This is a genomic window from Pedobacter rhodius (assembly GCF_027213645.1).
Classification (GTDB): domain Bacteria; phylum Bacteroidota; class Bacteroidia; order Sphingobacteriales; family Sphingobacteriaceae; genus Pedobacter; species Pedobacter rhodius.
This window is the reverse complement of the sequence record NZ_JAPWGL010000002.1, coordinates 576716-692058: the sequence shown is the minus strand read 5'-3', so window position 1 is coordinate 692058 and position 115343 is coordinate 576716. Positions and strand designations below refer to the sequence as shown.

Genomic DNA, 115343 nt, shown 5'->3' with positions numbered 1-115343 from the left:
AAGTTATTAGGCACAAAAGACGATCGCAAAGAATTTGATCGTCAGTTTAAAAACGAAAAATCCAACTTTAAAATAGCCATTGTTGTAGATATGTGGCTCACAGGTTTCGATGTTCCGTTTTTAGATACTATGTATATTGACAAACCCATTCAAAGACACAATTTAATTCAAACCATTTCCAGGGTTAATCGGAAATTTGAAGGAAAAAATAAGGGTCTGGTTGTCGATTACATTGGAATCAAGAAACAACTAAATCTAGCCTTAGCGCAATACGATAAAGGGGATTCGCAAAATATTGAAGATATTGAACAATCAATTGTGGTTGTAAAAGATCAACTTGACCTTTTGAATAAGCTGTTTCATAAATTCGATTCTTCAAAATATTTTCATGGAACGCCGGTAGAACAACTTAAGTGTTTAAATGAGTCTGCCGAATTTGTGCAACTCACTCAAGAACTCGAAAAGCGTTTTATGTACATCGTAAAACGATTAAAGTCTGCTTATGATATTTGTTCGGGTAGTGGTGTTTTCAAAAACGAGGAACGGGATCTAATTCATTTTTACTTGGCTATCAGAGCTATTATTTACAAGTTAACAAAGGGGGTGGCACCAGATGCGGCCCAAATGAATAATAAAGTCCGCCAAATGCTTCAAGATGCAATAGAAAGCGAAGGCGTTGAAGAGATATTTAAACTTGGAGATGCTAATGAAACAGAAGTAGATATTTTCTCTGATGATTACATGGCAAAAATTGATAAAATTAAGCTGCCTAACACAAAGATTAAATTACTGCAAAAGCTATTAGCTAAGGCCATTGATAATGTTAAAAAAATAAATAAGATTACAGGGATAGATTTCTCCAAGCGCTTACAGTTTATTGTTGATAAATACAATGAGCGTAAAGAAGATACTTTGGTAAGTAATGTTTTAGAAGATTTTACAGACGAAATTATCGACTTGTATTACGCTCTTAAAAAGGAAAAAGATTCTTTCAAAGACCTGGGAATTGATTTCGAAGAAAAGGCATTTTACGATATATTAAAAGCCTTAGCCATTAAATACGATTTTGTCTATCCAGAGGATAAATTAATTCATTTAGCCCAAGAGGTAAAAGATGTGGTTGATGATAAAGCCAAATACACCGATTGGAGTAAAAGGGAGGATATTAAAGCAGAATTAAAAGTTGATTTAATTATCCTGCTCGCTGAAAATGATTATCCGCCTATTGATAGGGATGAGGTTTATAAAGAGATTTTTGAGCAAGCGGAGAATTTTAAGAAGTATAATAAGAGTAATTAAAGCGAATAAATAAATTTTTTGTTGAAAATAAGTTTAACATTGTCAAAACAGTCTGTTAACATATTCAGTTTTAACTATTAAATTTACAAAAAGATAATATGATACAAGAGGGAACAATATTTATTAGTCATTCAAGTAAAGATGAGCCGATTGTATCTGCTTTTATTGATAAGATTCTTACCGTTGGCTTAGGTATAAGTCGGGAAAAGATATTTTACACATCAGCAAAAGATACTGGTATAAAAAGTGGCTCAGATTTTAAGGCTGCTATCAAAGATAATATGAAGAATGCGGTAGCCGTTATACAGATTATCACCAGTAACTATAAAGAAAGCGAAATTTGTTTAAATGAAATGGGCGCTGCATGGGTTTTGTCCGATAATGTTATTCCATTCATTTTGGATGGGATAAGATTTGATAATGTTGGGTTTATTCACAATACAACACAGCTTCTGAAACTTAATAGCGCTGATGATTTATTTAAGTTTCAAGATGATCATGATGAGCTTTATGAAGGGCGTAGAATTAAGCAATCGAATTATCACAAACAAGTTAATGAGTTTATCGAACTGATAAATGGTAATGGTTTCAGATTTAAATATTAATTAAACTACGGGAATATTAAAAGTTTTAACTTGATCATGCATATTTCAAATGGACAATTATATAACCGAAGAATTTGTTATTTTCCAAAATGTTTTGCCAAATGAATCAATAAAATTGATACACCGAGTTTTTGATGAAAAAGCTAAAGTATTTTTAAATGGCTTGCGGCAACATAGTTCCGCACACGAGATTACTGGTAATGAGTTAATACTTAACTTTAAAGTAGTAAAGAATGATATTATTGTTGTTGATTATTGGTTTTAATTTTTAGAATACTTAACCTTCTTCACCGATTTCAAAAACACAAAACCCACCACACCCGATAAAACCGATGCGGTTAATATCGCAAACTTTGCTTCTAAAATATGAATTTCATCGCTAAAGGAAAGCAAAGCAATAAATATCGACATCGTAAAGCCGATGCCCGCCAGCATGCCTAAACCCAAAACATGTTTCCAGCCTGCGCCTGTTGGTAAATCAGCCCATTTCAGTTTCACGGCGAGCCAGCTGAAGAGTGTTACGCCAAGTGTTTTTCCGGCAAAGAGTCCAACGATGATGCCTAATCCTAAAGGCGTAACCAAGCCGGAAATCATTTCTTTTTTGAAAGTGATGTTCGTGTTGGCTAAGGCAAAAACCGGCATGATGAGGTAGTTTACAGGAACAGTTAGCGCATGTTCCAGTTTTTCCAGAGGAGATAAAACATCCGTTTCATTGGTTGGAATGGTGAAGGCTAAAAGTACACCCGCTAGGGTGGCATGAATGCCGGAATGGTGAATGAAATACCAAAGGAATAGACCTGGAATAAGGTAAAAAACCAAATTCTTAACGCCGAAATAATTCATTAAACTGAGCAGTATTAAAATTCCGCCGGCCATCGCCAGGTATTCAAAATGAATCTGGTTGGTGTAAAATATAGCGATGACGAGGATTGCCCCTAAATCATCTACTATGGCCAGCGCCGCCAGAAATATTTTTAAACTTGCCGGCACATTTTTGCCAAGCATTGCAATAATGGCTATTGCAAAGGCAATATCTGTAGCCATGGGGATGCCCCAGCCATCAGCAGTTTCAGTTCCTTTATTAAATAGAGCATAAATCAATGCCGGGACAAGCATTCCGCCCAGGGCTGCAATTACAGGCAATGCAGCGCTTTTAACGGAAGATAACTCGCCCTCCAGTAATTCGCGTTTAATTTCCAGACCAACGAGCAGAAAAAATACAGCCATTAAGGCATCGTTTATCCAGGCGAGTAAACTGTAGTTTACAGTTCCAAATCCAAGTTTAGTTGCTAAAAAGGCTTCGAAACTTTCTTTCGATGCGGTGTTTGCAATAAGCAGGGAAATGGCAACGAATATTAGAAGTAAAAATCCACCAACTTGTCCTGAACGAAAAAAGCGCTGAAATACTTCGAGGTTGATGATTTTTGGCATGGTTGTAAAAATAACAAAAACGAGGGGATAGCCACAGATTTGCGTACTATTTTTAATAAAGATTGTATTTTGTTTAAGAAAATGCCATGGGAACACAGATGGACACAGCAATCAAATGGTTTTCATTGGTTTCTAAGTTTTCCTGAACTTAAATCACGACAAAATTATTAGCTAAAAATCTGCGAATCTGTGGCTGTTAAAAATATCGTCATTCCCGTATGCCTATTGTGTGGACACAAATATTTAAATTATTTTTATCGCTCTATGCCGCGGGGCATGGTACTTTGGGGCGCCAAAGTACCCAAAGCGCTTTGTCAATCCAGCTAGGTGCCTTTCGCGCAAGCCCTCACACATCAAAAAACAGCGGCACTTAATTTAATCAGTTGTGGTTATAATTTTATTTGTCTGATTGAGCCCTTCGGGGTTTTGTTCGTTAGTGCTGATTGAATGATTTTGCTAAACCTGAACACAAAAACCACTGCGTTTTAGGTTTGATTCTACTATTTGTTCTATTCTGCAACTGTTTTTTGATTCTCCCGGCCCTTGGGATTGACGGCGTTCTTCGGAAAAACCTGTTGGTTATGTAAGTCAGTCAGCAAAATGCCTAAAAAAACCTTTCAAATAGGTACAAGCGGAAATCTTAATGCAGGTGTTTAATGCTTTAAGATTCCCAATCAGTTTGGGAATGACGAAACGCACAAAGACTGTAGATTCCAACGACTACGTCATTCTCGCGCATGCGGGAATCTTAATGCCGGTGTTTAATGCTTTAAGATTCCCTATCAGGTTAGGAATGACGAAACACCCAAAGACTGTAGTTTCCAACGACTACGTCATTCTCGCACAAGCGGGAATCTTAATGCCCGCGCTTAATACTTTAAGATTCCCAATCAGGTTGGGAATGACGAAACGCCTAAAGACGGTAGGTTCCAACGACTACGTCTTTCCTGCGCAGACGGGAATTTTAATGCCAGCGTTTAACGCTTTAAGATTCCCAATCAGGTTGGGAATGACGAAACGCCCAAAGAGTATAGGTGCAACGAATACGTTATTCTCGCGCATGCGGGAATCTTAATTCCGGCGCTTAATGCTTTAAGATTCCCAATCAGGTTGGGAATGATGAAACGCCCAAAGACGGTAAGTTCCAACGATTACGTCATTCTCGCGCATGCGGGAATCTTAATGCCGGTGTTTAATGCTTTAAGCTTCCCAATCAGGTTGGGAATGACGAAACGCCCAAAGACGGTAGTTTCCAACGACTACGTCATTCTCGCGCATGCGGGAATCTTAATGCCAGCGCTTAATGCTTTAAGCTTCCCAATCAGGTTGGGAATGACGAAACGCCCAAGACTGTAGGTTCCAATGACTACGTCATTCTCGCGCATGCGGGAATCTTAATGCCAGCGCTTAATGCTTAAAGATTCCCAATCAGGTTGGGAATGACGAAACGCCTAAAGACCGTAAGTTCCATCGATTACGTCATTCTCGCGCATGCGGGAATCTTAATGCCAGCGCTTAATGCTTTAAGATTCCCAATCAGGTTGGGAATGACGAAACGCCCATACCATCCGCTCCAGATGCGACATTTTCCGTGTTTCCGTGGCGAATTAAATCACAACAAATTGCAAATTAAAAATCTGCGAATATGTGGCTGAACAAAGCTTGACCAGGCCCGCTATGGCTTCTTACCAATATTCACCCTGATATTGACTTCAAAATCGCCATCCGTATACCCGCTAATTGCTGATGTGGCCGTATTGTAATAAGCCATAAAATACAAGGTCGATTTATAGTTCATGCCGAAACCAACAGTTGCATTTTGAGTATTGTGGTACATCGCCATTACATATAACCTATCATTTGCGAAGTTGGCATTTACACCGGCATCCCATAAATTTTTGTAATTTTTAATGCCTCTGAAAACGCCTTTGGGCTCCAGGCTGATTCCGCTTAATCCGCTCCCTAAATTGAATTTATAGCCTATAGCTGAATAAAAAGTCGGTTTATCCGCAAAGTTTAAATCGTCGCTCCTGAAAACAGAGCGCATGTTAGGGAGGGCACCTTCAAGGGTTAACCCTTTCGAGGTATAGGAAACACCAAAATCACCGTCAAAATAATACCCTCTGTCGTTAAAACGGGCAATAGATGGATCGTTGATGTCGCTGTTTCTGACACTGCTTAAATCCAGTTTATCCTGACTCGCACCAAAGGAGATGCCGAAACTTAGTTTCTGTTCATCATTGTTCAACGGTAAATGGTAAGCAAAGGTCCCAACCATTTTCGTTCGCTGAATGCCGCCTGATTTTTCATTATAAATGTTGGCGCCCCAGCCAACTTTGCCCACCTGCTGATCTAAGGTTACGCTTTGTGTAATCGGTGCACCGGGAATGTTCGACCATTGTTTACGGAAACTACCATTGATGTTAAACCCCTCGTTTATACCCGCCATAGATGGGTTAACCAGGTATCGGTTCTGAAAATACTGCGCATTTAATGGTAAAATTTGTGCTTTTACCGAATTAAAGAATAAGGTACCTGCTGCAAATAGAAACGTTACGCGACTTATTTGCTTTATATTTTTTGTAATTGCTTTCATGCCTGTAATTAGTCTCTGATGATGTTAATGAATCCTTTAAAAGTACCGATGCCGCTTCCTAAGTCGATGATGTAATAATAGGTCCCTTCACCAAGCGGACTTCCGTTAACCATCCCATCCCAATCGTTGGCATAAGATTTTTTGGTATATAAAATCCGGCCAGCCTTATCAAAAATTTTCAAGGTATTGTTCGGGTAATAATCAATGTTTTTGATAATGAATTTATCATTGTAGCCGTCGCCATTTGGTGTAACGACAGTGCTTGCTTCTAATTTATAATCATCAATTACGGTAATAACCACACTTTGTTCAGCGGTACAACCATTTGCATTGGTTACCACCACTTTATAGGTTCCGTTCTGTTTTGGCCTGATGGTTACGGCTGCGGTATTTTGCCCGGCAATAATTTCAGCACCCGTCCAGCTGTATTGTGCTCCGCCTGTTGCGGTCAAAATTAGTGCATCACCTTTCGAAATTGACAAACCTTTATTGCTGTTGATGGTAATTACCGGCAATGGATTTACCATAACCGTAGCAGTTCCGGTTTGCGCCTGGGTGGCATATGCATCTGTTACACTTACCAGGGCATATACAAATGTGCCTGCGGCATTGGTTGGCGCACTGACTGTTGCGGTAGTCGAATTTGTGGTAACCGTTCTGTTGTTGCCGCCATTTACCGTATACGTAAAGGTATACGGTGCCGTACCCGCTGAACCGGTAAAAGTGACCACGGGCGATGTGCTGAAATTACAAACAGCAGTTGTTCCGGAAATCGTTGCAACCGGTAAAGGACGAATTAATATGCTTGCAGTACCTGTTTGCGCCTGACCACAGTTTACATCTGCCACGCTAACTAGATTATACACAAAAGTGCCTGCTGCAGTTGTTGGCGCAGCTACCGTTGCCGTATTTCCGGTAGAAGTTATTGTTAAGTTTTGTCCGCCGTTGATGTTATAGGTAAAAGTATACGGAGCCGTTCCGTTAGCGCCCGTAAAAGTTACTGTTGGCGCGGTGCTGTTTTGCGGGGCAGCCGTTGAGCCCGAAATAGAAGCCGTTGCTAAAGTCCTAATGGTTACCGTTGCTGTTCCGGTTTGATTTTGAGCCGCATTAACATCTGCAACATTCAATAAATTATAATTGAATGTTCCTGCCACATTTGTTGCTGCGGTTAAAGTGGCACTCGTATTTGTACCTGTAGTGCTGATGGTTTGACTAGTGCCTCCATTAACATTATAAGTGAAAACGTAAGGGCCTGTACCATTGCCACCTGTAAAAGTTACCGTTGGTGATGTGCCATTTAAACACAATGCAGTTGTTCCCGAAATTGTTGCAACTGGAATCGGATTAACTCTTACTGTCGTAGAAATGTTTTGCGTTTGTGTGCTGTAAGCATCGCTAATACTGGTTACTGTGTAGGTGAATGTGCCAACAGTTGCAGTAGATGCATTTACCGTTGCTGTATTTGTTGTAGCTGTTAGAGTTTGATTTGTACCACCATTAATGTTATAGGTAAAGGTAAATGGGGCGGTTCCGGCTGATGCCGTGAAGGTAATTACAGGAGCAGCAGCATTTAAAGGGACGGATACGTTTGCACTTAAAGCAGCTGCAGGCTTTGCGTAAATTTTTAGATTGGCTGCTTTGTAGTTAATTGCATAGTTTGTACTTAAAGCCAAAGTCCCCTGTGTTATCGGGTAATCTCCTGCAGTTTCTCCGGGGTTTCTGGTTAATGCACCTGTAAAAGCATCTGCACCAATTAGTGCAGGAGCAGAAGTATAGGTAAACATTGGATCAACCGTACTTTCTACTTTGGTTTTAGCGTCAGCAGTAACCGTAATGGTTTTTGGTGCAATGGTTAATACCTGTTGTTTGGCAACTGCGGGATTATAAAAGGTATCTCCAACCTGATTTGCGGTTATGGTAACCGTTCCGGCTTTAACAATATGGATATCATTATTGCTGATGGTGGCGATATTAGTATCGCTACTCGTGTAGGTAATGTTTATGCCTGTGTTATCACTGGTTGCACCAGCTACCAAGTCCGGGTCACCGTATGTTGCTGTTCTGGTTGCTGCAAAGGTAATAGTCTGGTCTTTTTTAACGGTTGCATCATCACGTGAGTACCAGATTGGGGAGGTAATAATCCGACTTCCATCTGCTTCTACAATATCTGCATAATAATAACCTGTTGATAGATTGGCTAAAGCATTATCGATATACGTTAAACTTGATGATGTGCCTGTAGTTAATTCTACCGGATTTACACCGCTACCAGGCGTTCCGTATAGGATTTTAATGCTGGTAACAGGGCTTGTTGTAATCGAACTTACTTCAATTTGAGGCGCACCTGCGGTTTTAAATACGCTACCGACAGGTTGTTTATTAATGGTGAAAACAATTTTAGCTGCTGAATCTTGTGAAGCATAAAAGCGCATTTTCTTAATGGCATCCAGCAAATCATTTTCGGTGAGGGCAGGGGCGAGCACCACTAACCTTGCCCGTGTATGGCGACCGAAAGTTAAGTTATGGTTATCGTGGTCTATGCTTGCGCCCAGGTGATAACCTTTCGCCAGCATACGGTTGTAATAGCTTAGATAACTCATTGAACTTGCCGGATCTGAGTAAGTGATATTCGTTGAAAAGGCAGGGCCACTTTCTAAAGCAGTTCCCACAATTGCACTATCAGCACTTAAATCATAAGTTGCCGATATGTTATTGTAATCGGTTGTATTCGGATGCGCTAACGTTGCCACGGCATTCAAACCATGTCTGTTAATAATTCTAAACAATCCTGTAGAACCGGTATAAGTGCTTTTTGGAACATAAATTTGATTTTCGCCTGATTCCCATCCAATTAATGAATCGATACCATAAACGATAACGTGCCCGCCACCACTAATTACACCCCATTCCATACCATGCATGGCTACAAAATTAGAGGTAGTTGCTTTTTTTGCTGCATCAATTCCTGGTTGCCAGTTCGCTAAAGACATGCCGGCCTGGGTATGATTGTGTTCTGATATGCCCAGGAAATCAAGATTCATCGAGTTTTTAGCAAAAGCATAATCGTCCTCTGGTTTCTTGGTTAAATCATCTTTGTTTCCATCAGAATAACTGCTGTGACTATGTAGGTTTCCATAGTAAAAATTGAGTTTGTTTACATCTAATACCCCCGTTTTGAAATTTCCGGTAAGTGGCTGATTGGTTAAATAAATCGGACCGCCACTGCAACTGCTGTTAACTGAAAAAACGTAAAAATAATAATTTGTATTCTGGGTCAGTCCATTTCTGATAAAGGTGCCGCCCGAGCCTCTTTTTACAACAATACCACCACCTAACTGGTCGCCAACATTATAAAGCGTTTGGTTAGTCGGATTTGCCGTTAAACTATTACTAGTACTCATTACAACCAGGTATTCATCTACCCCTGTAACCGGTGTAAATGCGGCTTGTACAAAATTGTAGTTTGATGAAGTAATGTTAAATGCCGTAGGTTGTGCTGCAGGAACTGAACAAGGCAATAGTGTATTTGTAGTTTGCGAAGCAGTTAAAATATTGGTGTTTAAATATTTTGGTCCACCAGTACAGGAAAGGTTATTGAGCGGGATTATAAAATAAAAATAATTTGTAGAGCTATTTAAACCGTTATCAGTAAATGTATTGCTCACAATTTTATTGATAACCGTGCCGCCACCAAATGAAGAACCAACGGCGTAGGCTGTTCCATCAACAGGTAACGCATTTAGCGTCGAATTTAAGCTCCTGATGATTAAATATTCATTTGCATCAGTAGACTTTGTAAAGCCGGCTGAGATGCTATTGGTTGTTACATTGCTGAAGGTTAATGCTGTTGCCGGAACGGATGGCGCAGCACATACAGGTAAGTTTGGAGGAAAATGAACGCCCAATCTGTTTACATCATCATCATCAATTGCATTTTGAACAATAGCTAAGGTTGTTCGTGTCCAATCGCTATCAGTATAGGTAGGGCTGGGTGCTGTTACATTTAAGCTTCTTACATAGGATACATCTTTTGCATTTACGCCCTGACCAAATGCATCTATAATATTGTTATTTGCATCCAGTAAAGCGATACCATCATTACCATTAAAGTTAATTACGGTATTGCTGTTTTGTATTGCGCTGGCCGACGTTAAATACGGAACCTCGGTGCTGTTACCTGTATTGCCTAATAAAACAGAGCCAAGTGCAGGGATTGTAAAATTCAGGTTTACAATTTGAGCCGGTGTTCCTGTAATGTTAATGGTGCCTGCATCGCCTGAAATGTTATAGAGCGCGAGTTTTAATTGTGGTGAAGTGGTATTGATTGGTGAATTGGTTAAATTGGTTAGTTCGATCCATTTGTTGGTTGATGTACCTTCATAATACTGGCTGATGATAATCGATGCGCTTACTAATGGAGGGTTTGTGGTTGTTGCATTTACATTTGAAACCGTTGTTTGTAAGTTGCCTGCGGCATCCTGAGAAACCACATAGAAAGTATAAGTAGTTCCGGCTGTTAATGCACTTATGGTTGCCGAGGCATCTGTGTTTGCCGTGTTTGAAAACGACCCCGATTTTAAAGCTGCCGTGCCACTTGCATTTAAACCTGCCTTAACCTGGGCCGGGCTTGGGGCCGTTGCGCCTGATGCGAGTAAGACGTAATAACTTGTTCCGTTTTCGTTAATATTATTTACTAAATCTACAGATGTAAGGGTTGCATTACTTGTTTTTGGATAAGTTGCAGTTGTAACAGGCGGGGTGGTATCTCCAGAGACACCTGTTCCTGTTAAGGCAACATTTATTGAAGTTGCACCAGTACTCGAAATGCTGGCATTACCTGCTGAAGCACCAGTAGCTGTAGGACTATATCTTACATATACGGCAGGAGTAGCCGATATTTCTGAAACACTATAGCTAATTGATGTAGCAAAAGTTGTGTTGTCTTTAGATACCGTGAAAGGTAATATTGTTGATATGCTCGTATTAGCGGTTAAATTTGCGCCACTTAACGTAAAACTTTGAGCAGCCGAATTTGTAGCTGTGGTTTGGTTACCGAAGGCCAAGCTAGCTGGTGCAGCTGTTAATGTTGGAGTTGATGTTCCGCTGCCTGAAGTAAAAGATAAACTAAAGTTATCTATTGCTGTTGAAGGCCTAATATTGGCACCGGTTGTTGTAGCAAGCGTTACGATTCTAATCCAAATTGGTCCCGAATAGTTATCAAGCGCATTACCGAAATCTGCAGTTATAACATTATTGGTAAACGTTGAAGCACCTGTAGTAAAAGTTCCGGTTGTAGTTGCAGCTGTGGTAAATGTAGTTGGTGTAGCACCGAAACCATAATCTATCCGCCAAGTTGCTTGTCGTGTAGAAGTAGCATCCAATGATTGCAGATTTAAAGTTAATCTCAGGGAAGTTTTACCTGTGGTATTTGCTAGTTGAAACACAAATGCTCCACCGGGGTCTCCTACACTTCCGGTTTGCCTAATGCCAAGTGCTCTATCAGTTGCTGCATTCTGAGCGGTAGTTGTTGTTGTGGATGGACCTATCGCGGCAGATGCAAAATTTTTGAACCCGCCTGCTGTAGCATTCCAGGCTGCTGCTGTGTTTGTAAATGCAGCAACTGTACCTAAAGTGGTTGCTGTTGCACCTGTTCTTATTGAAAAACCTGCCGGAAGTGTTGTGCCAATGCCATCAAAATTTTCTGTATATGGAGAAGCTGTTAAACTCACTTGAGAAAACAGACGCGTGGAAATAAGAAATACCAGGGATAATAGTAAAAGTTTTTTCATAAAAATTTCATAGGGATATAAAATGATTTATAATCGTATTTCGGAAGACAGGCATTTAATAGAGGAGATGCCAAAGAAAATCCGGTTATGATTTAACCTGTATTGTAAGGTTTTATCGTTCAGTTTATTAAAGATGATTATTAAACGATTTGAATATTCAAAGCGAATCGGGCTCAGCATATGAGCGAGACCTATTACACATGAATAAATAGGAAATCAATTTGCATAGCAAACTATCCAGCTGTGAAACAGCGCTATTGAAGTAAATTTTGCGTCATATGGGGATGTTTAGGATGCGAAAATAGGGTTCAAATATTAATTTAATATTGAGGGGATGTTAAGTTAGCTGCGTTGATGAAAATGGTAGTTAGCTATTTATGATATAAATCTAGATATTTATAAAGTATTTTATCTCAGATGTTGATAAAATTATAAACTGGATATGTTTTCCGAAAAGTGGTTGTTGAGGTTCGTTAAGTCGTATTTGCGAGGCGGCTATTTCGAGGCGATCGAGACAATCTTTCATGTATTAGTTGTCTTTCTACAAAGAAGATTGCTTCTCGCGCTTACATATTCCAAGTCTTCAGTTCGCATCCTATAGCTATCGGATGACATTTTAGAAAAAAAACTGTCATTAAAGCTCATTGAGTCATTCTAACTATGAATTCTTTAAAAAACTGTTTACAAAAAGTCCTCAATATTTCCTTTTCCTTCCCGGATAATTTCAAATTCACCATTGGTACAATCCACAACCGTTGAAGCCTCGTTATCACCATAACCACCATCGATAACTAAATCAACCAAATCCTTGTATTTCTCATAAATTAATTCCGGGTCGGTTGAATATTCTACCAATTCGTCATCATCTTTTATGGAAGTAGAAAGAATGGGGTTGCCCAGTTCTTTAACAATACACCTTGCAATATTATTATCCGGCACACGGATACCAACTGTTTTTTTATTCGAGCTTAATAATTTAGGAACGTTATTATTTGCGTTAAATATAAATGTGAAGGGGCCGGGCAAAGCTTTTTTCAGAACCCTGAAGGTGGTATTATCAATCGGTTTAATGAAATCAGAAATGTGGCTTAAATCATGGCAAACAAAAGAAAAGTTCGCCTTTTCCGGTTTTATTCCACGTATGCGGCAAATTTTTTCAATCGCTTTCGGATTGGTAATGTCACAGCCCAAACCATAAATGGTATCCGTAGGGTAGATGATTAAACCACCTTTTTTTAGTACATCAACAACCTGTTCAATGGCTCTTTCATTTGGGTTTTCCGGGTAGATCTTAATAAGCATAGCGTAAAAATAACAATTAATGGTGTTGGTTGTTTAAAGAACGTATTAAATAATACAGATGCTAAAATATGTACAAATAGTTGTACAGTTTTTGTGTAATGTTTAATTTTGGGAAATATAAATTCACTTAGAAATGGAAATCACGAATTATACGTCATTCAGGCAAAGCTTAAAGTCTTATTTAGATAAGGTTTTTTCTAATCATACCCCTTTATTTGTAACCAGGGCCAAAGGAGAGGACGTGGTTGTGTTATCCAAAGCGGATTATGATAGCATGCAAGAAACTTTTTATTTATTAAAAAGTCCAAAAAATGCACTTAGACTGGAACAAGGATTAAAAGATTATGAAAAGGGTTTAGCCAGGGCGCAAGACTTAATTGATAATGACTAAATTATTTCTTGAAGTGGCCTGGGAAGATTACCTCTATTGGCTGGCAGTTGATAAATCGATTGTCAAGAAAATAAATCTTTTGATTAAAGAAATTGAATGTACGCCTTTTGAGGGAACTGGAAAACCTGAGCCGTTAAAACACATTTTTTCGGGCTGGTGGTCGCGAAGGATTAATTTGGAACATAGATTGATCTACAAAGTAGAAAATTCCGCAATCATTATGCTGCAATGCAGATACCACACGTAATTTTAACAAAACATGAGAAAAGCTTTCGTTGCGATAGCCGCATTTTTAGTTGCCCTAACCATTATGCTGGGCTTGTATCATCCGTTTCTATGGTGGACATTCCTTTTCACCGGGCCATTTGTACTACTGGGTATTTATGATTTATACCAACCCAAGCACAGTATCGTCAGGAACTACCCGGTTTTTGGCCGTTTGAGGTATTTTATGGAAGAATTGAGGCCAAAGGTTTATCAATATTTCGTAGAAAGTGATACCAATGGAACCCCTTATAACCGGTTAAACCGTTCCTTGATTTATCAACGGGCAAAAAAAGATAATGATACCATTCCATTCGGAACACAATTAAATGTTTATGAAAACGGCTACGAATGGTTAAGCCACAGCATTGCGGCGATTTCCCACCATGAATTAAATTCAGACCCGCGTGTATTGGTTGGCGGGCCTGATTGTAAAAAACCTTATTCGGCAAGCATCTATAATATATCAGCCATGAGTTTTGGCTCTTTAAGTCAGAATGCAATTTTAGCCTTAAACGGTGGTGCTAAAATGGGTAATTTTGCCCATAATACCGGCGAAGGCGGGATAAGTGATTACCACCGTCAACCGGGAGGCGATTTGATCTGGCAGATTGGTACAGGTTATTTCGGTTGCAGAAACGACGATGGTACTTTTAATTATGATGCCTATGCGGAGCGGGCAAAAACCGATCAGGTTAAAATGATCGAGATTAAGCTTTCTCAGGGCGCAAAACCGGGTCATGGAGGTATGTTACCCGCTAAAAAAGTGACTGCAGAAGTGGCCCGAATCCGTTTGGTGCCTGAAGGAAAAGATGTTTTGTCGCCGCCAGCACATTCGGCCTTTAATTCGCCGATAACCTTATTAGAATTTGTTAAAAAACTCCGGGATTTATCAGGAGGAAAACCAGTCGGGTTTAAACTATGCATCGGCCGGAAAAGTGAGTTTTTTGCCATTTGCAAGGCGATGATAGAAACCGGCATCTATCCTGATTTTATTACGGTTGATGGTGGTGAAGGCGGAACAGGCGCAGCGCCGCAGGAATTTTCGAATTCTGTTGGTATGCCTTTACGTGAGGGTGTTGCTTTTGTTTACGATGTTTTAAATGGTTTTGACCTGAAGAAACACATTAAAATTATTGCTTCAGGAAAGGTTTCAACCGGTTTTGACCTGGTAAAAAATATTGCTTTAGGTGCAGATATGTGTAATGCTGCCCGTGGAATGATGTTCGCTTTAGGCTGTATTCAGGCATTGGAATGTAACAGCAATACTTGTCCGACCGGGGTAGCCACACAAGACCAGAGTTTAATGAAAGGTTTGGTTGTTGAAGATAAAACCGTTCGGGTGAAAAATTTCCATAACCTTACCGTAGCGAGTGCAGTAGAACTGCTTGGTGCTGCGGGTTTACGGGAGCCTCATCAATTGAGTCGCGCTTACATCAACAGAAGGGTTAGCCCTAGTGTAATGCAATCTTATCTGGAAACTTTCCCGTATATTCCTGCAGGCAGCTTGCTGCAAACACCTTATCCGACCAGGTTTGAACTAGGTATGGCTTTAAGCAGCGCTCAAAGTTTTGCGCCGACTGATTACAAAGTTTCGGCAGTAGATTATTCGCATGCAAATCCATATAGCGATACGATGCATGATGAAGGAAGGTAGTTAAGCAGCATGCGAAGTTTGAATAAGCGAGGTGTCAGGAAACTTTATATGGCTTGTTGTGGAATTAGGCTAATCCCTCCGTTCGTATCTTTACGAATCGAAACATATGGAATGCTTCGTGAGGGCACGAACCATGGCGAGAGGTTGTAGAGTCATGATTAAAAGACCTCTCCATTCTAACGCCTCGGTTCGTGTCTCACGAATCGAAACGATGAAAATGAAAATGAAGGGATAGAAACAAAAAATCCGGTTGACACAGTCAACCGGATTTTTTATGCGATTGGCTTATCGCTTTGGTCTTTCAGCTTATTTTAACCTTTCAGCTTAAACTAAAACTCCGCATTTTTAGGAAAACGAGGAAATGCAATTACATCACGAATGTTCGTCATACCGGTAACGAACAATACCAGGCGTTCAAACCCTAAACCGAAACCGGCGTGCGGTGCCGAACCAAAACGACGGGTATCTAAATACCACCAAAGTTCATCCTGAGGAATATTCATGTCTTCCATACGTTTTGTTAAGCGGTCTAAACGTTCTTCACGCTGTGAACCACCAATCATTTCGCCGATACCCGGGAACAGAATATCCATCGCGGCGACCGTTTGCCGGCCTTCGGCATCCGGTTCGTTCTGGCGCATATAAAATGATTTAATATCAGCAGGGTAATCTGTTAGAATTACCGGTTTTTTAAAGTGTTTTTCTACCAGATAACGTTCATGCTCACTTTGCAAATCCGCGCCCCATTCATCAATCAGGTATTTAAACTGCTTCTTCTGGTTTGGTTTCGAAGATTTTAAAATCCTAATGGCTTCCGTATATGTTAAACGTTCAAATTCGTTAGCTAAACAGAAATCCAGTTTTTCTAACAAACTAAACTCGCTGCGCTCGTTCTGAGGTTTTTGTTTATCTTCTTCCGCTAAACGGGTATTTAAAAACTCCAGTTCATCTTTGCAGTTATCCAAAGCATATTTAATTACATACTTCATCATATCTTCCGCAAGCTGCATGTTGTCTTCTAAATCTGCAAAGGCAACTTCTGGCTCAATCATCCAGAATTCGGCGAGGTGACGGGTTGTATTTGAGTTTTCAGCACGGAAAGTCGGACCGAAAGTATAAATCTGTCCGAAAGCCATTGCGGCTAGCTCGCCTTCCAGCTGACCGGAAACCGTTAAGTTGGTGGCACGGGCAAAGAAATCCTGAGAGAAATCTACTTTACCATCTTCTGTACGGGGCGTATTGTCGAAATCTAAAGTTGTTACTTTAAACATCTCGCCGGCGCCTTCTGCATCACTTGCTGTAATTACAGGGGTGTGCATGTAAACGAAACCACGCTCGTTATAAAACTGGTGAATGGCAAAAGCTAAGGCATGACGAACTTTGAAAACCGCATTAAACGTATTGGTACGGAAACGCAAATGTGCAATTTCACGTAAGAATTCTAAACTGTGTTTTTTGGGTTGTAAAGGAAATTTCTCCGGGTCGCTATCGCCTAAGATTTCAACCGATGTCGCTTTTATTTCAACCGACTGCCCTTTGCCCAAAGATTCGATTAATTTACCGGTAGCAGCAATTGAGGCACCTGTGGTAATTCTTTTTAACAGCTCATCGGGTAAATTATTAAAATCGATAACCACCTGGATATTGCCCATGCAACTTCCGTCATTTAAAGCGATAAACTGATTATTACGGAAAGTTCTTACCCATCCCATAACCGTTACTTCTGTGTCAAATGCAGTCGATTTTAATAAATCTTTAATTTGCTGTCTCTTAATCATATTGTTATTTGTAAAAAGCGCAAATTTAGAAAAAAAACTTTAGCAGTTGGCAGTTTTGGGTATACAGTTTTTTAATAGTTCATTGGTTCATTGTTCATTGGTTGAACTTTTGTCTTTACGAAAGCATTAACAACCTAAATAGCAAGGTGGAAAGAAATTTGTCAACGCTTACGTATCCTTTATCTGGTTATTATTGTTTTAGAATCCTATTAATCCTAAAATCCTGGTTATTGTTGCTGTTGTTGCATCGCTTCCATATACTGCTGGTAGCTATTTTGCTTTCTTGCTGTTGTAACGGTTGCCGAAGGTTTTGAATAGTTCACTTCTTTAGGCTGGAAGTAATTTTCATTTTCAATGAAATCCTCGTCATTATAACCAACAGAGACGTTAACCTCCATAATATGTTCGAAACCACCTTTGTACACTCCTTTAACCGGTGAACAGTCGGTAAAATTTCTTCCAACCGCCAAACGTACATGGTTTTCATTTGCGATGCAGTTGTTTGTCGGATCTAAACCAAGCCATCCATATTCGGGCAGATAAGCTTCTGCCCAGGCGTGTGTTGCACCTTCGCCACGCATGCCATCTCTATTTGGGCAAATATACCCGCTAACATAACGGGCAGGAATGCCGGTTAAACGCAACATCGCGGTTAGTACATGTGCAAAATCCTGACAAACGCCTGCCTTCAAATTCATGATTTCTTCAATGGTCGTATCCACCGCTGTAATGCCTTTTATGTATTCGAAATTATGAAATACATGAGCGCAATATTTTATTGAAGTTTGGTATGGCGTGTCGTCATCTTGTTTAATAGATAAAGCGGTTTCCTTTAACTGGTTAATGCCTTCAAAAACTTCCTGGCGTAAATAATCAATGTAGGGCACTTCATATTTGATGGCTTCCAGACTATTCCATTGCTCGCTGCTAAACATATCATCCTGAGGCAAAGGTTTGGCAAAAGTTTCTACACTTACCTTCGAAAAGATTTTTAATTGATTATGCGGTTCATTCTGTGTGAAAGTGCCAACCTCATTGCCGTAATAATCTAAAAATATTTCTATTTCAGGACTTCCTGATATGTTTAAATCATGTTGAATTACTTTTTGAAAATCATCTTTTATCGGGAAAAGGATAATTTGATTTGCGCTATCCCGAACAGGCAATTCGTATTTGTAATTGGTAATGTGTTTGATTTTGAAAATAGGCATAAATACTTTTATTTATTCGGTTTGTATCCGGACTAACCGGGATGATGATAATTATGAATTTGCAAAATAATATTCATTTAAAGCATTTCCGATGCCGAAAAGTTCGGCCCTGATTTGCGTTAAATAGTCGTGTAATTGTTCTTCGCCCATTGTATTTACAGAACTATAGGTAATCATACTTCGTAAACGTCCTATTTTAAAAGACAGGTTGTTGTAATGTTCAATGTTGTTTTCACTTTTTAAGCGTCCGAAATACCGCTCAATGTTATGCATGGAATAAAGTGCCGAACGGGGGAAATCATTATTCAGCATTACCAGTTCAATAATATTTTTGGCGTCAAAGCCCTGGCGATAAGTTTTCAGGTATAACTCGTATCCGCCCAGCGATAAAAGCAAGTGTTTCCAGTAGGCAATATCTGTTAATAAATCAGGATTAGTACTGATAGAACTGAATTTGATGTCCAGAATATCTATGGATTGGATACTTCTTTCCAGGTGTTTTCCAATTTTCATAAAGCTCCTGCTTTCACCACGTTCCATCGTGCTGTCGGCTGTTCCGTGGTAGAGCATCACCTGTTTAATCAGGCTATCCAGCGCCGTTATCGGGTCATCTTTTTGAACATACCATAATAGTTTTTCATCTTTAACGGTGTGGTAATACTCGTTTAAACATTGCCATAAATCTTTCGGAATATGTTCCTGAACGCTTCTCGCATTTTCACGCGCCAGCGTAATAATATTTAAAATTGAGTTGGGGTTTTCCCGGTTCAGCAAAAGGTATTCAATTACGGCACGGCTATCGTGCTGAATATTTAACAGTTCATTTTCATCATCAGAAGAAAAAATCCTGATAACCGGTTTCCAGGTAAATTCTTGAATGGTATCCTGAGATGAGGCATAATTTATTTTTAACATGCGCAGCATACCATCGCTGCGCTCTACATACCTGCTTAACCAATATAAACTTGAAGCTACTCTACTTAACATATTCGTCTACTAAGAAGTTAAAACCCATGTATCTTTACTGCCGCCACCCTGCGAACTGTTTACCACCAGTGAGCCTTCTTTTAAAGCAACACGGGTTAGTCCGCCCGGAACAATTGAAATGCCATCCGGTCCGTTTAATGCGAAAGGCCTTAAGTCTATCCGTCGCGGTGAAAGATTCCCGTTAATAAAACATGGAGCAGAAGAAAGGCTGATGGTTGGCTGGGCAATAAAATTTCTCGGGTCTTTTAAAATTTCGAGTTTATATGCTTCTGTTTCTTTTTCGTCTGCAGCGTGCCCCATCAACATACCATAACCACCACTGCCATTGGTTTTTTTTATTACCATTTTATTAATGTTTTGAAAAACATAGTCGAGTTCATCGCGATTGCTTAACTGGTAAGTTGGTACATTTTTCAGTAGGGGTTCTTCATTCAGGTAATATCTAATCATTTCGGGCACATAGGTGTAAACCGCTTTATCATCGGCAACACCATTGCCAACCGCATTTACAATGGCTACATTTCCTTTCCGGTAGGCACCCATTAAGCCGGCCACGCCCAAAACACTATTCGGGTTAAATGCCAGCGGATCTAAATAATCATCATCTACCCGGCGATAAATCACATCAATTTGTTGCAAACCAGTAGTTGTTTTCATAAAAACCTTTTGGTTTTTTACAACTAAATCACGTCCTTCAACCAATTCTACGCCCATTAACCTGGCTAACGTGGTGTGTTCATAGTAAGCAGAATTGTACATACCCGGACTCAACATTACAATGGTGGGATTGGATACGGCTCTAGGCGAAAGCGCCAATAAGTTTCTATATAGAATTGCAGGATATTCTGTTACACTTCTTACACCACATTGCGGAATAAGATCAGGAAAAAGCCTTTTGGTAATTTCGCGGTTTTCCAGCATGTAGCTTACACCGGAAGGCGTACGTAAATTATCTTCCAGCACGTAGAATGTTCCGTCGTGGTCACGAATTAAATCGATGCCTGCGATATGGATATAAATGTCGTGCAATACATTTACATTGTGCATTTCCCGCAGAAAATGGGGGCAGGAATAGATTACATTAATCGGAACGATTTTATCCTTTAAAATGAATTGATTGCTGTAAACATCTTTAAGAAAAAGGTTCAGTGCTTTTAATCGTTGTTTAATTCCTTTTTCAATGAACGACCATTCGCTTGAGGTGATGATACGGGGGATAATATCAAAGGGAAAGATTTTTTCGATTCCTTCGCCACTATCATAAACTGTAAAGGTAATGCCCTGACTCATGAAGAGTTTTTTTGCCAGTTCTTCCTTCTTATTTAAATTTTCTAAAGACTCCCTGGAAAAATTATTGATGAAATTTGAATAGTGATCTCTGAAATGATCGCCGGAAAAGAACATTTCATCATATGTATTGGGGTGATTTAAGTAATTTTTTATAAAATTTTCTATCATTTGACTTAAATATTTGATTAAAGTATGATTTTGAAATCAAAAAATACATTTTTTTGAATAAAAATATAATTTTACACCTTTTTTTAAAGAATGATATTAAATTTTTTAGCTGATTTATAAGTAATTATAGTTTTTGTTAAAAAATATTTTACTTTTTTGCATTTTTTTCTTGCTAAAATGAATAATGTTCGTACATTTGTAATGCTCGTTAATTATTATTATATATTTGGTTTAAAAAAAGCGCTGGTAACGGCGCTTTTTTTATAAAGCTTTAAAAGAATATTCATAATCAACATAAACCAAACAACCTAAACTAACCAAAGGCTTCCTTTTTAAGGAAGCCTTTTTTCGTTAATGGTTTCGACAGGTTTATTATACTGCTTATTGCATATCTTATTTTGCGGGAATGAAAGGTTGCTTTGTCATGCTTCTTTAATAACATGTTGTAGAGTGCCAATAACAACTTCCAGAGAACGTTATTGAGAACGGAAGGTTTTGGGCTATTTGGGCGTGTGAAGCAATCTTTTTGGTAATAGAGCGCATTAACCAATAGCATGAAAGATTGCTTTGTCGTTCCTCCTCGCAATGACGACTTTTTGAGATCGTTATTGTGAAGAGGCTTCTTCAGCCGGGGAAGCAATCTTTCATACTGCGTTTTTTTCTGTCAAATAGATTGCTTGCCTGCGGAAGGCAGCGTCGTTACACCTAATTGCATCCGATAGCTATCGCAAATGACGACATTTAGGGAGAATCCCGGCGTTGACAAATTCCTTGCCATTTAAATTTGTCAATGCTAGTGTAAAATGGGCTAATTGATTTAAAAGCAAAAAAGCTACCTTAATTTACATCAAGATAGCTTTTTAAATATTTGTTTTGTTTGTTATTGTTCTGAATAAGAGATTTTGTTAACGTGTTTGTCAATTTCCCATCTTCCTGTTCCTTCTTCGCCAATGACTTCAAATAACTCTAAAGCACGACGCGCTTTATATTCTTCTTCACGTTGTTCTTTTAAGAACCAGTTTAGAAATTCCATTGTAACAAAATCCTGTTCTTTCTGACATTTAGAATAGATGTTTTTGAAACTCTGTGTAATGGCAATTTCTGCTTCCAGAGCATCTTCAAAAACTTCCCTGAAGCCTGCGAAGTCGGTTTTAATTCCGGTAACTTCCGGAGATACTGCGTTTCCACCCATATCTAAAACGTATTTAAACAATTTTAACTGGTGCATTCTTTCTTCTTCAGATTGTTTTGTAAAGTAATCTGCAGAAAAATCGTAACCATTCTGGTTACACCATGATGCCATTGATAAATATAGAGATGAAGAATGAGCTTCTTTTTTAATTTGCTGATTTAAGAGTGTTTCAATATCCTGCGATATTAAACATTTGATACGCATTAGATCTTTCATGTTGCTGTGCTTTAATAACAATACAAATGTAAAGCGAATTTGTTCAGCAGAACAATTTATTTGCAATATGAAATTAGTCTAAATTGCTGATAAGTAAGTATTTATAATCAGTTTAAATAAGAACGGGGATTGATGGGAAATGGATGATGGGAAACGGAAGATGGATTAGGTAAGATGGAAGATGGGTTAGGTAAGATGGAAGATGTGTTAGGTGGGATGGAAGATGGATTAGGTAAGATGGAAGATGGATCAGGTGAGATGAAAGATAGTGTGGGGTGTAGATGAGGTTAATGCAATCGCTGGTATTCCATTATCCATTTTACATTTTCCATTATACATTATACCTTTCCCCTAAACAACAAGCCTGTTCAAGCAATCATTAACCATATGGTTCAGCTTAAACATGGTGAAAGTACCTTGCAATAAATCTTTTAATGCTACAATTTCTAAAGCGCTCAAAAGATAAATATGCTCACATCCGTTAAAGGTTACCAATTCAAAATCAGCCCGGTGTGTATTCAATAATAAGGCTTCAATATCAATGTCTTCGATAACCTTTTTTAATTTCTGAAGGGAAATGCAATTATACCTGGCAAATTTTCCACCGAAATCAATGTAAAAGCAATTCAGTTTATCTGACTGATAAATAGAACCCTGAGCATTTGAGTATACGTTAATCAGTTCGTTAATATTTATACATGCTTTTTCCATCGGTACAAAAATTGGTATTATTTAGATTAAATACAAATAAAAAGTGAAATAAATTTAATCAACAATACTTACTTATAGCCGGTATAAAAATTTAGTTGTCGGCACCTATGCCCGCAACTTTTGATTTAAATGTTTTCAAGTCGGTAACTGCATCCTCCCATCGGGTAAAATATTTGTTATTGTAATAATATTTACTTTCCTTTTCTTTTGGGAAGTTTGGCAGGATTGGTGGTTTAGCATCGCCACTGGCATAATTAATCATCGTTGTTATGCCATCTTTTGAAGTTGTGGTTAAATCGAAACCCAGGTTATTATAAAACCACACTTCACCGCCGGGATGGTAAATATCCAGAATCTGGCCTTCCCAGTCTTTTGCGGTATTCATTGTGCCGACGGTATTATTATAAACTTTTGCATTGGCAAAGGTTGTTTTACCTGGCTGATACAACCAGCGCATTTCCTGAATTTCGAATCCGGAATATTTGCGGGTGTTAAAACAAATGTTGTTATATATTTCTATAGTTGCCGGTGTATTTCCCCTCGAAAAAGCCCATGCCCGAATACTATTCCCCTGGTAGTTCGTAAATTTATTATCATGGAACTTCCCGTTCCCCTGCATTTCGAAAATGCCATTATGGTTATTTTGATTTGCATTTAAACTGTCTGCCAGATTATGGTGAATGTCATAATCCCAGGCATTATGCGCTTCGAAAACTTTACCCGTAGCTGGTGAATTCCTGAATGTATTGTATGCGATTTCAATATTTTTAAATACGCCGCTATCTTCCGTTGCATTCAGATTTCCGCCCAGGAATATCGGGCCGCTATTTTCGAATGTACAGTTCATGAGTTTGAAGCCATTATTTAATGAGGATTCTTTTCCATCATAACCCCCGATATGTTCCGAGAAAATTGCGTAGTCGCCGCAGTTTATAAATTTAGTATTGAAAATTTGAAAGTTATTTAATTCAAAAGAAAACTTTAATGCCCTGTTTTTGGTGTTCTTAATTTCACCACCATAAATTTTCAGACCCGTACCAGCGCCAAAAATGAAGTTACAATTATCAAATGTAGACCCGGTTAAATCCAGTACTACATTCTCTAATGGTTCAAAACTGTAAAAAGTAACATTGCTATAATTGGAGGGATTAATTTTTATCAGGGTTGATTTACTTATGTTTGCTAATTTAAATTCGCCATCATTTTTTAAGGAAATATTCTCGTAAATCCCTGCCGGGGGTGAGAAGACCGGCTTTGTTTCCTTATGCACCAAAGCATATGCCTTTTCGTAAGCTGCCTTTCTTGCGGCCGCCGTATTGACGCCTTTTAATTTTATGACAACACCATCAACATAAGTTATGATATAATCTGGTTTTGATACTATTGATTTTATTGCCGGTGGCGTTTGTGCCATCAGGTTTACCGAAATGAATAATGCGATGACCAATAAAAATATTTTTCTCATTTAGATAAGATGACTAGGTATTATGGAGATCGTTCACCAATCGCTTATTACAGGAAGTATTAAATATCACTGAGGTTAAAAGTTTCTTTAACCCGGATGCCTTTTTCGGTTCTTTGTACGGTGCAGCATTCGTTAACCGGATCGTGTTCTAAATACAGAATATATTCCTTATCGACAGCTTCTTCCAAAAAGGCCTGTTTTTCTGTCAATGTTTTTAAAGGGAACATATCATAGGCCATAACATAGGGAAGGGGTAAATGCCCGACAGAAGGTAGCAAATCGGCCATGTAAACAATGATTTTGCCTTTATAGCTTATTTTGGGCAGCATCATGGCATCCGTGTGTCCATAGGCGAAACTGATGTTTATATCCTGTTGCCAGGCTATATTTTCTTTTTCTTCTACAAATTTTAGCTGCCCGCTTTCCTGAATTGGCAATATATTTTCTTTTAAGAAAGATGCTTTTTCTCTTGCATTAGGTTCTACAGCCCATTGCCAGTGTTTTTCATTGCTCCAATAAGTTGCATTTTGAAAAGCCGGCACCAATTTTTCATTATCTCTTACCACTGCACCGCCAACATGATCAAAATGCAGATGCGTCAGGAATACGTCCGTAATGTCGGCCATAGAAAAACCAAGTGCAGCCAAAGATTTTTTCAGACTGTCATCGCCATGCAGATTATAATGGCTGAAAAATTTCTCATCCTGCTTATTCCCGATTCCTGTATCAATTAACATGAGCTTATTTCCGTCTTCAATTAAAAGACAGCGCATTGCCCAGGTACACAGGTTGCTGGCATCGGCCGGATTTGTTTTTTGCCAGATTACTTTTGGTACAACGCCAAACATAGCGCCACCATCGAGTTTAAATAAGCCTGTATTTATGGTGTGAAGTTTCATTTTTTTTTATCTAGTATCAAGTATTAAGTATCAAGTATCAAGTAGCAAGTAGCAAGTATACAGATTGGCTAAAAATAAGAAAACCCTTCAGAACTATCTAAAGGGTTTTAATAAATTATGATAAGCCGTAATTTTTCTCCAGCTTTTAGCTTTGGTCTTTTAGCTTTAAACCTTATAGGTGTATCACTTCTCCGTACGCATCGGCAGCGGCTTCCATAATGGCTTCGCTCATGGTTGGGTGCGGGTGAACCGATTTTATCATTTCATGACCGGTTGTTTCCAGTTTACGGGCAACAACAATTTCGGCAATCATTTCGGTAACATTCGCGCCAATCATGTGGGCACCTAATAATTCGCCATATTTCGCATCAAAAATTAATTTAATGAAACCATCTTTGGCACCGGCAGCACTTGCCTTACCTGAAGCAGAAAATGGGAATTTGCCGATTTTTAATTCATAGCCGGCTGCTTTTGCAGCTTTTTCTGTATAACCTACAGATGCAATTTCCGGTGTGCAATACGTACATCCCGGGATATTGTTGTAATCTAAAGGTTCAACATGCTGACCAGCAATTTTTTCTACACAGATAATACCTTCTGCAGAAGCAACGTGTGCTAAAGCTTGTCCGCCAACGGCATCACCAATTGCGTAATAACCTTTTACGGAAGTATTGTAAAATTCGTCGGTAACAATTTTTCCTTTATCCGTTTTGATGCCGGTTTCTTCTAAACCAATGTTTTCGATGTTGGCAACAATACCTGCAGCTGAAAGCACGATATCTGCTTCGATGGTTTGCATACCCGATGCTGTTTTAACCGAAACCTTGCAGCCAGCACCGCTGGTATCAACTGATTCAACCGAAGCTGAAGTCATTACATCGATGCCGATTTTCTTTAAGCTACGTAATAATTGTTTCGAAATGTCTTCATCTTCTACCGGAACAACGTTTTCCATAAATTCTACAATAGTAACCTTGGTGCCCATTGTTGCATAAAAGTAAGCGAATTCAACCCCGATAGCACCAGAACCTACAACAACCATGCTTTTTGGTAATTCTGGTAAAACCATTGCCTGGCGGTAACCGATTATTTTTTTACCATCTTGTTTCAGGTTAGGTAATTCTCTTGAACGGGCACCTGTAGCGATAATAATATTCTTTGCAGTCAATTCTTTTTGGGAACCATCTGCACCCTTAACTTCTAATTTATTACCTGGTTTTACTTTACCGGTACCCATAACTACGTCAATTTTATTTTTTTTCATTAAAAATTGAACGCCTTTACTCATACCGTCGGCAACACCACGGCTACGTTTTACGACTGCAGCAAAATCTGCTGTTGCACCTGACGTTGTAATCCCGTAATCAGCTGCATGGTTAATGTATTCGAAAACCTGAGCGCTTTTTAAAAGTGCTTTGGTTGGTATACAGCCCCAGTTTAAACATATACCACCAAGTGATTCACGCTCAACAATAGCAACTTTTAGTCCTAATTGTGAGGCTCTGATTGCAGCTACATAACCACCCGGGCCGCTGCCTAAAACAATAACGTCGTAGTTCATATCTATATTAAAGAGATTTCTTTTAATTGTTATTTAATTTGTAACATTTGGTAAAGGTATCTCTGCCCGTTGCAGGTTAACCCTCATCAATTTTAAATATTCGTATCACTCCGGTAATGAATTTTTAATCCCTACCAACCGTCAAAACTAAAAAAAAAATGTTAATTGGTTTGGTGATTATTCAGATAGCTTGTCAAAAAACTAAAAATTGACATTCTTATCCTATTTCAAAGGCTTTAACTAAAGCATTTTATGGTTACGCCTGCATAATTAGCGCGAATACAGGTTTTATCCCGGCAGAATCGTTTTTAAAATCCGCCATTCAAAAGGCGATAGCGTTTAAAATTTTGTGAAATAAACTGTATTATATTGTATTCAGGATAAAATTTACCTGCCTTTTTTCGATAATTTTATTAATAAAGTTGATTTTGTGCCTTTTTTCAAAGTAAAGTCAGTGTTTTTTGTTAAAAATTTACTTTTTCAATTAAAGTATTGATAAGGTGAAAGTTATGCGGGTCGAAATGGGTGTTAATTGTTGAAAAGTTTTGCTCTGGTTAACAATAAATTAACATTGAATGTTAAAATGTGTTAAAAATTAATAAGTACATTTGCAGCATAAAATTTTTGCTGATTTACTATTCAAAAAAAAACAAATTAAAAAATCAACGTATGAAAAAATCTTTACTATTAAGATTATTACTTGTTATTGTGGCTTTTGTAGGAATTACCCTAAGTGTTCAGGCACAGGTAACCACATCATCAATGACAGGAACGATTAAGGATGACAAGGGTACCTTACCCGGTGCGAGCATTAAAGCGACACACACGCCTACAGGTACGGTGTACACTGTATCAACCAACAACGACGGACGTTTTACCATTGGTGGTATGCGTGTTGGTGGCCCTTACACCGTAGAAATTAGTTTTGTAGGTTATAAGCCGGCAAAATTAACTGAAGTTTACCTCAAATTAGGTGAACCTTATGTTTTAAATACAACATTAGTCGATAACAGTTCTACCTTATCGGAAGTAAAAATCGTTGGTCAGGGATCAAATGCGATTTTAAACTCTAATAAAAATGGTACCTCAACTGTAATCAATAAAGCACAAATTCAAAGTTTGCCTACAATTACCCGTAGTGTTAACGATTTAACCCGTTTAACACCACAGGCTAATGGCCAATCAATAGGTGGTGGTAACTACCGTTCAAATAACTTTACAGTGGATGGAGCTAACTTTAATAACCAGTTTGGTATTGGTCAGAACATTCCAGCGAATGGTTCTCCCATTTCTATAGATGCATTAGAGCAAATTTCCATTAACGTTACGCCTTATGATGCCCGTCAAACCGGTTTTACTGGTGGTTCGGTAACTGCTGTAACCCGTTCTGGTACGAATACTTTCTCTGGTAATGCTTTCTATACCATGCGTGGTGAAGATAATCAGGGAAAAAGAATTGGCGAAACATTTAGACTTGGTACACTTCAAAAATTAGATGAAAAAAACTATGGATTTAGTTTAGGTGGTCCGATTATCAAGGATAAATTGTTCTTCTTTGTTAACTATGAGAAAAAACACACTATTCAACCGGGAACTCAACGTATTGCTGCAAACGCTTCAACGCCATATAGTGCGGCAAATCCAAATGTTGTTCAAGCAACTGAGGGATTTTTAAACCAAGTTAGTTCATATTTATTGAATACTTATGGTTATGCAACTGGTCCTTATCAAGGTTATTCTAATGTAAGTGATAATGAAAAAATGTTTGCCCGCTTAGATTGGAATGTTAGTAAAAATCATCGTTTTAGCGTTCGCTATAATCAAGTAGAGAGTAAGACGCCTGCTTCCGCCAGTACATCAACTGGAGGTTCTCCGATTGGCTCGTTAACTGGTTATGCTTATGCAAATACTAGATCTGGTACAGCTAGAAATTCTGGTTTACCTTTTTTTAATTCGAATTATTACCAGGCAGCTAATTTATATTCTGGTGTAGCTGAGTTAAACTCTAACTTTGGTAGTAAAGTTACCAACGTTTTGAGAGCAACTTATTCCCACCAAAACGATCCTCGTACTACAGATGGTTCTCCCTTCCCTTTAGTTGATATATTAGATGGTGTTCCAACTAATAATACCAACTTAGGAAGTGTTTTAACAACCTTTGGCTACGAGCCATTTTCTTATGGTAATTTAAGGGATGTTACTTCTTACACTTACAGTGATGATTTAAGTTTAGCCTTAGGTAAGCATAATTTAACATTAGGTGTTCAAGCTGAATATAGTACTACTAAAAACGGTTTTCAACGTTTCGGAACTGGTTTTTATACGTTCAGAACATGGAATGACTTTATCACAAATCAAAGACCAGCACAATATACAGTAACTTATCCTTTAACTGCTGATGGTTCTCAGGCTTTCCCTAGCTTCAAATTTGCACAGTATTCTGCTTATCTGCAAGATGAATTTACGGTAACTGATAGGTTGAAGTTAACTGCAGGTTTACGGGTTGAGCAGGCTAGCTATCCTGATGTAACAGAAGTTAGAACCCATCCATTAGTTGCGGGTTTAAATTTTGGAGGACAAAGAGTTGATACCGGTCTTTTACCAGAAAATAAAGTTTCTTTCTCACCTCGTTTCGGTTTTAACTGGGATGTAATGGGCGACCGTTCTTTCCAGGTTAGAGGTGGTTCGGGTATCTTTACAGGTCGTATTCCTTTTGTATGGATTGTTTCTCAATCCGGAGATGCAGGTTTAATTCAATATACACAAAGTTATGTTGGTAATGCAGCTCCGTTATTTAATCCATCAATAGCCCCACAGTTAACAACTGCTGCTCCTCCAGCTGGAAGTTCAATCCCATCTTCAGGTATTAGTGTAATGGACCCTAACTTGAAATTTCCTCAAACCTGGAAATCAAGTTTAGCATTTGATGTAAAATTACCGGGAGGAATTGTTGGAACATTAGAAGGTATCTACGGACGTGACCTGAATGTAGCTTTTGCCAGAAATTTAAACTTAGTTAATCCAAGTATTCAGATTTCAGGATATGGTGATACAAGATTATTCTATCCGGTGAGTAATTCAGATAAATATTACAACCCTATTAATGCGGCTGGTTTACCGGTTGCTCAAGGAACTCCAAGTGGTGGTGCTAACGGAACCGTTACCGGCTTTAATGCGATTCAAATGGGCAACGTAAAAGGTGGTTACAACTGGATGGCTACTGCTCAGTTAACTAAGCAGTTCTCGAATGGAATTTCAGCAATGATTGCTTATACGCGTTCAGACCAACGTAACTATGGAGATCAAAGTGGCGATCAACTAGCTAACTTATGGTCATTACCACAAACTTCTGGTAATCCAAATATCCCGACTTTAAGCTATTCAAGTAACTTAAATCCAGATAGAGTAATCGCTAATATTTCTTATAAAAAGGCATACTTCGGTAACTTGTCAACTTCATTTTCATTATTTTATGAAGGAAGTCAGCAGGGAAGATTCTCATATACCTATAATGGTGATTTTAATCGTGATGGTGTATCAGGAAATGATTTAATTTATATACCTAATCCAGGTGAATTGACCGCTGCTTCTTTTGTAGCTATTCCAGCTGGTACAACAAACTATTTAAGAGCATATAGTGCTCAAGAGCAGGCAGATATATTCGAAGCTTATATTAGTCAAGATAAATATCTAAGCAAAAACAGAGGTCGGTTTGCTGAACGTAATGGTGGTACATCTCCATGGAGAAATCAATTCGATTTCCGATTAACTCAAGAAGTTTTTAAAGATTTTGGTAAAACTAAGAATTCATTTCAGTTCACAGTTGACATCTTTAACGTTGGGAACTTACTGAACCGTAAATGGGGTAATGTTAACTTCGTTAATAATGCTGCTATTCTTGTGCCTCAAAATGTTACCGGTGCTAATCCAATTAGTGCGACAACAAAACCAACATTCAGAGTTGCAAACGCATCAGGTGATATTGTAAGAGATACTTTTGGTACATCACAAACCATTTTGTCTACTTACTATATGCAGTTTGGTGTTCGTTATAACTTTAACTAATATTTAACTTCAAGTATAAATCAAAGTCCCGATGCAAATCGGGACTTTTTTTATGTTTAAGTTTTCTGAAACGTTTTTTGTTGCAAGGGTAGAAAGCATAATTGTAGTACCTGCAATGGTTGCAAATACTAATGAAGGAAAAGGTGGAGGAGTTTTAGAATCATTTTCCTAAACACAGCAACAGTTCAACAAAATAAACTAGATTTTCTTTATCAGGAAAAGAAAGCTGATGGTGAAGAAAGTACCTTTCATAATTTTTGGAAAGCGCATAAAAAAGCCATACAGATTTAGTCTGTATGGCTTTTTTATATTTTAAATTCTATTAGTTATAAATAAAAGTACCCTTTTCGCTTTCTATCGTCACTTGTTTCTTATCGCTCTTTTCTACACGACCGATAATCTGTGCATCGATGTTAAAGCTTTTCGAAATCTCTATAATACTTTCAGCAATTTCTTCAGGAACATAAAGTTCCATTCTATGCCCCATATTAAATACTTTATACATTTCCTTCCAGTCTGTGCCGGATTCTTCCTGTATCAGCTTAAATAAAGGCGGAACCGCGAATAAGTTATCTTTTATTACATGGATGTCATCATTAACGAAATGCAATACCTTTGTTTGTGCACCACCGCTGCAATGTACAATACCGTCAATTTGATTACGGTAACTTTCTAATATTTTTTTAATAACCGGTGCGTAGGTGCGGGTAGGCGATAAGACTAACTGGCCTACAGTAATCGTTCCGAAGCCATCGATATCAATTTTATCCGTCAGGTTTTTATTACCTGAGAAAACCAAATCAAAGGGAACTGCTGAATCATAACTTTCAGGGTAGCTGTTGGCTACAGTTTTATTAAAAACATCATGACGGGCCGAGGTTAATCCGTTAGAACCCATCCCGCCGTTATACGCCGTTTCATAAGTTGCTTGTCCGTAGGATGCCAGTCCAACGATAACATTGCCTGGTTTAATATTATCATTACTTATGATTTCTTCACGTTTCAAACGACAGGTAACGGTAGAATCCACGATGATGGTTCTTACTAAATCGCCTACATCGGCCGTTTCGCCACCGGTTGAATAGATGGAAATGCCCTGTTCACGTAAATCGTTTAAAATCTCTTCAGTGCCGTTGATAACGGCTGCAATAACTTCGCCCGGAATTAAGTTTTTATTACGTCCGATGGTGGAGGATAACAGTATATTATCCGTAGCACCAACACAAATCAAATCATCGAGGTTCATGATAATAGCATCCTGCGCAATTCCTTTCCAAACAGAAATGTCGTTCGTTTCTTTCCAGTAAACGTATGCTAATGATGATTTGGTACCGGCACCATCAGCGTGCATAATGTTGCAATAATCTTCATCACCACCTAAAATATCAGGAATGATTTTGCAAAATGCTTTAGGGAAAATTCCTTTGTCGATATTTTTGATGGCATTGTGCACATCTTCTTTTGAGGCAGAAACGCCACGTTGATTGTACCTGTTATCACTCATGTTGGCGCAAAGATAGTGAATAGAGGTAAAAGGTAGAAGGTAAAAAGGTAAAAGGTTTTTAGCAGGGCGCAAAAAAGGTTAAAACTTCGGTGCTGGAGGTGGGGTTGATGTATTTCTTAATCTTAAAATCCTTAAATCCTGAAAATCCTATGTTTTTTTACCACCTAAGAACACCTAAGATTATATGCAATTAACTGAGTGTAGGACTTAAAATTAACCATATAAGAAATGTAAGAGCATTTAAGTTACAAGACGTTTTATTTAAAATTCTATCTTTTTCTAAATTCTAATACCCTTAAATTTTGGGCGCCTGAATCTTAAAATCCTTAAACCCTGAAAATCATGATCCAAAAAAGGGCGTAAAGTTTTCACCTTACGCCCCATACTTTAAACCTCTTGGCTTAGCTTATTTCATGAATAATAATTCTCTGAATTTTGGTAAAGGCCAAACGCTATCGTCAACAATCTGCTCTAATTTATCTGCATGGTAGCGGATAACCTCGAAGTAAGTTTTAACTTTCTCATCGTAAGCAATTGCTTTTTCACGGGTGTCTTCGATTTTGTTCGTTACTTTACGTTCTTCCAACATGGCATCGATATTGGTTTTAACGATTTCTAAATGCTCATTTACCTTTTTAACGATATCGATAGAAACTTTACTGTCTACACCAATTTCTTTTAATCCTTTAACATTAGCAATCAACGAATTTTGATAAGCAATTGCAGCAGGAATAATTGAAGTGTTTGCAACTTCGCCCATTACACGAGCTTCGATTTGGAGTTTTTTGTAGAAGTTTTCCAACATGATTTCATGACGGGCATGAATTTCACGTTTGCTGTAAATACCGGTTGCGTTAAATAACTCAGCTGATTTTTCAGTTAAGTAAGCATCTAAAGCTTTTGGTGTGGTTTTGATGTTTGATAAACCGCGTGCTGCAGCTTCATCTTCCCACTCCTGGCTATAACCATTGCCTTCGAAACGAATAGATTTCGATTCTTTAATGTATTTTTTAATTACGGTTAGTAAAGCGATGTCTTTTTTATCACCTTTCTTGATTAATTTATCAACTTCCGTTTTAAATTTAACCAATTGCTCAGCCATAATTGCATTTAAGATGGTCATTGGTGCTGAAGAGTTCGCTGAAGAACCAACTGCTCTTAACTCAAATTTGTTACCTGTAAATGCGAAAGGAGAGGTACGGTTACGGTCAGTATTATCCAGTAAAATCTGAGGTATTTTAGGAATACCTAACCAAAGTGCATTATCTTCTTTAATTTTTTTGCTGATGCGTGAGTGCTCAATCTCATCTAATACATCGTTCAATTGAGAACCTAAGAAGATAGAGATAATTGCAGGTGGCGCTTCATTTGCACCTAAGCGGTGATCGTTGCTTACCGATGCAATACTTGCACGTAATAAATCTGCATGTTCGCTAACGGCTTTAATTGTGTTAACAAAGAAAGCAAGGAACATTAGATTATTTTTAGGTGTTTTACCTGGTGCCAATAAGTTTTTACCGGTATCCGTAATTAACGACCAGTTATTGTGTTTACCTGAACCATTGATGCCTGCGTATGGTTTTTCGTGTAATAAAACACGGAAATGGTGACGACGGGCAACTTTTTCCATCAAATCCATCAGTAATTGATTGTGGTCGATGGCTAAGTTGATTTCTTCATAAATAGGTGCACACTCGAATTGAGATGGCGCAACCTCGTTGTGACGGGTTTTTAAAGGGATACCTAATTTTAAAGCTTCGTTTTCGAAGTCTACCATGTACGTGAAAACACGCTCAGGAATAGAACCGAAATAATGATCTTCTAATTGCTGGCCTTTAGCAGACATGTGTCCGAATAAAGTACGGCCGGTTAACAATAAATCCGGACGGGCATTGAACAATGACTCATCAACTAGGAAATATTCCTGTTCGATACCTAAAGATGCATTTACTTTAGTAATGCTTTTATCGAAATATTGGCAAACATCTACAGCAGCTTTATCAAGCGCAGCTAATGCTTTTAACAAAGGTGCTTTATAATCCAAGGCTTCACCGGTATATGATACAAAAACTGTAGGGATACATAGTGTTTTACCTGCTTTACTTTCCATGATGAATGCAGGAGATGATGGATCCCATGCGGTGTAACCACGGGCTTCGAAAGTATTACGGATACCACCGTTCGGGAAACTGGATGCATCCGGTTCTTGCTGAACCAATGCACTGCCAGAAAATTTTTCGATGGCACCATCGCCGCTGGGTTCAAAAAATGAATCGTGCTTTTCTGCAGTTGTACCTGTTAAAGGCTGGAACCAGTGTGTATAATGCGTTGCACCTGCGCTCATTGCCCATGCCTTCATAGCTGTTGCAATTTGATTTGCGTCATCTGTGTTAATTAATTCACCCTGATTGATGGATGATATTAATTTCTCATACACGTCTTTAGATAAGAAATCTCTCATTTTTCTCTTATCAAATACATTAGAGCCAAAAAAGTCAGAAATTTTTGCTGATGGTGATTTAACTTCTGGTGAAATTCTGTTTTGAGCCTCTTTTAATGCGATGGTTCTTAAGCTTTTCATTAATTTGTTATGTTTTTTGTCAAAAATAGTATATTTTCTTAATTTTTATGAAACATTTTAGTTAAAATATTAAAAATTGTTGAAAATGAAATATAAAAATGTTTTTGAGCAGAAAAATTTCATTTTTCATAAATAATATAGATTTTTTAAAGTTTTATGGAATTGGTGCGTTTTTCACATCCTGATATAAAAACAAAAACTATGTTCAATTCATCAATTAATGTATACAAATTCGAGTGGCTCGAAATTGTATTCTCCGGCAGAAACAAAAGCTATGGGGCTTATGCGTTGAGATCGCAATCATCGTCAATTCTAACAAAAGCCTTATTTATGGCGAGTAGTGCTTTCGTACTGTTATTTATAAGTCCGATGGTTTATAGTAAGCTGTTTCCTGAACAAGTGGTCGCAACACCTGTTGCAAAGACAATCGATTTAACAGATGTTATTCACACCATGAAAAAACCAGAACCCGAAAAAAAGGCAGCCCCGGAAAAAGCCGAACCGGTAAAGGTTAAAACGGTTGCTTTACCATCAAATATCGTTGTAGTAGATAAAGTTGATTTACCTGAACCACCAACTATAAAAGAAACACAAGATGCTGTAATAAGTGATAAAACCCAGGACGGTGAAATTAAACCGAACCTGGTTATTAATACAAATACGGGAAACGGAGATGGAAATGCCGCGGTGAAAGATGGAAACGGCGCTAACAACGATAGCGAAATCTATATTGCCGCTGGAGTTGATGAATATCCTGAATTTGCCGGCGGTATGAAAGCCTGGGCAAAATATATGGAGCGTAATTTAAGATACCCATATAAAGCACAGGAAGAGGGGGTACAAGGAAAAGTCTTTGTAAGTTTTGTTGTAGAGAAAGATGGTTCCATAACTGATGTGCAGGTGTTGAAAGGCATCGGATTTGGCTGTGATGAAGAAGCGATGAAAGTAATTAAGAAATCGCCCTTGTGGAAACCCGGAAAAAATAAAGGCGTACCTGTACGGGTAAGGTATAATATGCCGATTAATTTCCAGATGATGTAAGGTGATGATGGATGGTGGAAGATGGATGATGGATGATGGGAGATGGAAGATGGGAAATGGATGATGGTAAGATGGATGATGGGAAATGTATGGTGTAACCTTTTTATTTGATAAGACCGTCATCTCGATCCGATTGCTATCGGATGACAGCACTGTAAAATACTTCGCTCGAAAGATAGTAAGATGGATATTGGAACTTTCCTGTTAACGCTCCTGGTTTTTAGGGAATGTAGGGTTAGGTGAATTAAGACGGTTTGGGCGATGCCCGGACCGTTTTTTTTGCTATAAAGATTTCTTGACTGCGTTGCACGCTGCTCGAATCCGATTGCTATCGGATGACGGCACTGTAAGATACTCCGCTAGAATTCGGTAGCTATCGGATGACGGTACTGTAAGATACTTCGCTCGAAATTTGTGAAAGGTGATAAATATAAAATGGATGATGCCTTTAATTCCATCATCCATTTTCCATCTTACATTACTTTTCCATTTTACTTCTTTTCTTCAACCCATTTTCTGGCATTAACAAAGGCTTCCATCCATGGCGAAACCTCATCTTTACGTCCTTTAGGGTAGTTTGCCCAATGCCATTGGAATAATGAACGCTCAATGTGCGGCATCATAACCAAATGCCGACCGGTTGTATCGCATAGCATCGCCGTATTGTAATCGGAACCATTCGGACTGGCCGGGTAATTTTCGTAGGCATATTTTGCAACAATGCTATATTTATCTTCTGCGTATGGAAGACTGAATCTGCCTTCACCGTGTGATACCCAAACGCCTAATGTGCTGCCTGCAAGCGTTGAAAGCATTACCGAATTATTCTCGGCTACAGTTAACGAAGTGAAAACACTCTCGTGTTTATGACTTTCATTGTGCAGCATCTTTGGTTTTTCTTCGTGGTCTTTGTTGATTAAGCCAAGCTCAACAAATAGCTGGCAACCGTTACAAACACCAACTGAAAGTGTATCCGGGCGGGCAAAGAATTTTTCCAGGGCAACTCTTGCTTTTTCATTGTACATAAATGCACCGGCCCAGCCTTTAGCAGAACCTAAAACATCAGAGTTGGAGAAGCCGCCAACTGCACCGATAAACTGAATGTCTTCCAGGGTTTCACGGCCCGAAATTAAATCCGTCATGTGTACATCTTTAACATCAAAACCGGCTAAGAACATCGCATTTGCCAGTTCACGTTCAGAATTACTTCCTTTTTCGCGGATTACGGCTGCTTTAGGTTTTGGTTTTGTGCTATCCAGTACAGGTTTTTTTCCATCAAACTGTGAAGGGAAAGTATATTTTAAGGCCTGGTTTTTATAGTTATCAAAACGCTCTTTCGCTTTAACAGGTCCGCTTTGTTTCTTATCCAGTAAGTAAGATGTTTTGAACCACACATCACGTAGATGATCAATGTCAAAACTAAAACGTTCTGCTGAATTTTTAATTTCTAAAGCTGATTTTGAAGTTACCTCACCAATTTTGAAATACTCAACATGGTTTGAAGATAATGTGGATTCGACACTCGAGTCTGCCTGGAAAACCAGGGCAATGTTTTCAGCGAAGAGTAACTTGATCAGGTCTGATTCTTGCAGGGCCGATAAATCTATAGCCGCACCTAAATCATTATCTGCAAAACACATTTCCAATAGCGTCGTAATTAAACCACCACTGCCGATATCATGTCCGGCCTGTATTTTATCTTCTTTTATTAATTTTTGAATGGTGTTAAAGGCATTTTTAAATTTAGCTGCATCTTTAACATCGGGCGTTTCCGTACCGATTTTATTTAAAATCTGCGCAAAAGATGAACCGCCTAATTTATAGCTATCGTTAGAAAGGTTGATGTAATAAATCGAACCGCCATCTTTTTGAAGTACGGGTTCTACAACCTTCGTAATGTCGTCGCAGTTACCGCCGGCAGAAATAATGACCGTTCCGGGTGCAATAACATCGCCGTCTTTATACTTCTGCTTCATCGACAGCGAATCTTTCCCTGTCGGGATGTTGATGCCTAAATCGATGGCAAAATCAGAACAGGCTTTAACGGCTTCGTATAACCTGGCATCTTCACCTTCGTTTTTACAGGCCCACATCCAGTTTGCAGAAAGGGAAACACTTTTTAAGCCATCTTTCAATGGTGCCCAAACAATGTTAGATAAAGACTCTGCAATGGCGATTCTGCTTCCGGCAGCGGGATCAATCAAAGCGGAAACCGGTGCATGTCCAACGGATGTCGCAACCCCTTCTTTTCCCAGAAAATCTAAAGCCATTACGCCGCAGTTATTTAAAGGCAATTGTAATGGGCCAGCCGTTTGTTGTTTGGCCACACGGCCGCCAACACAGCGATCTACCTTATTGGTTAGCCAGTCTTTCGATGCAACCGCTTCAAGTTGAAGCACCTGCTCTAAATAATCGTTCAGTTTTTCAGTTTGATAAGCTAAAGCCTCGTATTTTCTATCGAGCTTTTTATCTTCCATTACCACTTTTGGAGAACTGCCGAACATGTCTTTCAGTTCTAAATCCATCGGTTTAACGCCTGTTGTTGCCGATTCAAAAGTAAAACGGTTGTCGCCGGTAACTTTACCAACCGTGTACATGGGTGAACGCTCCCGGTCGGCGATTTTTTGTAACGTTTCAATGTGTTCGTTTCCGATAACCAATCCCATGCGTTCCTGAGATTCGTTCCCGATAATTTCTTTTGCGGAAAGGGTAGGGTCGCCTACCGGTAATTTATCCAGGTTGATTAAACCACCGGTTTCTTCAACTAATTCGGATAAACAATTTAAGTGTCCGCCTGCACCATGATCGTGGATGGACACAATTGTATTGTGATCGCTTTCTACCATGCCACGCACGGCGTTGGCTGCTCTTTTCTGCATTTCAGGGTTAGAACGTTGGATGGCGTTTAACTCAATTCCCGAACCATGTTCGCCGGTATCAGCTGATGAAACCGCCGCACCGCCCATTCCAATTCTATAGTTTTCACCGCCAAGCACAACGATGTTATCACCTTCCTGAGGTTTTTGTTTTCTGGCCTGACTCGCTTTTCCGTAACCTACGCCACCGGCAAGCATGATGACTTTGTCGAAACCAAGCTTACGGGATGTCATACTGAGCTTTTCGAAGTGCTGGTGTTCGAAGGTTAAAACGGAGCCCGTAATTAAAGGCTGACCGAATTTATTGCCAAAATCTGTAGCTCCATTCGATGCTTTAATCAAGATATCCATCGGTGTTTGATACAGCCATTTTCTTTCTTCAACACCTTTTTCCCATTCACGGCCTTCTTCTAAACGAGAAAGTGCTGTCATATAAACCGCCGTTCCGGCTAAAGGTAAAGACCCTTGTCCGCCGGCGAGCCTGTCTCTGATTTCGCCACCTGAACCTGTTGCCGCACCATTAAATGGCTCTACAGTCGTTGGAAAATTATGGGTTTCTGCTTTTAGCGATATAACAGATTCGAAATCGCTTGTGGCATAATAATCGGGTTCATCGGCGCGTTTCGGTGCAAATTGCTGCACAACCGGACCTTTAATAAAAGCAACATTATCTTTATAGGCCGAAATAATATCGTTCGGGTTTTCTTCTGAGGTTTTGCGGATTAACTTAAATAAGGAAGTGGGTTGTTCCACACCATCAATCACAAATTTACCGTTGAAAATTTTATGGCGGCAGTGTTCTGAATTTACCTGGGAGAAACCAAAAACCTCTGAATCTGTTAATGGCCTTTTTAAGCGTTCGGCTAGTGAATTTAAGTAATCAACCTCTTCATCGCTTAAAGAAAGACCTTCTTGTTTATTGTAAGCCGCGATATCCGAAATTTCTAAGATAGGCTCAGGCTTTATGTTAATGGTGTAAATTTCTTGTCCCAGCCCATCATATTTCTGAGAAAGCATGGGGTCGTAATCCGAAAAATCTGCGGCAACCTTTTTAAATTCTTCAATTCTGATGACCCCCTGAATGGCCATGTTTTGCGTAATCTCTACTGCATTGGTACTCCAGGGTGTAATCATTGCGGCCCGTGGCCCAACAAAAAAACCGTTCAGTAGCTTTTCATTTTGTAGTTTGGCCCCGCCGAATAACCATTCAAGTTTTGTAATATCAGTTGCTGACAGGGATTGGTCTGTTTGTAAAACAAAAACCGCATCGGATTGCCCTTCGACAGGCTCAGGATGACAAGAAAAGAAATGAATCATGCTTTTTTTTTTGAAGCTGCAAATTTAGGTTTTTTAATTTAATGGCTGAAGGATTGTTGGAGAGAATTCGTGAATAATTGTAAATAGTTTGGGATTTAGCCCTACACAGGTTTCGCAAGAAGTTCTAATCGTTAAGTTCGCTGCCTTCCTTGTTTCAAAGAGGGGTTGGGAGTGGTTAAAAAGAATAACTTATTCTCAAAGAGTCGTCATTCCCGCGCATGCGGGAATCTTAATGCTTTGGGTAATTCTCATCATGTCGTCCGCACCGTCTTGCCTCGGCTGGCCGCCGAATGGCTTTTACCTTTTTCTTGATAAAAAGGTAACCAAAACCGAGCATTTTTTGCGAGCTCATGAATGCGATTAAAAGCAATATATACGAATGAATAAATCAAGGCTTGGAACTGATGTCGGATAAATTCGTTAAAGCTTTTAAAGCGGCAGCACAAGCCCCCGATGAAAAATCGGGGAGGACGCGCTGCCTTGGGCAGTAGTAGGTTGAACGTGGGTACAAAAGCTTTAACGTCCTGAGCGTAGTCGAAGGGTTTCCTTCCATCATTTCCTATGCCGGATAGCAGGGCGTATAGGACTCGGTTTATCCAAAAATTATTCCCGAAAACTCGTGATTCTCGCGCAGGCAGGCAAGAATCTCCATGTTTGGGTAATTTTATGCAATTTTGCCATTCAGTAATTCAATGCTTAAAATATGTTTAACCGCATTCATCATATCGCCATTATTTGTTCTGACTATGAAAAATCGAAGGATTTTTATGTTAACAAATTAGGATTTAAAGTTTTAAATGAATTTTACCGGGCCGAAAGAAAATCGTACAAATTAGATTTGGCCATTAATGAATTATACCAGATAGAACTTTTTTCTTTTGAAAATCCGCCTGAACGACCTTCAAGACCTGAAGCACAGGGTTTACGTCATCTGGCTTTTGAAGTGGATGATATCCAGAAGGAAATTGAACGATTAAATGAACAGGCAATTGTTACCGAAAATATTAGAATTGATGAGTTTACCGGCAAGCGATTTACCTTTTTTTCAGATCCTGACGGATTGCCCCTGGAGCTTTATGAAAAATAGATTTAAAAACAAAGTAGCCAACAATTTAGTTTTTGGCTACCTAGATACCGATCGTGTACGCTTAGTTTTCACAACTCAAAGCCCGGTCTGAAACGCGGTTCATTCAAATTGCTAGTCAAACTTAATGTATGATTTACAATTTTAAAAACAAACGATTGTGTAAGTTATTAACAGTGGGTTTTAGCGTATTTGTGTTAGTTGTATTTTATTTATAAAAAACTTATAATCAATAATTTATGTGTTTAATTTTTTGTGGAAAACATTTGAATTAAGAAAAGCTATTTATTATCAATGACAGTTAACAGGGCGTTATTTAAATTCAAACAGTTTGACGTTAACCAGGCTGGTTGTGCCATGAAGATTAATACCGATGGTGTGCTTCTGGCTGCCAGTGTTTTTCACCATCAACCAAAATACATTCTGGATATTGGAACAGGAACCGGGGTTATTGCGCTTATGCTTGCGCAACGGTTTCCCCAGGCGATTATTGAAGCTGTAGAAATCGATGAACAGGCTGCTGAAACCGCGAAGATGAATTTTCAATTATCCGTTTTCAAGGATAGGTTGTCCGTTAATAATGTCGCAATAGAACAATATAATAGTCGGAAAGAATTTGATTTAATCGTTTCTAACCCGCCGTTTTTTGTTAATGATTTAAAGAACGAGGAAAAGCGGAAAGGAATTGCCAGGCATGCTGATGAAGATTTCTTTGAAATGCTGGTTCATAAATCAAAATCAATGTTATCCGAAAACGGAAAGTTGTGTTTAATTCTTCCGCTGAAACAAGCTGCGGAAGTTGAAAAAACAGGTGCCCGTATAGGTTTGTCTGTTTCCGAAAAAATCTATATTCATTCTGATGAGCGTAAGCCTGCGTTTAGGGTAATAATTTGTTTAGGTCAACAAAGAACCAACCTGGTTGAGCGTGATTTTTATATTTATGAATCACTTAAAGTACATACCCGGGCGTATCAGGATTTATTGAAAGATTTTTTTCTGAATTATTGATTTTAAGGCAGACGCCAGTTATATTAATCGTCTTTTCGATCCGATAGCTATCGGATGGAGCATAGCGAAATCTATTAAGACAGACGCATCCTAAAACATTTTGACGATAGCGATTGCTTTAAGATTCCCGCCTGCGCGGGAATGACGTAGTCGTTGGGACCTACAGTCTTTTGGGCGTTTCGTCATTCCCAACCTGATTGGGAATCTTAAAGCGTTAAGCGCCGGCATTAAGATTCCCGCCTGCGCGGGAATGACGTAGTCGTTGGGACCTACAGTCTTTTGGGCGTTTCGTCATTCCCAACCTGATTGGGAATCTTAAAGCGTTAAGCGCCGGCATTAAGATTCCCTACAGTCTTTGGGCGTTTCGTCATTCCCAACCTGATTGGGAATCTTAAAGCGTTAAGCGCCGGCATTAAGATTCCCGCCTGCGCGAGAATGACGTAGTCGTTGGGACCTACAGTCTTTTGGGCGTTTCGTCATTCCCAACCTGATTGGGAATCTTAAAGCGTTAAGCGCCGGCATTAAGACTCCCGCCTGCGCGGGAAAGACGTAGTCGTTGGAACCTACAGTCTTTTGGGCGTTTCGTCATTCCCAACCTGATTGGAGACAAATATTTTTTGTTTTCAATTATGAAAAGGTCTTCGACAGGCGCAGACTGACATAACTATTTATAATTTAATGACATTGTGTTTGCGGTAGGCAGGCGCGGAGACGACGCTGCGTTTAAAATTTTAACTAATCTTTTCAATTTATAAATAAATAAACTAACATTGAAAGATTACCTCATCATATGAAAAAAATAGGTTTAATTTCCGATACGCATGGTTATTTAGATGAAAGTGTTTTCAAACATTTCGAGGCCTGCGATGAAATCTGGCATGCCGGCGATTTCGGGCCCGATGTTGCCGCGCCATTAGCGGCCTTTAAACTACTGCGTGGCGTGTATGGAAATATTGATGATGCGACCATCAGAAGTGAATTTCCGGAGCACAACCGTTTTGACTGCGAAAATGTGGATGTCTGGATGACGCACATTGGCGGTTACCCCGGCCGGTATTCTGCTTTTGTTAAACCTGAAATTTACACTAAGCCGCCAAAATTATTCATTACCGGGCATTCGCATATTTTAAAGGTTATGTATGATGAAAAGATAAAATGTTTGCATATAAACCCCGGTGCTGCGGGAAAACATGGCTGGCATAAGGTGCGAACTTTAATTCGTTTTTGCATTACTGATGAAAATATTCATACCTTAGAGGTCATAGAATTATCGGGTAGATAATGTAAAAAATACACTAAGTATGGTTTGTGGCGTAAAAACACTAGGTCAGTTTATTATAGAAAAACAGGCAGATTTCCCGTATGCAAAAGGCGAGTTATCAAGGCTTTTAAGGGACATTGCCATTGCGGCAAAAATCGTAAACCGGGAGGTTAATAAGGCAGGTTTGGTCGATATTTTAGGAGATATCGGCACAACAAATATACAGGGCGAAGAACAAAAGAAGCTGGATGTTTATGCCAATGAGCAGTTTATAGCCGCTTTAACAAGTGGCGGCGAATGTTGTATTGTGGCCACGGAAGAGGAAGACGACATCATCCATATCGAATCGCCGGTATCACAAAACGCAAAATATATTGTGTGTATCGATCCTTTGGATGGTTCATCCAACACGGATGTAAATGTGGCCGTTGGTACCATTTTTTCCATTTACAGGCGAAAATCGACAGCAGGAAAGGCTAGTATTGAAGACGTTTTACAAAAAGGAACCGCACAGGTGGCCGCCGGTTATATTATTTATGGTTCCTCAACCATGCTCGTGTATACCACCGGGAAAGGGGTAAACGGATTTACGCTAGATCCATCGATAGGCGAATTTTGTTTGTCGCACCCGGAAATGAAAATGCCTGAAACCGGTTACCTGTATTCGATAAATGAAGGAAATTATGTGCATTTTCCTGAGGGGGTAAAAAAATACCTCAAATATTGCCAGGTGGAAGATGATGCCACCAGGCGTCCGTATACCTCCCGCTACATTGGTTCTATGGTGGGCGATATCCACCGGAACTTAATAAAAGGTGGCATTTACATTTATCCAACCACCTCCCGGTCGCCTAACGGAAAATTAAGGTTATTGTACGAATGTAATCCTATGGCTTTAATTATTGAGCAGGCAGGGGGAAAGGCTTCAACGGGTTTCGATCGTATACTGGATATCGATCCAACGGAATTGCATCAGCGTGTACCGATTTTTATTGGTTCGAAAAACATGGTGGAAAAAGCAGAAGAAATGATGCGCATCTACACGAAGAAATCAACAGCTCCTGAAGAAAAATTAGAAACTAAATTAGCCGGTATGGGTATTGTGGGCGGGCTCGATTAGGTTAACACCATAAGTGTTCTGATTTTCTCAACGCCTTAATGGTTTTTATGCTTTCGAACATTTATGGGTGAACACCACCCGGTTTAGTTTTATTATACTTCAAACCGTCCGAGGTATTGGCTGTCTGACTGTGCACTCCGGTCGGCAGCGACAAAACCGATGTAAACGTCGAGCTTTACGCCCTGCATGTTGTCTTTCAATTTTACCTTTAAAATGCCTTCCTTTCTAAAAGCGCCGTTAAAAACTTTTGTTAGCGCATTAAAGTTTTCCGCATCGTAAATCAATACCATCAACTGGTCTGCCTCATTTTTGCTGTTGATGTCCGTCGTATCCCAGGTTATGATGATTTCATGTTCCTCACTGAAAGCGACTGCAGGGTTTGGGGCTTGTGCTAAAGGCCCGCCGCTGATTTTTAACGCCGCGGCATCAATATAAAAATTGTTGTCACCGCCTTTCAATGCTTCTTTGCGGGTATAGGCAATTGCGGCACGAAAGCCACCGGTTTTCGTGTAGTAGTCTTTGAAACCTGTTTTTAACAATTCCAGAAATGGTTGCAGGTAAGCCTGTACGAGTTTAAATTTCGCCTGGTTGATAAGTTCCTTTTCGGTGAAATTTTTACGTGCCTTAGGTAAAGACCTGATGTAAAAGTTGTCGCCTACCTGGTAGCCAACCACCGCACCAACTTTTCCGGAAAATCCATTGAGTATGCCATTTTTCAGCGTTGCCATAACGTATTCGTTTTACCTGAAATTAAATAATAAAATTTATTCCTGCAAGTTGTGTGCTAAAAAATCATTTAAAATAGGTTCTCAACATTGGTTTAACCCGTAATTAAGTTGGTTTGAAACGGTTGAGTACCGTGTTAGGACCGAGTTAAGACCGAGTTTAGCGTATTTAGATTAGGTTTATTATAAAGCGGTTAAGTTTATAAAAAATTAATCCGTAAGTGGAATGATTAAGCTGTTTTATGGGCTGTAGTTTAACTTAAAGCCGGTTGCGTTCGGCTTCGAAAAAAGTATCAATGGCCAGTTCGGCCTTGTTTTGTGATGCGGCAACCGCCAGGCGATCGCAACGCTCATTTTCGGGATGATCGTTGTGGCCTTTAATCCAGATGAATTTGACCTGGTGTAATTTATACAGTTCGAGGAACCTCAACCAGAGATCTTTATTTTTCTTGTCTTTAAAATTTTTGGTTACCCAGCCAAAAACCCATTTTTTCTCTACGGCATCCACCACATATTTAGAATCGGAGTAAACGGTAACCTGCTGGTTCAGGCTTTTTAAGGCCTCCAGGCCCTTGATTACGGCCAGTAATTCCATGCGGTTGTTGGTGGTCATCCGAAAGCCGCCGCTCAGTTCTTTATAATGCTGGCCGGCCCTCAAAATGGTTCCGTAACCACCCGGACCGGGGTTGCCGCTTGCCGCGCCGTCTGTATAAATCTCTATCATAAACGCGGTAAAGTTATGTTTTTAGGTTTAAAATAGGTGTTGTAGCGGCTTTTTTTAAAATTATTTAAAATTCAAATAATTGAATTATAGCGCATTAAAATGAGATTGCATTTCTTTAGAAAAAAATATTTGCAGGAAATATTAAAAGTCGTACTTTTGTGACACTAAAAACACGGTGGTTGTAGCTCAGTTGGTTAGAGTATTGGTTTGTGGTGCCGAGGGTCGTGGGTTCGAGCCCCATCAGCCACCCTTAAAGAGATGGTCATTTTTGATCATCTCTTTTTTTATTTTCTTTAATTATATATGGGTCAATGTTTTAAATGGTTAAGTTATAGCTTGTAGAGCGGTTCGAGATTTTCTGTTTTTATTTAGCCTTTAGCAAGTTTATTGAATAAAACATGCTGATAATTTAGATGGAGCCTTAAAAATTGTTCAATTTACTATTGGGGTTACGGAATACTTGTTTTATTGCTATCTATAATACTATAGGTCTTCGCTAAAAGGTACAAAAAGTTTAATATCTTCTTTGCTTGATCCTCATCTGTCGATATACCATTACTTCTTAAGGTATTTATTACTCGAGTAAGTGAGACTTTTTTACTTGAAAACACTCTCGGATTTCTATATTGTGATTCGTTCATGTTGTGAGTTTTTTATTTATCTTTTGTTAATTTACGTTGCTGTTTTATAGTAAGAATTGGCAATAACGCAGTATCAATATCCAAAGGATCAAAATCCTTATTGATAGGATTTATGACGGTTGGTCGGAAAAAACTTATGAGGTGTCTTTTACCGATAACATCTTGATATTTATAGGAGAAAAAGATGTCAGAGTTTATATAATTTTGTCCCAGTGTAGAATTAAATTCGTTGTTTCTAATTCTTTCATCGGTTTCTTAAAGCTTATCGTTTAAAGCTTCTTGCTTCTCTCTATGTCCTCTTTTTAGACTTATAAAATCGTCATGTTCAATTTTATCCTCAATAAATCGTTTCCTAACCTTGAACAGGAAACTTGTTTCCTGTTCAAGGTCATTAAGTATAGATGCACGACCTTTCAAAAGTTCTTTTCGTAACGTCAATATATTCTCATCTTCCAGTACAAGCCTCAAGAGTTTATTTCCTAATGGAGTAAGTCGTATATCTTTTAATTGTTTTTCGTAACTCATTTCTAGTACATTTGATCTAAATCTTCCCTTACATTTGGACGTGAAACAATGATAGTAGCTATATTTTGCATGCCGCCCTTAAGATGTACTTGCAGATAATTTGCGGCTACAAAAAGGACAGGTTAAAAAACCTCTCAAAGGATATATTAATTTAATGTCCTTAAAATTACCGCGCAACCTACGTCTACTAGCGATTAGCTCTTGAACTTTGTAAAAAAGCTCTTTAGAAATTAGCGGTTCATGAATTCCCTCTATCAATTGCTTTTCTTCATCCTTTGTAGCAGACAAGGTTACAAATCCACAATAAATCGGATTATGCATAAGCTGCCAAAAATTATTTCTTTTGCAATCGAAACCATTCAAACAAGCTATTTTATTTAGTTTGCTAATAGAATAGTAACCAGTTACCATCTGCTCAAAAGACCATTTTATATGATTTGCTTCCGGTTGTTTTGGAACAATTATTTTTTTTCCATCTGGCGATGTTACATTCTGATAACCAATAGGTGCTTTTGATGGCCATCTACCTAACTTTCTTGCTCTGCGCAATCCATCGGATGTATTCTTTCCTCGTCTACTGTTTTCCGCTTCTGGAATAGACAAATAAACGGCAGGCATAACTATACTTTCTGGTATATTGAAGTCAATAGGTTGGTCAATTGCCATTGCTTCGATATTAAGATTTTTTAGAAATCCCATCATCTGGTATGCATACTGGATATTTCTGCTAAAGCGATCCCATTTGATGAATAAAATTTGTTTTTGGGGTCGGCTTTTATCCTTTTTGATAATTCTAACTAACTTTTTCCATTCAGGACGGTTAAAGTCTTTCGCAGAATAATCCTCACGGAATATTCCGCTAATCTCAATGTTGTTGATTTTACAATGTTGCAGAAGTCGTTCTTCCTGCTCGATAAGTGAGTAACCTTGACGCATTTGTTCATCGGTACTTACCTTAACATAAATGTATGCTGATTTCATAATAAAATAGTTTTATCTATCTAAAATAGCCTTTAAGAAAAATATTAAAGGCCATTAGTGCATTCAGTCAAACTTGTTCCCTTGCTGAAAATTTTCCTTGACATGCAGATTAGGAGGCGATATTGGTAATAATGGTAATTTGGAACATGCTTTTAACGGTATTTTAGCAGATTTTAAGAGATTGAGCTTGGAAAGTCGATGTCAAGCGAGGTTTCGAGACAAGCTTATGTGCTCATATTTCTGAGGTGATTTTGATGAAAGTTGATGTCTCTCATAATTTGGCTTTATTAAAGTTTGACAATTGTTTTTGGCTTTTTTTTTCGTCATTTTTACATCTGACGAATCTCAAATTTCAAAAGGCCATGAAGCAACCATATTTAAATATCCACCAAGTAAAGTGCGGCGACGCATTTTCCATAAGGTTTAAGTCTGGTGGAAAGCAGCACAATATCTTTATTGATGGCGGCTATTTGGATACTTATTTCTCTGGAATAAAGCCTTTAATTAAAAGTATTGACGACAGCAACGAAAAAATCGACTTATGGATACTTACCCATCTTGATGCCGATCATATAAATGGAGCGGTTTCCTTTCTTAGAGATGGCGAATACCGAAAGAAGAAACTTGTCAAGGAATTATGGTTCAATTGCTTCGACAGGTTCAGCTTGCCAGCTACCACATCGAAAAAAAGCGTTGGAAAAGGGATAGAGATTAGGGATGTACTTAAGCCTATGGGCTCCATCTTGAAAAACAACATTTTTAATAAAAAATCGAAAGATATCGGAGATGCAAAAATTCAGGTTCTTTGGCCTAATAAATCAACATTGACCGATCTGGGGGAACATTGGAAAAAAGAGGAACGGAAATTTTGGGATAAAAAAACCAGCACCAAAAAGAGTATACGAAAAAAAGAATATGATTACAGTAAAACCATAGAGGAACTGGCCGACAAAAAAGACCCAAAGTTAAAAAAAGTGGATATCACCAATAGGGCTAGCATTGCATTTATCTTCAGTTTAGACAAAAAGAAGATACTTTTTCTGGGCGATTGTTTTGTTTCCGACATTATTCCTCAATTGCAGTTAATGGTTGATCGGAACAAAAATAAGGTAAAATTTGATTATGTAAAACTTTCCCATCACGGGAGCAAGGCAAACTTTCACCCTTCGATTCTCGATCTGATTGAATGCGAAAACTATATCCTAAGTGCAGATGGGGTAAACAGCAACCATTTGCCTAGCAAGCAGACCTTGGCCAAGATACTCTTGCACAAGGGAAGGGACGTTAAAAGTGAAAAGATCAACTTCCTGTTTAATTATGAAGATGCAAAGCTAAAACGAATTTTCGATAAAGATAAGGACGCCTTTAAACGTTATAATTTTACATGTATCTTTCCAAAAGCCGGGAAAACAATTTTAAGAGTGCCGTTATGAAGGAATTATTGGACAAGGTCATCATTCGGGTGCTGATCAAAGGCAAATTTAAGGGGTCTGGGGTAATCTTGAAAAATGCGCATACCGGCGAGGTATTTGTTCTTACCGCTAGCCACTGCCTTTTTGGAAAAAAGGGCAAGGGTACTACCACAATTGAGCAGGTAAGCATTGAAATCTATGAAAATTTATCTGGAAGATACCGTAGATATGGACTGTCAAAAAAAGACACATTGTATTATACCAAGGTTAATCATGGCGATACCGCTATGATTAGTATAGGTAATAAACAAATCGCTAAACTTGAACTACCTCCGATCAGTTTCTTGAAGTTTGATCGTCAATCCACGGATGTTTTTTTCAAAGGCTTTCCCCAGATCAATGATAACGAAATTGGAGAAACCCTAAGGCCAAAGGTTGATTTTACCGATAGTGATCGTCATGTGATAAGGGGCCGTTACCAGACTGAATTTGGTGGCAATAATTCCAGTGATTATAATCTTGAAGGATTCTCAGGAAGTGGGCTTTTTGAAGAAGTGAACGGCAAGCTCGGATTGATCGGGATTGTGACCGATATTCGCCCAGACGGCAGGGTGGTTACCTGTTCCACACCGAAACGCATCTTAGAAAAGTCAAAATTTAAAATAACCTATACTGATGCGGCGCTTGAAAGGCTCGTTCCAGACGATTTGTTCGTTCGAGTTAATGACAGGGCTATCAAGGCGTTGGGACCTCGCTATTCGCCAAAATTTACATTTAGGACACCCTTGTTCGAAATCTTTGATTCCCTTGCCGGGGGCGACATATTTTTGCTTGAATACCAGCAGCAACGAGCCAAGTTTGCAGAATATTTCGAACTTTATCTATCAACAAGGACATCGCTTTCTGCACAGGATTACCTTGAGATTACCAATTTCAAATTGGACCTCGATATCGAGAAATACCCATTTGAAAATCTTGGCGAGCTAATTGAGGAATTCGATAATTTAGTGGGTGGACTCTTGTCCAAGCTGAAAAAAATCGATAAGGCATTGGACCAAGAAGTTTTAGACGAACTTTTTAGCCATATATACAATTTGGGCTATATCATTTCGAATAGTGTATCCTATGATAAGGCATTTGAAGAGACCAGGAAGGATAATGCGTTCATCGACTTTGCTAAGGCAGCTTCGGCCGTATGGGGGAACTCTGAGCGTTATTGGAACTATTTTAAGGGACAGAGTTTTGATCTATACCATAGAAAGGTACTTTTTGTCGAAGGCAAAGCAGGAACAGGAAAATCACACATGTTGGCTGACATCGTTGAATCACGGAAAGCTGTAGGAGAAAGGAGCTTGTTTTTTCTCGGACAGGATTTTACAGGTACGATCGATCCCCTGGAGCAGATGATTAAACTTATGGGATTGGAGGCCGAACCTGAAGAATTTTTGAAATGTTTGGATAAAAAGGCAAAACTTTCAAAAAGCAGGATTATGCTGATGATCGATGCGATCAACGAAGGTGCTGGACTGGTGTTATGGAAGAGACATCTCAACGATCTTGTGGAGAAGTTTTCATCCTACGAGAACTTGGCCCTTGTACTTACCTACCGCTCAACTTATGAACAAGCAATATTTGCTAGATTGCCACATGAATACTTAGTAGTAACCGCACAGGGATTCAATGGATACGAAAATGAGGCGATGCACTCATTTTTCAACCACTACAAGATAAAGCAGGCATTACATCCTGTGCTTTCTTCAGAATTTAGCAATCCTTTGTTTCTCACCTTGTTATGCAAGGGTTTGAAGCATGAACCAAGAGGTTTTAACCTTAGGGGAATTCAGGGAATAGGCCGGGTCTTTGATAGTTACATTAATCTGACTAACGAAAAACTGGGTGAAGAAAATAAATATAGATGGTATAAGCTCAATTTGGTACGGAAAGTGTTGGCTTCCGTAATCGCCCGAATGGCGGAAAATCAGAGCATGGAATTAAGTTATGAGGATGCCCATCAACTGATCCAGTATACCATATCAGGCTTTTTGGCAAAGATTGGTTTTCTTGAGGATTTAATTAGTGAGAATATCTTCATCGAGACTCTCGGAGGTGAGCGGTACGATGGTGAACTAAATGTTAATTTTGCATATCAGCGGGTTGGAGACCATCTACTCGCCAGTTACCTTCTTTCAATAATGGAGGGGGATATTAAACATGCTTTCAAAAAGGACGGGGTCTTCTACAGCTATTTTAAAGATGATGATGCCATACTCGCGAACAAGGGACTGCTGGAAGCACTTTCAATAAAGATTCCACAAACACTGGGAAAGGAGCTTTTTGATGTGGTACCATCGCTGAAATACAACCTGCATGCATTTACTGCGTTTCTGGAAAGTCTAAGCTGGCGGGATAGCCTTATTGATCAAAATTATTTATTCGGTTATTTCAAGGCAATCTTTAGGACACACAAACCCTTATTATCTGTCTTTTGGGCTGCAGCAGTTAACCAGTCAGCTCAAGTACAAACCTCGTTAAATGGTGCATTGCTCCATAAGTGCCTTAGGTCACTTACTATGGCTCATCGTGACGCAACATGGACTCATTACATCAATTCGGCTTTTGAGCCAAATAGTACTGTTGAACGTTTGATATCCTGGGCTTGGAAGGATGAATTGCATAGCGAGACATCAGAAGACGCATTTCTGCTCACTGGATGCACCATGTTGTGGTTTTTAACCAGCACGAATAGGTCTCTTAGGGATAATTCGACCAAAGCGCTAATCAACCTTTTTCATCAGCGTATTCCAGTTTACATCAGGTTGATGCGTGCATTCAAAGACGTAGATGATCCCTATGTCGTGCAGCGGGTGTATGCAATTGCTTATGGTTGCGCGATAAGGACCGGCAACACTGAGGCACTGGATCAGTTAGCTAAATATGTTTATAGTGTCTTTTTTGAAAAAGCAGAAGTTCTACCCGATATTCTAACCAGAGATTATGCAAGGGGAATTATTGAGTATGCCCTTACCAAAAACCTATGTACGGATCTTAATCCGAAGAAATTCCGTCCGCCCTACAAAAGTACTTTTCCCAGCAGACTTCCAACAAATGCCACAATCGAAAAGCGCAGGGTCGATTATAAAGATCCTAAATATAAAACTGGCGACTATGGCATTTCAAGCTTGATGGATTCGATGGTCACCGAGTATGGAAGGGGTATTTCCAGATATGGGGACTTTGGAAGATATACATTTGAAAGTGCCTTAACATATTGGGTAGGAGCGAGAGTGAGTGCTAACAGGTTGAGTAACCTCGCCATCAAATGGATATTGGATGATTTTGGATATGATGCCAACATCCACGGCGAAATTGATGCGGCTGGCAAAAGAGGAAATACAACGGAGAGGCTTGGTAAAAAGTATCAGTGGATCGCTCTGCACAGGATACTTGCGCTGGTTGCTGATAACAAGACCTATTACAGTGATCGCAGGTCTGCTAGGCAGAAATCGATCTATAATGGCCCTTGGCAACCAATGGTCAGAGATATCGACCCTACTTACCTTAATCCCTATGGACAGCCCAAGTTACCTGTGATCCAGTGGGCGGAACCTAAGAAATACAATAACTGGCAGAAAAATCTAAAATCTTGGATAGCCGAAACCGCTGACTTGCCCAAAGTTGGAACACTTATCGAACTAACAGATTCCTTTGGTGAAAAATGGTTGTCGCTGGAAAATTCTCCGAGATGGGTTGAGCCCGGTGATGAGAAGGACTATCAGAAGATCAAACCGGAAATATGGTATCAGATAAGGAGCTATCTTGTGGAGAAAAAGGATTATAAAAGGGTAGTAAAATGGGCAAAAAAGCAGTCTTTTGACGGTAGGTGGATGCCTGAATCCCAAAGTAGGTATCAAATGTTCAATAGGGAATATTATTGGTCGCCTGCTGCAGATACATTTAGTATGCCTGAATTTGAAGATGGCGAATGGTCAGCTATCCGCAAAGGTAGTTTTAATGCTCAAGTGGGGGTTACCACTAAGCTACATAACTGGGATGAACAGCACGATAGTTCTTTTGAGGGGAACAATTCGATGTATAAGCCCTCAAGAAAATTGTTTGACCTATTGCAACTGGAATATGGAAGGGTTGATGGCCAGCTAGTAGATGCTGAAGGTAATATGATCTGCTTTGATCCAAGTGTTGCTAATGCAAATGTCGGTAACCTGTTAGTTAAGAAAAAGATACTTGAGAAAGTGTTAAGAAACAATGAGCTCTGTATTTTCTGGACTGTTCTAGGGGAAAAAAGAGTATTGGGAAGGTACGATAAAGACGAGTATCCTGGAACTCTTCATATTTCGCAGATTGTGCACTACTCAAAAAAAACAATGAAGATCCATAGTCGGATCAAAAAGAAGTAGAAGAATAAATTAGAATACACTCTTTATAATCAGTTAAGCAACTCTAAGGCAATATTTATTTTGTAAATTAACCTTTGATTTGGTTTACTCAATTCATTAATAAAGTTGGAAAACTTCCGATTTCAATCTGTTTATCCCTAAAATGGGTCAAATTACGTGCAATCAATCCATTGTTTTAAAGCAGAATTTGGTTGAGTTAATTTTCGAAATTTTCTCGTGAAAGATATTGAATAAAGGTTTTCTTAATTCGCTTATTAATATCTCTCATGTTTTGATACTTTGAAACATTGATATTAGATTTTAAGTATTGAGGAAGGTCGGATCCAAACATATTAGATCCATCAGGATTGATTTTATTTATTATGCTTTTAGCCCGAAATTCTAAGTACTTAGTTTTGTCTTCATCACCAAGTAAGGTAAACATACATTTATAGTCAAATCTGGAACGAAGTTCGGGAGAAATTCTTTTTTTGTAATCTTCTTTACTGATATTAGATGTAAATACTATGATAAAACCATTGAGATCGATTTCCTGTCCTAATGAACCGGTTATCTTTCCGCTTTCTAAGACATCTAAGAAATAATTAAATAAGGTAGAGTTGGATTTTTCAAATTCGTCTATTAGAAGGACACCTACGTCTGTGTCTCTAACTTTCATAAAAATCTCACCATCATCACTTCCTATATATCCTCTAGCACTTCCAATCAATGAACTTAAAGAAAATTCATTGCTATAGTTTCCAAAATTAATCTTCGCTAAACTTTTAGTTCCTTTTAAACAATCAAATATTAATCTTGCCACCTCAGTTTTACCGACGCCAGAGTCACCCATTAAGAAAATAGATAGTATTTTATGCTCTCCAAGTTTATTGAATACTTTAAAGGTTCTTATTTGTTCCTCCAAATCATCTTTAAATTTTGGGTGTCCATATAATCTTTGTCTAAAACTGGAAAAGAATGCTTCCAATTCAGTTTCATTTATATCTATTATTTTCTTATGTCTATTAGTGGTATTAACAGTTTTTTCGCGATTCACGATGAGTGTAGTCATTTCATTTAGAACTGTGCTTTCGTATATCGCTTTAAATTCATTAAATATAAATCTTAGATCATATTCGACTTTTTCTTTCTTAGATCGGTCACATATATAGTATGTATTAGCGGGAAGTTTATAGACTACATCTTCAGTAACTGTTTGAAATCTATTATATTCAAGGATACAGGAGATATCCAGAATACTTACATTCGGATTGAATGATTTAACATCTACAGGATCAGAAATTAATTTTGAAATACTTTCAACGTTATATCCTTGTTTCTTTAGATGTTCTTCTATAGAAAAATAATCGTCTTTGTCATAAAAGAAAAGACTTCTCGAATTCCCAATTGACTGTTTATTATTTTCTTCATGATTCGCCAACAATGAATTATTGATTATGTATTCCAACTCATTATCCAAATTATCAAAAAGAAAGCGAAGCTCATAAGACATATTTTCCCATTTATAATCTTCGCAGATGAATACTATATCATCTGTAAACTTAAACAATACTTGTTCGGAAATGGATTGTTTATTGTTGAATTCTGAAAGAGAAGAAATATCAACAATGTCATCGTTAAAATGCTGATCTATTAATGAAAGGTCATTTATATATTTCGTGATACTTATAATTGAAATACCCTCTAAATCTTTCTTTTTCCTCAATTCATAATAATCTGCTCTTTTATAAAGTAATAATCTCTTTCCCATAAAATTATTTCTTTGATTTTATACTTACATTCTGAATTATTGCCAATAGGTCTATATAATGATAATCACTGTTATCACCGGAGCTTTTGAAAGTTACAGTAAAATTTTTTCTATCATCAGCGGTGTAATGGCTTTCTTGTATTTCATCATCTTCATCTTTTTGTTTATGTTGCATGAAGTTCTGAAATTCGCCTAGCTCTTGGAAATATTGAAATGAATTACGTAATTCATCAACTTTAATCATCCCCTTATATAGACCAACTATTGAAACATTACCAACAAAAAGATCATCAACACTATAAGAACTTTCAAATTCATTTTCAAAAGTCAATGGTATTTTAATTAGAAGTTTTTCCGATTGTTCTCGAATTTCGCCCTTTATCTTGTAAGCATAATCCTTAAACATAGAATTGAATAGTCCATTAATGTCAATTCCATTCGTATTAGGTCCCATAATATCTTTCAAGGCTCCACTATTAATGAATTTAACGATTCGTAGCTCATCTTCATTTTCCAATGACAATCTTACATTATCTAGTTTAATTAATTCTCCTTCGTCGAAGTTTTCGAAACCTTCAATTGTTCGACAATTTTTTACCACTTCATCTAATATTACGGATTTTGTAGTTTTTATTTCAAATGTTTCTAAAACCTTTTTTGAACCAGATCCTTTTATATTTCCACCAGCTTCTACGTCACCCAACTTGAAAATGTCCATGATATTGAAACCAAGTTTTGTTTTCAAGTAGGCATCACCTTCAATCTGTTTATTACTTTCCACCTCTTGTTGCATAGAAACCATGTTATTTAACATCATTTTTATTTCGTAGACTTTCGGAAAGTTTATATAATATATATTAAAAATCATATTGAAGAATTAAGGGCGTTTTGGTAACCTAAATGAATTAAATACGAATATATATCTTTTGCACTAACTATGGTGTTTATCAAATTCAAACTTGGAGTTGTTGAGATATTTTTGATAATTATTTTCTAGTGTTAAAAACATAAAAATCTATTTCTTTAATATTCTAGAAAAACCACCTATTTCAATCAATTCGTCCAAAAAATGGTTCGGATTACGCACTGCCACTGACCCCGAGTGGGACAAAGACATTTTCGAATGGTTTTGTCCCTTTTTTTGTTCATAACTCCTTGTTTCAAATAGATGTACCATGCGGTTTCGCTGGCTAATTTTTCGAGTCCGGTATTTATTGTATTCCAATTTTTATGGAAATAGGCTGCTTATAAAATATACATTTGACCGTTTTGATTGCTGAATATTATTATTCTACAATTTATAAGCATACAAACTTGAGTATATTGGTTTTTCATTTCGATGATCCAAATCCGCTAGCTGATGTGTATTTAAGAAAGACTTTACTTGTAGATCATCCCGACAGCTGGAAATTGAATTTAAAAATATGGGGTTTACAAACTATTTGTTAATTTTCATGTCTATAAATGTATATGACTGTAAAACCGGGATAATGAGCGCAAATTTAACTCCACACTCGACCAATGAAGAACGTTTCAAAGCTTTATTGACGGCAACTTCTGACGTGGTTTACAGTTTAAGCCCTGATTGGTCGGTGATGTACGAGCTTGATGGCCGGGGCTTTCTCAAAGATGCATCAGCGCCTACACCAGATTGGAAAACCACAAATGTTTTCAGTGGAGACATGGAAATGGTCAATGAAAAGATTGCAGATGCGATAGCGACTAAAAGTGTCTTTGAACTTGAACATCGTGTAAATCGTGCCGACGGCACTGTGGGTTGGACGTTTTCGCGGGCGGTCCCGATTTTAGACGAGAATGGTGATATTAAAGAATGGTTTGGCCTTGCCTCCGACATCACGGAGCGGAAATTAGCAGAACAAGCATTAACTGTTGCAAAAGGATTTTTAGAACAACAGCGGAAAACGTATGAAATTATCACTTCCGGTAGCCCCGATTTGATGTATATGTTTGATCTGGACTATAAATTTACTTATGCCAACCGGGCGCTTTTGGAAATGTGGGGTAAGACCTGGGAGGAGGCAATCGGAAAAGGGCTAATAGAAAATGGTTATGAACCCTGGCATGCCGATATGCACGAACGCGAAATTGATAGTATTCGGGAGACCGGCAAGTCGATCCGCGGCGAAGTTGCCTTTCCACATGCCACTTTAGGAAGAAGGTTATACGATTATATCCTTAACCCTGTTTTTAATGATAATGGCGAAGTTATAGCGGTTTCGGGAACAACGCGCGACGTTACCGATCGGGACCAATGGCAGCAGAAGCTAAAGCAGAGCGCTGAACACCTCCAGGCTATGAACGAAGAATTTGCTGCAATAAATGAAGAACTTTCTGCCTCTAACGAACAGATTCAGGCTACCAATAATCATCTTTCCCGGGCCAATGCGGAGTTGATTTTGGCAAAGCAGGCCATAGAAGAAGGGAAGCTGGCGCTTCGCCTGGCCATTGAGGCTGCAAACTTCGGCACCTGGTATATTCATTCTGTAACCAGGGCGTTTATCACAGATGTAAGGTTAAAGGAACTTTTTGGATACTATCCGGATGAATCGCTATCCATTGAACAGGCATTGGCGCAAATCACGGACGACTATCGGGAATTTGTATCATCTAAACTGGAAAATGCGATTTACAATAATGGAGATTTTGATGTAAGCTACCCGGTTATTGGTCTGCACGATAATAAGTTGCGATGGCTTAGGGCAATTGGCAATTTGATGGCTGATTCATCAGGCAGTTTCTCTGCTTTTACGGGCGTAATGATGGATATCACGGAGCAGAAAATGGAAGAAATGCGAAAGAATGATTTCATGGGTATGGTGAGCCATGAGCTTAAGACGCCATTAACCTCGCTTACTGCTTATCTTCAACTAATGGATATGCGTGCAGTTCAAAATCCTGATGAGCTAAGCCGCAGGGCAGTTTCACAATCTCTTAAACAGGCAAAACGGATGACAGATATGATTAACGGCTTTTTGGATTTTTCAAGATTGGAATCTGCGAAGATAAGTATTATCCGTTCGGACTTTGATATTGCCATATTAATCAGGGAAGCTCAGGAGGAGGCCAATATGCTTTATGGTACCCATAAGTTCATTTTTGAACCTGTTGAAAGTCAAATAATAAATGCCGATAAAGGAAAAATGGCGCAGGTAATTTCAAACCTGATTGGCAATGCGGTGAAGTATTCCCCATCAGGTTCAGTGATACAGGTGGCCTGCGTCACCACTGACGGAGCAGTTAAAGTAAGTATTAAAGATCAGGGCATCGGAATCGAAAAAAGTGAAATTCCAAAAATATTCGACCGGTTTTACCGGGTCGAAGGAAATCATTTGATCTCGGGTTTTGGTATAGGCCTGTATGTATCCTCAGAGATTATAAAGTTGCATGGTGGTGCGATATGGGTTGACAGTGCGGCGGGAAAGGGCTCGGTATTTAGCTTTACAATACCGGTCAAATAAGGATATAAAAGAATTTAAAAAAGAAATCTACTTTAAACAATAGCCTGTAAAGAACTGCTTTTTTTGTTTTTAATCATTGTCATTTCGACGGTAGGAGAAATCTATTAGATTTACTATTGGGATTATCTGAAAATCATCACAGGATGAGCGCGTGTCATTTTGCGCAGGTATTAAACATTAATCACCACACTTTGCTGCAAATTTCCTTATCTTGACTGGGTTAAAACATATATTAATCTTAAAATGGATAGCGCTAAAAAAATTCTTCCTTTTGCCAACGGACTTGCGGTGATCTTAACGATATTGGTTAACTACCTTTCTAATGCAGGGTTGTTGAACGGTAACAGCATGAAAACGGTATCTGACCGGTATTTCAATTATTTTACACCGGCCGGCTATGCCTTTTTTATATGGGGCATTATTTACCTCGGGCTGCTGTGTTTTGTTTTTTATACCGGTATTAACGGTCGGAAAGACCCGGTCAAATCTGATGTGGTGTCGAAGATCGGCTGGTGGTTTGTGCTGTCTTGTTTGGCGAATTGCTTTTGGGTAGTTGCCTGGTTATATGATTATACCGGTATTTCGGTGATGCTCATGGGCATGCTCCTTTTTTCCTTGCTAAAAATTATCGTTAATACCCGTATGGAGCTGGATGCTCATCCCTTGAAAGAATATCTTTTCATCTACTGGCCCTTTGCATTTTATTCGGGATGGATTACCGTCGCTTTTATCGCAAATATTGCGGCTTATCTGACTAAAATAAACTGGCAGGGATGGGGCATTTCGGGTATGACCTGGGCCATCATTATGATTTGCGTAGCCGGCCTGGTTAATGTCATTATGGTTTACACCAGAAACCTGCGCGAATTTGCGGTGGTGGGGATATGGGCATTGCTGGCTATCGCCGTTTCCAATAATACCAATCCTACCGGGAAGAACATCGTTTATGCCTGTTATGCGGTGAGTGCTATTATCGTTGCATTTGTTATCCACAGCGGCTTAAAAAACCGGAAACATTCGATTGACAGTATGTAACAGGTGGTAAATAGGGTATTAATCTACTTCTTGCTGAAATAAATGGTCGCCTTTGCCGTAGCATAAGCGGGGTCGTTGGATGGTCCTTCCAGCACCCAGGTCATTTTATTATTGTCTATCGCTACCTTGTAGGTTTCGGTGGGGTTATTTTCGATGTTGATGTAATTGATGTTATTGCTGCTGGAGAAACTATAAGTATATGACCTTGTGCCCCTGCTATCATACGTATTTACGCTGTTATTATTAAAAAATTCCAGGGTCTGCTCATTTGTTGAGGGCTGGTCTTCAGATTTCACCAGTTTTCCCGAGGCATCATAATACTCAAAACTTGCCCTTGTGAGGACCCAGTTACCCAAAACTTTTTGTTTGAGTGTTGCAGGGTTATCGGTTGTTGGCGTGTTCTCTGTATCTTTTTTACAGCTTATTAAAAAAACAGAAAAAATCAGGAACAGGGTGTAAAATTTATGTTTCATGCAGACAATTTTCTCAATAACATTCAACAGGCAAAATGGTTTGACCATGGCTATAAAGCTTTGGATGCATGTTCTTTCAGGTGATTGGGTACTTTAAAAGCCTTTTGCGAAAAATACTTACTCAAGTTATCCTTTTGCTTGTTATTGCAGGATGCTTAGCGTGACAACAGGTTGGCATAGCGCTAATTTACAAACCACTTATAACAGGAAATATATTTATAACGGCTGTAGCATTATGCTCACTACACACGTTTGCATACAAACCCTACAATCCAAACCATGAAAAACAACCTGATAAAACTGAGCCTTTTATTGATCCTGTTTACGGCGATGTTAAGCTGCAAAAAACCATTCAGTACGCCTGCGCCAAAAGCTTCTGATTCCTTCCTGCCTATGCAGGTTGGCAACCTCTGGTACTCGAACAATCAAAATTACACGGAAATCAAAGACAGTGTCGTTATTGGCGGAAAGCTTTACTATCAATTTTATTCCCTTGTTGGCGGCGACGCAATAGGCATATCTTACCTGCGCATCGATGAAACAGGTAAGCTGATTGCCAGCGATCCCAAATATCCGGACCTAAGGGTGATCCTTGCTGACTTTGGCGCTAAAGTAGGAGACAAGTTCTTCACCACCGGACAAGGCAATGATACCGACAAAGAAGTAACGGTGACTGAAAAGACCGATACCAAAATGAGTTTTTCCTATGATGCGATTTACCACCCCAATTTGAAAGGCCATCCTTACCTGGTCAGTTATATAAAAGGCCAGGGCTTTCCGGGCACCTGGACGAGACTTAGGATTAATGGCATCGTACTCCGGTAGGTTAAGGTATTTCGCTATGGAGCTTATTTTAAAATCAAATAACGAAGGAAGTCTTGATAAGATTATTGCTTTAGCTAAGCGGTTAAATGTGATTGTTGAAAGGAAAAATATTGATTTTAATAATGCAGCCAGGGTGAATCTTAAAAATCGCATGCTTAGTTTTAAAGCTTCAACACCTTCGTTCTTTGGAGATGCCGCTGAATGGCAACAACATCAACGTTCTGACCGTGAGTGACTTCGACCGAATTAAAAAATTGAAGTATATTAATCCCATTCGTTAAGTTAGTCGTAAACATCTTAATTTAAGCATCACTATAAAGATCGGGTTTAATTAATATTATATTTAGCATACTAACATGAAAGCCCTTTAAACCGTTGCCATCAACTCCGGGCTCATTTTTGAAAGCTCGTACAGCATAATTAAGCTTTTCATGATCATCGCAAAAAACAGCCATTGCGATGATGCCATTTATGCAGTTTGTATCATTATTAGCATCTTGTATGTGCGCCAGTGGGGGGTAGATAATATTTTCCAGCATCGATACCAACTTTGCATTCGATGTACTATCCCATACTGAACTATTGGTCTTGAGAATTTCTCCGGCATTGGAAAAATTAATTGCGGCAGGCCCCGCTGATAAATGGTCGGTTTGGTCAAACGTTTGTAACGTACCGGTCCATGCATTTATGATTTCTTTAGATTTGTTAAAATAAGCTTACAAAGCAATTCAAAATTAAAAGATCACGCAAACGTTTGACTTGACCTTGCCAACTTGAGCAAGCTTACCCCAAAATTTTGTTAATTATTGGTGTTAGGTAATATGATTTTTTTGATAGGCAATATTTCCTTACATATTAACTAATTTATTGTATTTAAACTTAGATATTTTTCAATACTTCTGTTGTTACGCCTTAAAAATAAAATTAATAAACTCCGTTATAACCTGTTGATGTCAATTATCAAACGTTTGCGCGGTGTTTAAACAGCTTAAAATCGAACATTTGCTTAGATTTCATTTTGAATATTTGGACTTATAAAAATTTGTCGAACAGTTTGATTAATTGTTTTTTACAAGTTCATAACAGGCTTTTCGCAGCAGAATCTACGTTAAAACCTGATTGTTGCCTGTTATATGAAGGGCGACATACAGGAGTGTGCCAATAGGTCCACAATTATCAGGCATAGGTAAATCTGGGTAGCATTAGATGACATATATGGATAAAAAAATTCTACGCAGTACAGGTCAGATATTAGATGATGCTTCTATCATATCGTCTGCAGAACTTGTATATAAAATTGGTCACAGCATTAAACTTCCGAATGACTGTCAGATAGTTTCAGGTGGTAATCACTTAGATGAATTTATGTCATCGATGTGGCCAGAGAATGTTATATTAAATAAATCGCCAATCTTTTTGACCCCTACAGACGCGGCAATATTGAATGTGAACCAGACTTTAATCCAGATGCACAGTTGTACTATTGTTTGAGAAGCTCCACGTTAAAAAAAGTGTAAATAGTTTATTTTAAAAAAAGGATCAATAGTTGTATCTGATAACTACACTGACGCTGGTGATGTAACCAGGTATAGTTTATTATAAGGACATAAAAGTCGGCAAAAAGAACGTGAGCATTAACGAAGATTATATGCACTATAATATAAAAGTAATCGGAAAATTACGAGTATTTGACTCCCAAAATAGAGAAAAGTGAAATAGGTAAATTTTAAAGGTCTATGGATTAACTTCAAAGTTAAATTATCTGGGTATATCAATTTAATGCAATTAAATAGGCCTGGATTATCGGTAAACAGATTCTCAAAATTCTGATTTTTCAAAACCAAAATTATTATGCTGTAAAGAAGAGCGTTGATGAGCTCAAATTGAAATATTTTACTTTAGTTGATTTAAAATTCTGTGACAGATTATACCGCATATAGTGATCTTGATTTAGCCGCCCTTTTAAGGAAGGATGATGATAAAGCGTTCAGAGAGGTGTATTTACGCTATCAAAGCCTGCTTTTTCGGTATGCATTCAACAAATTGGGTAATGAAGAAGAGGCCAAAGATGTTATTCAGGACGTATTTTTCAGGTTGTTGAGAAATAAAGAGGGCTTGATTTTAAACACTACGCTTTCTGGGTATTTATATAAATCTGTGCTCAATCAGGTATTTGATATATTCCGCCACCGAGATATAGTCAAGAAATATATAGACATGGGCGAACATTATATAGAAATTGATGCTGAGGAAACGGATTACCTCATCAGGGAAAAAGATTTTTCTGCTCTTATTGATTTGGAAGTTTCAGGTATGCCCCCACGAATGAGAGAGATTTATGATCTAAAGCGGAAACAATTTTTGAGCACAAAACAGATTGCACAGCAACTTGGGATATCTGAACATACCGTATCTAACCATTTAAAAAAAATAGCCAAACATCTGAAAGGCCGTCTTGGTTTACTAATCTACTTGATTTACATACTTAATCAAAAAAATATGTTTTTGATTATCAGTGTCTTGTGTTTTTGTTTGCTGTTTTTAGCACATTTTCTCATTTCAGGATAGCCAATCCTTAATTCATATCCGTCTTACAATCAGATCAGAAATACAGTTGATCATATGATTAGAAAGAATGTACTATCCATACTTGAGAAAATCCGTTCGGGAAACTTTAATTCCCGGGAGGAATCTATTGCAAAATACTGGCTACATCACCTTAACCTGGATAAACACATAGCATATTCTGATGAGGATTTCGAAAGAATTGGAAATGAGATGTGGGAGGTGCTGATGTATAAGAAACACAGCCGCGCCAAAAAGATCCAAACCCTATGGAATAGGATAACGTCGGCCGCTGCCGTTATAATCTTAATTAGCGCTTGTATTTTTTTTTACAATAGGTACGCTAATACCTTTATTAAGATAAAGGTTCCCGCAATCAATTTAAATTCTACGGAGATACCTCCGGGTAAAGTTAGTGCGACACTTGTCCTTGCCGATGGAAGAAAGATCAAGCTATCAGGAAAGAAATTTGGTGAAATCGGAAAGGGACATGGTATCAGCGTACTCAAATCTGTCAATGGGGAACTTACCTGTCTTGCAGATGATCCGCGAGCGGTACTTGAACCGGGATTTACCTTGGTTACGGCTAAGGGTGAAACTTATATGTGGACCTTGCCAGATAAGAGTAAAATATGGCTTAATGCTGCGTCGAGTCTGACCTACAATGCTGCACTGGATAAGACTTTTGGGGCACGCCAAGTCTATTTAGATGGTGAAGCGTATTTTGAGGTTACCCATAATGTAGAAAGGCCGTTCAAGGTAAAATCCAATTCACAGCTTATTAGCGTACTTGGAACACATTTCAATGTTTCAGCTTACCATGATGATGAAGTTGTGAAAACCACCTTGCTCAATGGAAAGGTATTGGTTGCCCCAGCTTCAGGGAAAGGAGTCCTTAAGAGTCGTGGTGTATATCTGATTCCAGGAGAAGAGGCGTCATTGCACGGAAAAACGTTAAAGGTGAAAAAAGTTGATGCAGAATCTGCTTTAGACTGGAAAACCGACAGATTTGTTTTTAGGAATGAGAATATACGCTCCATAATGAAGAAAATTTCACGGTGGTATAATGTCGACGTTGAATTTCAGGGCGATGCAGCTAAATTTAGGTTTGGTGGCAGTGTTTCTAAAACTAAAAATTTAAAGGAGACTTTAAAAAACATAACCCTTACAGGTGATTTACGTATTAAAATAGAGGGAAGGAGGGTCATCGTAATGAGATAAACTTTACTTAATATCCTGCGGGCGAAAAATCCGAAGATGGACCAACATCTCCGGATAATAATATTCGCTTTGGATGCTCCAGATTATAACGTAATTAATCAAGATCCGATGCTTTGAAAACAAAGCATTTTTACGAAACAAACCAAATATATGAAATTTTATGATTCTAATCAATATGGCCCGCGCCATAGCTGTAGAGAAATCCTATTGGGCATGAAAATAACTTTACTACTTACCATAGCTTTTGCCATTCAACTACAGGCCGCTACCAGCTTTGCACAAAAGACTATCACCCTTAAGGAAAAAAATGCTTTATTAGAAAGGGTATTGGAAAAAATTGGTCAGAGAACTGGCTACGACATATTTTTTAACGCAGACCTGATGACCAAGGCCCGTCCGGTGAGCATCGACGTAAAGAACATGTCTCTGGATGATGTATTAGCGAAATGTTTCGCTAATCAAATACTAACTTATACCGTAAAGGATACTTATATTCTCATAAAGGAGAAGGGATCAATTCCATTAGTGCAAGGCAATAAAATCCGAAAATTGATTGACGTTAGTGGTCAGGTGCTCGATGAAAGAGGTCAACCGCTTCCCGGAGCAACCATAAGGGTAATTGGTGAAACTGGCATAACTTCGTCAGACAAAGACGGGAAGTTTTTGTTAAAAGGTATTGGCGAAAATGCCCGGCTGACTGTTTCATTTGTAGGGTATGCAACTCAGGACATTGCACTTGAAGGCAGGACCAATATCACTATAAAGCTGGCGCCAATCAATGACCTTGAAGAGGTAGTCGTTACCTCACAGGGTAATACCCAAAAAAAGATATCCGTTGTTGGCGCTATTGCTTCCATCACGACAAAAGAGCTTAAACAAAGTCCGGTAGCTAACCTTTCAAATGCGTTAGCCGGGAGATTACCAGGCCTAATCACAACACAAACCTCAACAAAGCCCGGCGATGGTTCCAATTTGTATATCCGCGGGATTGCAACCAACGGAAGTAGTGCATCACCATTATATGTAATCGATGGCCTTCCCCGGTCAAGCGGAGATTTCGCTCAGCTTGATGCGAATGAGATAGAATCTGTTTCGATTTTAAAAGATGCGAGTTCTACCTCTGCTTACGGTATTCAAGGGGCCAACGGCGTTGTTGTTGTTACTACCCGCCGGGGCAGAGCAAACCAGAAACCCGAAATTAACTTTAATGCCCAATACGCTACGCAGCAAACCATCAGACTACCAGAAATGATGGATAGTTATAACCTCGCATTATATGACAATGAGGCACAGCAAACTGAAATCTGGACGAAGGCCGATTTCGACATTATCAGGGCGGGGACTGATCCTTATCTTTATCCAAATATCAATTGGTATGATTATTTATTAAAGCGGGCAACACCACAACAACAATATAACGTCAATTTTACAGGCGGAAACGATTATGCTAAATATTTCATATCTGGCAGCGTAACCACACAAGATGCATTGTTTAAAAATGAGGAAAACAATAAATATAGCTCCAGAAGTGGTTTTCAGCGATATAACTTCCGATCAAATGTCGATTTAAAAGTGACCAAAATGCTCGACCTTTCAGTTGATGTATCTGGTCGGTTAGAGCAGCGGGACGGGCCAGGGATTGGCTATGATGGTCTATTTTCGGCAATCGGTCGGACATTACCAAACGTTACCGCACCATATAACCCAAATGGTAGCTACGCTCATGGCAGCAAGATATTTTTACCGTCCGACTGGCAGAATCCGATTGCTGCTTTGATCAGTTCTGGTTATTATAATGAATATAGGAATGTGTTAACCGGCGCATTTACGGCCAGGCACTCGTTGGATATGGTTACAAAAGGATTAAGCGCGCAGGCCACGTTTACCTTTAGTAACGATAATTTTAAAAATACCTCCCGAACGCAAGGATACGACGATTATTGGTATAAGGGACTGGATGCTGGCGGAAAGCCAATTTACCAGCAGATAAGGACCGCCAGTTCTCTTGCAACCAGCGGATCTTCTTCCATTGAGCGAAATAACTATTTGGATATCAGACTTAACTATAACAGGAGCTTTGGAAATCATCAGATTACGGGGCAAATTCTGGGCAACAGAACATTAAGGATTTTCCAGGATGATCTTCCCTATGCCTACCAGGGGATAAGTGGCAGAGCAACTTACGGCTATGATAATAAATATTTCGCGGAGTTCACCATGGGTTATAATGGTTCTGAAAATTTCCCTAAAGGAAAACGATACGGTTTTTTTCCGGCTTTCGGCGCAGGATGGGTGGTTACAAACGAAAAGTTGATTCCTAAGAATAACATATTATCCTACCTGAAGATCAGAGGATCGTACGGTACGGTGGGTAATGATAAGGTAGGTGGAAACAGATGGTTGTTTATCTCTGATTATGCCGCTAACGGAGGTTACTCCTTCGGCGTAAATCCAGCTGGTCAAGGTGGCTATTCCGAAAATAGAGTAGGCAACCCGAATGTGACCTGGGAACGGGCAGAAAAAGCCAACTTAGGATTTGATGCTTATTTAATAAAGGATTTTGCCAAGATCACTTTTGATATTTTCCGGGAAAGGCGCAAGAATATACTTTTGGCGGCAGGAACGGTGCCTGATTACATCGGTGTAAGTGGTTTGGCGCCACGTAATACCGGTGAGGTGCTGAATAAAGGCTTCGAAACCGAACTTGTTTTGACAAAAAAATTCGGTGAATTCTACATATCTGCAACAGGGCAGGTTACTTATGCATCAAACAAGGTCATCAATAACGACCAGCCGACCCCAGCGTATCCTTATCAGGATTTAAAAGGCTATGCCGTGGGCTATCAATTGGGATATAAAGCAATAGGCATCTTTAATTCTCAGGATGAGATCAATAACAGCCCTATACAACGTTTTTCTGCTACGCTGCCCGGAGACATCAAATACCTGGATGTAAACAAGGACGGTCAAATTGATGCCGCCGACAGAGTACCTATTACTTTGCTAAATGTTCCTAAGTATGTATGGGGTGCTTCTCTGCGTTTAGGCTATAAGGGCTTCGATTTCAGCTTTCTATTGAATGGCGCCAGCGGAAGCAATACTTATGTAGGGAGTACAAATCCGGATTTTGTGTTGAGGGGAAGAAGTATTTGGGAAGATCGCTGGTCGCCGAATAACATGGATAATCCGACCCTGCCGAGTGCCAGAAGAGCCTCGAACAATAATCAGATATCAAGTTTCTGGTCAATGAATACCAGCTACCTTAAACTTCGAAATGCAGAAATAGGTTACGAATTTCCTAAACGATGGGTGAATGGTATTAAACTCAATTACCTCAGGATATTTGTTAACGGGCAGAATCTGTATGTATGGGATAACATGTGGATAAAGGAGTCGGACCCGGAATCTGCGGGTACGATAACATCTTATCCAGCTACAAGGACAATCAATGCCGGTATATCTTTAAGGTTTTAATTAGATGTATAAAATGAAAACACAAAATAAAAAATGGTTGATATGCTTCCTTTTACTAGGTGTATCAATAAGTGGATGTAAAAAGGACTATCTTGAAAGAACGCCAAGTGATTTTATTCCAGAAGCCGACGTATTTGCGAACGTCGTAAATGCGGAAAAGTTCTTAAACAATGCATATAATTCGTTGCCTGGTATTTTCAAGCAAGGAGCAGATAACAATTGGATGCTTTCTTCGGGCACAGATGAGTCAGAACAGATATGGGATAATGGTTTGGATGCCAATTACTTTAATACCGGCAGTGTTAACGCTCAAAACTTTCCAATGCAGCAGTATTGGTTTAATTTCTACAACTCCATACGCCGCATCAATAAATTTTTAAATAATTATGATATTATACCTGAAGATTCTAACGACGCCAACCGTAAAAAAAGAATGCTGGGAGAGGCATATTCTCTGAGAGCTTATTATTATTTTGAACTTTACCGAATGTGGGGTGGCGTGCCGATCTTAACGCAGGCCCTTGACCCCAGTGATACTGAAGGCGTTCTGGTATCCCGCAATTCAATAGATGAGGTGATCGCATTTATAAAGAGTGATGTAGAAAAGGCAATTCCTTTACTTCCGGTGAGGCAAAACGATGCCCAGTTTGGAAGGATGACCTCGGTTGCCTGTAAGTTTTTATGGGCAAGAGTCGCTTTATATTATGCAAGCCCGCTTTCTAACCCAAGCAATCTTAATGATAGATGGGTAATAGCAGCGGCTGCAGCTGAAGAAGCCATTACATTTGCTGAAAGTAATGGTTACGGCCTTTGCGTTACGCCGTTAAACGGTAAGAAAGCCTATGAACGCATCTTTTTAGAACTCAATAATCCAGAGGCTATAATGACCAGGTTTGGTGATGATTTCAGCCGCGATCAAGTTACGCAGTCAAATGGTGTTGGAGGATGGTATGGGACCGGTCCGACCCAGGAAATGGTCGACGCATATGAGATGACGAATGGTTTATTACCCGCGGATCCAGGTTCCGGATATAATTCGCAAAATCCATATATAAACCGTGACCCAAGGTTTTATCAGACAATTATAACACAGGGACAGGTTTGGAAAAACCATTTATTCGATGTCAGACCTGGAGGGGCAGATTTAAAGACCGATCATCCGCCTACAAACTATTTCCTTCGGAAGTTTATGGCTGAAGAAATTAATCTTTTTGATGGTACAAATAAGAAGTATCGCCCATGGATTTTGATGCGCTTAGCTGAACTCTATCTGAATTATGCTGAGGCAAAAAACGAAGCTGCCGGGCCTGATGCGAGTGTATATGCAAGGATGAATATGATAAGAAGCCGTGCCGGAATGCCAATATTGCCGGCGGGCCTAACCAAGGACCAGATGAGGGAGAAGATAATGCACGAAAGGCAAGTAGAACTGGCATTTGAAGATCATCGCTTTTGGGACGTAAGAAGATGGAAAATAGCCGACATCACGGATAACAGGCCGATTCATTATGTCGCTGTAAGTGCGGCCAACATTTACACTTATCCTATTCGCGAGACCAGATCATTCGTCCAGAAAAATTATCTGTTTCCGATTCCGCAATCTGAGATCGATAAAAACCCCAAATTAAAACAGAATCCAGGTTGGTAATCATTTAAACCGAATAAAATGAAAAAAATATCAATAATACTTTCAATAGCATTGATCATTATGGTGGGATGTAAGAAAGAAAAACCTTTTGATTTTACGGACACTACCGATAATGTGGAAATCTATATGCCACAGTCAGTCAGTCAACCTTCAAGCCCCGTATCGCTGTTTAAGCCGATTCTCAGTACTGATCCGCTAATCAGTGAGATCCCATTTGGCGCATATTTTGGTGGATATGAAAATGCTACAAGTGATATATCTATAAGCTTTATCATCAATCCAGATGCACTTATAGCCCTAAACAAAGCAGAGAACGCTGCCGGCAGACCAGAATATACGCTGCTACCAAGCAGTTTATATACAATCCCTTCACTTACAAGTGTCATCAAATCCGGAATGAAAAGCAGCGATGTTCTAAAACTAATTGTTAACAATAAGGACATCGCATCAGGTAGCAAATATGCTCTGCCAATTACACTTAAGTCTGCCAGTGGTGGATTTAGAGTATCCACAAAACTAAATACAACAGTTTATGTTTTTGATGTTCCTGACCCATGGACAAAGTTTGCAGGAAATTATACGGTTACCGGGCGTTTTACCCATCCAACACCGGCTAGTAGCAGGGATTTGAATCTTATTCTATCCATTCAGTATATCGGTAATCAGACTTATTATTCACCTGTTGCCGATCTTGGAAGTTCTAACTACTATGCAGACCTTAAGGTAAATATCGACAATACTGTTTCCATTACCGCGAGAGGAGCCATGCCTAATGTTGACCAAACCATTGGACCAAATACTTTTGATCCAGTAACCAAAACCTTTACGCTAAATTTTTCATATACACCGCCTGGGGGACTTCCCAGGATAGTCAGTCAAAAAATGATCAAACAATAAAATTTGAAAAAACTACAATTTAACCAGGTATTGGCTTACCTAATATTTCATGGTTTTATCTGGAAGTAGATGGGGTTACCAATACATCCTGAATATGTAAGTATAGAAAATTTAAGGTACTATAAGCCATCGCAACTACTTTTCACCGATGGTTTATAATTAATTAGGTTTAGTTAGTTGAATGTTAAACAGGTTGGTGGATGCCGGCCTGTTTAAACATGTTTAAAAAGTATTAATCTATAGCAAAAATGAAAAAACATTTTAATGTATTAACCTATTTATTTCTTCTGGTACTCATGCAGATGTATTCCGCTAGGCTTTACGCCCAGTCTGCCAAGCCTCCAATTATGGGGTGGAGCAGTTGGAATCACTTTCGGATCAACATTGACGAAAAAATGATAAAAGAACAGGCAGACGCCCTTGTATCTTCAGGAATGTATGCCGCTGGATACCGGTATATAAATATTGATGACGGATTCTTTGGCGGACGCGATTCGTCAGGCCAGCTTTACGCCAACGCCGTTAAATTTCCGTCAGGAATGAAATCGCTTGCCGGGTATATTCATAATCTTAAACTAAAGGCAGGAATCTATACAGATGCTGGCCGCAATACTTGCGGATCGATTTGGGACGGCGATAAAAAAGGATTAGGTGTAGGTATATATGGCCATCTGGAACAGGACTGTGATGTATTCTTCAAAAGATGGGGTTATGATTTTATCAAAGTTGACTGGTGCGGCGGGGAAAAAATGGGGCTGGATGAGCAGAAGACCTATACAGAGATAATTAATTTCATTAAGAAAATAGATAGCGATATAGTTGTTAATGTCTGTCGTTGGAAGTTTCCGGGAAAATGGGTAGTCAATAAGGCCGATTCCTGGCGCATATCAGGAGATATCAGTGCAGATTTTTCATCTATATTGAAAATTATTGATATCAATGCGGATCTCCATCCCTATTCCAAACCTGGTTCTTACAATGATATGGATATGCTACAAGTTGGGCGAGGAATGAATTATGAAGAAGACAAAACTCATTTTTCAATGTGGTGCATGTTAAATTCTCCTCTTCTTGCAGGAAATGACCTAAGGAATATGTCTGCACAAACAATAAGCATTCTTACAAATAAGGAACTAATCGCGTTAAATCAAGATATTGGTTTTGTTCAGGCAAAGAGGGTGTATCGGGAGGGCGATGTGGAAATTTGGCTAAAGCCACTTGGAACAAATGGGAAGGTAAAAGCTATCGCTATTTTAAACCGTGGAAGCAAGCAAGCTGATTTTGAGTTTCAGTCAGGACAGCTCGGACTCTCAGGGGAAAGTAAACTTAGAGATTTATGGCTTCATAATAATTTGGGAAAAGTGGGTGCATCCCGGCAAGTTAAGATTCCCGGACACGGTGTAGTTGTATTTAAGGTCGGGTAGCGATGCCGCAAAAAGACAGCAAAATTTTCAGCCCTGTCAGGCTAAAAATGCTATGGAAATTCCAGTACCTACAAATGTCGGATGCGATAATCGAAATTTTACATTCGGTAAACTTCAGGATTAATAAGTAATGAATATACAACAATTGCAATACCTTCAATATCATCATGAGAATTTTAAAACTTAACTTATTAACTCTGTTTCTTGCATGCTCTCTTGCGGCTAGCGGAAAAAATATATATCCCGCTGTCAGGGAGATTGCTTTACGCAGAGTCCCATGGCTTGCACCTTCACTGTTATTCAAGGTGATTCCTTCGGCAGCAGGCAAAGATATTTTTGAACTTTCTTCTAGGAATAATAAAATAATTATAGCTGCATCAAATCCAAATAGTGCCGCCTATGCATTAGGTTATTATCTAAAATACTATTGCCACAGAAGTATGTCTCACCTAGGTGATAACTTGGCAAAACCTGCCAAGATGCCATTAATTAAGGAAAAGATTAAAATATCATCCCCATTTCGCTTCCGCTACGCATTAAATTATTGTACAGTCAGTTATTCAATGGCATATTACAAATGGACAGATTGGGAGCGTGAATTGGATTGGATGGCTCTTAATGGGGTAAATTTGATGCTCGCGCCTGTTGGAATGGAAGCTGTTTGGCAAAATACTTTAAAGAGGCTTGGCTATAGTTCTAAAGATATTGAAGACTTTATAGCAGACCCTGCCTTTAGTGCCTGGTGGCTTATGGGAAATTTGGAAGGGTGGGGCGGTCCTGTTAGTCAAGTGCTAATCAACCAGCAAATTAAACTGGAGCAGCAGATTATTAAACGCATGGGTGATTTGAAGATAGAACCAGTTATGCAGGGGTTTTATGGAATGGTTCCAACGAGCCTTAAAAATAGAATCAAGATTAAAGTAGTGGATCAGGGGAAATGGGTAGGCGGCTTTACACGGCCCGATTTTTTGATCCCATTAGATACTGCCTTTGACCGAATAGCAGATATCTATTACACCGAAATGAAGAAACTTTATGGAGCTAATTTTCATTTTTTTGGAGGAGATCCTTTTCACGAGGGTGGTAGCTCAAAAGGTGTCGACATCAGTAAAGCAGCTACATTAATACAACGGAAAATGGGGCAGCATTTTCCACAAAGCACCTGGGTATTACAGGGATGGCAATCAAATCCATCAGAAGCACTACTCAATGGTTTGGATAGAAAGAAGACACTGGTAATTGAATTATTCGGAGAAAATACAAACAATTGGGAAAAAAGAAAGGGCTATAATGGTACGCCATTTGTTTGGAGCAACGTAAGTAACTTTGGCGAAAAGAATGGCTTGTACGGGAAACTTCAGCGCTTTGCTGATGAAGTAAGTAAAGCCAAGAATAGTCAGTATAGACAATTTTTAGCTGGTGTAGGTATTATTCCTGAAGGGATAAATAACAATCCAGTAGCCTTTGATTTAATGATGGAGCTAGGCTGGAAGCAAAATCGGGTATCGGTTCAAAACTGGATTCAGGGCTATCAAAACTATCGCTACGGAAGCCACAATCCGCATATGGATAAAGCCTGGCAATTACTGTTACAAACAGCTTACAGTAGTCCGGAGATTTATCAGGAAGGGCCTTCCGAATCAATTTTCTGTGCCAGACCTGGAGTTGAAATCAAAACGGTATCCTCATGGGGAACCCGCAAAAGAAATTATGATCCTGCTAAATTTAAGGAAGCGGTTAAACTTTTCGTAACGGCTGGCGATAGCTATGCAGATGTAGAGACCTATCAGGTTGATAGGATTGATTTCGTAAGACAGGTGCTGTCCAATAAGGGTGATGAAACTTATCAAAAAATGATGGATGCAATACGGACAAAAGATGCGGCAATGTTTAAACAGGAAAGTACCGTATTTCAACAGCTGATTATGCAGCAGGATTCACTGTTGAAGTCAAGTAAATACTTTTCTTTAAACCGCTGGCTGAATCAGGCACTGGATTTTGCTAAACTTCCAACAGATAAGGTTAAAACTTTGAGGAATGCAAAAATCCAGATTACGTATTGGGGGGGCAACAATAGTCCTAAAACCGAACTTCATGATTATGCCCATAAGGAATGGGGAGGGTTACTGGGCTCTTTATATTTGGCTCGTTGGCAGAAATTTACAGAAGAACAGCTGGCGAAGATAGAGGGCAGGGAAAGCAAATCTCCTGATTATTTTGCTATGGAGGTAGCCTGGACAAATTTACCTGATACCTATAAATCAAAACCCCTTACAGCATCCGAAATCAATAAATTGATTTTTAACATATTAAAATGACAACCTGTTTATTGTTGAAAATTTTTCCATCTCGATTGAGCTATATAATCGGGTATAAGTCGCAATAACTTAAATATAAAAAAATGACCAGGATTTTAGTGGTTGACAATGATTTTAGCAATGCAGATGCCATTCAAATGGTACTGGAAAATTTGGAATATGTAGTAAAAAGTATCAATCAACCTGAATTATTAAAAGATACAATTGAAAAGTTTATGCCAGACTTAATTATAATGGACATTCTTCTGGGGAATAGTGATGGCAGAGTACTTTGCGACTTGATTAAAGCGGATTCTAAGACAGCTCATATACCGGTCATGTTAATCACAGCAATGATGCGATCGCAGGCAAATGCAATCACTTGTCAGGCAGATTCGCTCATGTTAAAACCATTTGACTTTTTGAAATTTGCCGAAGAGGTCCATACATTAATCCATGGCAAATTATGATGAATCATAATTTACGCCTATGAGAACTTGTATACTTCTACCTAGTTAAACTATTTAAATCTGCCCTATATGAATCGATGTATGATAATTGACAATGACCCAAAATCCGTACGAATCCTTTCAAACTATATAAAAAAAATCGGAGGATTTGAAATAATCGAATTGAGTTCAGGTATTGATGGCATCAAGCAAATTTCGGCAAGTAGTTTGAAGTTAGATTTGCTTATCATGGGGATCAGGGGGTATGATTCTAGCGTCTTTGAGATTGCGGTTAAGTTAAGGCATTTCGTAAAAATAATTATCATTTGTGGCGAGGAAAGCAAGTGTGCGCTGGATGTTTTTCAAGCCGGTGGTGACCTTTTTATGATGAAACCCATAATTTTTTCCAAATTCTGTAGCGAAGTCATCCGTTTGCTGGGTAAAGAAATGATACCCCATATTCCAAATACCTGTTTGTCTCAACAAGGAAATATAATCCGTATTCCGGTCCGTTTTACCGATAATAGTAAAACTTAAATTTAATATTCATGCAAGATTTAGTAATGATTATTATAATATGAGAACGGGCCGGGTTCTTTCTTACAATAAGAAAGCGGGAGTTGGTTTAATATGTGATACAAATGGTGAATATATCAAGTATTTTGAAGTCGACTGTATATCTGCGCCTACAAGGGGTGATGTTGTGATTTTCGATATCGGATTTAGAAATGATTCATTGGCTGCAATTCATGTAGGAATTATTAAGCTATCTGGAACAAAAAATAAATCCTTATTAATCCTAAGAAGCAGACGTTGAAAAAAAAATTGAATCTTTATACATAAAAGGGGATAGCTAAATCCTAATGTATCATTACTAAAAATTTATGGTAAATTTAAAAAGTGATTAAGAGAAAAGATTAATAAGTATAATCTTCTGATTGCTGATAAGCTAACAATACAGCGCATATTAAGGTACGTTTATAATTGCAGTGCCTATTGGTGTAAAATAATAGTTAGTTAGAACCATTTATAATTTTAATATTATTTATGACGTATAAAAAAAAGCCAACGATATAGTTAGCTTTTTTTTATACATAATGATATTCTTACTTAACGAACCTTACAGGATGTATTTAATCATCATGAATTACTTTTGCTAAATACCTATCCTTCGCATTTCCAGAAATAATTATGATCAACAGAAGCGCTGGTTCATTAAATGAAATTGTTGGGGTTTGAGATGCTGAAATGCCAATAATCAGAATGAAACTGATTTTAATTTTTTCTTTAATATCCTGATGATTAATGGCCAGGCAAAATATCAGCCTAATAATTACGGTGTGGTTGTATACAGTAAAGTCCCAAGTCCGGAATGGTCACTGTTTGTTTTTTCCGGTCGATAACCTGTACCTGAAACAACCATTTGTGAATATACCGGTGATAATGATGCCTTATTAAATAAACTTACAGCCATCTCCCACATTGGCGAAAAATTTCCTCGCCCCGAAGCAGAAATGCCATTTGGATAAATGTATACATTGTTGCAATATTCATAAAACGGGTGATAAGGAACAGTTTGACCAACATTGTATTTTGCGACGTACTCCAAGCCTGTAAAAAGTCTGTTGGCACCGGTTTGCCCATAGTTTAATACACCATACTTATCATTATAACGAACCAGGTCTATATTCTGGTTCCAAACCATCATAGCTACTTCTGCTAAATGGGTAACACCACCCTGGCTATGAGGCTGATCTCTTCTAATCTCGGCATTTTTCTCCTGTTACATCTATGTATTGTGTTATACCGCAGCAGCCTTGCTACAGTGGGTTAAAACCATTTTTGTGAGTATAAATAGAATTGTCTAACATGATTTGGTGATCGCAGAATTGGCCATGTTACATTTTGTATACGGAACAGCTTTAAACCAGGCCTTAGTATTAGAGATAGCTGATGAGGTCCATCCAGAAGCGCCGTTGAAACCCCATGCCATTTTTCATAGTTTTTTAATTGTGTAAGTAATGTTATTAGTTTGACAATTAAATTTTAACCGGATACTCTCTCAGGTAAATAAATGCGTTTTTGGATGAACCTTAGGTTAGTACTTGCCCGGACCATGTAAAATTAAACCAGACAGCCCTGTTTATAATTCAAATTTAAGGGGCTGTGCATTTAAACGCTTCGCTTGCGGGTAAAACGTCTCTCTATCGCTATTATACTTATTTTGAAACCGGGCGTTGACATCAATGAGCATATAAATATGAATGCCGCTTAATTGCGAGTTTTCCATCTTTATTACTTCGGCTAATTTTACTTCCCTGGCCAGGTCCTGCACTTTAGAAGGACTGTCTTTTGAAAGGTAGATAATGTTTTTGCCGGTAACGTAAGGTGGCGAACTGAGCAAAAAACTATTGTGGACAGATATAACCCGGGGCATGTTTTGCCCGCCATAAAACATTAATCCGCCTGCTATTGCGTAGTTATCGGTTAACACCAATAGCTTAGGGTCAGCATAACGATCTGCAACCCGCTCCACCTTTTTGGCCATTAATTCCCAGCCGGTCATATCTGCAAAAAACTGTGGCAAAGTTCCGCTGGTACCATCTTCCCAAAGCAGTGGCCTAGTAAAGCTGGTCATTTTAACCATTTTAGCTATATACATCCTGGATACTTCAATTGGCAATAACGGAATCACTAGCGGTAAGCTCAACGCTCCAAAAGCATATAACACAATAAAAAAAACAACCCTGGCCGCTTTATTCAGCTGTTTTAACATAATCGCCCAGCAGTATCCACCAGACGCGAAAAATAAAGGAAAAGCACCCAGGCCATAGTATAATTTCCCTTTTAATAGTAAAAGGATTAAAACGACCATCAGGAAGCTAATTGGCCAGATGCGCTGAAATGGTATATTTTCTTTTGGAAAAAATAGGAATATAAGGCCTGCTGTCCATACGGCTACGCTTGCACCATGGAAGAAAAAGAGCTGAAAAAGGTAATCGCCTAAATCTACATAGAGTGCGCCTTTGGCAACAAGGCTCGAGTAATGTAGTATTGGAAAACCATGGTGCCATTGCCAGATAATATTGGGCAGAAGTATTGCAATAGAAAGCAGTGCCGGGTAAAACAGCTTTTTAAGGTCGATAAGTATGTGTTTTGGTTTAAAAAAAAGATACGCAATCCCCAGTGAGCCAAGGTAAATCAGGATGGTATATTTATTCAGCATCCCAAAGGAAAATGCGGCCGAGGCTAAATAAAGATATTTAATTTGCCTGTTCTTCTGATAAGCCAGTAGGGCATAGGTGAGTAAAGTCCAGAAAAACTGGTCGAACACGGCCGGCTGCAAAAGGTAAGAGGTTGCCAGCACCGCCGGAGAGCATATCAATGCGGAGCAGGCGATGGATACGGCCAGCTGCTTTCCGCCCAGCAGGCGGGTGATTTGGCCGGTAAGTATTACCGTAAAGGCTGAAAACAGGCAGGGCAACATCCGCCAGCTGATGACAGCATTGCCAAAGATAGAAGAGATCCTGCCCATCCAGGTAACAAATGGCGAAATATCTAAATAGCCCCATTCAAAACTCCGGCTTAATTCAATGTAGTACAATTCATCGGCATGAAGACCGTAAGCCTCCATCGTGAACAAATGAATGCAGAATTTAAAAACCCCGAACAGGATGATTAGGAGGTGAAGCGAATATTGCTTTGTAAACGTACCGGAAATTTTCTGAGGCTTTACATAGTCCATCAAGATATGCTTTTTAAAATAATGACAAAACCTTATCCTGGCGTAATAAGTCGTTCCCGTACATAAACTTCAAAACACACGGCTTGCTTTTTATTGAGATCTTCCAATAAGCGAAAGGTGTTCCGACGAACGATTTGGGTAATTTCGGTTTTGAAATGTAAAGATATGGTTCGTGGTGCCTGAAAGCCAATTGAAACATAACTGTTTCGCAATTTATGGATTAATAACGCGACAATCCTGAATTTTTCTTCCAGTCTTGCCTGGTCTGGCTGAGTAACAGTGCTATGCATATACTAAAGAACAAGAATGCATAAAAATAGATTTGGAAATTATTTATTTCCCTGATTGGTTTTTCGGGACTAAAATAAGGCTGAGGAGGTCTTGACCAGTTTCAGCGTATAATAACCCTCCAAGTAATCAAAAACCCCGTAATCCGGCATTCTTTGTATCGTTTTCTTTAAGATAAGCATTGAAATGAACCCGATGATAAGAACTTTCATCTATCTATTATGTTTGTTATTTGTGTATACATGCTGAATTGAAAGGATAAATAGCAGTACTATTTTAGGGGATTTACCACAAAATCGGGGGTAAAAATTTTATAAAGATGAAGAAACGGGGCTTGGTTTGGTTTAAGAACGACTTGAGGTTGCACGATAATGAAGCTTTAACAAGGGCTGTGGAGGAATGCAGCGATCTGGTTTTCTGTTATTGTATCGAAAAGAAAGATTTCGAAAAACTGGATTTTGGTTTTCGAAAAGCCGATATAATCCGATTTAAATTCATGGAGCAGTGTGTGCTGGATTTAAAGAAAAAGCTGGAAGCACTTGGCGGTCATTTGATTGTTGGAGCGGATTCTGCACTGGTTACCTTGCCCGGGCTGGTTGAGGCCTATGGCATAACTGATGTATATACGGAGGAGGAATATGCAAGTTATGAAATCACTTTAGTGGATAAGATCTTAAAAGCTTTACCGAAAACCAGGTTTCATTTTTTCTGGGGTAAAACGCTCTACCATAAAGATGATATTCCTTTTGAAATATCTAAAATACCGCTAACAAGCAAAGCTTACAGGATTCCTGCCGGCAAATCGGCTGAGCCCAGGAAAACTTTTAGCCGTCCTGCGCATTTAAAGGCCGCTCCTAACATTAAAGCGAATGAATTCCCCGCTTATAAGCACTATGGTTTCACAAAAAAAGAATATGAAAATGCTAAACCATTTGTTGAGGGCGGTGAAACAGCAGCACTAAAAAGGCTTGAATATTATACTTTTAAATCTGAACTGCTTACAGGGTACAGGTGGAGCAGAAACAAATCGGATGGCCTGGATTACAGTTCGAAATTTTCGCCTTACCTGGCACTGGGCTGTATTTCTGCCAGAGCGATATATGAACGGGTAAAGGCGTACGAAGCGCAGATCAAAAAGAATCAGAGTACCTGGTGGCTCATTTTTGAACTGGTGTGGCGGGATTATTTTACGTTTAAGGGAATGCGTTTTGGAACTGCTGTCTTCCAAACAAAAGGTTATAAAAATAAAGATATCCCCTGGGAGAATGACCCGATGAAATTTGAGAGCTGGTGTTCGGGCAGTACAGGTATTCCCTTTATCGATGCCCATATGAGGCAACTGAACCAAACGGGCTACATGAGCAACCGCGGACGGGTGAACTGTGCGAGTTATTTTGTACATGATTTAAAGATCGACTGGACCTGGGGCGCGGCTTACTTTGAGTCGAAACTTATCGATTACGATGTCAGCTCCAACTGGATGAACTGGCATATGCAGGCATTTGAAATCTGGTACACCAACCCGGTACACCAATCGAATAAATATAAATCACAAGACTTTATCCGGCAGTGGATACCCGAACTTGCGGGCAGAAATAATATAGAAGTGCTCATCCCATGGGCATTTGACATTCCGGATTATCCCAAGCCCATTGAAATATATAAAAAATGGACCAGGGCCATTAACCTGATAGCGAAAATCTCCCCTTAGGTTTATTACGTTCTACATTTTTCAACAAATTGAGTTGGATATACAAATTGTTAATACATTGGTAAAGCAATCGTTATGTTTGCTTGTTATCAGGATATGCAAGTGCATTCAGAAATATCAGAAAAAATTTTGTCTACCGCTATCCAACGTGGTCCGGAGAAAAGTACTTGTCCATCCGAAATTGCCCGTATGTTATTTCCTGATGATTGGCGCAGGCATATGAAAAATGTTCTTGATGTTGCTGTTCATTTGCATAATCAGGGTAAAGTGGTCATCACCCAAAAGGGGGTGCCTGTTGATGTAAATCATATTAAAGGACCCGTTCGCATTAAAATCAGCTGAACCTGGTTATCGATTTAATGATTTCCGGAAATCGTTCGATGGCTTTCATTTTCGGAGCGGTTTTCAAAATTATATGGCGGCTCAAACCAAAACAAACTTAAAGTGTTCATCATATAAAATGTAACGCCTATGTCTCTTAAATCATTATCCAAAACCCGCTGGCGTATTGAGCCAAGCCGTGTAACTGTTTATCCCTATGGTCTTTCGTACATTTTAGCCGCTATATTGGCGATCATCTTTGCTGCAGGCTATTTTGTCTATATTTATTATCTTCAAAATGATGCGGGTTCATCAGTACCATTACTCCTGGTCTTACTTATTATAATTGCACTTTTCGTGGGTTGGGCAGGTACGTCTGTCGAGTTTGATATTAGTGAAGGTATAATGCGTAAAAAACTGATGGGTTTTCTCCCGATACGCGCTATACCATTTTCTCAAATTTATGGGATAAGTCCCGTTTCCAATCTCGCGGGTTCTTATACTTACCGGGTATTTAAAAAGGATAATCGTTATGGGAAAGGCCTGCTGGTATCTTGTGCTTACGTAAAAAACAATGATCCGAATGCCCTCACATTTGTGGATGAAGTGATAACACCCATTCATCATTATCTGGAAGCCCACGATGGTCCTGAAGATTTTAAGCCCCTCAATATAGAGCGCTATACGTTTTTTAATGTGGAAGGCAGCGCTTATATCATCAAAAAAAATAAGTTTGGAAGCCTTCTATTGGGACTGTTATTGTTGGTTATTGGTATTCATGAACTTACGCCGGGTGCATGGTTAGGCGATGGATGGACGATTGGCCGGATTTGCTTTATGCTCTTAACCCTGATAGGCGGTCCTGCCATTATGCTCGCCGGTTTTACAGATGTGCGACTCGATAAAAATTCCCGTTTGCTCACCAGAACAAATCCTACCGGCCTCGGCAATTGCAGTTATTCTTTTGATGACTTTAAGGGGCTGCAAACGGTAAGAAAATCGACAAACTTCATTTACTCAGGAACCGATGTACGGGCTTATTTCCTGAAGCCCGGATCGCAAAAGGAGGTTGTAATCGTGCTGCAAAGCTTTTTTAGTACCCGAAAGGTCGAACGGTTCGTTGCGGAGGTGAACAGCATCATCGTTTAATTCAATACCATTGAAATACGCCTGGGTTTATAACTAATTATTTAAATAACAACTACGGCCTTATGAAAAATCTGGTTACGACTGTGCTCATTTTATTTTGTTATGGCGTTATCCTATAAAAGTCGGGCGCAGGCGGATTCACGCATTAAAATCATGTTGAATATAAGTGTAAACGGGAAAACAATCAATGCGCCGTTGAATAGCGTTTCGACATCATTTTCAAGGTATTATGATGACGATGAAACAGCACCCGCTGGAAAAAGTAAGGATTCCACTTCAACCAAAAGCGGGTTGTCTCTTGCAGGAAATAAGTCCGGTATATTCCACCTGAACCTGAATGCCAAAAACCTGCCGGATGAAATACTTAAGCTGATGGCCCGGAAAAAGAGTAGTTTTAACGGAACCATTACCATCACCGACACCTATCGGAAACTGTCTTCGAAAACCATCAAGTTTTTCAAAGCATCTTTATATAGCTTTTCGGACCATTATTCAGCAACGTATTACGGAGATTCAACCGGCAATATCATTCTATTGCTAAACTGCAACGCCATGTCAATCAATGGCATTTCAATAGAATCATAAATTTTTAGTTAACGGACGCCTGATTCTATTAAACCGGATTTAAACATTATTTTATCGCGATGAAACACATATTAATCATTACTTTTTTTTATTTTCTTGCCATACCAGGCCATTCACAAACCAGGCCGGTGCGAACAGGTTTGCATTCATTCACTATCCAGTGGATAACTTTTAACAAAAACAATCCCGGAAGCGTCTATATAAAAGTAATCGGACAGGACGAATACAGCATTGAAGGTGAACAGAAGGATCCAAAATCTCATGATTATGTATCCATTAAAGGAACATTTCTGAACCGGGGAAATACATTAAAATTTAACGGGAAAATAGTTTCGAAAATCAGTTTCATCAATGGCGGACAGCCTTGTGAGCGCAACGGGCTTTATATATTTAAGGCCAGTGGAAAGCGAAAATACTGGAGGCTGCAACAGTTGCTTAATTGCGACGGCCAAACGACGGACTATATAGATATCTTTTTTTAAGTCGTATCTATTGAGCCAGGAGAATAACAGGCGCAAGCTTTTCTATTCACTAACGCTAGCGCAAGCGTCCCGCTTGTGCTTAAATTGTAATAGATTTTAGTCTTTAACGGCTATTGACATTCGATTGATAATTAGTTTTTCGAATATATGATTTGTCACAAGCGAGACGCTTGCGCCAGAGTGGGGAGACGCTTGCGCCAGAAATAGATTATTGCTCCATCTAATCTTAGCATCCCTCAATCTGTCGCAAAGTTATAGTTATCGATACTTAAATTTGCTGTTTTTACAGCGGAAAGGCTCAGTCTGATTATTCATCTACGTGATATAACTTAACCAATCATACAAATAACGAAACATTAAAAGGTTGATTCGGCTCTTCCTAAATCTTTATATATTAGTAACGTTAACAAACAAATATGAATAAATTAACACAACTCTTAACAGCTATTTTATCAATTACCTTTTTATCAGCTTTTGCGCAAAGCAACATTGATTTTATTAAAAAGAATGCGACAGAGATAGCTATTGACATAAATAGTGAAGAATACAACGATTTTAAAAAGTTAATTGAGCGTATAAAGGACGCAAGAATAGTCTTGCTGGGCGAAGAATCACATGGAGATGGAACAACGTTTGAAACCAAAGCACGTTTGATAAAATTCCTTCATGAAAAGCTGGGTTTTAAGGTTCTTGCTTTTGAAAGCAGCTTATATAACGCTGAACGAGCGTGGAAAGTCGCTCATTGGGATAAAGATCCGGTAAAAGCTATTCAAAATTCTACATTTGAACTTTGGGGACAGACTCAGCAATTCTTGCCTCTTGCTAATTATATTGCCAATTCTATCAAGACACCAAATCCACTTCGGGTAACAGGATTTGATCCACAACTTCATGGCACATATTTAAGACGTGACCTGCCTGTTGACTTTTTGATGTTTCTAAAAGCCCGAAACATTGCTTTTAAAGATATGGCTGAACAGGATACATTTTACAGGGTATACAACGCTTTGAGCTTTGAATTAAAAAAGAATAATACTATTGATCAAGAGGTAAAATCACAAATAATACAGCGTTTACCTTCTTTTAAACGTATTCTGGATAGGAAAATCGCTGATATATCCAATTTAAAACAAGACAGCGTTTCCAACTTTTGGAAACAGTTTTGGATATCAACGAGCGCATACCTGCCTGCAATTCTTGAAGAGAAAGGATTAGATAGTCCTAATACATTATCTAAAAGCATAAGAGATTCGCTAATGGCCGAGAATCTTATTTGGATTGCTAAAAGTCAATACCCAACGGACAAAATAATTGTTTGGGCAGCAAGTATACATATAGGTAAGACTTATATCGAAGAAAATGGAAAACAAAAAGACGTAACAGCTCCGTTCATGGGAGATTTCTTAAAAGATAAACTAGCTGACAAATATTACTCAATCTGTTTTACTGCATATGAGGGGGAAGTTGCATGGTATAATAATCCAACAGCATCAAAAATAGATAAACCCTCTACTAATTCATTTGAAACCTTATTCGAACAGGCAGGATTTAAAAATGCTTTTCTTGATTTAAAATCATTGTCTAAAACGAAGAAAGGAAAGTGGTTAAATGAACCAAGAAGTATGAGGCCTTATGGTTATTATCCATTAGAGAGAAGATGGCCGCAAATATTTGACGCCGTTATCTTTAATAAGCAAATGACCAGAGCGCTTCCTGTCAGGCAATAATTAACTCAATATTGTGCATTCCCAGCAGTAACCCCAATCTGGCCCAAGCTTTTCTATTCACTAACGCTAGCGCAAGCGTCCCGCTTGTACTTTAAACCGTAATGAATTTTAGTATTTAATGGCTATTGACATTCGATTGATAATTAGTTTTTCGAATATATGATTTGTCACAAGCGAGACGCTTGAGCCAGAGTTGGGAGATTATTCAGGTTTTAAAGGCTTAATTGATATTCAATTGATTAGTTAGTTTTTCGAATATATTAATGGTCACAAGCGGGACGCTTGCGCCAGAGTGGGCTTTAAACCGTAATAGATTTTAGTCTTTAACGGCTATTAACATTCGATTGATAATTAGTTTTTCGAATATTATTAATCACAAGCGAGACGCTTGCGCCAGATTGGGGAAATTGACAATTGAAATCATCTAAAAGGTTTAACATAAATATTATATTTACATCTGTTAAATACTCTCAATGATAGAAACTAACAAGAAATGGATTGACAAAGAATGGTCTAAACAGATTGTCACTGGTGTTATTGCCTTGATTGTAGGATTAATACTACTTGTTATCCCACCTGAATCAGTACGAACTAGTTTCAAGGCTATATATAATAACACCCTGTCTTTTCTGAATTATAAATTAGCTTTATGGGAATGGATAGCCAGCATATGTACCTACTTCTGTATGGCTGTTGCATGGAAAATGAATGAAAAAATTAGAGCAAGATATTTTAAACCAAAGGAAATTGAATTTGAAGAGATTGCAGATATAGAGTTTGAACCGGTAAAACAAGAACCGCCAGTAGATGGATTTTCAACTAGAAAGAAGATAATGGCAGGTACCATGGAAAGCGAGACAGATATCAGAAAGATGTTAAATTATACTGCTGACAAATGGGATGGAATTAATTATAAATGGGATTGGGTTTACAATGACCTAGTTAAGCAATATGAGGTTAAATACTTTTCACCAGTTTGTTCAAATACAAGATGCAATTATTTTAGAATGAACTCTCTGAAAGTTATAGGTGGTTTTGGAGTTTATTATAAATGTGGAATTTGCAATGAACAACATCACACTTTGGAATACCCAAAGCAGTTAATTTTAAGAATAGAAAAGAAATACCCTCATAAAGCAGAAAAGCTTTAATTATAAAAAAATCTATCGCTCATGTTTACTCTACATTATGATTCTTGTCAAGAAGGACTAGATGATATAAAATTAAGTGTCAAGGTTGGATATGGTACTGGTGGTTCAAGTTTGGTTGTTAAAATTATTAAACAACCGAAACCCCAATCTGGCGCAAGCTTTTCTATTCACCAACGCTAGCACAAGCGACCCGCTTGTGCTTTAAACCGTAATAGATTTTAGTCTTTAACGGCTATTGACATTCGATTGATAATTAGTTTTTCGAATATATGATTCGTCACAAGCGAGACGCTTGCGCCAGAGTGAGCATTTTAAATCTTAAGTTGATTGTTTAATTGACTTTCTGTATATTCACCTATCTAAATTATAGTTCAAATGAAAATCAAATTTAAATCAATCAATGTGCTTGTGCAATCGTCACTAGCGGTAATGCTTTTATTGGTAACTTCATCGTTCACGCAAACTCCATCCGAATTACAGGAATTTAAAATGACTATCAGGAACACCGACAAAGGCTTGGAACTTCAAAGCTTAAAAGGAAGTGCTTGGACCAACTTAAGTTTTACAATAAACAATCATCATCCCCAAGCTGTGGATGAGTATGGCATGACCGAGATTGATAAGTCTACAGGCAACGATCCAAAATTAGCAGACTTTCTGTTTACAATTGCTAAAACAAAAGATAGTGTAATTTTAAAAGGAGTAAAAGGAACAGCTTGGAAAGAACTTACTTTTTCACTTGCGAAAGGGGAGTCACAACAAGTCGATCAAATGGGAATGACCAAATAGTACTATCCACTTCCAATCATGTTATTTACTGGGCGTCGTTGAGACACCCATTTTTTTTGTTTTACGTTTTGGCTAAACACATCAGACTCTCCAGGCTTAGCAACAAGCATCGTATTAATTAACATAGCCAACAAAGCATTTTCGGCCATAAAAAAACCCTCCAGTTTTCACTGAAGGGTTGTGGGCCCAGCTGGGCTCGAACCAGCGACCAAAAGATTATGAGTCTTCTACTCTAACCAACTGAGCTATAGGCCCCGAAAAAACTGTCGTTTTTTGCGATGCAATGTTACAAATTTGCTTTCGATTTTGGAAAAAGTTTTTTATTAAATTTTAAAATTTACTTTTTCAGCTTCATTCTCAGGGAATTGCTTTTTTTTAAAACAAAAAGATTAATAATCGATTATAGATAACGTTATTGTAAAATAAATGAACGTTTTTGTATGTTGTTAAAACATTACGATAGTTTTAATGAAATTAGCGTAATTTTATTAAAATATTGTATACACGCTCATCAGGAAACTTTTTCCGTTAATCATTAATTTAGCAAATACCCACATGGATTATAATCAGCTACAAATAGATGTAGAGAAACATGTAAACGATTATTTTAACACCCATCATGATTCCAGGTTGGTTTACCACAACCTTCAGCATACACAGGATGTGGTAAAAGCAGCACAGCAAATCGGCAACCACTACCAGTTAAGTGATGAAGATTTTTTTATCGTTACCGCTGCAGCATGGTTCCACGACACCGGCTATTTTGAAGATCTGCAGCATCATGAAGTTAAAGGGGCAGAATTGGCCGATACATATTTAGAATCGCTGGGCGTAAATAAAAATGTAAGAGCGAAGGTTTCAGCGGCCATTTTAAGCACTAAAATCCCGCAACAACCCAACAATCAACTGGAAAATATATTGTGTGATGCAGACCTCTTTCACCTGGGTTCGGAAGATTTCAGACAGAAGGGCAAATTAATGCATAAAGAATTTGAATTGCTGTCTGGTAAAGATGTGAGTAAGAAGGCGTGGCGTGTAAAAGATATTCAGTTTCTTGAAATGCAGCATTACCATACGGATTATGCAAAGTTATTACTCGATGATCAAAAGCAGAAAAATATCGAAAAAATAAAAAATAAGCTCTCTGATCAGAAAGACCAGGTTGTTTTTGATGAAATGCCGGTTGGAATGGCCAGTTCTGCTGTGGTGGCTCAGGATGATAAAAAGAAAAATAAAAAGGATAAAACCGAAAAACCTGATAAAGGTATTGAAACCATGTTCAGGATTACATCGGCAAATAACCAGCGTTTAAGCGATATGGCCGATAATAAGGCACATATTTTAATAACCGTTAACTCCATCATGCTTTCGCTGATTGTGAGTTTGCTTTTAAGAAGACTGGAAGATCACAGTAATTTAATTATCCCGACATTTATTTTACTCTCGGTAAGTTTAACCTGCGTAGTCGTATCCATTTTATCAACCCGGCCGTCTATTCCGCCCGGAATTTTTACACCTGAAGACATCGAAACAAAAAAAGTAAACCTCCTGTTTTTTGGTAATTTTTATAAAATGTCGTTACCAACCTATACCGATGGTATGCTTAAAGTAATGGATGATAAAGACTTTTTATATGGTACTTTAATAACCGATGTTTATTCGGGAGGCGTTGTTTTGGGCCGCAAATATAAGCTCATCAGGCTGGCTTATAATATTTTTATGTTTGGTTTAATTGCGGCAGTTTTAGCATTTGTTGTTGCCTACGCAGCTTACGGTAAACTTTAATGGAAAAAGCCGCCACTTTGTTTAACAGGGATTTAAGCTGGCTCAAATTTAATGAGCGTATTTTAATGGAAGCCGAGCGGGAGACTGTACCGCTTTTGGAAAAAATTAAGTTCCTGTCTATTTTTTCTTCCAATTTAGATGAATTTTACCGCGTGCGTATGCCTGTTTTGCTGGCACTCGAAAAGCTCAGCAATCGTGATGATAATGATATTCACATTGAAACTGATTTATTAAATAAGGCCAATACATTAATTTCCGAACAGCAGCAACGTTACGGAAAAGCCTTAAAAGAGCATATTATACCTCAGCTTAAGGAAAATAACATCAACCTGGTTTACGGAAAGACCATCCCGAAGGAAATAAAAAAACAGGTTACCCGCTACTTCTTAAGTCAGGTGCTGGCTTTTATACAACCCGTTTACCTTACCGCCCAAACGAATTTCTTTCCATCAAACAACGCGCTTTATTTCCTGATTACCCTAAAACAGGAAGAAAAGGAACAAACGGTTATTTTAAATATACCGTCCAATGAGTTGCCAAGATTCTATAAAGTTGAGGTTGACAACGAAATTTTTGTTGTTTTTCTGGATGATGTAATACGCTTTCACCTCGGTTTAATTTTCAAAAATGCCGAGGTAACAGGTTGTTTCAGTTTCAAAATTACCCGCGATGCGGAGATTGATTTAAAAGACGAATATTCAGGTAGTTTATCGGAACAACTGGAAGCACAGCTTTTGAAACGCGATTCGGGACTTGCCACGAGATTCCTTCATCAGCCCGGTATTCCCAAACCTGTACTGGCCTTATTAAAGAAACTCTTCAACCTTAAAAAGGCTAATCTGGTTGAAGGCGGGCAATACCATAATTTAAAAGATTTTATCGGATTCCCGGTGAGTCAGCCAGACTTGTCCAATAAATCCTGGCCTAAAATATGTAATACCGATGTGGTGAGCGGCAGCTTAACTGATGCCATTGTTAAGAACGACATTATTATTCATACGCCGTACCAGAGTTACGACAGCGTACTGCGTTTTTTTAATGAAGCTGCAATAGACCCTGACGTTCAGGAAATTTACCTGACCATTTATCGTGTAGCCAGTGACTCCAAAATTATTAATGCGCTAATCAGTGCGGCAAAGAATGGGAAAAAGGTTTTTGTTCTGGTGGAGCTGAAAGCCCGTTTTGATGAAGCCAATAACATTAAGTGGGCAAAAAAAATGAAGGAAAAGGGCGTTGAAATTGTTTACAGCGTTACGGCCCTAAAAGTACATGCTAAAGTTGCGCTTGTTAAGCGTAAAACCGGAAACAGAATGCTGTATACCGGCTTGCTGGCAACGGGAAATTTTAATGAAAGTACCGCTGCGTTTTATACCGACCATATTCTGATGACCGCAAATAAGGCGATTTTAAGGGAAATAGAACTTTTGTTTATTTTTCTGGCAAAGCGCGTTAAACCTTCATCAAACGATTTAATTAAATTTGAACATATTTTAGTTGCGCAGTTTAATCTTCAGCAAACTTTTCTTAATTTAATAGACCGGGAAATTGAGCATGCTAAATCTGGCAAAGCGGCATCAATTACAATTAAACTTAATAACCTCGAAGAAAAGGTCTTAATCAATAAATTGTACGAAGCCTCAGCGGCAGGTGTTAAAATTACCATGCTGGTGCGCAGTATTTGCAGGTTAATCCCTGGTGTAACCGGCCTGAGCGAAAACATTAAAATTATCAGGATTGTAGATCGCTACCTGGAACACGGACGTATATTTATTTTTAATAATTTAGGTGAGCAGGCGATTTATTTGGGTTCAGCAGACTGGATGAACAGAAATATTTACCGGCGGATAGAAGTTTGCTTCCCTATCTATGATAAAAAGATAAAAGCTGAGCTTATAGAAATCATCAATATTCAGCTACAGGATAATCTGCAAGCCGTTATTATCGATGAACACATGAATAATGTTCCTGTAGAAAAGGATGGAACACTTATTGCATCTCAACATGAAATTTATAAACTTTTAAAAAATCAGTCTTAATTTTTATTCCATGACAAATTATAAACTTTACCTCACATCTGCATTTTCAGTTCTTTTACTGGCATTTTGTATTTCATGTGTAAATGGAAAACGGAAAGAAGCAGCAGATGATAAGGAAGTAGTCGCTTCAGCATCAACCTTTCCTTATGATTTAGAAAACCCTGTTAAGTATAATATGCCTCAAAACCTGTTTGAGATTTCAGGCATTGTATTTCATAATGGCGATCCGAAACAGGTGTTTGCCATCCAGGATGAAGATGGCGATTTATTTTATTTAGGCTTAAATGATAAACAATCAAAATATACAAAATTTGGAGGCAAAGGCGATTACGAGGATTTGACCATTATTAAAAACCAGGTAATCGTACTTAAAAGCAATGGCGAATTGCATATTTTCCCTTTATCGGAAATTAACAAACCGGAAGTTGCCGATGTGGTAAAAGTAAAAGACCTGGTTCCAAAAGCGGAATATGAAGGTTTAGCCGCCGATGAAAAGACAGGCAAAGTATATGTGCTGACAAAGGGTAGTAAGGCTGATGATAAAAACAAGGCGACGAGTATTTTTGCATTCGATTTTAATGGTGATAACACATTAAAGCCATCGGGCGAGTTTAGTTTGGCTTACAGTGAAATTGAGAAGCTTTCAGGAGAAAAAAAGGTTAAATTTAAGCCTTCGGCATTGGCAAAAAATCCGGGTACAGGAGAATGGTATGTTTTATCTTCTGTAAATAAAATGCTGGTGATTACTGATACAAATTTCAAGGTTAAGGCAGTTCATTCATTAAAAGGTGGTAATTTTAATCAGCCGGAAGGTATTGCTTTTGATAAAGACGGAAATCTGTATATTTCCAACGAAGGCGGGACAACGGCTTCGGGTGATATTTTACAGTTTAAGCTTAAAAAGTAGGCATGTAAAGTGCAGGCTGTCTTATCAATACGAAATGTTATGCTGAGGGATATTTATTTCAAGAGAATGCCGTTTGCTATTTGCATTCCCCTCTTTCAGAGGGGTGCCCGCAGGGCGGGGTGTTTTATTGTCCTGGCCGGACAGGCTTTTTTGTTTTTCAGAGAAGTTTATATTTTTATTGGTCTCCAAGCTTGCTTCGCAGGTTTGGCAACAAAAGAAACAAAACCGAGCATTTTGCGAGCTCATTAATACAATTAAAAACAATGATAACTAATTAATAATTGCCGGCTGAAAATTATTCATAAGTATTTATTGTTTTAATAGGTATTCATGAGGGCTACGCCGTTTTTGTATTTAAGTTTGTGCTTTGGCTAGGACAGTGCATACCCAAAAATTTGTTAGGCCGGTTTAAAGCAGAACGGAGAAACAGTGCTCTGGCCTTATAAATCGCAAACACATATAGTCTATAGTTTAATGTATTTCAATGAGTTAACAAATAACATCAATGGTAGCTAAGTCGAATTGAAGGACTTGTCAAAAAGCCTTTTAGGGCGTTTCGACAAGCTCAACGTGACAAAATCCAAAGATAAATTGATTATGATACAGCCCTTTTTACTTCAACGTCAAAAACCAATATTATGACTAAAAATTTTACTCTATTAATATTTTCCATCCTGATAAGCACTGTCGCTTTTGCCCAGAATGATGTAAAATATCGTGTTATTTTATTTGGAGATGCCGGAGAAATGAATCCCGCCCAGATGCAGGACCTAAAAAACGCGGCGAAACAAATTATTCCCAAAAAAACAACTGTGGTTTATCTTGGTGATAATATTTACCCCACAGGAATGGGTTTGCCCGGAAGTATAGAGGAGGAAGAAACAAAAAAGATATTGCAATCGCAGTTTGCACCAATGCGTGAAAAAGGTGCTGCGGTATATTTTTTGCCCGGTAACCACGACTGGGATAAATCGGGTCCTAAAGGTTTAGCAAAAATCAAAGCGCAGGATGATTACCTTAAAGCGCAGAATGATCCGCTTTTAAGGTTAATACCCGAAAACGGTTGTCCTGATCCGGTAGCCATAAATTTAACAGATAAATTGACCATTATTGCTTACGATAGTGAATGGTGGCTGTTTCCATACAATAAATCAAATCCGAACGGCGAATGTGAATGCCGTACTAAAGATGAGATTTTAGTTAAAATGGAAGATTTGCTTGAGAAAAATAAGGGTAAAATAATTCTGCTGGCTTCGCACCATCCGTTTCAAAGTTACGGCCCGCACGGTGGTTATTTTAATTTACGCAACCATTTTTTTCCGTTAACCTCACTTAATAAGAACCTTTACATCCCTATGCCGGTAATCGGGTCGATATACCCGATTTTGCGTTCAACTTTACTAAGTCCCGAAGATTTAAATCATCCTGCGTATAAGGACATGATAAAATCTGTAAACGGCATTTTTGGCGATAACCCTAATGTTACCTATGTTGCAGGCCACGAACATGGCTTACAGTTAATTAAAGGTAAACAACTTCAGATTATAAGTGGCTCAGGTTCTAAAGTTTCGCCAAATAAAGAAGGCAAAACCTCCTTATTTCATGAAATGCAGCAAGGGTATGTCATTGCGGATCAGCTGATGAATAATGATATGCGCTACGAGTATTACATCTACGCGGATACCGGAGTTAAACAGGTTTACAGTTATACCAAAAAATTTGAAAACATCAATCAAAAAATACGAAGCAGAGATAAACCAATCCTGGCAGATAGTATTATGGTGAAAATTAAACCGGAATACGATAGTGTAGGCCGTTTTCACAGGTATGTATTTGGAGAGAATTACCGAAAGGAATATGCACAAAGCACAAAAGTTCCGGTTTTAAGGGTTTCTGAAATTGCCGGCGGTTTAAAAGCAACGCAAAGGGGAGGTGGAAACCAATCCAGATCCTTAAGGCTGGAAGATAAAAACGGTAAGGAATATGTTTTGCGCAGTGTTGAAAAATACCCGGAAGTCCTTTTACCGGAACAGTTGAGGCAGACTTTCGCAAAAGACATTATAAAGGACAATATGTCGGCACAGCATCCTTTTTCGGCCTTAGTTGTGCCTGTGCTGGCAAAAGCCGGTGGTATTCCGCATAGTAATCCGATAATCGGATGGGTTTCTCCTGATGATAACCTGGGCGAATATGAATCTGCTTTTGCAAACACCTTATGCCTTTTAGAAGAAAGAGAGCCACTGGGCGAGTCGGATAGTTCTCCTAAAATGGATAAAAAACTGACAGATGATAACGACAATACTTTAGATGGCGCCGCATGGTTGCGGGCAAGATCGTTTGATGTTTTGCTTGGCGATTGGGACAGGCATGAAGACCAGTGGCGCTGGAAAGAAACAAAAAAAGACGGAGGTTCGCATTATACGCCGGTTCCAAGGGATAGAGACCAGGTTTTCTTCCGATCAGACGGTGCCTTGCAGCGGTATACGCAATCATCTTCCTTTTTACCAATGATGCAGGGCTATGAGCGAAATATTAAAAATATTAATTGGTTTTTATGGGAAGGGCGAGAACTAAGCAGCCGTTGGACAGCAAACATCAGCGAAGAAGAATGGGATAAAACCGTAAAAGCGTTTTGCGCAAATTATAATGATGCCGTTTTTGAAAAAGCCTTAAAAAAACTTCCTGAACCAAGTTATTCGCTCCATCATGATGTATTGCTGGCTCAAATGAGAAGCAGGCTTGCACAATTGCCAAAGCTGATGAACGATTATTACCATTTCTTTAACAGAATTGTAGATATCGAGGTGACCAATAAAAATGAATTAATTCAAATTACCGATGCAGCAGAAAATGGTTTGAAAGTTAAAATCAATAAAATTTCTAAAGAAGGAAATATTAAAGATGAACTGTTCAACCGGACTTTTGATCCTAAAGTAACTCAGGAAATTAGGGTTTATATGCACAATGGTGATGACAGTTTGGTGCTGGATAATAAGAATTCAAAAATCAAAATCAGAATTATAGGTGGTAAAGGAAAGAAAGTGTATGATTTTGCCAAAAGCAATGGTTCGGTAAAGCTTTATGGCAGGGAAGATAAGGCAACCTACATTGGTGATGATGCAGATAAAGTCAAAAAAATTATTTCTAATGATACTTCAAACTTTAGTTACATACCTAAAGATATGTACCATAGAGATTCTTATACCATAAATGCCGGCTATAATAATGATGATGGTATTTTGTTAGGATTAATTTTCAAGCAAACTAACCCGGGTTTTAGAAAGCAGCCTTATGGAAATGTTCAAACCGTATCTTTTTTGCATTCTTTTTCAACAAAGGCATTCCGGTTTAATTATAGGGGGGAATGGTTAAAGGCATTAGGTAAAGCCGATTTCTTAATTAAAGCCGATGCGTATGCGCCTAATAATACGCAGAATTTCTTTGGTGTTGGTAATGAAACCGTTTTTGATGAACATGGCGACGAAATCAGGTATTACCGGGCCAGATTTAACCTTTACCAGGTTGATCCGTCGATTAGGTGGCGCAGGCCGAAATCTACTTTCAGCATTGGCCCCTCTTTTCAATATTACAAATTGAATCAGGAAGATAATGAGGGTAGGTTTATTACAAGCGGGGCACCTTTGGGTTCATCAGACAGTTTAAATATACGGAATGAAAAAATGTTCGCCGGTGCAATTGTAAATTTCACCAACAACACCCGCGACAACGATTTGCTGCCAACGTTAGGCAGTTACGTCGATTTTAAACTTTTAGGTTATAAAGGCATTAACAAATATTCAAACTCATTCGGACAGTTTACAGCGAGCATTGCTTTATACAAAAACCTCGATGGCCGGAAGAACTTTATCCTTGCCGACCGTTTCGGCGGAGGCTTAACAATTGGAAAACCAGCATTTTATCAATCCCAGTTCCTCGGCGGGCAAGGAAATTTACTGGGCTACCGCCAGTTTAGATTTGCTGGTGACCATAGTTTTTATAATAACCTCGAATTAAGGGCAAAACTGGGCGATTTGGTTAGTTATATACTTCCGGGCCAGATCGGATTATTAGGTTTTTACGATGTCGGACGTGTATGGAAGCGCAATGAAAATTCTGATCTGTGGCACCATGGTGTGGGCGGCGGTGTTTATTTTGCACCGGCATCATTAACCGTTGTTCGCTTTGTAATGGGACATTCTGTTGATGGCTGGTATCCTTATGTTTCGATAAATTTCAGGTATTAATTGGGTGAAAAACTAAGAAATTTAACCTTCTTAAATCTTAATTTGGAAACTAAAATCCTATTTTTAGCGTAAGTTATATATCGTTGCTGTAAAAATAGTATTACGTTTAGCAGACTATTTATAGCTCAGGCCATGTGTATATTTGCATAACGATATTATTTTACCATTTAATTTTAGATCTATAATAAACATATACTTATGAATACCAATGTAATACAAATACATAAAAATGAATGTATTCATTGCCAGGTTGAATCAAATTTGTCTTTCAGGCCATTAGTTAATTACCTGAAAAACAGGTTAAAAACTGAAAAAACAGTTAAATCTGAATTTTATAGATTCTTATTGGAAAAAATTGAGAAAGAAGACGCTTTACTTGGCAACATAACTTCACAGGAGTTATCAAAACATAAAGAAACACTGGAGTTAATTTTTACCATATTAACCCCGTTAATGGCCAATGAAAATGAATTATACTGGGCTCTAAGTACTCCTGTGCCTGATGAAATCTTTTTCAGTACAAATGCATTTTATCAGTTTTTTAAAGATCACGATCCTAAAAGTAAAGTAAATAAGGACAATGAGCCTTCTGAAATGAAGCATCTTAAATTTATTTACAATTTAATTTTAGATAGATTTTACAATTTCACATCCGTATTAAAGAATGAAATTATATATGCTCATGTTAATCCCGAAAATAAATTAACGCAGTATTATAATATTAAAAATGATACGCAGTTTATTGATATTCAGCATAAAGGCAGTTTGCCAAAACTTAATTTCGAAGAACTTGCCAAGCATTTTCAGGAAGGAAGTGAAATTGAATACCTCGACAAGGCATTGCCCTTAAAGAAATTCACCTTCGAAGGTTTTAGTGTGATTTCTATAACCGATGTAACTTTGCAACATGCTATTGAGGGTATAAGAAATGCCCTGGTCGATCATAATTACCAGACAGAAGCGTATAATCACGTAACACAGGCCTTAAAAACATTGGGCGGGAAAGGTGAGCTGGAGTTCGGTTTAATGCCTTTTTTAACGGTTAACAATAAACTGGTATTCGATAATCAGGACTTTTCGCAAAGTATGCTTATTAACTCTGCGAAAGCATCTGGTATGGAAGAGGAAGTTTTTTATTCGCTTGTTGATAAGTATAAAGAAGATCCGCGACCTATTTTTGTAAGCTCAATCAATGAGGATCAGATGGCTAAAGATCCTTTTCTTCGTGTATTAAAAGCTGCGGGTGTTTGCTCTTATTCGGTTTTGCCTATTTATTACAATACTCAGTTAGCCGGTGTACTCGAAGTATATTCAAGTAAAGAAGTTGTAGTAGATGATAAATTATTATCCAGGTTAAGACTGGCATTGCCTTTAATCGGTCAGCTTTTCCAATACAGTATTGAGGAATTTAATGCAAAAATGGATGCTGTTTTGATGGATAAATTTACGGCTTTACAACCTTCCGTACAATGGAAATTTAACGAGGCGGTATGGCATTTTATTCAGCAAAATAAAAAAAATAAAAAGCATAAGCAGATCGAAACGGTTATGTTTAAAAACATGTACCCGCTGTTTGGTGCGATAGATATCCGTAACTCGACAACCGAGCGTAACCAGGCTTTAAAAGAAGATATGCATGTTCATTTACTGAACATTATTAAAACTTTAAAAGGCATAAGAAAATTTGTTTACCTGGATTTAATTGATAAACTTATTTTTAACTGTAACGACTGGATTGTTCGCATTAGCAATGTGGCGTCGAGTAACGAAGAAATGCTGCTTAATGAATTTTTGGCTGCGGAAGTTTACCCTTTCTTTTCGGTTATTAAAGTTAACCATCCTGAAACAGCGGAACTTGTTGATGATTATTTTGCTGAAATTCGTCCTGAAACCGGTTTGGCTTTTGAAAACAGAAGAAAACTTGAAGTTTCGATGCAAATGATAAACATGGAGGTAAGCCAGTATCTGGAAACGGCGCAGGCAAACCTTCAAACGTCTTATCCGTGCTATTTTGCTAAATTCAGGACAGACGGTGTGGAATATGACATTTATATCGGCCAGGATATTGCGCCAAATAAACCATTCGACTTACTTTACTTAAAGAATATTCGTTTGTGGCAACTTACATCGATGGTGGAAATCGCCCGTTTATCAAAAAGCCTGATCGGAGAAATGCCAAGGCCATTGGAAACAACGCAATTGGTATTTATCCATTCAAATTCTATTGATATAAGCTTTAGAAATGATGAAAGAAGGTTTGATGTGGAAGGTGCTTATAACATCAGGTATGAAGTTGTTAAAAAACGAATTGATAAAGTATTAATTAAGGGAACTTCTGAGCGCTTAACGCAGCCGGATAAAATTGCAATGGTTTATTTTAATGCCGAAGAAGCTAAAGAATATTTGGAATACATTAAATATTTGCAGGATCAGGGCTTATTGAATGATGATTTGGAACAGCTGGATTTAGAAGAACTTCAGGGTGTTTCCGGTTTAAAAGCGCTTCGTGTTGGCGTTAAATACCTAAATAAAGCCAGAAAGAAACAGCCGGAAACTTTAAAAGAGGAAGAAGATTTAAGTCTTAATTAAAGGATTAACGAGAATATGTAGTTTTCCACTAGTCGTCATGCTCGCGCATGCGGGAATCTTAATGCTATTTAATATATCTAATAATTCTCCCGCAGATTTCGCTGATTAACCGCAGATGTAGTTTTTTATAATTCGTCATGCTCGCGCAGGCGGGAATCTTAATGCCATAAATTTAAGAATTCAGTAACATTCTGTGATTCCGTGGCAAATTTTTATTATGTGCCCGCAGATTTCGCTGATTAACACAGATGTAGTTTTTTATAATTCGCCGTGCTCGCAAAGGCGGGCGGCTGCTTTACTGCCTTAACCCGCCATTTTTAAAAAGCTCATAAGCAGTTTGATAGTTCGCAATGGCCTGGTCGATAAATGCTTTTGGCAGATCGGTTTTCTTTTGTTCGTTTTTGGCTTTATTGTAAATGAAACTTTCCATTTTGTGCTGCGGACTTAAAATCACTGCACTATCATTTCTCATATAAACCAATTTTTGATAAGTACCTAAAACAACTCTTGGTTTATAATCTGCATCAAATATGTTTTTACCAAAAAATCCATTGGTATATTTCCAACCTAAAAGATTCCAAAGGGTTGGGAAAATATCAATCTGAGAAGTCATTTTGTTAATATTCACATTTGCCGAATTTTTCAAATTCAATATCATACACGGAATCTGATATTTTGAAACATCGATTTCGTTTTTGCCTGCACTACTTGCACAATGATCGGCAACAATAATTAATACCGTGTTTTTGAACCAGGGCTTGGTTTTAATTTTATTTATAAACTGCTCAATTGCATAATCCGTATAACGGACAGCGGCTTCACGGGTACCTGTCGCTAAATTGATTTTATTTGGCGGAAAGGTATATGGCCTGTGGTTTGAAGTTGTCATAATGAAATTATTAAACAACTGATTTCTTTTATATTTCAAATCAGCATCTTTAATAACAATGTTGAAGATATCTTCATCGCAAATTCCCCAGGCATTTTCGAAAGTTACCTCATTATCCTGAATAATTGTGCGACTTCCGTCATAGGTTTCATTCAGTAATTTTCTTCCACGGTCTACAATATTGTATCCGTTATTTCCGAAGAAGTGATTCATATTATCAAAATACCCGTCGCCACCATAGAAAAAAGTATTTATATAGCCTTTTGTATTAAATACGTGGCCCACAGAAAAAAGATGTTCATTGTCTGTTCTTCTGACAATACTACTTCCGGGTGTTGGTGGAATACTTAATGTTAATGCCTCCATTCCCCGAACCGTTCTGGTGCCTGTAGCATACATATTGCTGAAAAATAGACTATGATTTGCGGTCGAATCTAAAAAAGGCGTAAGCTGTTGTGTATTGCCGTAATGTGCTAAAAAATCGGCACTTAAGCTTTCAACAGTAATGGTAATAACATTTGGCTTATATGCTGGTTTATCATTTTCTATTTTCCGCTTTATGGATAAACCTGCGTTTAAAAAAGTGCTTTTGGTTTCTTGGAGTTCATCCCTGATTAATTTGAAGGCCTTTTTATCATCGATTAAACTATAGAAATCCTGATAATTTAATTCATTGTTTTTGAAAGCCGCAAAGAAAGAATAGATTCCTGCCTTGCTTAATTCATTTGCATAACGGTTGTTGCCTTGCTCGGCCCATCTGTTTTTTACAATTAAGCAGAAGGATAGAGCAATTAAAATTAACGTGAGTGATATTTTAGCTCTTTTTTTAAATGATATTACCTGCTCAAAGCTATTTTTGAAAATTTTTAATTTATGAAAAATGAAGGTAATGATTAATGCTATCAATAAAATCAAAGAAACCAATAAAGGCAATGGATAGGATTCATTTATATTGTGAATAACCTCGTATGTGTAAATCAGGTAATCTACTGCGATGAAATTAAATCTGCTTTCAAATTCCTGCCAAAAAGTTAATTCTGCAAAAAATGAAAATAAGGTAATGACCAAAAAAAGAAAAAATACAATTGGCGTTAATCGTCTGTTCCATTTCTTTTGATAAATTTTATCAGGTATGACAAATAAGAATAATGCATAAAATGATACAAGTATTAAACCTGTTCCAATGTCAAAAAATAATCCTGTACAAAAAATTTTGATTATCTCTACTAAATTGAAATCTGCGTGGTAGCTTGATGAAATAAATAGTATTGTTCTAACCAGGAAAGAAAAGAGAATAAAATAAACTATAAATGCATAAAGAACACTATACCTGTTCTTAAATAAATTAGTCATTGATGGTGATTTTGTGCAAAATACACCTTCATTCTGAAGAAATACTGAAGTTAAAATCCCCAAAAAAAAGGCGACGAAATTTTTTCGTCGCCTTTAGGCCTGGTCATTATTGCGTGTTGGTTATTTTACTAAAGCTGCAATTTCCATTGCATGTGATTCAGCTGAACTGATATTTGTCTTCAAAGCAGCAAACCTGTCAATGGTTAATTTAGGCGTTTTGCCCATCACCAAAGTATGGTTGTCTGTTGCACCGGTTAGTTTTAAATCCGCATTGTCTTCAATTACGGTGAATAAGCCTTCAGTAGTTGAATTAATATCTGCCTTTGCATTGCCTTTTAAAAATATCTGCAAATATTTAGATTTTATTTTTCCGTTAGTTTTAACGATTGCATTTTCAGCTGCATCTATTCTGTAAATGTCATTTACATAAACCACAAGTTTTGCTACATCTTTATCAGCCGAAGTAATTTTCAATACATTACCTTCCTGCGTAATTTTTGCTTTCCCTGTATTGTCATCGGCATAAGTTACGCCTTCATTTTGTCTTTGAACTAAAGTAATTTCTACATTTCCTTTGATAACAACTCTTTTAAAGTTGTTTGCTGATGCTGATACTGAAGTAGGTTTGTGTTCGCCAGCCATAACACTTGTTGCGAAAACAGATGATGTTAAAACGATGGCTGTTAAAGAGGTTGCGATTAAGGTTTTGATTGAGGTTTTCATAATGCTGTTATTAAAATTATTTATTTAATTGTTAATTATTTTTTTGTGAGTGTTTGTAGATAAGACGTCATCAGTTCAAAAACGTTGCAGCTGAATTGTTCCTTTTATACCAGCATCAATAACTAATCGACGAACAGCTTTAAAAAACAGACGAACGGGAAATCTTTTTTGTAAACGACGGGTCAAATCGTAAAAATAAACCGGGATTTATTAATGAACTGTACTTTTTAATTATATTTAAAGAAATATTGAACACAGCTATTTTATGAAGAAAAAGGTTGTTCTGGTTCAGGATAATAAAGACATCCTGGATATTATGGACCAGGTACTGGAAGAAGAAGGTTTTGATGTAACTGCATCATTATCAACTGATCCTATTGAAAAAATCGATAAAATTGAACCCGATGTTGTGGTTATTGACGACAATATCAAAGGCCATAAGAAGGGTTCAAAAGTAATTGAAGAATTAAAATCAGACCCGGAAACCGAAGATATTCCTGCTGTTTTAACCTCTACTTCTGATAAATTACCTCAAATTGCAGAAGAAAGTAAAGCTGATGATTTTATTCAAAAACCATTTGATTTAGATCATATGGTAGAAGTGGTAAAGAAAAATACTTAATTGTTATCTACTTCAGGTTTAAAGGTATTTGTTTTAACTGTTGCTTTCAAATCATGTAAAATGGTATACAGGCCGAAATTGGTTCTGTTTACATATATGAAATGCTTTACGCCACGGGCCTGTTTAAACTCAGGCATTTTAGAAATTTTTTCGCCATATTCATATAGCTTTTCAAAAAACTCATTTTTACTGAAATCGAAAACTTCATTGATGTAAGGTTTTGCAAATAACTCAATCATCTCTTTGTATGATTTATAGTAAAATTCAACCTGCGTTTCCGTATCCTCTTTATGAATCATATCGAGCTTACGGAAAGCATCAATTGTTTTTTGTTTATCAAGGATAACATCAGTAGAAATTAAGGAGAAAAAGGGATAATAAAAATCGTCAGGCATTTCTTTAATGCAGCCGAAATCTATTACACCTAATTTTTCATCAGGGGTAATCATAAAATTGCCGGGATGCGGATCGGCATGTACTGCTCTTAACTGATGTTGCTGAAAGTTATAAAAATCCCATAAGGCCTGTCCGATTTTATTTCTTAATTCCTGCGACGGATTTGTTTTTAAAAATTCTTTCAGGTGCAGTCCTTCAATCCAATCCATGGAAATTATGCGCTTGCCCGATAATTCCGGGTAATAGACAGGAAAGATAACATTATCAAGATTTTTGCAGGCTTCAGAAAATTCTATCGAACGTTTAACTTCCAGTTCATAATCCGTTTCTTCCAGTAACCTTTCTTCCACTTCTTTAATGTAGATGTTTAATTCCTTTTCCGACATGCCAAGCAAACGAAAAGCAAATGGCTTAACCAGTTTAAGATCGGAAGAAATACTATCGCCCACACCGGGATATTGAATTTTAACTGCTAATTTTTTCCCATTTAAAGTGGCCTGGTGAACCTGGCCGATTGATGCGGCATTGGTAGAATTGATATTGAAACTATCGTATATTTTATCTGGTGTTTTACCGAAGTTTTTGGTAAAAGTTCTTACAATCAGTGGTCCTGATAAAGGTGGTGCATTGTATTGCGATTGTGTAAATTTATCAACGTAAGATTTAGGCAGTATGTTTTTATCCATACTCAGCATTTGTGCTATTTTTAAAGCACTGCCTTTTAATTCGCTTAGGGATTTATAAATATCAGTTGCATTATCTTCATTTAATTGTGCTCGGTCCATTTCCGGATTAAACAATTTTTTAGAATAATGCTTGATGTAGTTTCCACCGATTTGAAACCCCGTTTTAACAAATTTTGCTGAACGTTCTACTTTGGTTACCGGAATACTGTCTTGTGTTTTCATTAATTAAAACCCCATGCGCGCTTTAAAATTCCCGTTTCTGCTTAAAAACTTTCCGTATTCAAATAAATTATCAATAGGAGAGTGCTGAAATAAATCGAAAGTTACGTTAATACCCTTTTCAATAGCTTCGTCTGTTTTTTCAAAACCGTCGCTATCATCATTTATCCAGAAGTTTAAAATAAATGCAAATTGAATCCATAAAGCATCTTTATATCTTTTACTTAAAAACCTGCGTTCAGCGAGTTCCCCGCTTTCCAGCCCTTCATTAATAATTTCTTCAGCAAAATTTTCAAATATCGGCTTTACACCTGCGAGTACATCGGGCGTGGAAAATTTGCCTGTATAATTTTTCAGGCTGTAAATAATAAAACTTCTTTCGTTTTTCAAACGTTCCGTGTAGCTGTAAAAGAAAGAAAGCATTTTCTCCCTGGCAGAATACTGATACCAAACTTCCTGTTCTTTTATTTTGGTGATTGTTTCAAAAGTTAACTCAAACCAGGTATTTTTTTCAATACTTTCAAATGAGGCATAAAACTGATAAAAATCAGCTTCCGTAATTTTTAATTTTTTTACGAAACTGTAAACCGATTTAGGTTTCTCGTTATTGGTTAAAACATAGTCGAGGTATGCTTGCCGGATTTGTTGAGCAGTTGCCATATAAGCTGTTTTTACAAGTATAACGTTTATATTAAAAGCTTGTTTCTTCCTAAAAGCTTTTGTTAATCATCATTTTGTAATAATCATTTTCAAAAAAAATGAAAGTTTATTATCAGGCGGATTTTGGCCTGAGTTTAGGCTGTCAAATTCAATTTATTAACCCTTACCGGTATGATTGCGATGAATTCAAAACTGTTTCCTTATCGCGAAATAAATTAAGAGCGGTATTACCGGCTGTAAAGCTGCCTATGGGTACCGGATTTATAAAATAGTAGCATGCTGAATAAATGATATACATCTGTTTTACTTTAGGCCAAAAAGTATTTTTCGGTCTTTTTATCGTATATTCATAAAAAAGATATGTCGGCAATTGAAATTATTTTAATCTGTGTAGTTGTTCTATTAATTTTTGGGGGTAAAAAATTGCCGGAGTTGATGAAGGGTATCGGTAAAAGCGTTAAGGAATTTAAGGAAGCTAAGAAACCGCCTTTAGATTGATTTAATTTAAAACTTTAATTTCATTACGATGTTCCTGTTTAAAATTTAAGTATGGAATTTCCTAAAAATACAGCAGCTCATCAGGAGAAAAGTAAAGGTGCTGAAAATGGTTTAGACCGTTGGAACGATCGTTTAGATGAAAATCTGGAGTCAGACAATCAGAACGATGTAACGGCTGATGAGCAAGCTAAAAGTTTTTCTGAAAAAGAAGGCAGCGGTAATCAATCGGATGAGGTTGAAAAGGACTAACCTTTATTATCAGCTTTAAAAATCTAAATTTTAAATGTTGTTATGATGATATCATCGTATCAGATATCTGTACATAATGAAGTTCGTTCCATTGAAACACAGCAGAATGCTGAATATCGGTGTGCTTTATAAAAAAGGAATTACTTCGTAGAAACCTTTTTTCCCTGGCGCACCTGAACAACAATTGTTAGCCATAAAGATTAGACCTGAAATCTGCTTCAAAATTTAAGGCTGCAAACCAATATTGATTTTCGCCCAATAATCAATCTATAATGCCTATCATTGTTATAGATTATGAAATATAATTCTAAAAAATTCCTGTTTAAAAAATTATATTTCAAATAAAATATAGTTTGTAAAATACTTAATGCCTTTGTGTAATTTTGCAACATGTGGTACAATAATATTTTAGAAACCATTGGTAATACGCCACTGGTTAAATTAAATACGATAACGAAAGGTGTTCCCGGAACTATCCTGGCAAAAATAGAAACGACTAATCCCGGTAACTCGATTAAAGACCGTATGGCGGTTAAAATGATTGATGACGCGGAAAAAAGCGGTAAATTAAAGCCAGGCGGCACCATCATTGAAGGAACGTCAGGAAATACAGGAATGGGTCTGGCGATGGCTGCCATTATCAGGGGTTATAAATGTATTTTCACGACGACAGATAAACAGTCGAAAGAAAAAGTTGATGCTTTACGTGCTTTTGGTGCCGAGGTAATTGTTTGCCCGACAAATGTTGAACCCGAAGACCCGCGTTCATATTATTCTGTTTCCTCCCGGTTGGAGCGTGAGGTTCCTAATTCCTGGAAGCCAAATCAATACGATAACTTAGCAAATACAGCTGCGCACTATGAGCAAACCGGTCCTGAAATTTGGGCGCAAACGGAGGGTAAAATTACGCATCTGGTTGTAGGTGTTGGTACCGGCGGAACCATCTCGGGAACGGGTAAATATCTGAAAGAGAAAAACCCAAATATTCAGGTTTGGGGTATCGATACTTATGGTTCTGTATTCAAAAAATATAAGGAAACCGGTATTTTCGATAAAGATGAAATTTATCCTTACATCACTGAGGGTATTGGAGAAGATTTCTTACCGGCGAACGTCGATTTTGATGTTATCGATTTGTTTGAAAAGGTAACAGATAAAGATGCTGCCTTAATGACGCGTGATATTGCCCGAAAAGAGGGGATTTTTGTAGGGAACTCTGCCGGTGCAGCCATTGGCGGTTTAATTCAGCTGAAAGATAAATTAAAGCCTGAAGACGTAGTTGTGGTTATCTTTCACGACCATGGAAGCAGGTATATGGGTAAGATGTATAATGAAGACTGGTTACGCGAGCGCGGTTTTCTGGAAGATGAAAAGCTGACGGCGAAATCTATTCTTGCAAAAAAAGAGGCTACTGAAATTGTAACGCTTGACACGCAAAAAACAGTTTTAGAAGCCATCAACACCATAAAATCGATGAATATTTCTCAAATTCCGGTTACACAACAAGGTATGATTGTAGGTAAGATTGCCGAAAGTGATATCTTATCGGCCCTGCTGGAAAATCCGGGATTAAAATCTGCACCGATTTCAGAAATTATGACGGCTACTTTTCCTTTTGTTGATTTGAATACCTCGATAGATAAAATTTCATCATTGATTAACAAGGAAAACTCAGCTGTTTTAATTGAAAATGAGTCAGGAAAGATTGAAATCATAACCCAGTACGATATTATTAATGCGATATCGGGGTAAGGATGGAAGATGGGAATAGGCAAGATGGGAGATGGAATGATGGAAGATGATAAATGTGAGATGGATGAAGTCTTGAGTTTTTCCGGGCGGTCGTCACCCTGATTCGATAGCTATCGGATGATTTCAGGGTCTTAACAGGAGAAAAGACGCGGAAATGAATTTAGCATGACGAATCACTTAAATTTATTGAAATAAAAAAACGCCCGGGTAATTCTTATCCGGGCGTTTTTGCATCATGCTATTTTGCTTTAATCTTTTCGCTTTGGTCTTTAAGCTTTAGTCTTTCCGCTTAATGAGATGGCGCATCGGCATTCACACGCTTAATCTGCGCACCTAAGGCACGCAAACGGGTATCAATATCCTGGTAACCACGTTCAATCTGTTCGATGTTATAAATAGTCGATTTACCTTCGGCAGATAATGCCGCAATTAATAATGAAACCCCAGCCCTGATGTCGGGAGAAGTCATGCTGATGCCACGAAGTTTGTATTTTTTATCAATACCATTAACGGTTGCACGGTGCGGATCGCAAAGAATAATCTGCGCACCCATATCGATTAATTTATCCACGAAGAATAAACGGCTCTCGAACATTTTCTGATGGATTAAGACGTTTCCTTTCGCCTGTGTAGCTACAACCAAAACGATACTCAATAAATCAGGTGTAAAACCCGGCCAAGGCGAATCGGCAATGGTTAAAATTGATCCATCGATAAAAGTATCAATTTCGTAATGCTTTTGAGATGGTACATAAATATCATCGCCCCTGCGTTCTAACTTGATGCCTAACTTTTTAAAAACTTCCGGAATTACCCCAAGCTCATCGTAACAAACGTTTTTAATGGTGATTTCAGATTCTGTCATTGCTGCCATACCTATGAAAGAGCCAATCTCAATCATGTCGGGCAACATCCTGTGTTCCGTTCCGCCTAAAACTTTAACGCCCTCAATGGTTAATAAATTTGAACCAATGCCGGATATTTTTGCACCCATGCGGTTAAGCATTTTACAAAGTTGTTGTAAATAAGGTTCGCAGGCGGCGTTATAGATTGTTGTAGTTCCTTTAGCCAGAACAGCCGCCATTACGATATTGGCGGTTCCTGTAACGGATGCTTCATCTAATAAAATATAAGCACCTTGTAAATTTGTTGCATCAACGTTGAAAAAAGCTTTTTTGCTGTCGTAAACAAATTTGGCGCCCAGCTTTTCGAAACCAATAAAGTGGGTATCCAATCTTCTGCGACCGATTTTATCGCCGCCTGGTTTTGGAATGGCTGCCTTACCAAAGCGTGCCAATAATGGGCCAACAATCATAATCGAACCACGTAAACCACCGCCTTTGGCTTTGAAAGTATCAGATTCAAAGAAATTTAAATCAATATTTTTAGCCTCAAAAGTGTATGTATCTTTATTAATCCGCTCAACAGTAACGCCCAAGTCGCCTAATAATTCGATCAGCTTGTTTACATCCTTAATATCAGGAATGTTGCTGATGGTGACTTTCTTTTCAGTAAGCAATACAGCCGATAAAATCTGTAAAGCTTCATTCTTGGCGCCCTGAGGGGTGATTTCGCCTTTTAATTTAATTCCGCCTGTGATTTCAAATGCGTTCATATATTTTTAGTATCAAGTATTAAGTATTAAGTATCAAGTATCGAGTATCAAGTATCAAGTATCGAGTATTGAGTATCAAGTATCGAGTATCGAGTATTGAGTATCAAGTTTGGATGTATGTTTAAAGCTCAATTTTCATCTGTTACCTTCAACTTTATTTAATGTTTATTATTAATTATTGCGTCCGCGATTGTTATTACTGTCTTAAGGGGCATTAACCATCAGATTGGGCGGTATTTTAACCTTCCGCCTTTTCCCCCTTTACCTTAATATTTAGGTTTATTATTGTTGTTGCGTCCGCGGTTATTGTTGTTATTATTCTGACGGTTTTTGCCGTTGTTGTTATTGTTGTTATTGCGCCCGCGATTGTTGTTGTTTTGACGCGGATTTTGCGCCCTAAACTCTACTTTCGCCAGGTTTACACCTTCATCGAGCGATAATAAACCACCAGAAAGGTATTTTAAATCTTTGATAATGGTATCATCACTTACATTATCCTTATTCCAGGTAACATAAGCCATTTTCATAAAATTCGCAATACCCTGAACCATTGCTTTTTTATGTTCCGGATCTTCTTCACGCATTGCTTTTTCAATCAAATTCTCAACTGTTTTACCATAATGTTTATAGGTAATTCTTTGCTGAGGATAGGGAAGTGGTTCCGGTTTTTTAAAAGCATTCTCCGGTAGCGGTTTCGGATACGGACTTTCCACATCAATCTGGTAGCCGGAAATAATGTGCAAATGATCCCAGAGTTTATGTTTGAAATCAGCAACATCACGTAAGTGTGGTTGTAAAAATCCCATCAGGTCGATAACCGCCTGGGCATATTTATTACGCTCTTCAATGGTTGGTAATTCGCAGATGTACTTCACCATATTCTGAACGTTGCGGCCATATTCTGACAAAATTAAATGGCTGCGCGTCGTATTATAATCAAAATTCATGTATAGATAATTTAATGGATAAATCTTCCGGCGATACGAATTATGAAATAACCAGAGGAGATGAGGTTATGAATTCACCGAAATGTCTATTGCCGGACTTTCGTTATTTATAGTTCAAAGATAACAAAATACTATATAGGTTGTTTTTTTATAATATATGTTTTTTTGAAATGAGGATTAAGTGGTTCTTTTGATTCTCAGTCCTGCTAAAGTTACTAACCCTGATGTGCGTTTGCTTATCAGGTTAGTAACTTTAAAACCGATTTTTCCGCGACAAAAAACCTACAGTTCATCGCTATTTTTCGGATAATCGAAAAACACCAGTTCTCCTGTACCTCTGCTAACCATTTTCCAGGAATCAAAAGGAAATGACATTAAAACCATTCCGGCAGTTGGAATATTATAAATCTCTGCATCGCTTAATTCGTTGGCTAAATCTGTAAAACCAGGATTATGCCCAAACATAATTACGGTATTTGCTGCATCATCTAATCCGTTTACAACTTTCAAAAGCGTATTGGTACCCGCCTCGTAAATAGATTCCTCGTATTGAATGGTATCAACCTGATAAGCCTCAGCGAAAAACTTCGCTGTAGATTTTGCCCGCTTTGCGGGGCTGCTCACCATTAAATCAAATTTGAAACCCCTGTTTACCAAACGTTCTGCCATTTCCGGCGCATTCTCTTTGCCACGTTTATTCAGCGGCCGGTCGAAATCCTTCAAATCCACATTTCCCCAGTCCGATTTTCCGTGACGAACCAATAGTAATTGTTTAGCCATTTAGTTTTTCTTTAATTTTATTTACAATCGTTTCAGGATGAATTAAATCCATACAGCTTTCAACACCACACAAGCAGGGTTTGTTTCCATAAATAGAATTTGGACGGGCAGGATGGTCGATTTGAATACAATCACTTTCAGCCTGCCCATAACCTAAGAAACCTGCATAAGGGTGTGTCGGCCCCCAAATTGAAACTACAGGGATGCCAGCCAAAGAAGCCATATGCATGCCTGATGAATCCATACTTAACATGAAGTCGAGATTGGAAATAATAGCAAGCTCTTCGTTCAAATCAAAATTTCCGATTAAATTATGCGTTTTTGGATAGGTTTTCGCCCATTTTTCAGCAGTTACCTGTTCGGTTTTTCCGCCACCAAAAATAAAGAGTTCACAGTCTAACCGGCTTAATGAAGAAATCACTTCCTCCATTTTTTCTAAAGGATAAATTTTATAAATATGTTGTGCAAAAGGGGAGATGCCAATCTTTTTAGTCGCTTTATTTTGAAATAGCACCTCGGCTTTTGCGGGGATACGCTGAGGAGACCTGTTTAGTTGATGACTTAACTTAACATCAAAACCCAATGCGCTGAAAACATCGGCATAACGTTCTACAGTTTGGCGTAAAGGTTTAAATATTTTATTTACAGAACGTGTCAGTGCTTTTTTTTCCGCCCTGCCTTTATCGATACGCCTGATTTCGATTCCGGTTAGCCGAAAGAAAGTTGAAATGGCTCTGCTCCTCAAATTATCATGTAAATCGGCTATTGCAGTCGGTTTGTATTTGCGGAGTTCCTGATAAAGCTTGTATAAGCCATCAATTCCTTTATGAATGGTTTTGGGCTGAATGGCATGAAAAGTCAGGTTTTTAATCCCATCGAAAAATGGTTTAAAAGCACTACGACTTACCATTATGATTTCTACCGATGGATTTTGTGCGGAAAATTCTTTTAAAACAGTTGCCACCATCGCCACATCGCCCATAGCCGAAAAACGTAAAACGATAATCTTTTCTGTTGATGACATGCTTTTGTTTTACCACTAAGACACTAAGGCACCAAGATTTTTCTTTGTATTCTTCATGTCTTTGTGGTTAATTATTTCTACACCTTATTATACAACACCGGGTTTAAACTCGGGTCGTTATACATTTTCATTTGTTTATATACTTTCATGTATTTTTTACCAGCCTCGATATCGGCCAGTAATTCATTAATACTGGTGGATAAATCTTCGCGTTGGGATAACAATACGTTGAGTTTAGTTTGGCATTGTTCACGGTGTTCAGCTGATGCACTTTCGCGCGCTGCCTCTTCCCGCATGTGGTAGATTTTTAAAGCTAAAATAGAAAGCCTGTCTATTGCCCATGCCGGACTTTCAGTATTAATTTTTGCGTCGGGTAAAGCCGAAATACCCTGATAAAGATTTAAAAAATAACCATCAATAAACTCAACCATATCGGTACGAACCTGGTTTTGGGCATCAATGCGCCTTTTCCAGCTTAAACCTTCAACGGGATCGATTTGTGGATTACGAACCACATCTTCCATGTGCCATTGAGCCGTATCAATCCAGTTTTTGATGTACAAAAGATGCTCCAAACTTTCAGCATCGTATGGGTTTTCAACCGGATGATCGATATTATCAAACTTGTGGTAGTCTGCAATTACCTGATCAAATATGCGGTTGGCAATTTCACTTATCATGGGACAAAGATATTAAAAGATTACACAGATTTTTGTTCCTTCGGGATGATTGTACAGGTTTGCGGATTATATTGATTTTTCCTTCGGGTTGATTACACGGATTTTAAGATTACACAGATTTTTTTTCCTTCGGGATGATTGTACAGGTTTGCGGATATATTGATTTTTCCTTTGGGTTGATTACACGGATTTTAAGATTACACAGATTTTTGTTCCTTCGGGATGATTGCGCAGATTTTAAGATTGCGCAGATTCCTGATAAAGATTAAAACTTTTTGTTGAGAATTTGTTTTTCCTAAACGCTAAACGCTAAACGCTAAACGCTAAACGCTAAACGCTAAACCTTTCTTCCTATCAAAATAGTCCTTTATCTCTTCTAAAGAAAATGCATTTAAACATTTATCGGCACTCAAACCGCCTTTTCTGGCAACCAAAATGCCATATCGCATATCATGGAAACCCTCTGTTCTGTGTGCATCAGGATTAATCGAAAGTAAAACTCCTTTTTCCAGGGCATAACGATGCCAGCGCCAATCCAAATCTAAACGGAGCGGATTTGCATTGATTTCAATAACCACATTATTCGCAGCACAGGCATCAATAATTTTTTTATAATCAATCGGATAGCCCGCCCTGCTTAACAACAAGCGCCCGGTTGGATGACCTAAAATTGTCGTATACGGATTTTCGATTGCTTTTAGTAAACGGGTAGTGGCTTTAGCTTCATCCATGCGAAGATTGCTATGAACAGAAGCCACTACAAAATCGAAAGTTTTAAGCACATCATCAGCATAATCCAAAGCGCCATCACTTAGAATATCACTTTCAATTCCTTTGAAAATTTTAAACGGCGCCAATTTTTTATTCAATTCATCAATTTCCTGATGTTGTCCAAAAACACGTTGCTCATTTAATCCCTTGGCATATACAGCGGTTTTGGAATGGTCGCAAATGCCTAAGTACTGCAGGTTTAAAGAGTCTTTGCAATAAACTGCCATTTGTTCAAGCGTATGCACGCCATCGCTCCAGGTAGAGTGGTTGTGTAAACTTCCTTTTAAATTACCGTAAGTTATCAGCGTGGGAAGTTTATTTGCTGCAGCCAGTTCAATTTCATTAAAATCTTCACGAAGTTCTGGTTCGATAAAAGCTAATCCGGCTGTGTTATAAATTTCGTTTTCGCTGGCAAAAGGACCATCACCAGCCATTTTAAGAACTTTTTCAACGTGTTCAGTAGTACCGGTCAGTTTAAACCATTCCAGGAAAAAATCAGCTTTACTGACTATAAAAATTTTAACTCTTAAACCTGCTTCGGTTGTAGTAATAAAGGCATGCTCGCCGGCAATAAGTGAAAGTGGTTCAAATGAATTTAAGTTTATTTTAACTTTTTCCACCTGGTCGGCACCAATAACAAACTCCAGTTCATCAATAATTTCGCAGGCTCGACGGTATTGTCCGGCAAAACCTAGTAATGAATCATTGTCAACTTTTATTAACCATTCAGAAATTTGCGCATATAAGGTATTTGCGAAACCTTCTACTTGAGCGTACAAAAATCGGCCGTTTGCCGCCAGTTTAAACTCAATGGCATTTTTGATTTCTTCCTGCGTTTTTAAACCAAAACCTTTTGCTTCAATTAAGCGGTTTTCGTTACACGCATAATAAAGTTCGCCAATACTTTCTATCCCAAGTGTTCTCCAGATTATCAATATCTTCTTCGGACCGATTCCTTTTATACCAAGCATTTCAACCACACCCTCTGGTGTTTGCTGTATAATGGCATTCAGCTCCTTAAGTTCGCCCGTTTGCAGCAACTCGATAATTTTAGCGGCCAGACTTTTGCCAATGCCCTCAATTTTATCGATTTCATCAACCGGTTTATCCTTTAAAGCAAAAGGCAGTTTATCAACCTTGAAATAGGCATTCGCTATTGATTTGATTTTGAAAGGATTCTCTTCATGCAATTCCATTAACTGCGATAAAAGACGTAAAGTGCGGGCGATGGTTTTATTTTCCATAAGCTGTAAAATTAAAAAATAAAGCGTTAAAACTTCGTCGCGCACTGTTTTTGAAACAGAATTTATTGATGCGTTGTTGTACAGGTATGAAATCTATGAAAATCATTGGCTTAAGTTTATGCATTAGCTTTGCAGCTTGTCAGTCTCCCGAAAATTCAGAACAGAAAACGGATTCGATTGTAAGTGTACAATCAAGAGCAGATAAAATTGTAGATCCCAGGTTTTTAATTGTCCCGGGTCGTTCGGTCGGTGAAATTTCTTTAGGGATGGATATGGCAGCAGTTAGCGTAAAATTAGGTCGGCCGGATGCTGGAGATGCCGCCATGGGTAAAGCCTGGGGTATTTGGTATAGCAATGACTCTACCGTCAGGTCTGGAAATGAGCTTGCAATTTATTCATCTTATCGGGATACGTCTATGCAGGTGAAAGATGTAAAACAAATTCGGATTACCTCTTCTGAATTTAAAACGCAGGATGGATTTACGACGGGCCGTTCTGAATCAGAAGCAAAATTAATATTCCCATTAATGGTACGGATTTCTGCCTACCTAAATGCTCAAAAAGATACCGTAACAGTTTATGACGCCAAAAAAGATGGGATTGGGTTTGAATTTTTAAAAGGGAAAAGCATTGCTTTAACGGTACATCCTGCGAATCGACTGGTTAATGAAACTTATTTAACCTTGCATCCGGAATGGAAACCAATTGAATAAAAGATGGAAAATGTAAGATGGATAATGGTTTGACGCTCTATTCCATCTTACCTCTTCCGTCGACCCTTATTTTATAATCGCTTCAAATGGCATTCTTGCCTGAATCCCTGAACTGGCCATTACTTTTTTCATTTGCTGATACAGGATGTAATTATCGCCTAATTCCTGTTTGGTATAATAGGTTTTAATTTTATCAGTACTTTCTTCCAGTAAGGATTTTAACGGATCAATTACATCAGGATATTCTACAACTCTATATTCTTTGATCTTGGCTTTTTTGGCTGCTGCTTTAATTGCGTCGTTAAAACTTCCGATTCTATCGGCTAAACCAATCTGAACGGCATCTGTTCCTATCCAAACGTGGCCGCCACCAATACTATCGAT

At 38.3% G+C, this 115343-nt stretch carries 82 protein-coding genes and 2 tRNA genes (2 of these 84 running past the window's edge); 45 read left to right on the top strand and 39 right to left on the bottom strand.

The window, feature by feature from the left end; all coding sequences use genetic code 11:
• Window positions 1–1299, top strand: partial view of a type I restriction endonuclease subunit R gene (locus O0931_RS08320; protein ID WP_269415103.1) — the final stretch only. It extends 1893 nt beyond the left edge of the window; the window shows 1299 of its 3192 coding nt (coding positions 1894–3192); its start codon lies beyond the left edge, outside the window; the stop codon is at window positions 1297–1299.
• Between the two features lie 98 nt (window positions 1300–1397).
• Window positions 1398–1904 carry a toll/interleukin-1 receptor domain-containing protein gene (locus O0931_RS08315; protein WP_269415102.1) on the top strand — a complete coding sequence of 169 codons (507 nt, stop codon included), beginning with the start codon at window positions 1398–1400 and terminating at the stop codon, window positions 1902–1904.
• Between the two features lie 261 nt (window positions 1905–2165).
• Here O0931_RS08315 and nhaA read toward each other — a convergent pair whose 3' ends face one another.
• From nhaA to O0931_RS08295, 4 genes are all read right to left on the bottom strand, one after another.
• Window positions 2166–3335 carry a Na+/H+ antiporter NhaA gene (gene nhaA / locus O0931_RS08310; protein WP_269415101.1) on the bottom strand — a complete coding sequence of 390 codons (1170 nt, stop codon included), beginning with the start codon at window positions 3333–3335 and terminating at the stop codon, window positions 2166–2168.
• Between the two features lie 1675 nt (window positions 3336–5010).
• Window positions 5011–5931, bottom strand: coding sequence for a PorP/SprF family type IX secretion system membrane protein (locus O0931_RS08305; protein WP_269415100.1), 921 nt, complete (start codon window positions 5929–5931; stop codon window positions 5011–5013).
• Window positions 5932–5939: 8 nt separating this feature from the next.
• Window positions 5940–11720, bottom strand: a complete 5781-nt coding sequence (locus O0931_RS08300) for a CehA/McbA family metallohydrolase (protein ID WP_269415099.1) — start codon at window positions 11718–11720, stop codon at window positions 5940–5942.
• 681 nt (window positions 11721–12401) lie between these two features.
• On the bottom strand, window positions 12402–13022 hold the full coding sequence (locus tag O0931_RS08295; protein WP_269415098.1) for an L-threonylcarbamoyladenylate synthase: 621 nt from the start codon (window positions 13020–13022) through the stop codon (window positions 12402–12404).
• Window positions 13023–13155: 133 nt separating this feature from the next.
• Here O0931_RS08295 and O0931_RS08290 point away from each other — a divergent pair, with 133 nt between their 5' ends.
• From O0931_RS08290 to O0931_RS08280, 3 genes are read left to right on the top strand one after another with little or no spacing between them, the layout of a single operon-like run.
• Window positions 13156–13413, top strand: coding sequence for a type II toxin-antitoxin system Phd/YefM family antitoxin (locus O0931_RS08290; RefSeq protein ID WP_269415097.1), 258 nt, complete (start codon window positions 13156–13158; stop codon window positions 13411–13413).
• Window positions 13406–13660 (top strand): Txe/YoeB family addiction module toxin, encoded by a 255-nt coding sequence (locus O0931_RS08285; protein ID WP_269415096.1) that lies wholly within the window; start codon window positions 13406–13408, stop codon window positions 13658–13660. Before O0931_RS08290 ends, O0931_RS08285 begins: the two co-directional genes overlap by 8 nt.
• A 12-nt stretch (window positions 13661–13672) precedes the next feature.
• A complete protein-coding gene (locus O0931_RS08280) occupies window positions 13673–15334 on the top strand; it encodes an FMN-binding glutamate synthase family protein (RefSeq protein ID WP_269415095.1) in 1662 nt (553 codons plus the stop codon).
• A gap of 329 nt (window positions 15335–15663) precedes the next feature.
• On the opposite strand, the gene asnS is transcribed toward O0931_RS08280, so the two are convergent.
• The 9 genes from asnS to lpdA form a co-directional block, all read right to left on the bottom strand.
• The gene (asnS, locus tag O0931_RS08275; protein WP_269415094.1) at window positions 15664–17112 is read right to left on the bottom strand and encodes an asparagine--tRNA ligase; all 1449 of its coding nucleotides are present in this window, start codon (window positions 17110–17112) and stop codon (window positions 15664–15666) included.
• A gap of 227 nt (window positions 17113–17339) precedes the next feature.
• Window positions 17340–18323, bottom strand: a complete 984-nt coding sequence (locus O0931_RS08270; RefSeq protein WP_269415093.1) for a transglutaminase family protein — start codon at window positions 18321–18323, stop codon at window positions 17340–17342.
• A gap of 51 nt (window positions 18324–18374) precedes the next feature.
• Window positions 18375–19310 (bottom strand): alpha-E domain-containing protein, encoded by a 936-nt coding sequence (locus O0931_RS08265; RefSeq protein WP_269415092.1) that lies wholly within the window; start codon window positions 19308–19310, stop codon window positions 18375–18377.
• Window positions 19311–19319: 9 nt separating this feature from the next.
• The gene (locus tag O0931_RS08260; protein ID WP_269415091.1) at window positions 19320–20768 is read right to left on the bottom strand and encodes a circularly permuted type 2 ATP-grasp protein; all 1449 of its coding nucleotides are present in this window, start codon (window positions 20766–20768) and stop codon (window positions 19320–19322) included.
• A gap of 880 nt (window positions 20769–21648) precedes the next feature.
• Window positions 21649–22176, bottom strand: a complete 528-nt coding sequence (locus O0931_RS08255) for a ferritin (RefSeq protein ID WP_269415090.1) — start codon at window positions 22174–22176, stop codon at window positions 21649–21651.
• A gap of 351 nt (window positions 22177–22527) precedes the next feature.
• A complete protein-coding gene (locus tag O0931_RS08250; RefSeq protein ID WP_269415089.1) occupies window positions 22528–22887 on the bottom strand; it encodes a hypothetical protein in 360 nt (119 codons plus the stop codon).
• 91 nt (window positions 22888–22978) lie between these two features.
• Complete coding sequence (locus O0931_RS08245; RefSeq protein WP_269415088.1) at window positions 22979–24352, bottom strand: hypothetical protein; 1374 nt, start codon at window positions 24350–24352, stop codon at window positions 22979–22981.
• Window positions 24353–24411: 59 nt separating this feature from the next.
• Window positions 24412–25251 (bottom strand): MBL fold metallo-hydrolase, encoded by an 840-nt coding sequence (locus O0931_RS08240; RefSeq protein ID WP_269415087.1) that lies wholly within the window; start codon window positions 25249–25251, stop codon window positions 24412–24414.
• Between the two features lie 172 nt (window positions 25252–25423).
• Window positions 25424–26812: a dihydrolipoyl dehydrogenase gene (gene lpdA, locus O0931_RS08235; RefSeq protein WP_269415086.1), complete on the bottom strand. Its 1389-nt coding sequence runs from the start codon at window positions 26810–26812 to the stop codon at window positions 25424–25426.
• Window positions 26813–27481: 669 nt separating this feature from the next.
• On the opposite strand from lpdA, the gene O0931_RS08230 reads away from it, so the two are divergent.
• Window positions 27482–30877 (top strand): TonB-dependent receptor, encoded by a 3396-nt coding sequence (locus O0931_RS08230; protein ID WP_269415085.1) that lies wholly within the window; start codon window positions 27482–27484, stop codon window positions 30875–30877.
• A gap of 322 nt (window positions 30878–31199) precedes the next feature.
• Here O0931_RS08230 and O0931_RS08225 read toward each other — a convergent pair whose 3' ends face one another.
• Entirely contained in the window at window positions 31200–32381 is a 1182-nt protein-coding gene (locus O0931_RS08225; RefSeq protein ID WP_269415084.1) for an AIR synthase related protein, read from the bottom strand.
• 406 nt (window positions 32382–32787) lie between these two features.
• The gene (locus O0931_RS08220; protein ID WP_269415083.1) at window positions 32788–34962 is read right to left on the bottom strand and encodes a glutamine synthetase III family protein; all 2175 of its coding nucleotides are present in this window, start codon (window positions 34960–34962) and stop codon (window positions 32788–32790) included.
• A 201-nt stretch (window positions 34963–35163) separates the two neighbouring features.
• Between O0931_RS08220 and O0931_RS08215 the strand changes: the two genes are divergently transcribed.
• A complete protein-coding gene (locus tag O0931_RS08215) occupies window positions 35164–36003 on the top strand; it encodes an energy transducer TonB (RefSeq protein WP_269415082.1) in 840 nt (279 codons plus the stop codon).
• Window positions 36004–36494: 491 nt separating this feature from the next.
• Here the strand turns inward: O0931_RS08215 and purL are convergent, their stop codons facing one another.
• Window positions 36495–40196 (bottom strand): phosphoribosylformylglycinamidine synthase, encoded by a 3702-nt coding sequence (gene purL / locus O0931_RS08210; RefSeq protein ID WP_428982648.1) that lies wholly within the window; start codon window positions 40194–40196, stop codon window positions 36495–36497.
• 703 nt (window positions 40197–40899) lie between these two features.
• Here purL and gloA2 point away from each other — a divergent pair.
• The 4 genes from gloA2 to fbp all read left to right on the top strand — a co-directional run bounded on the left by gloA2 (window position 40900) and on the right by fbp (window position 44669).
• Window positions 40900–41283, top strand: a complete 384-nt coding sequence (gene gloA2, locus O0931_RS08205) for an SMU1112c/YaeR family gloxylase I-like metalloprotein (RefSeq protein WP_269415081.1) — start codon at window positions 40900–40902, stop codon at window positions 41281–41283.
• Between the two features lie 354 nt (window positions 41284–41637).
• Window positions 41638–42288, top strand: coding sequence for a tRNA1(Val) (adenine(37)-N6)-methyltransferase (locus O0931_RS08200; RefSeq protein ID WP_269415080.1), 651 nt, complete (start codon window positions 41638–41640; stop codon window positions 42286–42288).
• A 790-nt stretch (window positions 42289–43078) separates the two neighbouring features.
• On the top strand, window positions 43079–43570 hold the full coding sequence (locus O0931_RS08195; protein ID WP_269415079.1) for a metallophosphoesterase family protein: 492 nt from the start codon (window positions 43079–43081) through the stop codon (window positions 43568–43570).
• A 19-nt stretch (window positions 43571–43589) separates the two neighbouring features.
• The gene (fbp, locus tag O0931_RS08190) at window positions 43590–44669 is read left to right on the top strand and encodes a class 1 fructose-bisphosphatase (protein ID WP_269415078.1); all 1080 of its coding nucleotides are present in this window, start codon (window positions 43590–43592) and stop codon (window positions 44667–44669) included.
• A gap of 92 nt (window positions 44670–44761) precedes the next feature.
• Here fbp and O0931_RS08185 read toward each other — a convergent pair whose 3' ends face one another.
• Window positions 44762–45397, bottom strand: a complete 636-nt coding sequence (locus O0931_RS08185; RefSeq protein WP_269415077.1) for a DUF6266 family protein — start codon at window positions 45395–45397, stop codon at window positions 44762–44764.
• 256 nt (window positions 45398–45653) lie between these two features.
• Window positions 45654–46118, bottom strand: a complete 465-nt coding sequence (gene rnhA / locus O0931_RS08180; RefSeq protein WP_269415076.1) for a ribonuclease HI — start codon at window positions 46116–46118, stop codon at window positions 45654–45656.
• Between the two features lie 175 nt (window positions 46119–46293).
• Between rnhA and O0931_RS08175 the strand changes: the two genes are divergently transcribed.
• Window positions 46294–46367, top strand: a tRNA-His gene (locus tag O0931_RS08175).
• A 647-nt stretch (window positions 46368–47014) separates the two neighbouring features.
• Here the strand turns inward: O0931_RS08175 and O0931_RS08170 are convergent.
• Window positions 47015–47284, bottom strand: coding sequence for a hypothetical protein (locus O0931_RS08170; protein WP_269415075.1), 270 nt, complete (start codon window positions 47282–47284; stop codon window positions 47015–47017).
• A 78-nt stretch (window positions 47285–47362) separates the two neighbouring features.
• Window positions 47363–48265: a recombinase family protein gene (locus O0931_RS08165; protein WP_269415074.1), complete on the bottom strand. Its 903-nt coding sequence runs from the start codon at window positions 48263–48265 to the stop codon at window positions 47363–47365.
• A gap of 362 nt (window positions 48266–48627) precedes the next feature.
• Here O0931_RS08165 and O0931_RS08160 point away from each other — a divergent pair, with 362 nt between their 5' ends.
• Both O0931_RS08160 and O0931_RS08155 read left to right on the top strand, forming a co-directional pair.
• Complete coding sequence (locus O0931_RS08160) at window positions 48628–49698, top strand: ComEC/Rec2 family competence protein (RefSeq protein WP_269415073.1); 1071 nt, start codon at window positions 48628–48630, stop codon at window positions 49696–49698.
• Window positions 49695–54092: an NACHT domain-containing protein gene (locus O0931_RS08155; RefSeq protein ID WP_269415072.1), complete on the top strand. Its 4398-nt coding sequence runs from the start codon at window positions 49695–49697 to the stop codon at window positions 54090–54092. The genes O0931_RS08160 and O0931_RS08155 overlap by 4 nt, the downstream gene beginning before the upstream one ends.
• A gap of 196 nt (window positions 54093–54288) precedes the next feature.
• Here O0931_RS08155 and O0931_RS08150 read toward each other — a convergent pair whose 3' ends face one another.
• Together O0931_RS08150 and O0931_RS08145 are read right to left on the bottom strand one after the other, a co-directional pair.
• The gene (locus O0931_RS08150; protein WP_269415071.1) at window positions 54289–55842 is read right to left on the bottom strand and encodes an AAA family ATPase; all 1554 of its coding nucleotides are present in this window, start codon (window positions 55840–55842) and stop codon (window positions 54289–54291) included.
• Window positions 55843–55846: 4 nt separating this feature from the next.
• Window positions 55847–56635: a hypothetical protein gene (locus O0931_RS08145; protein WP_269415070.1), complete on the bottom strand. Its 789-nt coding sequence runs from the start codon at window positions 56633–56635 to the stop codon at window positions 55847–55849.
• Window positions 56636–57332: 697 nt separating this feature from the next.
• On the opposite strand from O0931_RS08145, the gene O0931_RS08140 reads away from it, so the two are divergent.
• Both O0931_RS08140 and O0931_RS08135 read left to right on the top strand, forming a co-directional pair.
• Window positions 57333–59321, top strand: coding sequence for a PAS domain S-box protein (locus O0931_RS08140; protein ID WP_269415069.1), 1989 nt, complete (start codon window positions 57333–57335; stop codon window positions 59319–59321).
• Between the two features lie 243 nt (window positions 59322–59564).
• A complete protein-coding gene (locus O0931_RS08135) occupies window positions 59565–60356 on the top strand; it encodes a hypothetical protein (protein ID WP_269415068.1) in 792 nt (263 codons plus the stop codon).
• Between the two features lie 23 nt (window positions 60357–60379).
• Here O0931_RS08135 and O0931_RS08130 read toward each other — a convergent pair whose 3' ends face one another.
• Window positions 60380–60829 (bottom strand): hypothetical protein, encoded by a 450-nt coding sequence (locus O0931_RS08130; RefSeq protein WP_269415067.1) that lies wholly within the window; start codon window positions 60827–60829, stop codon window positions 60380–60382.
• Between the two features lie 279 nt (window positions 60830–61108).
• Here O0931_RS08130 and O0931_RS08125 point away from each other — a divergent pair, with 279 nt between their 5' ends.
• Together O0931_RS08125 and O0931_RS08120 are read left to right on the top strand one after the other, a co-directional pair.
• Window positions 61109–61654, top strand: coding sequence for a hypothetical protein (locus O0931_RS08125; RefSeq protein ID WP_269415066.1), 546 nt, complete (start codon window positions 61109–61111; stop codon window positions 61652–61654).
• A gap of 16 nt (window positions 61655–61670) precedes the next feature.
• Complete coding sequence (locus tag O0931_RS08120; RefSeq protein WP_269415065.1) at window positions 61671–61889, top strand: hypothetical protein; 219 nt, start codon at window positions 61671–61673, stop codon at window positions 61887–61889.
• A 67-nt stretch (window positions 61890–61956) separates the two neighbouring features.
• Here O0931_RS08120 and O0931_RS08115 read toward each other — a convergent pair whose 3' ends face one another.
• Window positions 61957–62193 (bottom strand): hypothetical protein, encoded by a 237-nt coding sequence (locus O0931_RS08115; RefSeq protein ID WP_269415064.1) that lies wholly within the window; start codon window positions 62191–62193, stop codon window positions 61957–61959.
• Window positions 62194–63571: 1378 nt separating this feature from the next.
• On the opposite strand from O0931_RS08115, the gene O0931_RS08110 reads away from it, so the two are divergent.
• The 9 genes from O0931_RS08110 (at window position 63572) to O0931_RS08070 (ending at window position 76166) form a co-directional block, all read left to right on the top strand.
• Window positions 63572–64222 (top strand): RNA polymerase sigma factor, encoded by a 651-nt coding sequence (locus O0931_RS08110; RefSeq protein ID WP_269415063.1) that lies wholly within the window; start codon window positions 63572–63574, stop codon window positions 64220–64222.
• A 54-nt stretch (window positions 64223–64276) separates the two neighbouring features.
• Window positions 64277–65440 carry a FecR family protein gene (locus tag O0931_RS08105; RefSeq protein ID WP_269415062.1) on the top strand — a complete coding sequence of 388 codons (1164 nt, stop codon included), beginning with the start codon at window positions 64277–64279 and terminating at the stop codon, window positions 65438–65440.
• 213 nt (window positions 65441–65653) lie between these two features.
• Complete coding sequence (locus tag O0931_RS08100) at window positions 65654–68914, top strand: TonB-dependent receptor (RefSeq protein ID WP_269415061.1); 3261 nt, start codon at window positions 65654–65656, stop codon at window positions 68912–68914.
• Between the two features lie 13 nt (window positions 68915–68927).
• Complete coding sequence (locus O0931_RS08095) at window positions 68928–70562, top strand: RagB/SusD family nutrient uptake outer membrane protein (RefSeq protein WP_269415060.1); 1635 nt, start codon at window positions 68928–68930, stop codon at window positions 70560–70562.
• Between the two features lie 18 nt (window positions 70563–70580).
• Window positions 70581–71459 (top strand): DUF1735 domain-containing protein, encoded by an 879-nt coding sequence (locus O0931_RS08090; RefSeq protein WP_269415059.1) that lies wholly within the window; start codon window positions 70581–70583, stop codon window positions 71457–71459.
• Window positions 71460–71707: 248 nt separating this feature from the next.
• The gene (locus O0931_RS08085) at window positions 71708–72883 is read left to right on the top strand and encodes a glycoside hydrolase family 27 protein (protein ID WP_269415058.1); all 1176 of its coding nucleotides are present in this window, start codon (window positions 71708–71710) and stop codon (window positions 72881–72883) included.
• A gap of 167 nt (window positions 72884–73050) precedes the next feature.
• Window positions 73051–75201 (top strand): alpha-N-acetylglucosaminidase, encoded by a 2151-nt coding sequence (locus tag O0931_RS08080; RefSeq protein ID WP_269415057.1) that lies wholly within the window; start codon window positions 73051–73053, stop codon window positions 75199–75201.
• A gap of 83 nt (window positions 75202–75284) precedes the next feature.
• Window positions 75285–75650: a response regulator gene (locus tag O0931_RS08075; RefSeq protein WP_269415056.1), complete on the top strand. Its 366-nt coding sequence runs from the start codon at window positions 75285–75287 to the stop codon at window positions 75648–75650.
• Window positions 75651–75731: 81 nt separating this feature from the next.
• On the top strand, window positions 75732–76166 hold the full coding sequence (locus tag O0931_RS08070) for a response regulator (RefSeq protein ID WP_269415055.1): 435 nt from the start codon (window positions 75732–75734) through the stop codon (window positions 76164–76166).
• A gap of 796 nt (window positions 76167–76962) precedes the next feature.
• Here O0931_RS08070 and O0931_RS08065 read toward each other — a convergent pair.
• The 3 genes from O0931_RS08065 to O0931_RS08055 all read right to left on the bottom strand — a co-directional run bounded on the left by O0931_RS08065 (window position 76963) and on the right by O0931_RS08055 (window position 79664).
• Window positions 76963–77337 (bottom strand): hypothetical protein, encoded by a 375-nt coding sequence (locus tag O0931_RS08065; RefSeq protein WP_269415054.1) that lies wholly within the window; start codon window positions 77335–77337, stop codon window positions 76963–76965.
• Between the two features lie 435 nt (window positions 77338–77772).
• Entirely contained in the window at window positions 77773–79374 is a 1602-nt protein-coding gene (locus O0931_RS08060) for an ArnT family glycosyltransferase (RefSeq protein ID WP_269415053.1), read from the bottom strand.
• Between the two features lie 32 nt (window positions 79375–79406).
• Window positions 79407–79664 carry a hypothetical protein gene (locus O0931_RS08055; RefSeq protein WP_269415052.1) on the bottom strand — a complete coding sequence of 86 codons (258 nt, stop codon included), beginning with the start codon at window positions 79662–79664 and terminating at the stop codon, window positions 79407–79409.
• Between the two features lie 317 nt (window positions 79665–79981).
• Between O0931_RS08055 and O0931_RS08050 the strand changes: the two genes are divergently transcribed.
• The 8 genes from O0931_RS08050 to O0931_RS08015 all read left to right on the top strand — a co-directional run bounded on the left by O0931_RS08050 (window position 79982) and on the right by O0931_RS08015 (window position 87577).
• Entirely contained in the window at window positions 79982–81373 is a 1392-nt protein-coding gene (locus O0931_RS08050; RefSeq protein ID WP_269415051.1) for a DASH family cryptochrome, read from the top strand.
• A gap of 75 nt (window positions 81374–81448) precedes the next feature.
• The gene (locus O0931_RS08045; protein ID WP_331283619.1) at window positions 81449–81715 is read left to right on the top strand and encodes a DUF3253 domain-containing protein; all 267 of its coding nucleotides are present in this window, start codon (window positions 81449–81451) and stop codon (window positions 81713–81715) included.
• 129 nt (window positions 81716–81844) lie between these two features.
• Window positions 81845–82843, top strand: a complete 999-nt coding sequence (locus O0931_RS08040) for a hypothetical protein (RefSeq protein WP_269415050.1) — start codon at window positions 81845–81847, stop codon at window positions 82841–82843.
• Between the two features lie 153 nt (window positions 82844–82996).
• The gene (tssD, locus tag O0931_RS08035; RefSeq protein WP_269415049.1) at window positions 82997–83428 is read left to right on the top strand and encodes a type VI secretion system tube protein TssD; all 432 of its coding nucleotides are present in this window, start codon (window positions 82997–82999) and stop codon (window positions 83426–83428) included.
• Between the two features lie 59 nt (window positions 83429–83487).
• Window positions 83488–83910 carry a hypothetical protein gene (locus O0931_RS08030; protein WP_269415048.1) on the top strand — a complete coding sequence of 141 codons (423 nt, stop codon included), beginning with the start codon at window positions 83488–83490 and terminating at the stop codon, window positions 83908–83910.
• A 416-nt stretch (window positions 83911–84326) separates the two neighbouring features.
• Window positions 84327–85637: an erythromycin esterase family protein gene (locus O0931_RS08025; protein WP_269415047.1), complete on the top strand. Its 1311-nt coding sequence runs from the start codon at window positions 84327–84329 to the stop codon at window positions 85635–85637.
• Between the two features lie 473 nt (window positions 85638–86110).
• Window positions 86111–86788 carry a hypothetical protein gene (locus O0931_RS08020; protein WP_269415046.1) on the top strand — a complete coding sequence of 226 codons (678 nt, stop codon included), beginning with the start codon at window positions 86111–86113 and terminating at the stop codon, window positions 86786–86788.
• A 375-nt stretch (window positions 86789–87163) separates the two neighbouring features.
• Window positions 87164–87577, top strand: a complete 414-nt coding sequence (locus O0931_RS08015) for a hypothetical protein (RefSeq protein ID WP_269415045.1) — start codon at window positions 87164–87166, stop codon at window positions 87575–87577.
• Between the two features lie 181 nt (window positions 87578–87758).
• Here the strand turns inward: O0931_RS08015 and O0931_RS08010 are convergent.
• Window positions 87759–87832 (bottom strand) — tRNA-Ile (locus tag O0931_RS08010).
• Window positions 87833–88132: 300 nt separating this feature from the next.
• Between O0931_RS08010 and O0931_RS08005 the strand changes: the two genes are divergently transcribed.
• From O0931_RS08005 to O0931_RS07985, 5 genes are all read left to right on the top strand, one after another.
• Window positions 88133–89362: a Pycsar system effector family protein gene (locus O0931_RS08005; RefSeq protein ID WP_269415044.1), complete on the top strand. Its 1230-nt coding sequence runs from the start codon at window positions 88133–88135 to the stop codon at window positions 89360–89362.
• Complete coding sequence (ppk1, locus tag O0931_RS08000) at window positions 89362–91398, top strand: polyphosphate kinase 1 (protein ID WP_269415043.1); 2037 nt, start codon at window positions 89362–89364, stop codon at window positions 91396–91398. The genes O0931_RS08005 and ppk1 overlap by 1 nt, the downstream gene beginning before the upstream one ends.
• A gap of 10 nt (window positions 91399–91408) precedes the next feature.
• Window positions 91409–92305 (top strand): SdiA-regulated domain-containing protein, encoded by an 897-nt coding sequence (locus O0931_RS07995; RefSeq protein WP_269415042.1) that lies wholly within the window; start codon window positions 91409–91411, stop codon window positions 92303–92305.
• 638 nt (window positions 92306–92943) lie between these two features.
• On the top strand, window positions 92944–96549 hold the full coding sequence (locus tag O0931_RS07990) for a BamA/TamA family outer membrane protein (RefSeq protein WP_269415041.1): 3606 nt from the start codon (window positions 92944–92946) through the stop codon (window positions 96547–96549).
• A gap of 198 nt (window positions 96550–96747) precedes the next feature.
• Window positions 96748–99138, top strand: a complete 2391-nt coding sequence (locus O0931_RS07985; RefSeq protein ID WP_269415040.1) for a GAF domain-containing protein — start codon at window positions 96748–96750, stop codon at window positions 99136–99138.
• A 295-nt stretch (window positions 99139–99433) separates the two neighbouring features.
• Here the strand turns inward: O0931_RS07985 and O0931_RS07980 are convergent, their stop codons facing one another.
• Both O0931_RS07980 and O0931_RS07975 read right to left on the bottom strand, forming a co-directional pair.
• On the bottom strand, window positions 99434–101380 hold the full coding sequence (locus O0931_RS07980; RefSeq protein WP_269415039.1) for an LTA synthase family protein: 1947 nt from the start codon (window positions 101378–101380) through the stop codon (window positions 99434–99436).
• 120 nt (window positions 101381–101500) lie between these two features.
• Window positions 101501–102103: a GIN domain-containing protein gene (locus O0931_RS07975; protein WP_269415038.1), complete on the bottom strand. Its 603-nt coding sequence runs from the start codon at window positions 102101–102103 to the stop codon at window positions 101501–101503.
• Window positions 102104–102368: 265 nt separating this feature from the next.
• On the opposite strand from O0931_RS07975, the gene O0931_RS07970 reads away from it, so the two are divergent.
• Window positions 102369–102725: a response regulator gene (locus O0931_RS07970; RefSeq protein WP_269415037.1), complete on the top strand. Its 357-nt coding sequence runs from the start codon at window positions 102369–102371 to the stop codon at window positions 102723–102725.
• Here the strand turns inward: O0931_RS07970 and O0931_RS07965 are convergent.
• Both O0931_RS07965 and O0931_RS07960 read right to left on the bottom strand, forming a co-directional pair.
• Window positions 102722–104029, bottom strand: coding sequence for an ABC1 kinase family protein (locus O0931_RS07965; RefSeq protein ID WP_269415036.1), 1308 nt, complete (start codon window positions 104027–104029; stop codon window positions 102722–102724). The two genes, O0931_RS07970 and O0931_RS07965, sit on opposite strands and share 4 nt — an antisense overlap.
• A gap of 3 nt (window positions 104030–104032) precedes the next feature.
• Window positions 104033–104686 carry a TetR family transcriptional regulator C-terminal domain-containing protein gene (locus tag O0931_RS07960; RefSeq protein WP_269415035.1) on the bottom strand — a complete coding sequence of 218 codons (654 nt, stop codon included), beginning with the start codon at window positions 104684–104686 and terminating at the stop codon, window positions 104033–104035.
• 360 nt (window positions 104687–105046) lie between these two features.
• On the opposite strand from O0931_RS07960, the gene O0931_RS07955 reads away from it, so the two are divergent.
• The 3 genes from O0931_RS07955 (at window position 105047) to O0931_RS07945 (ending at window position 107185) form a co-directional block, all read left to right on the top strand.
• Window positions 105047–105184, top strand: a complete 138-nt coding sequence (locus tag O0931_RS07955) for a Sec-independent protein translocase subunit TatA/TatB (protein WP_269415034.1) — start codon at window positions 105047–105049, stop codon at window positions 105182–105184.
• Between the two features lie 51 nt (window positions 105185–105235).
• Complete coding sequence (locus O0931_RS07950; protein WP_269415033.1) at window positions 105236–105433, top strand: hypothetical protein; 198 nt, start codon at window positions 105236–105238, stop codon at window positions 105431–105433.
• Window positions 105434–105823: 390 nt separating this feature from the next.
• Complete coding sequence (locus tag O0931_RS07945; protein ID WP_269415032.1) at window positions 105824–107185, top strand: pyridoxal-phosphate dependent enzyme; 1362 nt, start codon at window positions 105824–105826, stop codon at window positions 107183–107185.
• A gap of 289 nt (window positions 107186–107474) precedes the next feature.
• Here the strand turns inward: O0931_RS07945 and murA are convergent, their stop codons facing one another.
• The 6 genes from murA to O0931_RS07915 form a co-directional block, all read right to left on the bottom strand.
• Window positions 107475–108800, bottom strand: coding sequence for a UDP-N-acetylglucosamine 1-carboxyvinyltransferase (murA, locus tag O0931_RS07940; protein ID WP_269415031.1), 1326 nt, complete (start codon window positions 108798–108800; stop codon window positions 107475–107477).
• 266 nt (window positions 108801–109066) lie between these two features.
• Window positions 109067–109747 carry a DUF4290 domain-containing protein gene (locus tag O0931_RS07935; RefSeq protein ID WP_269415030.1) on the bottom strand — a complete coding sequence of 227 codons (681 nt, stop codon included), beginning with the start codon at window positions 109745–109747 and terminating at the stop codon, window positions 109067–109069.
• Between the two features lie 282 nt (window positions 109748–110029).
• Window positions 110030–110527, bottom strand: coding sequence for a SixA phosphatase family protein (locus O0931_RS07930; RefSeq protein WP_269415029.1), 498 nt, complete (start codon window positions 110525–110527; stop codon window positions 110030–110032).
• Entirely contained in the window at window positions 110520–111551 is a 1032-nt protein-coding gene (locus O0931_RS07925) for a glycosyltransferase family 9 protein (protein ID WP_269415028.1), read from the bottom strand. The genes O0931_RS07930 and O0931_RS07925 overlap by 8 nt, the downstream gene beginning before the upstream one ends.
• 77 nt (window positions 111552–111628) lie before the next feature.
• Window positions 111629–112231, bottom strand: coding sequence for a DUF4254 domain-containing protein (locus O0931_RS07920; protein WP_269415027.1), 603 nt, complete (start codon window positions 112229–112231; stop codon window positions 111629–111631).
• A gap of 323 nt (window positions 112232–112554) precedes the next feature.
• On the bottom strand, window positions 112555–114246 hold the full coding sequence (locus O0931_RS07915) for a DNA polymerase/3'-5' exonuclease PolX (protein ID WP_269415026.1): 1692 nt from the start codon (window positions 114244–114246) through the stop codon (window positions 112555–112557).
• A gap of 95 nt (window positions 114247–114341) precedes the next feature.
• On the opposite strand from O0931_RS07915, the gene O0931_RS07910 reads away from it, so the two are divergent.
• The gene (locus O0931_RS07910; protein ID WP_269415025.1) at window positions 114342–114959 is read left to right on the top strand and encodes a hypothetical protein; all 618 of its coding nucleotides are present in this window, start codon (window positions 114342–114344) and stop codon (window positions 114957–114959) included.
• Window positions 114960–115025: 66 nt separating this feature from the next.
• On the opposite strand, the gene sppA is transcribed toward O0931_RS07910, so the two are convergent.
• Window positions 115026–115343, bottom strand: the final stretch of a protein-coding gene (gene sppA / locus O0931_RS07905) for a signal peptide peptidase SppA (RefSeq protein ID WP_269415024.1). Its footprint extends 1449 nt past the window's final position; the window shows 318 of its 1767 coding nt (coding positions 1450–1767); its start codon lies beyond the right edge, outside the window — the gene reads right to left on this strand; its stop codon occupies window positions 115026–115028.

Coding starts and splice junctions, on each gene's coding strand:
- O0931_RS07990 (WP_269415041.1), top strand. CDS start 92,944: ATGACTAAAAATTTTACTCTATTAATATTTTCCATCCTGATAAGCACT.
- O0931_RS08165 (WP_269415074.1), bottom strand. CDS start 48,265: ATGAAATCAGCATACATTTATGTTAAGGTAAGTACCGATGAACAAATG.
- asnS (WP_269415094.1), bottom strand. CDS start 17,112: ATGATTAAGAGACAGCAAATTAAAGATTTATTAAAATCGACTGCATTT.
- fbp (WP_269415078.1), top strand. CDS start 43,590: ATGGTTTGTGGCGTAAAAACACTAGGTCAGTTTATTATAGAAAAACAG.
- O0931_RS08295 (WP_269415098.1), bottom strand. CDS start 13,022: ATGCTTATTAAGATCTACCCGGAAAACCCAAATGAAAGAGCCATTGAA.
- O0931_RS08115 (WP_269415064.1), bottom strand. CDS start 62,193: ATGCTGGAAAATATTATCTACCCCCCACTGGCGCACATACAAGATGCT.
- murA (WP_269415031.1), bottom strand. CDS start 108,800: ATGAACGCATTTGAAATCACAGGCGGAATTAAATTAAAAGGCGAAATC.
- O0931_RS08245 (WP_269415088.1), bottom strand. CDS start 24,352: ATGAGAAAAATATTTTTATTGGTCATCGCATTATTCATTTCGGTAAAC.
- O0931_RS08135 (WP_269415068.1), top strand. CDS start 59,565: ATGGATAGCGCTAAAAAAATTCTTCCTTTTGCCAACGGACTTGCGGTG.
- O0931_RS07980 (WP_269415039.1), bottom strand. CDS start 101,380: ATGACTAATTTATTTAAGAACAGGTATAGTGTTCTTTATGCATTTATA.
- O0931_RS08195 (WP_269415079.1), top strand. CDS start 43,079: ATGAAAAAAATAGGTTTAATTTCCGATACGCATGGTTATTTAGATGAA.
- O0931_RS08260 (WP_269415091.1), bottom strand. CDS start 20,768: ATGATAGAAAATTTTATAAAAAATTACTTAAATCACCCCAATACATAT.
- O0931_RS08240 (WP_269415087.1), bottom strand. CDS start 25,251: ATGAAACTTCACACCATAAATACAGGCTTATTTAAACTCGATGGTGGC.
- O0931_RS08220 (WP_269415083.1), bottom strand. CDS start 34,962: ATGAAAAGCTTAAGAACCATCGCATTAAAAGAGGCTCAAAACAGAATT.
- O0931_RS07930 (WP_269415029.1), bottom strand. CDS start 110,527: ATGGCTAAACAATTACTATTGGTTCGTCACGGAAAATCGGACTGGGGA.
- O0931_RS08090 (WP_269415059.1), top strand. CDS start 70,581: ATGAAAAAAATATCAATAATACTTTCAATAGCATTGATCATTATGGTG.
- O0931_RS08080 (WP_269415057.1), top strand. CDS start 73,051: ATGAGAATTTTAAAACTTAACTTATTAACTCTGTTTCTTGCATGCTCT.
- O0931_RS08255 (WP_269415090.1), bottom strand. CDS start 22,176: ATGAAAGATCTAATGCGTATCAAATGTTTAATATCGCAGGATATTGAA.
- O0931_RS08290 (WP_269415097.1), top strand. CDS start 13,156: ATGGAAATCACGAATTATACGTCATTCAGGCAAAGCTTAAAGTCTTAT.
- O0931_RS08230 (WP_269415085.1), top strand. CDS start 27,482: ATGAAAAAATCTTTACTATTAAGATTATTACTTGTTATTGTGGCTTTT.
- O0931_RS07985 (WP_269415040.1), top strand. CDS start 96,748: ATGAATACCAATGTAATACAAATACATAAAAATGAATGTATTCATTGC.
- ppk1 (WP_269415043.1), top strand. CDS start 89,362: ATGGAAAAAGCCGCCACTTTGTTTAACAGGGATTTAAGCTGGCTCAAA.
- O0931_RS08120 (WP_269415065.1), top strand. CDS start 61,671: ATGGAGCTTATTTTAAAATCAAATAACGAAGGAAGTCTTGATAAGATT.
- O0931_RS07920 (WP_269415027.1), bottom strand. CDS start 112,231: ATGATAAGTGAAATTGCCAACCGCATATTTGATCAGGTAATTGCAGAC.
- O0931_RS08025 (WP_269415047.1), top strand. CDS start 84,327: ATGAATAAATTAACACAACTCTTAACAGCTATTTTATCAATTACCTTT.
- O0931_RS08280 (WP_269415095.1), top strand. CDS start 13,673: ATGAGAAAAGCTTTCGTTGCGATAGCCGCATTTTTAGTTGCCCTAACC.
- O0931_RS07945 (WP_269415032.1), top strand. CDS start 105,824: ATGTGGTACAATAATATTTTAGAAACCATTGGTAATACGCCACTGGTT.
- tssD (WP_269415049.1), top strand. CDS start 82,997: ATGTTGAATATAAGTGTAAACGGGAAAACAATCAATGCGCCGTTGAAT.
- O0931_RS08250 (WP_269415089.1), bottom strand. CDS start 22,887: ATGGAAAAAGCATGTATAAATATTAACGAACTGATTAACGTATACTCA.
- O0931_RS08075 (WP_269415056.1), top strand. CDS start 75,285: ATGACCAGGATTTTAGTGGTTGACAATGATTTTAGCAATGCAGATGCC.
- O0931_RS08300 (WP_269415099.1), bottom strand. CDS start 11,720: ATGAAAAAACTTTTACTATTATCCCTGGTATTTCTTATTTCCACGCGT.
- O0931_RS07910 (WP_269415025.1), top strand. CDS start 114,342: ATGAAAATCATTGGCTTAAGTTTATGCATTAGCTTTGCAGCTTGTCAG.
- O0931_RS08315 (WP_269415102.1), top strand. CDS start 1,398: ATGATACAAGAGGGAACAATATTTATTAGTCATTCAAGTAAAGATGAG.
- O0931_RS08045 (WP_331283619.1), top strand. CDS start 81,449: ATGTTTGCTTGTTATCAGGATATGCAAGTGCATTCAGAAATATCAGAA.
- rnhA (WP_269415076.1), bottom strand. CDS start 46,118: ATGATAGAGATTTATACAGACGGCGCGGCAAGCGGCAACCCCGGTCCG.
- O0931_RS08065 (WP_269415054.1), bottom strand. CDS start 77,337: ATGATGGTTTGGAACCAGAATATAGACCTGGTTCGTTATAATGATAAG.
- O0931_RS07970 (WP_269415037.1), top strand. CDS start 102,369: ATGAAGAAAAAGGTTGTTCTGGTTCAGGATAATAAAGACATCCTGGAT.
- O0931_RS08225 (WP_269415084.1), bottom strand. CDS start 32,381: ATGAGTGATAACAGGTACAATCAACGTGGCGTTTCTGCCTCAAAAGAA.
- O0931_RS08060 (WP_269415053.1), bottom strand. CDS start 79,374: ATGGACTATGTAAAGCCTCAGAAAATTTCCGGTACGTTTACAAAGCAA.
- O0931_RS08015 (WP_269415045.1), top strand. CDS start 87,164: ATGAAAATCAAATTTAAATCAATCAATGTGCTTGTGCAATCGTCACTA.
- O0931_RS07925 (WP_269415028.1), bottom strand. CDS start 111,551: ATGTCATCAACAGAAAAGATTATCGTTTTACGTTTTTCGGCTATGGGC.
- gloA2 (WP_269415081.1), top strand. CDS start 40,900: ATGTTTAACCGCATTCATCATATCGCCATTATTTGTTCTGACTATGAA.
- O0931_RS08265 (WP_269415092.1), bottom strand. CDS start 19,310: ATGTTAAGTAGAGTAGCTTCAAGTTTATATTGGTTAAGCAGGTATGTA.
- O0931_RS08105 (WP_269415062.1), top strand. CDS start 64,277: ATGATTAGAAAGAATGTACTATCCATACTTGAGAAAATCCGTTCGGGA.
- O0931_RS08095 (WP_269415060.1), top strand. CDS start 68,928: ATGAAAACACAAAATAAAAAATGGTTGATATGCTTCCTTTTACTAGGT.
- O0931_RS08085 (WP_269415058.1), top strand. CDS start 71,708: ATGAAAAAACATTTTAATGTATTAACCTATTTATTTCTTCTGGTACTC.
- O0931_RS07955 (WP_269415034.1), top strand. CDS start 105,047: ATGTCGGCAATTGAAATTATTTTAATCTGTGTAGTTGTTCTATTAATT.
- O0931_RS07975 (WP_269415038.1), bottom strand. CDS start 102,103: ATGAAAACCTCAATCAAAACCTTAATCGCAACCTCTTTAACAGCCATC.
- O0931_RS08145 (WP_269415070.1), bottom strand. CDS start 56,635: ATGCAACAAGAGGTGGAAAGTAATAAACAGATTGAAGGTGATGCCTAC.
- lpdA (WP_269415086.1), bottom strand. CDS start 26,812: ATGAACTACGACGTTATTGTTTTAGGCAGCGGCCCGGGTGGTTATGTA.
- O0931_RS08050 (WP_269415051.1), top strand. CDS start 79,982: ATGAAGAAACGGGGCTTGGTTTGGTTTAAGAACGACTTGAGGTTGCAC.
- O0931_RS07995 (WP_269415042.1), top strand. CDS start 91,409: ATGACAAATTATAAACTTTACCTCACATCTGCATTTTCAGTTCTTTTA.
- O0931_RS08215 (WP_269415082.1), top strand. CDS start 35,164: ATGTTCAATTCATCAATTAATGTATACAAATTCGAGTGGCTCGAAATT.
- O0931_RS08200 (WP_269415080.1), top strand. CDS start 41,638: ATGAAGATTAATACCGATGGTGTGCTTCTGGCTGCCAGTGTTTTTCAC.
- O0931_RS08305 (WP_269415100.1), bottom strand. CDS start 5,931: ATGAAAGCAATTACAAAAAATATAAAGCAAATAAGTCGCGTAACGTTT.
- nhaA (WP_269415101.1), bottom strand. CDS start 3,335: ATGCCAAAAATCATCAACCTCGAAGTATTTCAGCGCTTTTTTCGTTCA.
- O0931_RS07950 (WP_269415033.1), top strand. CDS start 105,236: ATGGAATTTCCTAAAAATACAGCAGCTCATCAGGAGAAAAGTAAAGGT.
- O0931_RS08285 (WP_269415096.1), top strand. CDS start 13,406: ATGACTAAATTATTTCTTGAAGTGGCCTGGGAAGATTACCTCTATTGG.
- O0931_RS07960 (WP_269415035.1), bottom strand. CDS start 104,686: ATGGCAACTGCTCAACAAATCCGGCAAGCATACCTCGACTATGTTTTA.
- O0931_RS08070 (WP_269415055.1), top strand. CDS start 75,732: ATGATAATTGACAATGACCCAAAATCCGTACGAATCCTTTCAAACTAT.
- O0931_RS08125 (WP_269415066.1), top strand. CDS start 61,109: ATGAAAAACAACCTGATAAAACTGAGCCTTTTATTGATCCTGTTTACG.
- O0931_RS08055 (WP_269415052.1), bottom strand. CDS start 79,664: ATGCATAGCACTGTTACTCAGCCAGACCAGGCAAGACTGGAAGAAAAA.
- O0931_RS08040 (WP_269415050.1), top strand. CDS start 81,845: ATGTCTCTTAAATCATTATCCAAAACCCGCTGGCGTATTGAGCCAAGC.
- O0931_RS08020 (WP_269415046.1), top strand. CDS start 86,111: ATGATAGAAACTAACAAGAAATGGATTGACAAAGAATGGTCTAAACAG.
- O0931_RS08155 (WP_269415072.1), top strand. CDS start 49,695: ATGAAGGAATTATTGGACAAGGTCATCATTCGGGTGCTGATCAAAGGC.
- purL (WP_428982648.1), bottom strand. CDS start 40,196: ATGATTCATTTCTTTTCTTGTCATCCTGAGCCTGTCGAAGGGCAATCC.
- O0931_RS08140 (WP_269415069.1), top strand. CDS start 57,333: ATGAGCGCAAATTTAACTCCACACTCGACCAATGAAGAACGTTTCAAA.
- O0931_RS08185 (WP_269415077.1), bottom strand. CDS start 45,397: ATGGCAACGCTGAAAAATGGCATACTCAATGGATTTTCCGGAAAAGTT.
- O0931_RS08170 (WP_269415075.1), bottom strand. CDS start 47,284: ATGAGTTACGAAAAACAATTAAAAGATATACGACTTACTCCATTAGGA.
- O0931_RS08150 (WP_269415071.1), bottom strand. CDS start 55,842: ATGGGAAAGAGATTATTACTTTATAAAAGAGCAGATTATTATGAATTG.
- O0931_RS08100 (WP_269415061.1), top strand. CDS start 65,654: ATGAAAATAACTTTACTACTTACCATAGCTTTTGCCATTCAACTACAG.
- O0931_RS07935 (WP_269415030.1), bottom strand. CDS start 109,747: ATGAATTTTGATTATAATACGACGCGCAGCCATTTAATTTTGTCAGAA.
- O0931_RS08130 (WP_269415067.1), bottom strand. CDS start 60,829: ATGAAACATAAATTTTACACCCTGTTCCTGATTTTTTCTGTTTTTTTA.
- O0931_RS08160 (WP_269415073.1), top strand. CDS start 48,628: ATGAAGCAACCATATTTAAATATCCACCAAGTAAAGTGCGGCGACGCA.
- O0931_RS08030 (WP_269415048.1), top strand. CDS start 83,488: ATGAAACACATATTAATCATTACTTTTTTTTATTTTCTTGCCATACCA.
- O0931_RS08270 (WP_269415093.1), bottom strand. CDS start 18,323: ATGCCTATTTTCAAAATCAAACACATTACCAATTACAAATACGAATTG.
- O0931_RS07965 (WP_269415036.1), bottom strand. CDS start 104,029: ATGAAAACACAAGACAGTATTCCGGTAACCAAAGTAGAACGTTCAGCA.
- O0931_RS07915 (WP_269415026.1), bottom strand. CDS start 114,246: ATGGAAAATAAAACCATCGCCCGCACTTTACGTCTTTTATCGCAGTTA.
- O0931_RS08005 (WP_269415044.1), top strand. CDS start 88,133: ATGGATTATAATCAGCTACAAATAGATGTAGAGAAACATGTAAACGAT.